Source organism: Haliea sp. (genome assembly GCF_040221975.1).
GTDB lineage: Bacteria > Pseudomonadota > Gammaproteobacteria > Pseudomonadales > Halieaceae > Haliea.
Window position 1 is genome coordinate 115,344 of sequence record NZ_JAVJWR010000036.1, and the last position, 115,343, is coordinate 230,686.

At 55.3% G+C, this 115,343-nt stretch carries 95 protein-coding genes, 1 other RNA gene and 2 riboswitches (2 of these 98 cut by a window edge); of the genes, 30 read left to right on the top strand and 66 right to left on the bottom strand.

What is annotated here, in order from left to right; genetic code table 11:
* The 5 genes from RLO07_RS18735 to RLO07_RS18755 all read left to right on the top strand — a co-directional run.
* Positions 1-648 carry the end of a putative bifunctional diguanylate cyclase/phosphodiesterase gene (locus tag RLO07_RS18735; protein ID WP_462293673.1) on the top strand. 1,062 nt of this gene lie to the left of the window's left edge, so 648 of the gene's 1,710 nt are visible here — the last part of the coding sequence; its start codon lies beyond the left edge, outside the window; its stop codon occupies positions 646-648.
* Positions 649-787: 139 nt separating this feature from the next.
* On the top strand, positions 788-2,566 hold the full coding sequence (locus RLO07_RS18740) for a two-component system response regulator (protein WP_462293674.1): 1,779 nt from the start codon (positions 788-790) through the stop codon (positions 2,564-2,566).
* Position 2,567: 1 nt separating this feature from the next.
* Positions 2,568-4,592 (top strand): S8 family peptidase, encoded by a 2,025-nt coding sequence (locus RLO07_RS18745; protein ID WP_462293675.1) that lies wholly within the window; start codon positions 2,568-2,570, stop codon positions 4,590-4,592.
* A 914-nt stretch (positions 4,593-5,506) separates the two neighbouring features.
* Positions 5,507-10,018 (top strand): hybrid sensor histidine kinase/response regulator, encoded by a 4,512-nt coding sequence (locus RLO07_RS18750; protein WP_462293676.1) that lies wholly within the window; start codon positions 5,507-5,509, stop codon positions 10,016-10,018.
* Between the two features lie 25 nt (positions 10,019-10,043).
* Positions 10,044-13,223, top strand: coding sequence for a ligand-binding sensor domain-containing protein (locus RLO07_RS18755; RefSeq protein ID WP_462293677.1), 3,180 nt, complete (start codon positions 10,044-10,046; stop codon positions 13,221-13,223).
* 10 nt (positions 13,224-13,233) lie between these two features.
* On the opposite strand, the gene RLO07_RS18760 is transcribed toward RLO07_RS18755, so the two are convergent.
* Positions 13,234-13,992 carry an enoyl-CoA hydratase/isomerase family protein gene (locus RLO07_RS18760; RefSeq protein ID WP_462293678.1) on the bottom strand — a complete coding sequence of 253 codons (759 nt, stop codon included), beginning with the start codon at positions 13,990-13,992 and terminating at the stop codon, positions 13,234-13,236.
* Positions 13,993-14,119: 127 nt separating this feature from the next.
* On the opposite strand from RLO07_RS18760, the gene RLO07_RS18765 reads away from it, so the two are divergent.
* The 4 genes from RLO07_RS18765 to RLO07_RS18780 all read left to right on the top strand — a co-directional run bounded on the left by RLO07_RS18765 (position 14,120) and on the right by RLO07_RS18780 (position 18,377).
* Positions 14,120-14,710 carry a DNA-3-methyladenine glycosylase I gene (locus RLO07_RS18765; RefSeq protein WP_462293679.1) on the top strand — a complete coding sequence of 197 codons (591 nt, stop codon included), beginning with the start codon at positions 14,120-14,122 and terminating at the stop codon, positions 14,708-14,710.
* 8 nt (positions 14,711-14,718) lie between these two features.
* Positions 14,719-16,095: an MATE family efflux transporter gene (locus RLO07_RS18770; protein WP_462293680.1), complete on the top strand. Its 1,377-nt coding sequence runs from the start codon at positions 14,719-14,721 to the stop codon at positions 16,093-16,095.
* Positions 16,096-16,179: 84 nt separating this feature from the next.
* A complete protein-coding gene (locus tag RLO07_RS18775; protein WP_462293681.1) occupies positions 16,180-17,466 on the top strand; it encodes a TetR/AcrR family transcriptional regulator in 1,287 nt (428 codons plus the stop codon).
* Positions 17,467-17,501: 35 nt separating this feature from the next.
* The gene (locus tag RLO07_RS18780) at positions 17,502-18,377 is read left to right on the top strand and encodes an acyl-CoA thioesterase (RefSeq protein WP_462293682.1); all 876 of its coding nucleotides are present in this window, start codon (positions 17,502-17,504) and stop codon (positions 18,375-18,377) included.
* Here the strand turns inward: RLO07_RS18780 and RLO07_RS18785 are convergent.
* The 7 genes from RLO07_RS18785 to RLO07_RS18815 are packed head-to-tail and all read right to left on the bottom strand — an operon-like array spanning position 18,364 to position 26,866.
* A complete protein-coding gene (locus RLO07_RS18785) occupies positions 18,364-19,071 on the bottom strand; it encodes a histidine phosphatase family protein (protein ID WP_462293683.1) in 708 nt (235 codons plus the stop codon). The two genes, RLO07_RS18780 and RLO07_RS18785, sit on opposite strands and share 14 nt — an antisense overlap.
* The gene (gene aceK, locus RLO07_RS18790) at positions 19,071-20,825 is read right to left on the bottom strand and encodes a bifunctional isocitrate dehydrogenase kinase/phosphatase (RefSeq protein ID WP_462293684.1); all 1,755 of its coding nucleotides are present in this window, start codon (positions 20,823-20,825) and stop codon (positions 19,071-19,073) included. Before aceK ends, RLO07_RS18785 begins: the two co-directional genes overlap by 1 nt.
* Positions 20,826-20,844: 19 nt before the next feature.
* Positions 20,845-21,636, bottom strand: coding sequence for an SDR family oxidoreductase (locus RLO07_RS18795; RefSeq protein WP_462293685.1), 792 nt, complete (start codon positions 21,634-21,636; stop codon positions 20,845-20,847).
* Positions 21,636-22,676: an LLM class F420-dependent oxidoreductase gene (locus RLO07_RS18800; protein WP_462293686.1), complete on the bottom strand. Its 1,041-nt coding sequence runs from the start codon at positions 22,674-22,676 to the stop codon at positions 21,636-21,638. The genes RLO07_RS18795 and RLO07_RS18800 overlap by 1 nt, the downstream gene beginning before the upstream one ends.
* Positions 22,677-22,698: 22 nt before the next feature.
* Complete coding sequence (locus tag RLO07_RS18805) at positions 22,699-23,838, bottom strand: acyl-CoA dehydrogenase family protein (protein ID WP_462293687.1); 1,140 nt, start codon at positions 23,836-23,838, stop codon at positions 22,699-22,701.
* A 24-nt stretch (positions 23,839-23,862) separates the two neighbouring features.
* The gene (locus RLO07_RS18810) at positions 23,863-25,041 is read right to left on the bottom strand and encodes an acyl-CoA dehydrogenase family protein (RefSeq protein ID WP_462293688.1); all 1,179 of its coding nucleotides are present in this window, start codon (positions 25,039-25,041) and stop codon (positions 23,863-23,865) included.
* A gap of 46 nt (positions 25,042-25,087) precedes the next feature.
* Positions 25,088-26,866, bottom strand: a complete 1,779-nt coding sequence (locus RLO07_RS18815; protein WP_462293689.1) for an alkyl sulfatase dimerization domain-containing protein — start codon at positions 26,864-26,866, stop codon at positions 25,088-25,090.
* A gap of 186 nt (positions 26,867-27,052) precedes the next feature.
* Here RLO07_RS18815 and RLO07_RS18820 point away from each other — a divergent pair, with 186 nt between their 5' ends.
* Genes RLO07_RS18820 through RLO07_RS18840 form a run of 5 tightly spaced genes read left to right on the top strand, consistent with a single transcriptional unit; the run spans position 27,053 to position 37,140 of the window.
* Positions 27,053-27,964, top strand: coding sequence for an OmpA family protein (locus tag RLO07_RS18820; protein ID WP_462293690.1), 912 nt, complete (start codon positions 27,053-27,055; stop codon positions 27,962-27,964).
* A gap of 30 nt (positions 27,965-27,994) precedes the next feature.
* Positions 27,995-29,773 (top strand): serine/threonine-protein kinase, encoded by a 1,779-nt coding sequence (locus RLO07_RS18825; RefSeq protein ID WP_462293691.1) that lies wholly within the window; start codon positions 27,995-27,997, stop codon positions 29,771-29,773.
* Positions 29,763-32,054 (top strand): CHAT domain-containing protein, encoded by a 2,292-nt coding sequence (locus RLO07_RS18830; protein WP_462293692.1) that lies wholly within the window; start codon positions 29,763-29,765, stop codon positions 32,052-32,054. The genes RLO07_RS18825 and RLO07_RS18830 overlap by 11 nt, the downstream gene beginning before the upstream one ends.
* A gap of 23 nt (positions 32,055-32,077) precedes the next feature.
* Entirely contained in the window at positions 32,078-35,326 is a 3,249-nt protein-coding gene (locus tag RLO07_RS18835; RefSeq protein ID WP_462293693.1) for a two-partner secretion domain-containing protein, read from the top strand.
* Complete coding sequence (locus RLO07_RS18840) at positions 35,326-37,140, top strand: ShlB/FhaC/HecB family hemolysin secretion/activation protein (RefSeq protein WP_462293694.1); 1,815 nt, start codon at positions 35,326-35,328, stop codon at positions 37,138-37,140. The genes RLO07_RS18835 and RLO07_RS18840 overlap by 1 nt, the downstream gene beginning before the upstream one ends.
* Before the next feature lie 12 nt (positions 37,141-37,152).
* Here the strand turns inward: RLO07_RS18840 and trxA are convergent, their stop codons facing one another.
* The 6 genes from trxA to hrcA all read right to left on the bottom strand — a co-directional run bounded on the left by trxA (position 37,153) and on the right by hrcA (position 44,085).
* Complete coding sequence (gene trxA / locus RLO07_RS18845; protein WP_462293695.1) at positions 37,153-38,007, bottom strand: thioredoxin; 855 nt, start codon at positions 38,005-38,007, stop codon at positions 37,153-37,155.
* Positions 38,008-38,160: 153 nt separating this feature from the next.
* Positions 38,161-38,964, bottom strand: coding sequence for a 4-hydroxy-tetrahydrodipicolinate reductase (gene dapB / locus RLO07_RS18850; protein ID WP_462293696.1), 804 nt, complete (start codon positions 38,962-38,964; stop codon positions 38,161-38,163).
* Positions 38,961-40,085, bottom strand: a complete 1,125-nt coding sequence (gene dnaJ, locus RLO07_RS18855) for a molecular chaperone DnaJ (RefSeq protein ID WP_462293697.1) — start codon at positions 40,083-40,085, stop codon at positions 38,961-38,963. Before dnaJ ends, dapB begins: the two co-directional genes overlap by 4 nt.
* Before the next feature lie 117 nt (positions 40,086-40,202).
* Positions 40,203-42,128, bottom strand: a complete 1,926-nt coding sequence (gene dnaK, locus RLO07_RS18860) for a molecular chaperone DnaK (protein WP_462293698.1) — start codon at positions 42,126-42,128, stop codon at positions 40,203-40,205.
* 101 nt (positions 42,129-42,229) lie between these two features.
* Positions 42,230-42,817 carry a nucleotide exchange factor GrpE gene (grpE, locus tag RLO07_RS18865; protein ID WP_462293699.1) on the bottom strand — a complete coding sequence of 196 codons (588 nt, stop codon included), beginning with the start codon at positions 42,815-42,817 and terminating at the stop codon, positions 42,230-42,232.
* Between the two features lie 233 nt (positions 42,818-43,050).
* Complete coding sequence (gene hrcA / locus RLO07_RS18870) at positions 43,051-44,085, bottom strand: heat-inducible transcriptional repressor HrcA (protein WP_462293700.1); 1,035 nt, start codon at positions 44,083-44,085, stop codon at positions 43,051-43,053.
* 130 nt (positions 44,086-44,215) lie between these two features.
* Between hrcA and recN the strand changes: the two genes are divergently transcribed.
* Positions 44,216-45,877, top strand: a complete 1,662-nt coding sequence (gene recN / locus RLO07_RS18875; protein WP_462293701.1) for a DNA repair protein RecN — start codon at positions 44,216-44,218, stop codon at positions 45,875-45,877.
* 75 nt (positions 45,878-45,952) lie between these two features.
* Complete coding sequence (locus RLO07_RS18880) at positions 45,953-46,594, top strand: TetR/AcrR family transcriptional regulator (RefSeq protein ID WP_462293702.1); 642 nt, start codon at positions 45,953-45,955, stop codon at positions 46,592-46,594.
* Positions 46,595-46,622: 28 nt separating this feature from the next.
* Here the strand turns inward: RLO07_RS18880 and RLO07_RS18885 are convergent, their stop codons facing one another.
* The 4 genes from RLO07_RS18885 to fur all read right to left on the bottom strand — a co-directional run bounded on the left by RLO07_RS18885 (position 46,623) and on the right by fur (position 50,146).
* Positions 46,623-47,387, bottom strand: a complete 765-nt coding sequence (locus RLO07_RS18885) for an acetoacetate decarboxylase family protein (RefSeq protein ID WP_462293703.1) — start codon at positions 47,385-47,387, stop codon at positions 46,623-46,625.
* Between the two features lie 26 nt (positions 47,388-47,413).
* Positions 47,414-48,385 (bottom strand): Rieske 2Fe-2S domain-containing protein, encoded by a 972-nt coding sequence (locus RLO07_RS18890; RefSeq protein WP_462293704.1) that lies wholly within the window; start codon positions 48,383-48,385, stop codon positions 47,414-47,416.
* Positions 48,386-48,395: 10 nt separating this feature from the next.
* Entirely contained in the window at positions 48,396-49,646 is a 1,251-nt protein-coding gene (locus RLO07_RS18895) for a cytochrome P450 (RefSeq protein WP_462293705.1), read from the bottom strand.
* A gap of 77 nt (positions 49,647-49,723) precedes the next feature.
* Positions 49,724-50,146: a ferric iron uptake transcriptional regulator gene (gene fur / locus RLO07_RS18900; RefSeq protein ID WP_462293706.1), complete on the bottom strand. Its 423-nt coding sequence runs from the start codon at positions 50,144-50,146 to the stop codon at positions 49,724-49,726.
* A gap of 38 nt (positions 50,147-50,184) precedes the next feature.
* Here fur and RLO07_RS18905 point away from each other — a divergent pair, with 38 nt between their 5' ends.
* Positions 50,185-50,559 carry an outer membrane protein assembly factor BamE gene (locus tag RLO07_RS18905; RefSeq protein WP_462293707.1) on the top strand — a complete coding sequence of 125 codons (375 nt, stop codon included), beginning with the start codon at positions 50,185-50,187 and terminating at the stop codon, positions 50,557-50,559.
* Here RLO07_RS18905 and RLO07_RS18910 read toward each other — a convergent pair.
* The 3 genes from RLO07_RS18910 to RLO07_RS18920 are packed head-to-tail and all read right to left on the bottom strand — an operon-like array spanning position 50,556 to position 52,699.
* Positions 50,556-50,873 (bottom strand): RnfH family protein, encoded by a 318-nt coding sequence (locus tag RLO07_RS18910; protein WP_462293708.1) that lies wholly within the window; start codon positions 50,871-50,873, stop codon positions 50,556-50,558. The genes RLO07_RS18905 and RLO07_RS18910 overlap by 4 nt on opposite strands.
* 4 nt (positions 50,874-50,877) lie before the next feature.
* Positions 50,878-51,309, bottom strand: a complete 432-nt coding sequence (locus tag RLO07_RS18915; protein WP_462293709.1) for a type II toxin-antitoxin system RatA family toxin — start codon at positions 51,307-51,309, stop codon at positions 50,878-50,880.
* Between the two features lie 34 nt (positions 51,310-51,343).
* Positions 51,344-52,699 carry a sodium-dependent transporter gene (locus RLO07_RS18920; RefSeq protein WP_462293710.1) on the bottom strand — a complete coding sequence of 452 codons (1,356 nt, stop codon included), beginning with the start codon at positions 52,697-52,699 and terminating at the stop codon, positions 51,344-51,346.
* 107 nt (positions 52,700-52,806) lie between these two features.
* On the opposite strand from RLO07_RS18920, the gene smpB reads away from it, so the two are divergent.
* Positions 52,807-53,286: an SsrA-binding protein SmpB gene (gene smpB / locus RLO07_RS18925; RefSeq protein ID WP_462293711.1), complete on the top strand. Its 480-nt coding sequence runs from the start codon at positions 52,807-52,809 to the stop codon at positions 53,284-53,286.
* On the opposite strand, the gene RLO07_RS18930 is transcribed toward smpB, so the two are convergent.
* Entirely contained in the window at positions 53,276-54,364 is a 1,089-nt protein-coding gene (locus RLO07_RS18930; protein WP_462293712.1) for an Ldh family oxidoreductase, read from the bottom strand. The two genes, smpB and RLO07_RS18930, sit on opposite strands and share 11 nt — an antisense overlap.
* Positions 54,365-54,465: 101 nt before the next feature.
* On the opposite strand from RLO07_RS18930, the gene ssrA reads away from it, so the two are divergent.
* From ssrA to RLO07_RS18960, 6 genes are all read left to right on the top strand, one after another.
* Positions 54,466-54,857: a transfer-messenger RNA gene (gene ssrA / locus RLO07_RS18935) on the top strand.
* A 182-nt stretch (positions 54,858-55,039) separates the two neighbouring features.
* Positions 55,040-56,266, top strand: coding sequence for a tyrosine-type recombinase/integrase (locus RLO07_RS18940; protein WP_462293713.1), 1,227 nt, complete (start codon positions 55,040-55,042; stop codon positions 56,264-56,266).
* Complete coding sequence (locus RLO07_RS18945) at positions 56,266-56,691, top strand: hypothetical protein (protein WP_462293714.1); 426 nt, start codon at positions 56,266-56,268, stop codon at positions 56,689-56,691. Before RLO07_RS18940 ends, RLO07_RS18945 begins: the two co-directional genes overlap by 1 nt.
* A gap of 103 nt (positions 56,692-56,794) precedes the next feature.
* Complete coding sequence (locus RLO07_RS18950; protein WP_462293715.1) at positions 56,795-57,040, top strand: helix-turn-helix transcriptional regulator; 246 nt, start codon at positions 56,795-56,797, stop codon at positions 57,038-57,040.
* A 2-nt stretch (positions 57,041-57,042) separates the two neighbouring features.
* Entirely contained in the window at positions 57,043-57,324 is a 282-nt protein-coding gene (locus RLO07_RS18955; RefSeq protein WP_462293716.1) for a hypothetical protein, read from the top strand.
* A gap of 100 nt (positions 57,325-57,424) precedes the next feature.
* On the top strand, positions 57,425-58,900 hold the full coding sequence (locus RLO07_RS18960; protein ID WP_462293717.1) for a helix-turn-helix domain-containing protein: 1,476 nt from the start codon (positions 57,425-57,427) through the stop codon (positions 58,898-58,900).
* Positions 58,901-59,441: 541 nt separating this feature from the next.
* On the opposite strand, the gene RLO07_RS18965 is transcribed toward RLO07_RS18960, so the two are convergent.
* The 15 genes from RLO07_RS18965 to RLO07_RS19035 form a co-directional block, all read right to left on the bottom strand.
* On the bottom strand, positions 59,442-62,786 hold the full coding sequence (locus RLO07_RS18965; protein WP_462293718.1) for an AAA family ATPase: 3,345 nt from the start codon (positions 62,784-62,786) through the stop codon (positions 59,442-59,444).
* Between the two features lie 475 nt (positions 62,787-63,261).
* The gene (locus tag RLO07_RS18970; protein WP_462293719.1) at positions 63,262-64,941 is read right to left on the bottom strand and encodes an NERD domain-containing protein; all 1,680 of its coding nucleotides are present in this window, start codon (positions 64,939-64,941) and stop codon (positions 63,262-63,264) included.
* A 17-nt stretch (positions 64,942-64,958) separates the two neighbouring features.
* Positions 64,959-66,095, bottom strand: a complete 1,137-nt coding sequence (gene drmC / locus RLO07_RS18975; RefSeq protein WP_462293720.1) for a DISARM system phospholipase D-like protein DrmC — start codon at positions 66,093-66,095, stop codon at positions 64,959-64,961.
* A complete protein-coding gene (gene drmB, locus RLO07_RS18980) occupies positions 66,088-67,956 on the bottom strand; it encodes a DrmB family protein (RefSeq protein ID WP_462293721.1) in 1,869 nt (622 codons plus the stop codon). The genes drmC and drmB overlap by 8 nt, the downstream gene beginning before the upstream one ends.
* Positions 67,953-71,954: a DISARM system helicase DrmA gene (drmA, locus tag RLO07_RS18985; protein ID WP_462293722.1), complete on the bottom strand. Its 4,002-nt coding sequence runs from the start codon at positions 71,952-71,954 to the stop codon at positions 67,953-67,955. Before drmA ends, drmB begins: the two co-directional genes overlap by 4 nt.
* A complete protein-coding gene (locus tag RLO07_RS18990; RefSeq protein ID WP_462293723.1) occupies positions 71,947-73,185 on the bottom strand; it encodes a restriction endonuclease in 1,239 nt (412 codons plus the stop codon). The genes drmA and RLO07_RS18990 overlap by 8 nt, the downstream gene beginning before the upstream one ends.
* A 7-nt stretch (positions 73,186-73,192) precedes the next feature.
* Complete coding sequence (locus tag RLO07_RS18995; RefSeq protein WP_462293724.1) at positions 73,193-75,064, bottom strand: ATP-binding protein; 1,872 nt, start codon at positions 75,062-75,064, stop codon at positions 73,193-73,195.
* Positions 75,064-79,209 (bottom strand): Eco57I restriction-modification methylase domain-containing protein, encoded by a 4,146-nt coding sequence (locus tag RLO07_RS19000; RefSeq protein ID WP_462293725.1) that lies wholly within the window; start codon positions 79,207-79,209, stop codon positions 75,064-75,066. The genes RLO07_RS18995 and RLO07_RS19000 overlap by 1 nt, the downstream gene beginning before the upstream one ends.
* Positions 79,210-82,350, bottom strand: a complete 3,141-nt coding sequence (drmD, locus tag RLO07_RS19005) for a DISARM system SNF2-like helicase DrmD (RefSeq protein ID WP_462293726.1) — start codon at positions 82,348-82,350, stop codon at positions 79,210-79,212.
* A gap of 46 nt (positions 82,351-82,396) precedes the next feature.
* Entirely contained in the window at positions 82,397-83,452 is a 1,056-nt protein-coding gene (locus tag RLO07_RS19010) for a DNA cytosine methyltransferase (RefSeq protein ID WP_462293727.1), read from the bottom strand.
* A 202-nt stretch (positions 83,453-83,654) separates the two neighbouring features.
* Positions 83,655-84,983 (bottom strand): hypothetical protein, encoded by a 1,329-nt coding sequence (locus RLO07_RS19015; RefSeq protein ID WP_462293728.1) that lies wholly within the window; start codon positions 84,981-84,983, stop codon positions 83,655-83,657.
* 91 nt (positions 84,984-85,074) lie between these two features.
* Positions 85,075-88,161 (bottom strand): SNF2-related protein, encoded by a 3,087-nt coding sequence (locus RLO07_RS19020; RefSeq protein ID WP_462293729.1) that lies wholly within the window; start codon positions 88,159-88,161, stop codon positions 85,075-85,077.
* A 297-nt stretch (positions 88,162-88,458) separates the two neighbouring features.
* Positions 88,459-88,797, bottom strand: a complete 339-nt coding sequence (locus RLO07_RS19025) for a hypothetical protein (protein WP_462293730.1) — start codon at positions 88,795-88,797, stop codon at positions 88,459-88,461.
* A 39-nt stretch (positions 88,798-88,836) separates the two neighbouring features.
* Positions 88,837-89,877: an ARPP-1 family domain-containing protein gene (locus RLO07_RS19030; protein WP_462293731.1), complete on the bottom strand. Its 1,041-nt coding sequence runs from the start codon at positions 89,875-89,877 to the stop codon at positions 88,837-88,839.
* 110 nt (positions 89,878-89,987) lie between these two features.
* A complete protein-coding gene (locus tag RLO07_RS19035) occupies positions 89,988-90,641 on the bottom strand; it encodes a hypothetical protein (RefSeq protein ID WP_462293732.1) in 654 nt (217 codons plus the stop codon).
* Positions 90,642-90,687: 46 nt separating this feature from the next.
* Positions 90,688-90,795, bottom strand: a riboswitch (SAM-I-IV-variant riboswitch).
* A gap of 58 nt (positions 90,796-90,853) precedes the next feature.
* On the opposite strand from RLO07_RS19035, the gene RLO07_RS19040 reads away from it, so the two are divergent.
* The gene (locus RLO07_RS19040) at positions 90,854-91,633 is read left to right on the top strand and encodes a PIN domain-containing protein (protein ID WP_462293733.1); all 780 of its coding nucleotides are present in this window, start codon (positions 90,854-90,856) and stop codon (positions 91,631-91,633) included.
* A gap of 9 nt (positions 91,634-91,642) precedes the next feature.
* Here RLO07_RS19040 and RLO07_RS19045 read toward each other — a convergent pair whose 3' ends face one another.
* From RLO07_RS19045 to RLO07_RS19125, 17 genes are all read right to left on the bottom strand, one after another.
* Complete coding sequence (locus RLO07_RS19045; protein ID WP_462293734.1) at positions 91,643-91,771, bottom strand: hypothetical protein; 129 nt, start codon at positions 91,769-91,771, stop codon at positions 91,643-91,645.
* A 150-nt stretch (positions 91,772-91,921) separates the two neighbouring features.
* Positions 91,922-92,024: riboswitch (SAM-I-IV-variant riboswitch) on the top strand.
* A 505-nt stretch (positions 92,025-92,529) separates the two neighbouring features.
* The gene (locus RLO07_RS19050; RefSeq protein WP_462293735.1) at positions 92,530-93,630 is read right to left on the bottom strand and encodes a hypothetical protein; all 1,101 of its coding nucleotides are present in this window, start codon (positions 93,628-93,630) and stop codon (positions 92,530-92,532) included.
* Between the two features lie 525 nt (positions 93,631-94,155).
* Positions 94,156-95,241, bottom strand: a complete 1,086-nt coding sequence (locus RLO07_RS19055; protein WP_462293736.1) for a calcium/sodium antiporter — start codon at positions 95,239-95,241, stop codon at positions 94,156-94,158.
* Between the two features lie 56 nt (positions 95,242-95,297).
* Complete coding sequence (locus RLO07_RS19060; protein ID WP_462293737.1) at positions 95,298-96,857, bottom strand: L,D-transpeptidase family protein; 1,560 nt, start codon at positions 96,855-96,857, stop codon at positions 95,298-95,300.
* 194 nt (positions 96,858-97,051) lie between these two features.
* On the bottom strand, positions 97,052-97,684 hold the full coding sequence (locus RLO07_RS19065; protein WP_462293738.1) for a hypothetical protein: 633 nt from the start codon (positions 97,682-97,684) through the stop codon (positions 97,052-97,054).
* Between the two features lie 159 nt (positions 97,685-97,843).
* Positions 97,844-98,110, bottom strand: coding sequence for a CPXCG motif-containing cysteine-rich protein (locus tag RLO07_RS19070; RefSeq protein ID WP_462293928.1), 267 nt, complete (start codon positions 98,108-98,110; stop codon positions 97,844-97,846).
* Positions 98,070-99,161 carry a mechanosensitive ion channel family protein gene (locus RLO07_RS19075; RefSeq protein WP_462293739.1) on the bottom strand — a complete coding sequence of 364 codons (1,092 nt, stop codon included), beginning with the start codon at positions 99,159-99,161 and terminating at the stop codon, positions 98,070-98,072. The genes RLO07_RS19070 and RLO07_RS19075 overlap by 41 nt, the downstream gene beginning before the upstream one ends.
* A gap of 178 nt (positions 99,162-99,339) precedes the next feature.
* The gene (locus RLO07_RS19080; protein ID WP_462293740.1) at positions 99,340-99,792 is read right to left on the bottom strand and encodes a hypothetical protein; all 453 of its coding nucleotides are present in this window, start codon (positions 99,790-99,792) and stop codon (positions 99,340-99,342) included.
* Positions 99,793-100,148: 356 nt separating this feature from the next.
* Positions 100,149-100,556, bottom strand: a complete 408-nt coding sequence (locus RLO07_RS19085) for a GFA family protein (protein ID WP_462293741.1) — start codon at positions 100,554-100,556, stop codon at positions 100,149-100,151.
* A 78-nt stretch (positions 100,557-100,634) separates the two neighbouring features.
* Entirely contained in the window at positions 100,635-101,360 is a 726-nt protein-coding gene (locus tag RLO07_RS19090) for an NAD(P)H-binding protein (RefSeq protein ID WP_462293742.1), read from the bottom strand.
* Between the two features lie 93 nt (positions 101,361-101,453).
* Positions 101,454-101,810: a VOC family protein gene (locus RLO07_RS19095; protein WP_462293743.1), complete on the bottom strand. Its 357-nt coding sequence runs from the start codon at positions 101,808-101,810 to the stop codon at positions 101,454-101,456.
* 110 nt (positions 101,811-101,920) lie between these two features.
* Complete coding sequence (locus tag RLO07_RS19100; RefSeq protein WP_462293744.1) at positions 101,921-102,112, bottom strand: hypothetical protein; 192 nt, start codon at positions 102,110-102,112, stop codon at positions 101,921-101,923.
* A 167-nt stretch (positions 102,113-102,279) separates the two neighbouring features.
* Positions 102,280-103,170, bottom strand: a complete 891-nt coding sequence (locus tag RLO07_RS19105; RefSeq protein ID WP_462293745.1) for a type 1 glutamine amidotransferase domain-containing protein — start codon at positions 103,168-103,170, stop codon at positions 102,280-102,282.
* On the bottom strand, positions 103,095-103,580 hold the full coding sequence (locus tag RLO07_RS19110) for an anthrone oxygenase family protein (protein ID WP_462293746.1): 486 nt from the start codon (positions 103,578-103,580) through the stop codon (positions 103,095-103,097). The genes RLO07_RS19105 and RLO07_RS19110 overlap by 76 nt, the downstream gene beginning before the upstream one ends.
* Positions 103,581-103,699: 119 nt before the next feature.
* Positions 103,700-104,071: a hypothetical protein gene (locus RLO07_RS19115; RefSeq protein ID WP_462293747.1), complete on the bottom strand. Its 372-nt coding sequence runs from the start codon at positions 104,069-104,071 to the stop codon at positions 103,700-103,702.
* 48 nt (positions 104,072-104,119) lie between these two features.
* Entirely contained in the window at positions 104,120-104,353 is a 234-nt protein-coding gene (brnA, locus tag RLO07_RS19120; RefSeq protein WP_462293748.1) for a type II toxin-antitoxin system BrnA family antitoxin, read from the bottom strand.
* Positions 104,343-104,603, bottom strand: coding sequence for a BrnT family toxin (locus RLO07_RS19125; protein ID WP_462293749.1), 261 nt, complete (start codon positions 104,601-104,603; stop codon positions 104,343-104,345). Before RLO07_RS19125 ends, brnA begins: the two co-directional genes overlap by 11 nt.
* Positions 104,604-104,800: 197 nt before the next feature.
* Here RLO07_RS19125 and RLO07_RS19130 point away from each other — a divergent pair, with 197 nt between their 5' ends.
* Positions 104,801-105,073, top strand: a complete 273-nt coding sequence (locus RLO07_RS19130; RefSeq protein ID WP_462293750.1) for a type II toxin-antitoxin system Phd/YefM family antitoxin — start codon at positions 104,801-104,803, stop codon at positions 105,071-105,073.
* Positions 105,074-105,101: 28 nt separating this feature from the next.
* Positions 105,102-105,326, top strand: coding sequence for a Txe/YoeB family addiction module toxin (locus RLO07_RS19135; RefSeq protein WP_462293929.1), 225 nt, complete (start codon positions 105,102-105,104; stop codon positions 105,324-105,326).
* An 87-nt stretch (positions 105,327-105,413) separates the two neighbouring features.
* On the opposite strand, the gene RLO07_RS19140 is transcribed toward RLO07_RS19135, so the two are convergent.
* The 8 genes from RLO07_RS19140 to RLO07_RS19175 all read right to left on the bottom strand — a co-directional run bounded on the left by RLO07_RS19140 (position 105,414) and on the right by RLO07_RS19175 (position 109,789).
* Positions 105,414-106,277, bottom strand: a complete 864-nt coding sequence (locus tag RLO07_RS19140) for a CPBP family intramembrane glutamic endopeptidase (RefSeq protein WP_462293751.1) — start codon at positions 106,275-106,277, stop codon at positions 105,414-105,416.
* Positions 106,278-106,367: 90 nt separating this feature from the next.
* A complete protein-coding gene (locus RLO07_RS19145; RefSeq protein ID WP_462293752.1) occupies positions 106,368-106,628 on the bottom strand; it encodes a helix-turn-helix domain-containing protein in 261 nt (86 codons plus the stop codon).
* Between the two features lie 3 nt (positions 106,629-106,631).
* The gene (locus RLO07_RS19150) at positions 106,632-106,910 is read right to left on the bottom strand and encodes a type II toxin-antitoxin system RelE/ParE family toxin (protein ID WP_462293753.1); all 279 of its coding nucleotides are present in this window, start codon (positions 106,908-106,910) and stop codon (positions 106,632-106,634) included.
* 117 nt (positions 106,911-107,027) lie between these two features.
* The gene (locus RLO07_RS19155) at positions 107,028-107,570 is read right to left on the bottom strand and encodes a DinB family protein (protein WP_462293754.1); all 543 of its coding nucleotides are present in this window, start codon (positions 107,568-107,570) and stop codon (positions 107,028-107,030) included.
* A gap of 71 nt (positions 107,571-107,641) precedes the next feature.
* Complete coding sequence (locus RLO07_RS19160; RefSeq protein ID WP_462293755.1) at positions 107,642-108,019, bottom strand: hypothetical protein; 378 nt, start codon at positions 108,017-108,019, stop codon at positions 107,642-107,644.
* Entirely contained in the window at positions 108,016-108,318 is a 303-nt protein-coding gene (locus RLO07_RS19165) for a hypothetical protein (protein WP_462293756.1), read from the bottom strand. The genes RLO07_RS19160 and RLO07_RS19165 overlap by 4 nt, the downstream gene beginning before the upstream one ends.
* A 424-nt stretch (positions 108,319-108,742) precedes the next feature.
* Positions 108,743-109,177: an HIT family protein gene (locus tag RLO07_RS19170; RefSeq protein WP_207768282.1), complete on the bottom strand. Its 435-nt coding sequence runs from the start codon at positions 109,175-109,177 to the stop codon at positions 108,743-108,745.
* 399 nt (positions 109,178-109,576) lie between these two features.
* Positions 109,577-109,789 carry an addiction module protein gene (locus RLO07_RS19175; protein WP_462293757.1) on the bottom strand — a complete coding sequence of 71 codons (213 nt, stop codon included), beginning with the start codon at positions 109,787-109,789 and terminating at the stop codon, positions 109,577-109,579.
* A 165-nt stretch (positions 109,790-109,954) separates the two neighbouring features.
* Between RLO07_RS19175 and RLO07_RS19180 the strand changes: the two genes are divergently transcribed.
* Both RLO07_RS19180 and RLO07_RS19185 read left to right on the top strand, forming a co-directional pair.
* A complete protein-coding gene (locus RLO07_RS19180; RefSeq protein ID WP_462293758.1) occupies positions 109,955-110,194 on the top strand; it encodes a type II toxin-antitoxin system ParD family antitoxin in 240 nt (79 codons plus the stop codon).
* Positions 110,194-110,487 carry a type II toxin-antitoxin system RelE/ParE family toxin gene (locus tag RLO07_RS19185; protein WP_462293759.1) on the top strand — a complete coding sequence of 98 codons (294 nt, stop codon included), beginning with the start codon at positions 110,194-110,196 and terminating at the stop codon, positions 110,485-110,487. The genes RLO07_RS19180 and RLO07_RS19185 overlap by 1 nt, the downstream gene beginning before the upstream one ends.
* A 293-nt stretch (positions 110,488-110,780) precedes the next feature.
* Here RLO07_RS19185 and istB read toward each other — a convergent pair whose 3' ends face one another.
* The 3 genes from istB to RLO07_RS19200 all read right to left on the bottom strand — a co-directional run bounded on the left by istB (position 110,781) and on the right by RLO07_RS19200 (position 113,588).
* Complete coding sequence (istB, locus tag RLO07_RS19190) at positions 110,781-111,536, bottom strand: IS21-like element helper ATPase IstB (protein WP_462293760.1); 756 nt, start codon at positions 111,534-111,536, stop codon at positions 110,781-110,783.
* A 12-nt stretch (positions 111,537-111,548) separates the two neighbouring features.
* Positions 111,549-113,090: an IS21 family transposase gene (gene istA / locus RLO07_RS19195; protein ID WP_462293761.1), complete on the bottom strand. Its 1,542-nt coding sequence runs from the start codon at positions 113,088-113,090 to the stop codon at positions 111,549-111,551.
* Positions 113,091-113,246: 156 nt separating this feature from the next.
* Entirely contained in the window at positions 113,247-113,588 is a 342-nt protein-coding gene (locus tag RLO07_RS19200) for a hypothetical protein (RefSeq protein WP_462293762.1), read from the bottom strand.
* 155 nt (positions 113,589-113,743) lie between these two features.
* Between RLO07_RS19200 and RLO07_RS19205 the strand changes: the two genes are divergently transcribed.
* Positions 113,744-114,904, top strand: coding sequence for an IS4 family transposase (locus RLO07_RS19205; protein WP_462293763.1), 1,161 nt, complete (start codon positions 113,744-113,746; stop codon positions 114,902-114,904).
* A 121-nt stretch (positions 114,905-115,025) separates the two neighbouring features.
* Here RLO07_RS19205 and RLO07_RS19210 read toward each other — a convergent pair whose 3' ends face one another.
* On the bottom strand, positions 115,026-115,343 hold the 3' portion of the coding sequence (locus tag RLO07_RS19210) for a hypothetical protein (protein ID WP_462293764.1). 252 nt of this gene lie beyond the right edge of the window; only the last 318 of its 570 coding nucleotides appear in the window; the start codon falls outside the window, past its right edge — the gene reads right to left on this strand; it ends in the stop codon at positions 115,026-115,028.

Consider the following 115,343-nt stretch of genomic DNA (forward strand, 5'->3'; position numbering starts at 1 on the left):
TGTCCTGGCGAATTCATTGCCGAATGCGAGGACATGGGGCTGATGAAGAGTATCGGCCACCAGGTTATCCAGCACGCCTGCTGTGCCCTCAATTGGCTGGCCGAGCAGCGTCTTGGCGATGTAGTCGTAGCGGTCAACATTTCCTTTTCCCAGATTCAGGACGACCGCTTTGTGACCGCGGTGAAGGACACCCTGGAGCGCACTGGCGCCAACCCGGGTCGGCTGGAGTTTGAATTGACAGAAACCACGATCCTCAAACAGCCGGGCGCGATCAAGACGCGGATGGACGAGCTGCGCCTGCTGGGCATCCGCTTTTCCCTGGATGACTTCGGGACCGGTTTTTCCCAGCTCACACACCTCACCGAACTACCGATTGCAGTGCTGAAAGTAGATGCCGCCTTTGTCCGCGATCTGCCACACAATCCCCAGCAAGCGGCCGTATGCAGCCTGATCATCGAGATGGCCAGGCGCCTGGACATCGGGGTCGTGGCCGAAGGCGCCGAAAATCACGAGCAGATAGAGTTCCTGCGCAACCAGGGCTGCCAGCAGGTACAGGGCTTCTACTACAGTCCGGCAATCCCGTTGCAGCAACTGCCCCGTTTCGTCCAGGAGCAGCGCTTCAAGAACCACGAGCGCGTCCTATCCTGAGCCATCGCGACATCGCTCCGGCGCAGGGTGCCAATGACAAGCATGGCACTAGGCGACCGATGCCGGTGATGGTAGCCTGTAAAGATACCGATCCGTTCCTGCGCATGGCTCCCTGATGCCCAACACAAGTCCATCTACGATGCGAGCCAAGATCCTGGTCAGTGACGACGACCAAATCGTGCGCATGTTGACCCGGCAGTGCCTGGAAGCCGAAGGCATGGTCGTGATCGAGGCCAGCAATGGCCACGAGGCGCTGGACATGTTCGTCCGCGAACGCCCGGACCTGGTCTTCCTGGATGTTGAAATGCCCGGCATGTCGGGGCTGGAAGTCTGCCGGCGCATCCGCGAAATGCCCCAGGGGGAAACGATCCCCATCATGATCGTGACCGGCTCGGATGACCGCGAATCCATCGACCAGGGCTTCGAGGCCGGCGCCACCCAGTACAAGACCAAGCCGGTGAACTGGTCGCTGCTGGGGCGGGACGTACATTACATGCTGCGGGCCAGCCAGGCGTTCAATTCCCTGAAACGTCAGGAAGACCGGCTGCGCTACCTGGCCTACTACGATCCACTGACCAACCTGCCCAACCGGCGCAGCTTCAACGAGCAACTGGTGCGCATTCTCAAGCGAAGCCAGCGTCGCAACTCCTTTGCGGCACTGATGTTCATCGACCTGGACCACTTCAAGCGCATCAACGACTCCATCGGCCATGGCCGCGGCGACCGCCTGCTGGTGGAGATTGCCAAGCGCCTGACCCTGGAACTGCGCGAAGACGATGCCATCAACTTTTTTCCTGATGATGATGATGAAGCGGACGACCAGGATGGCAGCACCGAGATTGCTCGTCTTGGCGGCGACGAGTTCACGGTGGTTCTCTCCGATGTACCGGACACCGCGCATGTCGAGACTATTGCCCGTCGCATCCTCGATAGCCTCTCCCAGCCCATCGCCCTGCAGTCGCACAATCCGGTGGTTACCCCCAGCATCGGCATTGCCATCTATCCCACGGATGGCGAAGACCCCGACAGCCTGATCCGCAATGCGGATACCGCAATGTATGTCGCCAAAGCGGAAGGGCGGGCCTGCTTCCGTTTCTACAACGAAGAAATGAATGCGAAGGCAGTCGAGCAACTCAAGATGGAGGAGGAACTGCGCCACGGAATGCAGAACGGGGAACTGGAGCTGCGCTATCAGCCCCAGATCGAGGTGTCCACCGGCAACGTGGTCAGTCTGGAGGCCCTGGTACGCTGGAAGCACCCGGTGCGCGGCATGGTATCCCCCGCCGAGTTCATTCCGGTGGCCGAGCGCACGGGCCAGATTATCGAGCTCGGCGAATGGGTCATGTCACAGGTCGCCCGGGATTGCCGGTACTGGGATACCCTCGGACTACCCCAATTCCGGGTATGCGTGAATATCTCACCGCTGCAGTTCAACCAGACCGGGCTTTCACAATTCGTGCGCGGATTCATCGAAAAATCCCGGATGTTGCCGCATCGCCTTGAACTGGAGCTGACCGAAGGCGCCATCATGACCGACGCCGAGGCGAACATCGTCAAGCTGCAAGAGCTGAAAGCCCTGGGCCTGGACCTCGCGGTAGACGACTTCGGCACCGGCTACTCCTCGCTCAGCTACCTCAAGCGCTTCCCGATCGATACCCTCAAGATCGACCAGAGTTTTGTCGCCGATCTGGGCAGCGCGGACGGAGCAGCCATCATTGATGCCATCCTGGCACTGTCCAGGACGCTCAAGCTGCGGGTGATCGCCGAGGGCATTGAGACCATAGAGCAGATGCGCTATCTGGTGGACATGAAGTGTGACCTGCTCCAGGGTTTCTATCTCTCCATGCCTGTTTATCCGGAAGAAGTACCCAATCTGCTGCGGCAGAACTTTGCCGAGCAGCTTGCCTCGGGAAGCTGAATTGCAAATCTGTCCGCCCTCCCGTTTGCTGCATTTGCCGCTCGCCCTGTGCACCATGCTGGGCAGCACAATGCTGTCTGCCGATACCGGGCAACCCGAATTCCTACGCGTCATGCTGCAGGGCCATTCAGCCACCGCGCTGAGGCAGCTGGTGGAAGACGCCGGCGGCAGCGTAACCCACGAACTTGCCATTATCGAGGCGGTAGGCGCACTGGTTACACCCGCGCAACTGGAGAGCATGCGTAGCTCGCCGCTTGTCCTGCGCTTGATTGACGACCTCTCCATGGACATGTCGGAACCTCTACCTCCCCCCGACAAGGCGGCCTGCACCATTGGCGGCGCCCTGGAAGCAACCCTGCTAGCAGACGGTATCCATTGGCCACTACACCATCAGGGCCAGACACCGGCGGAGCTGACGCGACTGGAGATCAGTTGGCCAGCAGCCCTCGGCGACCTCACCAGACTGCGCCTTGACACCAGGGATCTGCCGCGCGAGCAAGCGCCAACCAATGCAGACAATCGACAGAGCCTGGTGCTGGACTATGCGCCAGGCCAGACGCCAGCTCTCACCGGCATTACCCAGCTTCACATCGGATTTTCCCGTAGCCTCGCCAACCCGGAGGGCGCGCTTGCCTGGGCACAGAAGGACTTTAGCGTAAAGCTGGAGTTCGGCGCTGATTGCAGCAGCGAGCTCATCCCCGGCTACCCAGATTACGCCAGCGACACCTATTATCCCACGGTGGCTGGAGCCTCAGAGCTGCACCGACATGGTATTACCGGACGCGGCGTGACAATTGCGGTACTCGATTCCGGCCTCTGGGAGCACCCGGCGCTGGCGCTGGACACTCGCGGTAAGCCGAGAATTGTCGGGCGCTACGATGCCATTGAGGACATTGCTGGCAAACCAGTAGCCGATGCCAGCGGTCATGGAACACACATGGCCAGCGTTGCCGCTCACAGTGAGGAAGTACTTACTGATGGAAAATCCAACGGCACCTGGAAAGGCATTGCGCCCGATGTTGGTCTGGTGGCGGTAAAAGCATTCGATGAAGATGGCCAGGGCGATTTTCTCGACATCGTTCGCGGTATCCAGTGGATAGTAGAGCAACGCGACGCACTGGACATAAAGGTTCTGAATCTGTCATTCGCCGCCCGGCCCCGCTGGCCCTACTATCTGGACCCCATCAACCAGGCCCTGATGAAGGCCTGGGCAACAGGCATCACTGTCGTTGCCGCAGCCGGCAACGAAGGGCCGGATCCCATGACCATTGGCTCACCGGGTAATCTGCCCTACCTGATTACCGTCGGCGCCTACACGGACTCCTGGACTATCGAGAACCGGGACGATGACTATATTCCGGACTTCTCTTCCCGCGGCCCAACCCCAAGTGGTCACATCAAACCCGATATTGTCGCTCCGGGAGGACATATTGCAGGTCTGGTCCAACCCGGCAGCACCCTGACCCGCAAGCACCCCGATTACATGATCAGTACCGGCGAACTGGTGATGACCGGCACCTCACAGGCCAGCGCCCTGGTAACGGGCATAGTCGCTCTCCTGCTGCAACTGGAGCCAGATCTGACCCCGGACGACGTCAAGTGCAAACTCATGAGCAGCGCAGAGCCGGCAATCAATCGCGACGGCAGGCTCGCCTATAGCCCCTTCCAGCAGGGCAGCGGAGCCGTCAACGCAGTCAGGGCGGTGACCTTGGGACAACGCGGCTGCGGCAACAAGGACCTTGATCTGGGTAGAGACATCGCCGGTGAGCAGTACTTTGAAGGACCTGCGATCATAGATGAAGAGGGCAACGCCAGCTTGCCCGGACTGTCCCGCATGCTAGCCAAAGAACCCTCCGCCGATGGCCTGAGCAGCGACCGCAAATGGGGGGTAAAAGATCATATCGAGCGGAAGGATACCGCCGCACCCGATCCTGACCTCCCTTTCAAGTGGCTGGAAATCTACCTTTCCGAGCGAGACCTGATAGAAGCATTGTCCACGCAACCAAGCTCCGGCACCTTCGAATAATCCAAACCGCCAAAGCTTTGCCCCATATGGGTCAAGATCAGGCGACTCTCCGAAGTGAAATCCATTTTTTCATATTTTTCAAGCACTTAATTAACCCCACCTAAACCTCTTCGGCACGATCCGCGGTGCAGGACTCGCTGTGGAAAAAACGCCTACCCCAAAAAGGTTATGGCGATCCCTTCAATGATCCGTCCCCGGTACTTATAACGTTGTCAAGCGTCAGGGAAAGAAGATGTGATCAACTTCTCATGGACGAGACGACTTTAGGAATGAAATGCCACTTGGTGGCCGAAAATTGAATGAAGAGGCTCGACTATGAAACACATCTCAGGTTTGTTAAAAAAGGGGGCTGGAGCAGCTGCGCTTCTTCTTGCACTGCCTGCAATAGCCGATTCAAGCACGAGTCTACCAGCTGGCAGTACACAGGATGTGTCAAACACCGTTCACAAGGTAAGCCACTCCCTGGCAAGCAGCGTCAAGTACTCCATGGCTCCTAGTTACAAGTGGGCAGCAGAGCATCAATCAAGCCCTTCAGAAACAACTGACTGGGCAAAGAACGAAACCCGTCAAACTGGGTACAAGTGGTCCGCGGCCGACACCGAGTTGAATGAAAGCAAAAGATCTAGTACTTATGCAGGCAACGCATCATACGAGTGGGGAGTTCAGAATTTCTCGGAACAAGCTGGATACAAGTGGGGCTTCCGTAGCTACGCCGACCAGGCCGGGTACAAGTGGGGCTTCCGATAGCGAATCCTCAGAAATGTTAGTGTGAGGGGAGAATTCACGCTCCCCCTTTTTTTTCATAAACACAGCTCGATTCACACCAAAAGCAAGCATATAGCAGGGCGAAAAGACAAAACTCAGGTTTTTGATTACACTGCAGACCTCACACTTGGCCACGTGAAAACCCCAAGATGATCTGTAGATTACCGCATGTAATAGCAGTACTACTTATTGCATTCAGCCAAGCAACACGAGCCGCAAACTATTTCGGCTCGGAAACCAGTATCGATTTTCAGCCTTCTGCTGTTACTCAGAATTTAACACAGCAGATCGTTACTCAAACTTTTCAAGACTCCGTTGGTAACTTATGGTTTGTAACTCAGGAAGGGCTAAATCGCTATAACGGGCATGAACTCGAAAACTATCGATATTCACTCACAAACCCTCACTCACTATCACACGATGCCGCGACGAGCATAGCCGAGGACGACTCTGGCACAATCTGGATATCCACAAGAGGGGGCGGACTAAATAGGTACAACCGCATAAAAAATGGCTTCTCGTCCCTCCTCGCTTCTGAAAACGACAAAACCTCACCGCTCTCAAACGATATTCTTACCATATTCGCCGACAGCGATGGAGACCTTTGGCTTGGATACGATAATGCTTTCAGTAGATTCGATCCAAACACAGGTTATTTCGTTCACTTTTTCCCGCAGCAAGAAGGGCTCCCCTACCTCGGAGAAATCAACAGCTTTACCCAGAGCAAAGATGGGACTATTTGGGGCGCAACATTTGCTGGCGGATTGCTAAAAATCGACAAGGCTACCATGGCAATGTCGGTGTCAGCCACATCCAATAACGATATCGTAAGTGCACCTTCAGAACCTATATTCCACGTATACTCAGATTCAAATGGTCAAGTATGGTCTCTCTCTCTTAACTCAGGAGCGTCCAAGTACAACCCCGAGACAAATACTTCGAAGCACTACCTACACACAGAAGATGATCTTGGCTCACTGTCGTCGAACAATGCATTAGATATCTTTGAGGACAAAGATAGCCGTTTATGGATATGCACCCTTGATGGACTTAATTTATATAGCCCTGAGACTAATTCGTTCGAACGATTCGACAGTCAGAACACCAACTTACCCTCAAGTAGAATCCACAGCATCTACCAATCTAAAGAGGGAGTCTACTGGGTAGGCACTGTCGTTGGGTTGGCAACTGGTTCTAGAAATCTATTCCCAAAATATAACTCGAGCATCGGCCAACTATCAAATGACTCGGTTAACGCGTTTGGTGAAACAGAGGATGGAAGCATCTGGGTAGGTACAGATAATGGCCTCAACCGCCTAAAAAGAGGTGAAAGAAGCTTCACTTGGATTAACGAATATTCAGACCCAGCTATTTCGAACAGTGTCGTAATGAGCCTTCTTGGAGAAAAAAACGTATTGTGGATAGGCACTTTCTCCGGCGGACTCAACAGGTTAGATATAATCAATAACGAAGTTAAAGTTTTCAAGAATTCACGACTTGACAAAAAGAGTCTTGCCGCCAATGGCGTTACCTCTATTATGCGTACCTCTTCGGGCTTGCTCCTGATTGGAACATACGGCGGCGGCCTCAGCTCGCTTGACGAAGCTACCGGAAAGTTCAGAAACTATTTTCACGATCCCAGAAATTCGAAAAGCCTCAGCAACAATAACGTAATTGCACTTTTCGAAGACTCATTTGGTTTTATCTGGGTCGGCACCGAAAATGGTCTAAACCGCTTTGATGCAAAGAAATCGGAATTCAAAAGAATATATACCGAGAGGGGAAATACTGACAGCGTATCGAGTGACATGGTGTGGTCTTTCTACGAAGATAACAATCAAGATCTGTGGCTAGGGACCAAAGGTGGCGGCTTAAATCGATGGGAGAAAAGTGATCGGAAAAATGGTCTCGAGAAGTTCACACACTATTCAGAGGATATAGCACTACCAAGTTCCAACATTTACGGCATACACAGCGACCCAGACGGCAACATTTGGCTCTCGCATAATAGGGGGGTGACGAAATTGAACCCAAAAACTGGGGAGTCGCGACAGTATGGCGTTAAAGAAGGACTTCAAGATACGGAGTTCAACATGGGGGCTTCGTTCAAGGATAGCGATGGCCTAATATATTTTGGAGGAAACCTCGGCTTCAATATTGTTGACCCTAATGGTTTCGTCGACAAGGAAGAGCCTCCCGGCATCAGCATCTCTGAAATCAAAATAATGAATGAAAGGCAAGAGTTTGATAAAGCATATAACGAATTGTCAGCTATAACCCTAACGCATCGTGATAGTATGTTTTCAGTTGAGTTTTTTGCAGCAGACTACTCCAATCCTCCGCTTGTTCAGTACGCGTACAAGATGGAAGGGATAAATGACAAGTGGGTAATATCAGAAGATGCCCGGCAAGCATCTTTTACCACGCTACCACCAGGAAAATACAACCTCAAACTAGCAGCAGCTAGCCCTGGCGGGGCATGGAACTGGGACAGTAAGTCGCTCCAAATAACCGTCCTACCCCCACCTTGGCGAAGCATGCCTGCCTATTTCGTGTACTCCTTACTTATAATAGTCGCAGTTATAGCGACCTACATCTACCAGCAGCAAGCCAGAACTCGGGCAGGCCTTGCAAGACAGCGGGACCTAGAATTGAAAGTCCAGGAAAGGACAATCGACCTAGAAGAGGCAAGGAGAGCCGCTGTACAAGCAAGCAAAGCGAAATCAGATTTCCTCGCCACTATGAGTCACGAAATACGAACTCCAATGCATGGCATGATTGGTATGACCGAGCTTCTTCTACACACGGACCTAACTACCCAACAGCGAAAGTTTGCCGCCGCTGCTCACAAAAGCGGCACAGCACTACTAGCCCTGATCAATGACATACTTGATTTCTCCAAGATAGAAGCATCAAGAGTGGAATTGGAAAATACGCCATTCGACTTGGCGTCTCTGATTGAGGATGCCTGCTATCTACAAGGCGAGCCAGCTGGAAGAAAGGGATTGGAATTGAACTATACCGTTTGTAGCTCAGTCCCTGCTAAGCTGCTAGGAGATCCGGGCAAGATAAGACAAATATTGATGAACCTACTCAATAACGCAATAAAATTCACCCATGAAGGTGAAATTAATGTTTTAGTAGATTATCAATACGAGGAAACCACCAAAGAAAGCAAGGTCAAAATAGATATAATTGATAGTGGTATCGGCATGGACCAGGCCACAGCTCACCGAGTATTCGAGCCCTTTACCCAAGCAGATGCAAGCACCACGAGACAATATGGCGGAACAGGACTTGGGTTGTCGATCACCCGGAACTATATTGAACTGATGGGTGGCGACATAGATGTTTCATCTCAACCCGGATACGGAACTGAGATTAGAATTTCCATTCCTGTCTCTATCTCGGAGGCGTTGGATGGCAATGAGCCTTCCAATCCGCTTCGTTTAGATGGATATAACGTTTCCATCATATCCTCAAGGAAGTCCACACGAATGATGGTGCGGTCCCAACTGGAACGGATGGGGTATCTCAATCCCAGCGAATATGCAGATGTTACGCTACTAAGCGAAACAGATCAGAACGACATCCTGATTATCGACATTGAAAACACTTCCCTGAGCGCTGAATGTGTAGATGAAGGATTCATACAATCACCCAGCATATTATTAATGCCGATCCATGAGGTCAAGCTGCCTCCACATCTATCGGGAAGGCCCACTATAACAAAGCCTTGTACTTCAGAAGCATTGAGGCTTGCGCTCAATGAGATCACAAAATTACAAAATATTGAAGATGAGGGCTCAGAAATTTCGGCGACCCCAGACAATATACGCAGCCTCAGAATACTGGTCGCGGAAGATATCCCGACAAATCAAAGAATTGCTCAAGAAGTCTTGGAGATGATCGGACACAAAGTTGACATTGCGGAGAATGGGAAAGAAGCCGTCGAACTCCAAAAACGAAATCGTTACGACATTATATTCATGGATTGCCAAATGCCATTAATGGACGGATATCAAGCGACTCGACACATCAGAGACGACGAACAGGATAGAAAGCTTAACCCGGTGAAAATTATTGCATTAACGGCGGGGATCACTGCCGATGATAAGCGCTATTTTATAGATGCCGGAATGGACGGATATCTCGGCAAGCCGTTCAGGATGTCTGAAATCAAAGACATAATTCAGGAATGTTTCGGCAATACGGAGAGTGTTAGAAGTTTACAGCCACTCAATATTGACAGAAAAGACCATCAGAGCGACCAAAAACATGGAAGCAGCGAGGATCTCATCGACTCTTCGGCTATAAACAACATCACGCAAATTGAAAGACAGACAGGTAAATCTATACTTTCGGAAGTCTACGCTGGCTTCGTGAATCAAATGTCTGTAAAAGTCAAAGAGCTAGAGAATGCATCTATCTGCGGAAACCATAAAGAAGCTCAAAGTATTGCACATGCAATAAAATCAATGAGCGCCAATTTGGGCGCCAAGCAAGTCAAGGCTATTGCCGATAATATTGAATCCGAATTGAAGAAGAAAAACAAAATTGACCTAGAGACCAGATGCACAGAGTTGGAAGATGCATTCAATAAATACAAAAAGGAGTTTTCTAAGGTATATGAAACACGTTGTAACAATGAAACTACCTAAGAGCTAAAATCGGCTTGTAGGCAACATGCTCAGAAAAGGAAAACTTTTTTTCTTACTGGTGCTCCCCTTCCTCACTATCTCGATAGTTTCAGCCTCTCGGTCAGAGGAAACGCCCCCTGGCGTAGGACGCACTAGCCCTCCAGCTATCGGAACTAATTATTTTTCCGTTGTAAACACTTACTTTAGCCGCTTTCTTCATCAAGGAACCACACTATCGATTCTTCATACGAGCAATCAAAGATTATGGGTATCAAACTATGATGGTGTACTCAAAGCAAAAGGGAAGTCTATTCAATATCAAAATGAGCTTTTTGCTTCGACACCTGGATTTTATAAGCCTCGAATTAGGAAACTTGTTGAGGTCTGGGATCACAAAGTACTTGCGGTCACTGACTCAAATGAACCCCTAGTCTATGACGAGAAGTTAGGAGTATTCACCGCCCCCGCATGGGTAGGTTCGCTAGGCGCCCTGAATCCTCAGATCTCAGACGTGTACTTTTCCAGCGAAGCGCTGTTACTAATCGGCCTTATGAATGGTGAAGTAATGCAAGTCCATGAAGATGGACGAGTCGAACGCGCCGATAGTATCGATTTCCATAGACCTGTGACCGATTTTTACGAAGATAGTAACAACGGAATTTTTCTGGCTGCAAGTAGTGACAAGATATTCAAGGGCGACGTTGGATCGGATCATATTCAAATATATGACATCGAAATTCTATGTGGAAGGACCGCACCGGCACAGGAAGTTGCTCAAATTCCCTCAGGTGATATTTGGATTGGCACTATCGGTGGGGGACTCCTGTCCATTGACGAAAAAACCAACGAATGTCGCCAGGTAGATTCTGGAATAGATACCCAGAAGGACTTTCACAGGTCCACCATCCATGACATTACATTTGATAAAGATACGGGGCACTCTATTATTTCATCTGATCAAGGAATATTTATTTTCAAGGATGATCTGGCCGTACAGAACTTCACCACCTCCAACTCAAAACTATCGAACAACGAGGTAATCTCACTCGCCACCGACTACTCAGGTGGCTATTGGGTTGGCACCTACAACGGCATCAACCGATTGGTCCTTTCTCCATTCGAACTTTTCGATCGGCAAACCCACGATGGCCTGCACTCAGTCATTGCATTCGAATCTATAAGTGACAACAAAATACTTGTCGCGTCCTACAGCGGTCTCATGATAACCGATGTCCAATCCAGCACTTTCTCCCCTTTCAAGGATCATTTTCCAGACATTTCGATCTACGGCGAAAGAATAATGTCGGTTTTCGCTGATCAGCATGAGATCTATCTCGGCTATAGGAACTCAGGATTTGAAATACTTAGTTTAGATGAGCCTAGTTCTACACGACTTAACACTGATATTTTGGATGGTCTGGACTCCGACTCCATAAGTGCGTTTCTCAAGTTAGACTCCGACAGGATGTTGATCGGCACCTATGGCGGAGGTCTGACTATTTTCAAAAAGCCGAATTTTTCGAAGAGTATTACATCTGGCGATACACACCGAGATCTTCGTGACAATCGAGTTCTCATGCTGTTTCGATCCTCGGATGATACCATTTGGGTTGGCACCGAATCAGGCCTTCAGATATTTAATCTGGAACTGCATCAATTTCAGAATATTACTTTCGAATCAGCCCGCTTGGACAGGTCCGATCAACCAACAATCTGGAGCATGGCTGAAACCCAGGATCATATCTGGTTTGGGTCACTGCATCATGGCTTATTCAAGTTAGATAAAGATGTCCGTATACGCGAGCTTTCCACTGTGGATCTGGAGCATGTGGAGATTAGTTCTCCATTCTCTGGCAAGACAGTCTACGCAATCGAAGCCGGCAGCCAAGGAGAAGTATGGTTCTCAACAAATAGGGGCATATCTCGACTGGCAAAGGATGGAGGTCTTTTGAACTTCGGTCATACTCATGGTTTACAGGAGACTGAATTTGAGTTGGGGAGCTCATATAAGGATCTCAATGGTTTTATCTACTTCGGTGGAAACCACGGATATAATCGATTCGATCCCAACGATGTTATAGCTACGGGAAAACCTTCTAGAATCGCTCTTAACAGTATAACTTTAGATGGCGAAGATGTTATTCCCCTCCCACCCATTTCAGCCTTTGATTCGATCCTACTGAACCACACAGACCGATTCATCACTTTTGAATTCAGCGCACTGGACTTCACGGACCCGGAGAGCACCCGGTATCGACACAAACTCGTGGGATTCGACAAGGACTGGGTTGACGTAGGCAATCGAGGCTCGGCTACTTACACCAATCTCCCAGCGGGAGACTATATTTTTCGGGTACAGGCAGTCAATTCCGCTGGGATTTGGAACTATGATGGCCTGACCATCGCCCTCAGGGTGGCCCCCGCCCCATGGCTTACCTGGTGGGCTTTCTCGGCCTATTTTGTCCTGTTCCTTGGCATTGCTTCGCTGTTTCTCAAGTTTTATCGGAACTACATGCTCAAGGAGCAGCAGTTGAAGCAAGCAAATGAGATGCAACGAGTCGCCGACCGATTTGCGGATGAGCTGCAGGACCAGATCGATTTTCAGAGCAAACTCACCGACTCAATTCATTCCTACAACAAGCAATTGCTGTACTGGGCCAGGTTCTGCACGGATACAACGCTTGAGTATGAACCTGGGGCAACGGAGCTCGCTCACAAGAGGGTTCGGTTTCGGTTGGAGGTGCTCGATGTTGTGCAGGACTCTCTCTACTACCAGGGCGAGAGACTATATGCCAACCTGCATGATTGCGCGGCCAGATTGGCAAGTGCACTTTGCTCAAGTCATCCTCAGGTATGCAACCGGCTTGCCGTGGTCAATAATGTCCAGCAGGAACTTGTTCCGGCAGCGCAGGCCATACCTGTCGCTATCATCCTTGCGGAGCTGTTTGACAATTCGTTGACCCATGGGTTCGACGCAGAGCGTAGCAGCTGTTTTGTACGTTTTTCGGTGACCTTCACCGCCAACCCTGGCGCGAATAGTGATACGGTAAGCTTCATCTACCAGGACAATGGCATTGGCATACCGCCCGGGTTGGCATTCGAGTCTCCTGAGTCAGCCGGGTTCGCCATAATCAAGCGTGCAGGCGAGGAACTGGGTTGTGAACTCGCAATAGGGAGGGAGGATCGCAGCATGGTTACCGCCAGCTTCCACCTGCCCTGGTCTTGAGCGAGATTGCTTACTTCCCCTGAAACCGGGGTACTCGCTTTTCCCGCTTGGCCGCAAAACCCTCCTGCAGGTCTGCCGACTCCAGACACAGCTGCGACAGGGCCTGCGCCTGATCGCGCTCAATATCCCCGGAGGCTGCCTGCTGGATAATCTGTTTCATGGCGCGAACAGCCAGAGGGGCCAGGCTGGATATCTGCAGCGCGAGGGTCTCTGCGGCCTTGTCCAGCGCCGCGGGTTGCACAAGGTGATCGAGGAAACCCAGCTCCAACAGGGTCTCCGCTTCCATTTCCTCAGCGGCCAGCAGCATGCGCTTCGCGGCGCTGACGCCAAGGCGTTCCACGAAACGGTTTATGCCGCTTATGGGGTAACACAGACCGATGGCAGCGGCGGGAACACGTAGCTTGCTGCCTGCGATGCCTATCCTGAAGTCGCAGCTGAGTGCCAGTTCGACGCCGCCGCCGTAGACGTTGCCATTGATTGCACAGATCGTGGGTATGGCCAGATGGGCCACCATGTCTGTGGTTTCCTGGAAAGTATCGCCGGAGAGATTACCGCTGCCGAGTTGCTGGAGTGACGCCCCGGCGCAAAAGGTCTTGTCGCCCCAGCCGGTAATGATCAGAACACGCACCTGGTCGTCAGATTGCACTGTCGCCAAGTGGCTCTGAATGGCCGCCAACTGCTCCTGGCCCAGCGCGTTGTGCTGGCTCGGATTATTCAGAACCAGGCGACCGATATGCCCGGTACGTTCATAAAGTATTGTCTCGTTCATCCGCCGGATTCTGGCACAGCCTGCCGGTTTACGCCACAGCGAAAGCCAGGCCGCTTCGGCGGTGGACAAGCTCTGGCCCCGGGCTGATACTGGGCTTTACGCTGCGGATGTAAAGGACGACACAGCAATGCCGGAACGTTGTGGCTGGTGTGGGTCGGACCCCCTCTATGTTGAATACCATGATTCTGAATGGGGCGTGCCGGTACATGATGATAAAACCCTGTTCGAGTTCCTGCTTCTGGAGGGAGCCCAGGCGGGGCTTGCCTGGATAACGGTACTACGCAAACGGGAGGGCTATCGAGAGGTTTTCGATGGCTTTGATGCCCAGAGGATTGCCCGCTACAGCGACCTCAAACTGGACCGTATTCTGACCGATCCCCGAATCATCAGAAACCGGCTAAAGGTCTATGGAGCAAGACAAAATGCCAGGGCCTTCCTCGACACGCAGGATAAATTTGGCTCGTTTGCCGACTATCTCTGGCGTTTCGTTGATGGCAAGCCGATACGCAATACCTGGTCGAGCATGAGCGAGGTACCTGCCAGCACACCGCTGTCGACCACCATTAGCAAGGATATGAAGCAGCGGGGGTTCACCTTTGTAGGCACAACCATTCTCTATGCGCACATGCAGGCGACCGGCATGGTCAACGACCATATAATCTCGTGTTTCCGGCATGGCGCATGCAATGAGCTCGCAGGCTTGCAAACAAGAATCTAGGGAACCCAATGGAAGGTGAGACGACACCCGCGGTCGGGAAGCGCGAGTCTGCCAGTCGCAGGGTATGGCAACTTGCCTGGCCCACGATCATTTCCAACCTGCTGTTCACGGTCGTCGGGTTCATGCACATCAAGATTGCGGCAGGGCTGGGAACGTCTGCGGTAGCAGCTGTTACCACCGGTCACCGGGTGTTCTTCCTGGTTCAGGCTATCCTGATGGGGCTCTCTGTTGCCGCCACGGCGATGGTAGCCAGGTACTGGGGGGCGGGAGAGATTGCGCGCGCGGAAATGGCCAGCTGGACGGCACTGCTGCTGGCTCTCTTGATTGCCGCGCTGCTCAGCGTTCCCGTGCTGCTGGTTCCCGACAGTATCGCCGGCCTGTTTGGGCTGGATCCGCGAACAACCATATTGGCAGCCGGGTTTATCTTCTGGCTGGGCGTTTTCAACCTGTTCTCGGCAGCCAACATGATGCTGGCGACGTCCCTGCGGGCAACCGGGGACGTTATTACACCGCTCTACTTCCTGCTGGTCAGCTCGACACTCAATGTCGGCTTTGGCTTCGCACTGGCCTTCGGCCTCGGGCCGCTGCCGGAAATGGGGGTTACCGGCGTTGCCCTGGGCGGAGGGGCTGCGGGAGCGGTGGTGACCTGCGGCTTCCTGGTCTTCTGGTGGCGCGGCAACTTTGGGCTGAAGCCAATCAGGCGCCTGAACATCGACTGGACCGGCGCCCGCCAGCTGGTCCGGATTGCCACTCCCGCAGTCACCGAGCAGGCGGTGGTCCAGCTGGCGTTTCTGGCGTTTTTTGCGATTATTGCCAACTATGGTACCACCGCTTACGCGGCCTACGGGATCGGTATCAGCCTGGTGGCGTTTCCCATTGTCATCGGCTTTGGTTTTGGTGTGGCCACCGCCACGCTGGTAGGGCAGCAACTCGGCGCCGGTCGCCCCGACCGCGCCATGGCTACCGGCTGGAGGTCTCTGCGCATGGCGCTGGTCGCCATGATAGGTCTGTCCATCATCATGGCCTGGTTTGCGGAAGAGCTGGCTACTTTCATGATCAGCGACCCCGGGGTTATTTCCCTGACCGTGGTGTTCATCTATGTGATCTGCCTGGCCATGCCGATGATGGCCTGCGACTTTGCCCTGGCCGGTGCCCTGCGCGGCGCTGGCGATACCCGCTTTCCCCTGATGGCAACATTCGTCGGCATCATCCTGGGGCGGCTTGTCCCGGCCTGGCTGTGCACCCGCCTGGGGCTTTCGGTGTACTGGATTTTCGGCGTGATGGTCCTGGATTACAGCCTGAAAGCGGTGCTGCTGGTGTATCGCTACCGCTCTCGCAAGTGGCTGGACCTTCGTTTCGAACCCGATCCCGAGCCGGCGCTGTAGACAGCGACAAAAAAAATACCTAAAGTTTGAATAATCGACTATTGAGTACGGGCAGCTGGCAATCGGGTCCGGCAGAGGCGTTACATGGGCAAGCGCAGGGATACAGAAACGGCGGGGCAGAGCTCCCCCTTCAACCGCTCTGCCCAGCATGATGCCAAACGCACGGCAATACTCTCGCAGGCAGCGCGCCTGTTCAACTCCAAGGGGTCGCGCGCCACCACCCTGCGCGATATCGCCGAAACCCTGGGCCTGACCAAGACCAGCCTTTACTACTATGTAAAAACCAAGGAAGAGCTCATCTACCAGTGCTATCTTGCTGCCCTGGGCCACCATTTGCGCTCAATGGACGAGATCGAGCAACACTATAACAGCCCTCTGGAGCGTGCACGGCAATTCTTCCTGTTGCAGTTCGAGAACTGGCTGGCTGCGCAGGAAAACCGCGGCCCGCATTTGGCAGCCCTGCTGGAGATTGCCTCGCTGCAGGGCACTCGCCGCCGAGAGGTGGAAGCGCAGTACATTGCCATGTTCAAGCGCCTGCGTGGCTACCTGCGAGCGGGGATCGAAACCGGAGAGATCCGGCCCTGCGAGACGATTGCCGCCACCCGAGCCATGCTCGGCTCCCTCGACTGGATTTTTTCCTGGCTGCACAGCCAACCGCGGGAACAGGTCACCGATACCGCCCAACAGGCCTGGGACCTGCTGGCACATGGGCTGTATTCCGGCGCTGACGAGTACCAACCAGCGACCGTGCGTCTTGACGCCGCAGCGGAAAACTATGTCCACGGTTTCGACCGCGACGAGCAAAACCGGCTCAAGCAACAGGCGTTCTACAAGACGGGATCCTGGTTTTTCAACAAGAAGGGGTTTAACGGCACCTCGCTGGACGAAATTGCAGAGCACCTGAACGTATCCAAGGGCGCGTTCTACTACCATATCCGCAACAAGGAAGACCTGTTGTTCAACTGTTATACCTATTCGCTGGATGTGACCGAGGAGATCTATCGCCAGGCCCAGCGACTGGATGGCAGCGGCTTGCACAAGATCGACCAGGTTTGCCGGCGGATATTTCATGCCCAGAATTCCGATCGGGGGCCACTGATACGCTACAGCACCATCACCGCGTTGCCGATGGCAAGGCGCAAGCAGATACTCAAGCGTACAGACTCCTCCAACCAGCACTTTGGTGAGTTCATTCGCGAGGGCATCGCCGATGGCAGTGTGCGCGATATCGAGCCCTTTATCGCCCAGCAACTCATTGCCGGTGCCATTAACGCCGCAATGGATATCAAGCTTTGGCGCCGCGTGGATGACCTCGACACCGTCGCGGTCGATTACTTCGACATCTTTTTCAACGGCCTGCAGCCGCGCTAAGAGCTTCTGCTGCCGGACCTACAGGAAACACTAGCATGGCTGACAAATTGCAAAAACTGCTGACACTGCTGGAAGTGGAGCGTATCGACAAATACCTGTTCATCGGCAATAGCCCGAGCTACCCGCCCCGGGTGTTTGGTGGCCAGGTGCTGGCGCAATCCCTCTATGCCGCCAGCAAGACCGTGGACGCCTCCCGCAACGCTCACTCGATGCACGCCTACTTCCTGCGCCCGGGTAATCCGAAGAAGCAGATAGTGTACGAGGTCGACCCGATTCGGGACGGCGGCAGCTTCACCACCCGGCGGGTGATCGCCAAGCAGGACGGTGTGCCGATATTCAGCACCTCGGTATCTTTCCAGCGTTTCGAGGACGGGCTGAGCCACCAGTTCGACATGCCTGTAGTTACGCCACCGGAAGAATTGGAAACCGACTTCGAGTACTGGGGCATGATGGCCGAGAAATACCCCGACCGGTTTACACCGCCCCTGATGCAGGCGCTGGAGCGGCGCCCGGTCAGGCGTCGGGACTATCTGAACCCGAAACCCCAGGAGCCGGAGCAGTTCATGTGGTTCCGGGTGCTGGACCCGGCACGCGAAATCGGCGATGACCCGGTCCGCCACCAGACACTTCTCGCCTTCATCTCCGACTTTGCCCTGCTCGGAGCTGCCCTGCTGCCCCACCCCTACACTGGCATGAGCCCTGAAATACAGGCAGCGAGCCTGGACCACGCGCTGTGGCTACACCGGCCCCTGCGGGTGGATGAGTACCTGCTGTATGCAATGGACAGCCCCAGCGCCCACGGCAGCCGCGGCCTCAGCCGGGGCAGCTTCTACAGCCGCAGTGGCGAGCTGGTGGCTTCAGTGGCTCAGGAGTCCCTGTTGCGCAAGAAGAAGCCTGTCAGCGATAGCTGACAAGCTGTTCACCCGCCTGGCCGCCTAGCACCTGCAGAAAGGAGCGGTCGTTGAAGTAGGACAGGGACACCTTGTCTCCGCTGTAGAAAAGCTGGGTAACCGAGCAGTTGAAGATCGGCTCGTAGAACTTGTAGGCATGCTCTCCGCTCAGGCCCAGCACCTGGCTGACGATGGTGGCGATGGTTCCCCCGGAGGTGAAGACACCGACCGTCTTGCCGGAACCCTGTGCCGCCATGATATCGCGCAGCGCCGCATGCACCGCCCCCGAGTATTCAGCCCAGCTCTGGATGCGCGGCTCGTCACAGGCCGGTGACACCCAGTGGGTGAACACCGCTTCGATCACTTTCTGATAGTCCTTGCTTGAACTCAGGCCCTTGTCCACCAGCGCCTTGATCTGTGGATTTGCCGTTGCCACCACCGGCACCAGGTGTTTGATCTGCTCATCATTGCGCACTTCGTCAAAACGCTGGTCAATATGATGCGGCACTTCCCGCGGCTGGCTGGCCAGCGCCAGCGCAGCAGTCTCCCGCTGCCGCAGCAAGCCGCCGCTATAGGCCGCATCGAGCTGGATACCCTGATCGCGCAGGTAATGGCCGAGCACTTCTGCCTGGCGACAACCGAGCTCCGATAGCTTGTCGTAGTCGTCGGCCCCGAAGGACGCCTGGCCGTGCCGGAAGAGATACAGTGTTGCCATTAGACTGCTGCTGCCTGTTGCCTGGGAGTACGGTTGAACCGGAACTTGCGTCGGTAGGGGAAAAAGTCTTCGATGTAGCCCTGGCGTATCCGGTCCTGGAGGCCCTGCCAGAACGACGCCTCGTAGATGTCGCTGTGCATGGCGTCAAACACCTTGCGCGCGCGCTGGTTGCCGGAGAAGAAGAGCCGGAACTCCTCGGGAAAAATGTCATTGGGGCCCACGTTGTACCAGGGCTGGCTGGCCAACTCTTCCGCCTCGGTCCGGGGCGCGGGTATCTCGCGGAAGTTGCAGTCCATCAACGGCACGATCTCGTCGTAGTCGTAGAACACGACGCGACCGTGGCGGGTAACCCCGAAGTTCTTCAGCAACATGTCGCCCGGGAAGATATTGGCGGCGGCCAACTGCTTGATGGCGTTGCCATACTCGTCCATGACCGCTGCCACCTGCTCCTCGGTAGCATCCTGCAGGTACAGGTTCAGCGGCGTCATCCGGCGCTCGACATACACGTGCTTGATCACCAGCGCCTTGCCATGCTCCTCGATCAGCGATGGCGCGACCTTGTGCAGTTCCTCCATCAACTCGTCCGAAAAGCGCTCGCGGGCGAAGGCCAGATTGGTAAATTCCTGGGTGTCAGCCATCCGTCCTGCGCGATCCCAGCGCTTCACCAGCCGGTACTTCTCCTTCACCTGCTCCCGGGTCATTTCCTTGGGCGGTGTGAACCGGTCCTTGATGATCTTGAACACAAAGTCATAGGACGGCAGCGTGAACACGCTCATGACCATGCCCTTGATTCCCGGGGCAATAATGAACTTGTCACTGGTACTCTTCATGTGCCGGAAGGCGCAGCGGTAGTAGTAGGTCTTGCCGTGCTTGTTATAGCCCATGGAGCTGTAGAGTTCGGAAATCGGCTTGGCGGGCATCAGTTGCTGCAGGAACAATACGTACTGGGATGGAACGGTGGCGTCCACCATGAAATAGGCGCGGGTAAAGCTGAAGATTACGCTCATCTTGTCGGCGCCGAACAAAATGGTGTCGACGTACACTTCGCCGTTGCCACTGTGCAGGACAGGAATCACGATCGGCATGGAATCCGGCCCGGAAACAATGCGGCCGACAATGTAGGCACCCTTGTTGCGGAAAAAGTGTGGCTCCAGGGTCTGGATCTCCACCCCGGGCCGGTTCAGGTCGATACGTGGCGCCAGATAGTGGTTGATGGCCTCGACAATACTGGCGATATCGCGTTCCAGGTCTTCCCAGGGCAGGGAGAACCCGTAGTCCTGCAGCACCTCCCGCAGGGGTGTATCGAAGCCGTCCGCACAGGCATAGGAACGATAGACCTTGCTCACATCCGGAGCCGGCATGTCGCCCTGGGGTGAAAACACGAAGGCGTATTCGTCGCGTATCTTGAGGTGCTTGAACACGCCGCAGTAAACGGAGTTGAAGAAGGTCTCGGCGATCTCGAAGTTGTTGTGGCCGCGGACCAACGCCGCGTAGCTTGCACGTGCCTGCCGCCAGAACTGCAAGCTGTGCAATTGCTCTCCGGCGATCAGTTCCACGTACTGCAGGACCCGGGTCGTGGATTCCTTGTAGAGATCGATCCGCTGGATGGACGCCGCATGCATGCCTTGCCAGTCCTGCGCCTCGAACCGCGCACGCGCGGCCAGGGTGATGTTCTGGAACTCGGCAAAGTAGGCCTCGAAACCGTTGAGGATGGTGCGCGCGAAACGCTCCTCCTGGCCGCGACTGTAGGTCATGCGACTGGTCCGTGCAGTATCACAGGTTGGGATTGCCGAAACGGCGCCGCAGTTTGCGCATGCCGCCCAGCCAACGATCATAGTCCGCTGCCTTGTGCGCCCGGTAGTCCGCCACCTGCGCGTGTGGCAGGATCAGGAATCGCTCTGCAGCCAGGCCATCAATGACCGCATCCGCCACCTGCTCCGGTGTCAGGATGCCATCGACACCGGCGGTGCCTCCCTCCTCCACGCTGCCAATCATCTGTGTCGCCACCGCTTGCGGGCACAGTACTGCAACCTTTATCCCGTCATCCCCATGGGTAATGGCCAGCGCCTCGGCAAAGCCAATCGCCGCATGTTTGGTGGTCGAATAGGCGGCGTCCCCAACCTGATTCAGCAGGCCCGCGGCCGAGACCGTGTTGAGGAAAAAGCCCTCACCACGCTCAAGCATGCCGGGCAGGCAGGCGCGAGCAGCGTAGACGTGCGCCATCACATGAATTTCCCACATGGCCTGCCAGGTGCTGTTGGGGGCGGAGGTTGCCCACCAGGGCTCTCCGTCGCCCGCAACGATGCCGGCATTGCTGCAAAACAGGTCGATGCGGCCATGGCGGGCGATCACTGCATCGACCATGGCCTTGATGGCCTCTTCATCGCGGACATTGACCTCGAAGGCATCACCGGCAACCGCTGCGGCCACTGCCTCCGCGTCGGCGCGATCAAGATCGACCACGACAACTTTCTCCGCGCCCTCCCGGTGGAAGCGTTCGCACAGAGCCTTGCCGATGCCGTTGCCGCCACCGGTGACAACCACGATCCGCCCCTGCACCTGCATCAGAGCATTTCCCTGGCAAACAGCTCCAGCACGGCGGGATCATGTACTCCCAGTAGCATGGTACCAACCTCGCCCCGCTTGCCGGCGGCTTTCCAGTCGGCCAGGCGCTCAATGACCCGTTCGCGGGGACCGACCAGCGCTACCTCGTCGAGCAGTTGATTCGGCACCAGCGCTTCTGCCTCGGCCTTCTTGCCTGACAGGTAGAGGTCCTGGATGCGCTCGGCGACGTCGCCGTAGCCAGCGCGAGTAGCGTAGTCGTTGTAGAAGTTCTTGTTCTTGGCGCCCATGCCGCCGATGTACAGGGCCAGCCAGGGCCGCAGGGAATCGTAGGCCGCGTCCAGATCATCATTGACTGCCACTGAGACAAAAGGCGCGATATCGAAGTCGGCCAGGCTCTTGCCGTTGCCTGCGATGTCCAGGCCTTTCTGGATATGCTCGCCGAGGATGCTGAACTTGTTCGGGTCCATCCATACCGGGAACACGCCATCCGCCACTTCCCCGGCACAGCGCAGGCCCGCCGGGGTGATGGACGCAGTGTAGATGGGTATGTCGGGGTTGCCCGCGAGAATCGATTTCAGCGGCTTGCCGAGGCCGGTGGTGCCGGCGCCGGTATTGGGCAGCTGGTACATTTCACCCTGGAATTCCACCGGGCCTTCCCGCGCCATGATCTTGCGCATGATCTGGATGTACTCGCGGGTGCGGGTGACCGGCTTGCCATAGGGCACCCCGTGCCAGCCCTCCACGACCTGCGGGCCGGACGCACCCAGGCCGACGATGAAACGGCCGCCGGACAACTGATCCAGGGACATCGCGGTCATCGCGCACATGGCCGGTGAGCGCGCGGGCATCTGCATGATGGCGGTGCCGACGCGGATCTTTTCGGTCTGGGCGAGTACCCAGGCGGCCGCGGTCACGGCGTCGTTGCCGTAGGCCTCGGCCGTCCACACCGAGTCATAGCCCATCGATTCCGCCTGGCGGATAAGGTCGATGGGAATGTCGATTTGCTTGCCGGAATAGCCCAGCAGAATGCCCAGTTTCATAGCGTTGGCTCCCGTTTATTGATCATGCACTGTAGCGCAGCTGGTTGAATTGTGCCTGATGATAATCGCCGTTGCCAAAAGTGGCATTGATCATCATCAAGCGCTTGGCGTAGTGACCGATATCCAGCTCATCGGTGAGGCCCATGCCGCCGTGCAGCTGGATTGCCTCGCCAAAGATCTTCCTTGCGTTGCGGTCCACCATCACCTGCAGCGCATGCACGCAGGCAGCGACGTCATCACCGCCACCGTCCAGTTCACACACGGCGCGATAGAGCATGGACTTGGTCTGCTCGTAGGCCATGAAGGTATCTACCATCCGGTGCTGCAGGGCCTGGAAGCTGCCGATGGCAACCCCGAATTGCTTGCGGGTCTTGGTGTACTCGAGGGTCTTGGCGTTGAGCTGCCCCATGATCCCGAGCGCCTCCGCGGCCAGGCCAATAGTGGCGGCGGTGACCACTTCGTTCATCAGGGCATAACCTTCGTGCTGCTCCCCGACCACGTCGGCGGCGGGCACCTGGACATCCTTGAACACGATATTGGCGACCAGCTGGCCATCCATCAGCCGGTAGCTGCTGCGCTCGATGCCGGCGGCGTCGGCCGGGACCAGCAGCAGGGTAATGCCATCGCTGTCACTCTGTTCGCCGCGGGTGCGGGCCGAGACAATCAGTTGGTCGGCGCTGGCGCCGTTGAACACCACGACCTTCTCGCCATTGAGCACCAGGGTATCGCCCTGGGCGCTGGCCGTGGTCTTGATATCCGCCAGCTCATAGCGGCTCTGGCGCTCCAGGTAGGCAAAGGCACCCAGGCAACCACCCTCGATAATGCGCGGGATCAACTCGGCTTGCTGTTCCACCGTTCCGCCTCGCTGCAGCAGGCCGCCAAACAGGAGTACCGTGGCCAGGTAGGGCTCCAGCACCAGGCCCTTGCCGAACTCCTCCATCATTACCATGCTATCGACCGGGTTGCCGCCGAAACCGCCGTGCTCCTCGGCAAAAGGCACCGACAGCCAGCCCAGTTCGGCGAAGGTCTGCCAGTTGGCGCGACTCATGGCCTCATCGGAGGCCGCGATCTTGCGGCGGGTATCGAAATCGTAGCTGTCCTGGACAAACCGCGCGACGCTGTCCCGCAGCATCCCCTGTTCTTCGGTAAACTCAAAATTCATCTCTGTTGCCTCTCGAATGCGGGATTACAGGCCGAGCACGGCCTTGGCGATAATGTTTTTCTGGACCTCGTTGGAGCCTCCATAAATGGTGGCAGCGCGGCCGTACATGTAGCTCTGCCGAGCCTGGGAACCGAAGTCATGGCCCAGCTGTTCAGGAGTGAGGTCGTTGGGCAATACGCCCTGGTAATAGGCCGCCACGTCCATGCGCAACTCCTGCACCGCCTGCTGCATCTCGGTACCCTTGATCTTGAGCAGCGAGGATTCCGCACCCGGGGCACCGCCCGAGGCAACGGTGGCCAACACCCGCAACTCGGTGAATTCCAGCGCCATCAGCTCGATTTCGATATCAGACAGGCGCTTCTGGAACAGCGGGTCACTCAGCAGCGACTTGCCACCGTTGACTTCGCGGGCAGCGAACTCCCTGGTCTGTGCCAGGTTACGCTTGCTGTCGGCAACGCCGGCGATAGCCGTGCGTTCGTGGGCCAGCAGGGCCTTGGCGTAGGTCCAGCCCTTGTCCTGTTCGCCGATCAGGTTGGCCACTGGCACACGCACCTCGTTGAACTCCACCTCGTTGAGACTGTGGTGGTTGTCGATGGAGACAATGGGGTTGACCTTGATTCCGGGCGACTTCATGTCGATCAGCAGGAAACTGATACCTTCCTGCTTCTTGCCCTCGCTGTTGGTGCGCACCAGACAGAAGATCCAGTCCGCATACTGGGCGTAGCTGGTCCAGATCTTGGCGCCGGTCACCACGTACTCGTCGCCTTCGCGCACCGCCCTGGTCTTCAGTGCCGCCAGGTCGGAACCGGCACCCGGCTCGGAGTAGCCCTGGCACCACCAGTCATCGCTCTGCAGGATACGGGGCAGAAAGCGCTGCTTCTGCTCCTCATTGCCAAAAGCGTAGATGACCGGGCCCACCATGTTGAGGCCGAAAGGGATGACGTCGCGGATGCCCGCGGCACTGCGTTCCGTCTCGTAGATGAACTTCTGGGTAGCATTCCAGCCGGTACCGCCGTATTCCTTCGGCCAGCCCGGAGCGATCCAGCCCTGCTTGTAGAGTCGCTTCTGCCAGTCGATGACGGCGTCCTTGAAAGTGTCAAGGTTGTTCAGGCGTGCCTGCAGCTCGGCATCATAGGCCTCGGCAAAAAACGCCCGCACTTCATCGCGAAACGCGAGATCTTCAGGAGCAAAACTTGTATCCACGTCAACACCTCTTCTGTTGTCGAAAAGCGGCCGGGGCCGCCGATAACTACTGCTGCCGAAACAGCGCCAGGAATCGCAGTAACGTACCCTTGTCCGCCAGACCGCCGGATACCTGGAGCGTGCCGTCCGCCAGCGCCAGGGGAAACCCGCGCTGGCCGCTGACCAGGTCCAGCCAGTCAGTGGCCGTCACTGTCACTACCAGGCTGTCGTCGTCGGGCACCGCAGGCAGCGCCTCAATGGCGGCGACCTGGTTGCGCACATGAATGGCATACTGTGCTCCCTGGTCGGGGAAAACAAACACCACCCGCTGATCCATACCGACACTGCGAGCAGGGTCCAGGCTCACCGCCATGGTTCGCAGCACTCCCGCAATGGGAAAACCACGGGCAAATTCCACCCGCTCCGCCGTGAGCGGCGAGGGTGCCACCGTCACCCTGCCTTCCAGCTCCAGCGCCTCGGTCAGGTACCAGTTGCGGGCATTCGGGTTTGGCGTGCCACTGGCAAGGATACGCAGCGCCTGCGCTTTCAGGTCAGCGGCAACCGCGACAGAATCGGGGTTCGCCGTCAACACCAGGTCCGCCAGCTCCGCCGCCCACTGGGGATCCTGCGGCAACCGGGCCTCGGCCTCCGCCAGCACCGCCGCCTCGCCGCCCGCCAGGTCCAGCAGCCTGCTGGCGCGGGTCGCGGCCGGCGTCGGGAACAGATTGCTGCTGTTGCCGTCGTACCAGCCCAGGTAACCGGAATAGATCGCCCGCACCGACCAGGGCACAGTGCCATAGAAGGGCTGCAGCCAGGGGTGTGTGGCCAGTTCGGACGGCAGTTCAATACTGGCCGCCAGGGTCAGCGCATCCAGACCCTGGTTGATACCGCGCACGGTCTGGTCGTGCACATACTGGATGGCATCGCTGTACACTCGCAGGATCTCGTCAATCTCCGCGGCACCCGCTACCGGGCGGGTGTGGCTGGGCAACAGATACTCGGCGCCCAGGTCACGCATGCTGCGCACGCTCCGGGCCCACTGCATGACGTCGCGATAGCGGGTACCGCGGATGGTATAGAGATTGGGGAAGGCCTTGTAGACGTTGTCGCCCGGTAACAGCACCTTCTCCTCCGGCAGCCACACCAGGATCTGGTCATCGGTCTCCCCCGGCGCATGCCGCAGCACCAGCGTGCGGCCGGCGATGGTCACTTCGAGCCGGTCCTGAAAGGTATGGGTGGGTTGCAGCAGGCCGAAAAGATCCGTATCCACCCCCGGCGTATGGGCCAGCGCCGGGCCGATACCGTCGTTGACAATGGTTTCTCCACCGGCGGCCAGGTAGTTGCCGAACATGCGGAAAGAACGGGTCTCAATGACCGGGCGCAGTACATTCATGATGCGCTCGATGTGGGACCAGGTGGTTGCGTGAGCATAGACCGGCACATCCCGCCCCTGGGCAAAGGCGGCGGCACCAAAAATGTGATCTGTGTGGTTGTGGGTATAGATGATGGCGGCGACAGGCTTGTCGGTTATGCGGTCAAACTCTGCCTTGATCGCCCGCGCCGCGGCCAGGGATTCCGTGGTATCCACGATGATGACGCCGTCATCACCCTCGATCAGGATGACATTGGCAAGCGCGTAGCCGATCGCCACGTGGATTCCCGGCACTACCTCGACAATATCCCTGCTGAACTCGGCGGAATGTGTAGCCAGTGCCTCGCTGGCTGCAACCGGGGGCGGCGCGGGTGGCGACTGGTCGCCCCCGCAGGCGGACAGGACCACGCCGCAGAGCAGCGCCAGCATGCGCGCGGCAGACCGCCTGGTGCCTGTAACAAGTGCCTTCGCCATGCCGGTTTTGACCTTCGGGTATGTTTTTCATCGCCGGGGCATGTACCTTAACGATTCCGGCAGCGCAAAACAAGAACCCCGCGGCACCAACCCCGCCTATACTGCAGATTGACAACACCTCCCCAAGCCGATGTAATGATCAAAAAGTGCGGCCTTGGACTGACAGGTGTCCCAAAGGGGGAGCTTATGAAGCAGCTACACCTCGTTGCCTCGATAGTGGTAATGGCTCTGCACGCAACAGGTGTGGCGGCAAGTGGCGTCAGCATTCCCTGTGACGACGGGACGCGTTACTACAATCTCGCCCGTGAGGCTGGCGCTTCGCGGGACTTCGTCAAGGCTGCCGAATGGCTGCAGAAGTCCGTCGCGGCGTGCGACTCTTACCCTGCCTGGCATTTGATGGGAACTGCCTACCAGAGGCAGCGAAACCTGCAGGAGTCCCTTGCCGCCTATGAGCAGGCGGTGGCGCACGCCGGTAGCCAGGACCAGGCAGCACTCTCGATGGCACGCTATGGTCAGGTACTGGCTCTGAACGGTCAGCGCTTCGAGGCACTGACCATGCTTGAACGCGCCATGGAGGCTCACTCCAACCCGCCCTCCTGGATGCGCGAGAACGCCCGCGAACTGGACCTCAGCCTGGCTGAAGCACCCGTTTCCAGCGACTCAATAAAGCGCAGCCTTGCCAGCCAGGAGTTTGGCCTGCTGGCCATGAACCAGATTGAGAACCAGGCCAATGTTAGGGGCGAGACCAAGGCAAGAATCCAGATTCCTATCAATTACCAGTTGAATAGCGTCGAGCTGGACGAACGGACCAGCGACAATATCCATGAACTGGGTAAGGTGCTGGCCAGCCAGGAGCACGAAGGCAAGACTTTTACCCTGGTTGGACATACCGATGTCCGCGGCACCTGGGCGCATAATCTTGCACTTTCAGAGCGGCGTGCAGAGGCGGCGAGAGCCATCCTGGAAACGACATTTCCGCCACTCAGCGGCCGACTTCGCGTGGTCGGTGCCGGTGAAGCGAAGCCCAAGTATCCGGGCGAAGACCTGCCCGAGTCGGAGCATCGCCTGAATCGGCGCCTGGAGGTCATCGTCAACTAGCACGGCATCGGGTATACAGTGCCAGTAGCAATGGAATACGACACGCCCGAAATACCGGGATATGTCATCGAGCGCATACTCGGGGCGGGAGGCATGGCGACGGTTTACCTCGCCATCCAGCAAAGTTTTGGACGGCCGGTGGCTCTCAAGGTCATTTCTCAAGAGCTGGCGAGCAACCCGGAGTTTGGGCGGCGTTTTCTTCGCGAAGCACGAATCGTCGGGAGCCTGTCTCACCCGCACATTGTGCAGGTCTACGATGTGGGCGAGCACCGGGGCGTATTCTATTTGGCAATGGAACTGTTCACAGCGGGTGATCTGCGCAGCCAGATGCGCGCTCCACTGAGCGAGCGGCGGGCGCTGGAAATCACCTGGCAGCTCGCGTCGGCATTGGGGTTTGCGCACCAGAAGGGCTTCGTCCACCGGGACATCAAACCTGACAACGTGCTGTTTCGAGAATCGGGCGAGGCGGTGCTCACGGATTTCGGCATCGCGCGCCCGGCACACGGACAGGGTGAACTGACAGAGATCACCCTGGTTGAGTCGGTGATCGGCTCTCCCAAGTACATGAGCCCCGAGCAGTCCCTGGGCCAATCCCTCGACGGTCGCTCGGATATCTACAGCCTGGGGGTCATGCTGTACCAGATGCTGATTGGCGAAGTACCGTTTGCAGGGAAGACCGTGAGCGAGCTTTCCCTTCAACGCATGGAAAAACAGGTGCCGCGCCTGCCCTGCCCGCTTGGGCATCTGCAGCCGCTGATGAACGGACTGCTGGCCTATGAGCGTGAGAAGCGTTTCACGGATTGCGGCGAGTTGCAGAGGAGCATCAAAAGTATCCTCGCACAGGATACAGCCAGACCGCGGTCGCCACCGAACGCCGCGCGTGACACGACCCCGACTGGCGACACCACAGTGACGCACATGCGGGAGCAATCACCCCAAGCAGGCACGAAAGGTGTACTGCCACTGCCGCTCGCAGCCGTAACCCTCGTTGCCGCGGGCCTGGCCCTGGGGCTGGCCGGGTTCGTGTGGTACTGGCTGCAGGAACCGGACCTTATTGACCTGGAAAACGCCACCCCAGCGCAGCTGACCGACGTCACCGGGGAGGCGCTCCCTGCCCCAATCGGCGCGGACAGCCCACCGCCGTCCTCATCTGCCCCGGGAACACCGTCGGGCGAAGAATTCTTTGCTTTCTATGACGCCGTCAACTCTGGCCTGGTCGAGCGCCAGGCGACTTTCATCGGGCGCTTTCCCGAAAGCGTGTTCGCCGACATGCTGCGGGTAAAGCTCGCCAGTGACCGGGAGTTGTTTACCGCGCTACAGGAACAGGCCGATCGCGGCGACACGCGAGCACAACTTGTGGTCAGTGAGCTGTACGACACCGGCTGGGCTGGGGAGCGAAGCCAAGCCAGGGCGCGGGACTATGCCCGGCGGGCAGCACGGGGAGGAAACCCATTCGCCGAATATCATTTTGCGATGCTGGTGCTGAGTGCTGCAGGGACCGATGCAGAGCGTCGCGAGGGCATCCAGGTACTGGAGCAGGCTGCGAACCAGGGATTCTATCTGGCGCAGACGGTACTCGCCAATTACCTGCTGGAGGGGCGCCTGCTGGGGCGCGATATCGACGCGGGCCTGAAGCTGCTCGAGGCCGCGGGCAATCAGGGAGACCGAAACGCCCTGTTCAACCTGGGCGTAATTCTCGATTCGGGCCTTTATGTCGAGCGTGCATATCCTGAACGAGCAAAAGGCTATTTCGAACGGGCCGCGCAACTTGGCCACCCACAGGCAAGGAACTACCTGAATGAACCCTGAATCACCTGCCTGGCACCAGAGAAGCAGGCCGCGGCATCCGGCCTGGTACATCCACCTGACGCTCGGCCTGTTGCTGGTAGCCGGGGCCTGCCTGGTGGGCGCCGTGGACGGTGCAGACGAACTGCGCAAGGCCCGGGAGCTGAGTACCCAGGGAGACCTGCGCGGCGCGCTAACACTGCTGGAGGACATGGATTCGCTCTCCGAACCGGCTTCCAATCTGCAGATTGATGCCAGGTTGCTGCGGATAGACCTGCTCCGCCGAGTGGGCAAGCCGACACAGGCGAACAAGGCCCTGTCGGAGCTCCACGAACGGCTCGCTGCAAGACCGGATGCGGAAACCGCCTTCCTCGCCCAGCTGCATCGGCAACACGCCCTGCTCCACTTCCAGAATGGTGAGTTCGAGGCGGCCAGGGGCGAGATGGGCGCCGCTCTGGCTCTGGCGGACCAGCTGCAGCCAGACCTGCAGGCCAGCCTGCTGAACGACGCCGCAATCCTTCGACAGCAGGGCGGCGATCCGGCTGCTGCCATCGCCCAGTTTACCGAAGCCGCAGAACTGGTCATGGACAGGGATGCCGAAACCAGCTATCGCATCAATGCCGCCAGGGCCATGCTGGAGGATGGGCGTCTGCACGCCTCCCTGAATGAAGCGCACCGTATTGCACAGCGGATGGACAGCGACCCGCAGGTATCGACAGTGCGCCACCGCCTGGCGCTGGCCGCACTCCTTCGACAAGCAGTCAACAGATATGGTGCCGATGCAGGCTATCGCCTGGCAGCATTGGAACTGTTGCAGGGAACCGGGGATGACACTGCAGCCAACGACCGCTATCAATCCCTCGTCGAAGGCTCCATGGCCGAACTGTATGCGGATGATCGTCAGTTTGATGCCGCGCTGCACTTTGCGCGAACTGCTCTGCGTTCGGCGGCCCGAATAAACGCGCAGGACCTGGAATATCGCTGGGAATGGATACTCGCAACAGCCTTTTCGGAAGAGGGTGAACCGGAACAGGCGATGGCGGCCTATGCACGTGCCATTGCGTCGCTGGGAAGTCTGCGCGCCGGCCTGGATACCTTCGATCGGAATACACTCGACGATATCATAAAACCGCTGTACTACGAATACGCCGACCTGCTGCTCAGGCATAGCGCCGGGCTGCAACAGGGCGCCAGCAAGCAGCGTTTGCTGAGCGATGCGCGAGCAACCCTCGAGGCATTGAAGGTCGCAGAGCTACAGGATTATTTCAGGGAGCAATGTGTCGGTGACGAGAAGGTACTGCTGGATCAGCTGGCGGCGAAAACCGCTGTCCTGTACCCGGTTTTGCTTGATGACCGACTGGAACTGCTGCTCACCACTGACGCCGGCATAGAGCAGATTGCGGTGCCCGTGGATCGTTCTCACCTGGTGCGCCTGGTCAGGGACTTCCGGCTCAATATAGAGGCGAATACTGGCACTAGGGACTACCTGCGTCAGGCGCGGCAATTGTACGACCTGCTGATTCGGCCATTGGAGCCACAACTGACCAGACACCGGGTCGAGACGCTGGTTTTCGTCCCGGATGGCCCCCTGCGCACAATACCGCTGGCTGTCCTGCATGATGGCGAGGCTTTCCTGATCGAGCGCTATGCGGTCGCGACAGCGCCCGGGATTACGCTGATAGAACCCAGGGCCTTTGCAGGCCGCTCCTACACGACCCTGGCCGGTGGCATATCAGAGTCGGTGCAGGGCTTTCCCGCACTACCCGGAGTCCAACGTGAGCTGTCGGCGCTGGCAGGGATGCTGGACGCAGAAGTATTGGAGAACAGGAATTTCACCCGTGCCAGGGTCCAGTCCGAGCTGCAGAGTGGAAACTACAGCATCGTGCATTTCGCGACCCATGGTCAATTCCGCGATACTTACGATGACTCCTTCCTACTGACCTACGACGACAAGTTGCTGATCAATGACCTGGGGCGCAGTATCCAGTCTCGCTCGAGCAATCGGGAACCACTGGAACTGCTGGTGCTCAGTGCCTGTGAAACCGCCGCTGGTGATGATCGGGCGGCTTTGGGCCTGGCGGGCATTGCGCTCAAGGCCGGGGCGCGTAGCGCCCTGGCGACCCTGTGGGAGGTAGATGACCGTTCGGCTGTGGATATCGTGCAGGCGTTCTACGATTCCCTGTCCACGGGAGACCACTCCCGGGCGCGCAGCCTGCAGCGCGCCCAGCTGCAGCTGATCCATAACGGGAGCAATCCACACCCCAGCCAGTGGGCGCCTTTCCTGCTGATAGGAAACTGGCTCTAGCGTTGACAGAGAGGTCGGTACAGATGACTGACAGGCACAAGCACCCAGGTCGGCGCGCCAGAACTGATCGCTCCGCACTCAAGGTCACCGCCCTGCTGGCAGCACTGACGGCCACGGGCTGGTCAGCTCCGGAAGTGAACGCCCAGGCAGTCTTCGACGGGACGATCGGACCGAACGCGGCGGGCACGTCCAGATCCGGCCTGTTCGAGATTTCCCAGCAGGACGGCGTGACCGCCGGCGGCAACCTGTTCCACAGCTTTTCCAGCTTTGGTGTCAATCAGGGCGAGCTGGCGACATTCACCCATCAGTCCGCGGCCATCGAACACATCGTGGCCCGGGTGACCGGCGTATCGCCCTCTCGAATCCATGGTGGGTTACAGGTACGGCGCTCGCTGGACGGCGTGTTCAGCCCCACGACTGCCGCGCTGTGGCTGATAAACCCCAACGGTATCGTCATCGGTGATGGGGCGAGCTTTGATCCCCGGAGTACCTTCGTACTCTCCACCGCAAACCGCCTGGGGTTTGCCAATGGGGAGAGCTTTCATTCCCACGGTCTTGCTGTCAGTTCGGTACTTTCAATTGCGCCGCCCACGTCATTCGGCTTCCTCGATCAACAGGCGCTGCCGGCCAACGTCACGCCTCGCGGCATAACAGTGGCGGTGACAGATGCGTCCAGCACCAACGTGCCCCTGTTCCTGTCCAACCTGACGCTGGTCGGGACCAGCATCGATCCACTGACCGCAGGCATAGAATTATCCGGCGACATCGCGCTGCCGGTCGACCCCGATGGCTTTTCACCGCTCGACAGCTCACAGTTCCAGGCACTCAATCTGCAGCTCGGCGCACTCGCTCCCGGGGGCAGCATGAACGTCGACAGCACCATGGCGGCCGGGCTGAGCGCCGGGCCGGGAACACCCCTGGGCAGCATCCTCATAGAACACACAAACCTGCTGATTTCCGATGAGGGTATCGCTCCGGCCTCGGGACTGACGGTACTTGCTGACCATTTGCTGGTGGACAATTCTCATATCGACACGTTTGCCCAGCAACTGCCTGTGCCGATCTCCATCCGCGCCACGGAAAGCGTATCGCTGCGGGGTTCGGTACTGCAAACCCGAACCTTTACCGCGACGGACGGTGGGGACATCCGTATCGATACGCCACAGTACACGCAGCTCGGCGGGCTGATAGCGAGCAGTAATCCCGACCTGGACATACCTACCGGGAATCCCGGCAACCTGCTGTTCGGCACCAGTGCGTCACTCCCCATGGAGAGCTTCCTGCTGCAGGAAGGGCAGATCCGCTCATTCAGTACCCAGCAAAGCCAGGCGGGAGATCTGTTCCTGAACGTCCAGGGCTCCCTGCTGCTGCGGGGCACGTCTGGGACCCGCGTGTCGCTCGCCAGCCTCGCCAGCGGCACCGGCGCAGCGGGCGACATGCTGCTGTTCGCGAACAGCATTCGCGCCGAGTACGGCGACATTCGCTCCGCGGGGTTCAACCCCGATTTCGACCGCTTTATCAGCCTGCAGGCGGGCAGTGGCGGCATCGAATTGTTCAACACATCCGTGGACACCATTTTCGGGGGCGGGCGCACTGGAGCCTCCCTGCTCCTGGCTGCGGATGGCAATATCTCGCTGCTGTCGCAGCAGGAAACGTCGAGGATCACTACTGGGACCAGTAGCGATGTCCGGGGTGGCAACATCTTCATCGACGCCGAGGGTGACTTGCTGGTGCAGGGCAGCTTTGATATCAGCAGCAGCAGCCTGGGGGACAGCTTGACCCGTGGCGATGGCGGAACCGTTTCCCTGGAAGGACGCAATGTGCAGTTACAGCAGACGAGCGAGGCCGACGCCATCACCTCCATCGACAGCTCGACCACATCCGCCGGTACCGGCGGCACGATTGTCATCCTGGCCGAGGAGACACTTGTCATCCAGGGACGACACGCCTTCGCCAGCAATACCCTTGGACCGGGCGCTTCCGGTGCCATCCTGCTGGAGGCTGGCTCAATTGCCATTGAGTCGATCGCGCCGACCACCCTGTCAACATCATCTTTCGGAGAAGGTGATGCCGGTATCATTTCGCTGGATGCCCGCGACGAACTGCGCCTGTCGGGCGTCAATATCGACAGTGCCGCATTGGAGAGCGGCGCCGCCGGATTCATCCTCATGTCGGGGGAAACCATCGACCTTGACGGCAGCAACGTATTGACGGTCACCCTGGCGAATGACGCGAGCGATGTGCCGGCCCAGATATTCATCGATGCGGAAGACACGCTGCTTTTGCGTGCAAGCAGCCTGCAAAGCAACTCCTTTGGCGCTTCACCCGCCGGCCAGGTATCTCTGGCCGCGGGAAATGCGCTGTGGTTGGACAATGTCGCGATCCAGACCGCCACGACCGGAGACGGCATCACCGGCGGCATTTTTCTCGACAGCGGTGGCGATATCTCGCTGCGCGGTCAGAACACGCAACTCCTGAGCAACGCCCTCGGTAGCAGTGATGCGGGTGACGTCAGTATTCTTGCTGCCGGTTCACTGCGGTTCGACGATGGCGGTTTTGTACAGACCTCCTCGGAGGGAACGGGCGATGCCGGAACCATTCTGCTTTCGGCCGATCGGGTGCGTCTTTCCCTCGCCCGGATCGAGGGCACATCGGAGAATGCGGGAGGTGGCGATGTGAATATTTTTGGTCGGGACATCCATCTGGACGGCGACCCGGAGGCCGGCGGCATTGTCTTCATCAGTGCGAGCTCCGTGGCATCCGATGCGGCTGGAAACGGCGGTTCAATAACGCTGGGCAATCCGCTCGCACCTGCCGAACTGGTGTTCGTGCGCAACAGCGGCCTGTCCGCAAGCGCAGACGCCGGTAACGGCGGGCTGATCAACATCAATGCGGAGCAGTTCCTGCGCGATGCGCGCTCCATATTCACGGTAACCTCGACGCTTGGCGACCCCGGCAGTTTCGAAATCAACGCTCCCGAGCAGGACATCAGCGCCGCGGTTTCCGAACTGGACGTGGCGATCCTGGACGCGAGCAGCCTGATCCGGGATCCCTGCGCCCTGAGTCCTGATGATGCCAGCAGCCTGGTGGTTGGCAGCCAGGGAACCATCGGGGAGCGCTACGATGGATACCTGATCAGCGACTTTCAACCCGTCACTGGTGCCGGGCAGCCCCAGCGGGACGCTTCCTTCCCCGGCGCCCTCAAGCCCGGCAGCACTCCACAGTTGATAGCACACATCCGGGAGGGCACATGTCGGCAGGCACATCGATAATGCCACCCCGACACATGGTGGCCAGGGTCTGCACTGTGACAGTGCTGTGTATCTGCAGCCTCAATACCGCCACCTTTGGGCAGCAACCCTCCCCGGCAGCGCCCACCCAGTCCTCCCTGGGCGACAATATCGGACGGGGCTTTGCAGATTCGACCGATGCTTTCGCGGAGCCAAGCTTCGACACGGCCCCGGATTCGACTGCGGCGCGTCCACACCAGCAGGTATTGCCCAGACCGCAACTGTCTGGCGTCGTGGGATCAGCGGTGGAGCCAGGCACCAGTTCCATGCAGGTGGCAGACATTGTGGTGGAGGGCAACACGGTACTCTCCGCCGCGGCCATCGAAGCCGTGACAGCCCCCTTCTCTGACCGGGAGCTGTCGCCCGAAAATCTGCGGGAACTGCAGCGACGCCTGTCACTACTCTACTTCAACGAAGGCTACGTCAACTCCGGCGTGCTGCTGCCCGAACAGATCCCCGAAACAGGCACCTTGACGCTGCAGGCGGTGGAAGGCGAGCTCAGCAGCATTGAGTGGATCACCCCTGGACGGCCGCCGGCGTATCTGGAAGCGCGCCTGCGACGCGACGTGGGCACGCCACTGAATGTCTACGACCTGCAGGACAGCTTGCGTGGCCTGGAGCTGAACCCGCTGATCAGAAAAGTCGATGCCGCGCTGGTACCCGGCCTGTACCTGGGCCAGGCAATCCTGCAACTGCAGATTGAGGAGGCGCCGCCCCTCAGGCTCGGCCTGTTCATGGACAACCGCCGCTCTCCCAGCGTCGGAGCCGAGCGCGGCGTGCTGTCGCTGGAGCACCTGAATTTGACCGGTCATGGCGACAGACTGGCGTTCAGGGCCAGCGTCAGCGAGGGGCTCAAGGACGCCTACCTGGATTACACTCGGCCTCTGAACAGCCACAATACCCGGCTCTGGTTCGGTTACCAGCGCGGCAAGTCGGAGGTGATTGAGTCCCCCTTTGACCAACTGGATATCGAGAGCGATACCGAATCCTGGGGAGTTTCGCTGGCGCACCCCCTGCTGGACCGCCTCGATAGGCGTGTCGAGCTGTCACTGGGATTGAACCATAGCCAGTCAGAAACCTCATTGCTGGGCAGGCCGTTTTCATTTTCACTCGGTGCCCGCAACGGCGAGATTGCAGCCACGCATGTCAGTCTCGGCGCAGAATGGATCGAGCGTGGCGAGGATAACGTGCTTGCCCTGCGCACAAGCTTGCGCTACGGCACAGACTGGTTTGGAGCCACCATGATCCCCGAGGGGGCTCCCAGGCGTCAGCTCGATACCGGCGCCCACATCCCCGAAAGTGAGTTCACCGTATTGCTGACCCAGTTCCAGTATGCGCGCCGACTGCCGTGGCTCAGTAGCCAACTGGTTTTCAGCGGCGTGTGGCAGCAGGCTTTCGATCCCCTGCTGTCGGTGGAAAAAATGGCGATCGGTGGGTTCTATTCCGTACGCGGCTTTCGTGAAAACCAGCTCGTGCGAGACAGCGGGGTCAACGCGTCCCTGGAATGGCGGGTTCCGCTGTTCGCAAACAGCGCCCGCTTCAACCGCTGGAACCTTGCCGTCGTGCCCTTTCTGGATTACGGGCGCAGCTGGGACCATGACAGCAACCTCTCCAGCCACAAGGCTGCCAAGTTGAGCAGTATTGGCCTTGGCTTGCAGTGGCGACCCTCTCGGCACCTGTACTTCACTGTGATCTATGGCGAGCGAATCGCCGATGACGATATTCCGTCACCGGCGGAGAAGGATCTCCAGGACGAGGGCTTTCATCTGGCACTGGCCCTCAGCTGGCCGCTCTGACGTGGCGGCTGGCTAGTAAAGCAGGCTGTAGAGCTTGCGCTGATACTCCACAGCCAGGGGGTCGCCCTTGCCCAGGCTGGCGATAGTATCGAGCAGGGTCTTCTTGCTGGCACCCTCGTCGTGGTTCAGATCCTGCCGGAGAATGGTAATGAGGTGCTCCAGGGCCTCCCGATAGTAGCCGGCATTGGTGTACTGCACCGCCAGCTGATGGCGTACATCGTGATTGTCGGGCTCCGCCTGCAGGCGCTGTTCCAGCGCCTCCATTTCCGGGGAGCGAGCCGCTTCACGCTTCAGCTTTACCTGGGCGACCAACTGCTCCCAGTCCGGGTCCTGGTTCACCATCTTTACCGTCGCCAGGACGCCGTCGGCGTCGTCCAGGCGGTTGCACTCGATCAGGGCGTGGGCATAGGCCAGGGTGATGTCGTGGCGCTGGTGTGACTCCTCAAACGCCTGCCGCAGGGGCGACAGGGCAGAACTGAAATCTCCCTGCGCCATGAGCGCCTGCGCCTGCTGCAACAGGGCGTCCCAGGGCTTGGGCAGGTACTTTTCCAGCAGCTCTCGCACCTGCTGTTCAGATTGGGCGCCGACAAAACCGTCTACCGGTTGCCCGCCCTGCATGACCATCACCGTGGGCAGGCTCCGCACCCCGAACTGCTGGGTGATCATGGGCTGCTCATCGGCATTGACCTTGGCCAGCAGGAAAGCGCCGGCGTGTTCGTTGGCCAGCTTTTCCAGCAGCGGCATCAGGGTCTTGCAGGGACCGCACCACTCGGCCCAGAAATCCACCACAACCGGACGCTTGTGGGACTCTTCGATCAGCAGAGCCGCAGCGTTGCTCTCATCGATGTTGACAATGTATTCAGTCACGCCAGGTTTTCCTCTTCTGTGGGAGCCCACTGTGATGTGGGAGCCCACTCTGTTGTGGGAGCCCACTCTGTTGTGAGAGCCCACTGTGATGTGGGAGCCCACTCTGTGGGCGATCGCCCGCGGAGCGGGCTCCTACAATTTACCAGCCGGGTGTTAGATGCCCAGCACATCCTGCATATCGTAAAGCGCCGGTTTGCGCCCGCAAAGCCAGCCGGCAGCTCGGACCGCGCCGCGGGCGAAGGACATGCGGCTGGACGCCTTGTGGGTGATCTCCACCCGCTCGCCATCGGCGGCGAAGATCACCGTGTGGTCGCCGACAATATCGCCGGCGCGCACAGTGGCAAAACCGATGGTCTCCCGCTCCCGGGCACCGGTGTGGCCCTCGCGGCCATAAACAGCTACCTCCGCCAGATCGCGACCCAGGGCATTGGCGACCACACCGCCCATGGACAGCGCCGTACCGGAGGGCGCATCGATCTTGTGGCGGTGGTGGGCCTCGACGATCTCGATGTCCACATCGTCACCCAGCACCCGCGCCGCCATGTCGAGCAGCTTGAAGCAGAGGTTGACGCCGGTACTGAAATTCGAGGCCTTGCACACCGCGATCTTCCCGGCGGCGCGCTTGATCTCTTGGTCCTGAGTGGCGTTGAATCCGGTGGTGCCGATTACCACCGCCTTGCCCGCGGCGGCGCAAAGCGCCAGGTTGGACAGGGTCGCCGCCGGTACGGTGAAGTCGATCAGCACATCAATGCCATTGATCACGGCTGCCAGGTCGCTGGTCACGGCCACTCCGATCTTGCCCAGGCCCGCCAGCTCGCCTGCATCGGCGCCGAGCAGGCTGCTGTGGGGCTGCTCCAGGGCCGCGGCCAGTTCCAGACCCGGAGTCTGGCCGATGGCCTCTACCAGTGTGCGCCCCATGCGGCCGGCGGCACCGGTAATTCCCACGCGCACGGTCATGGCTTCATGTCGTCAAAGAATGTCTTCACACCCTCGAACCAGCTGGTCTGGCGTGGAGACTGCGCGTCCCCGCCCTGGCCGAGGCTTTCCTGAAACTCCTTCAGGAGTTCCTTCTGCTTCTTGTTGAGATTGACCGGCGTTTCCACCACCGCCCGGCACAGCAGGTCACCCACGGCACCACCGCGCACCGGCTTCACACCCTTGCCACGCAGGCGGAACAACTTGCCGGTCTGGGTTTCCGCCGGGATCTTGAGCTTGACCCGACCGTCCAGGGTCGGCACTTCCAGCTCTCCCCCCAGCGCTGCCGCGACAAAGGTGATGGGAACCTCGCAGTACAGGTTCTTGCCATCGCGCTCGAAGATGGGGTGCTGGCGCACGGACATCTGTACGAACAGGTCTCCGGGCGGCCCGCCGTCGGGCCCCGCCTCGCCTTCACCGGACAGGCGAATCCGGTCGCCGGTGTCCACGCCCGGCGGCACCTTGACCGACAGGGTCTTGCTCTTTTCCACCCGGCCCTGGCCCCGGCATTTGGGGCAGGGGTCGGAGATCATCTTGCCGCGGCCGCGGCAGGTGGGACAGGTCTGCTGTACCTGGAAGAACCCCTGCTGCATCCGCACCTGGCCGATACCACCGCAGGTGGAGCAGCTGACCGGCGAACTGCCCTTGCGTGCACCGGAGCCGTCGCATTCATCGCAGCTGGACAGGGTCGGCACCTTGATCTCGACGGTGGTACCGCGGACCGCGTCCTCAAGCGAGATGTCCAGGGTATAGCGCAGGTCGGAACCCCGCTGGGGGCCACCACGTCCGCGACCACCGCCGCCGAAAATGTCGCCAAACACGTCTCCGAAAATATCGCTGAAGCTGCCGCCGCCAAAGCCGCCACCACCCATGTTGGGATCGACCCCTGAGTGACCGAAGCGATCGTAGGCTGCGCGCTTCTCGCTGTTCATCAGCACGTCGTAAGCTTCGGTGGCTTCCTTGAATTTCTCGTCCGCGTCCGGGTCGTCCGGATTGCGGTCCGGGTGGTACTTCATGGCCACCCGGCGATAAGCCTTCTTGATTTCCTTCTCATCGGCCGCTTTCTCGACCCCGAGCACTTCGTAGTAATCGCGTTTTGACATAGACAGCCTGGCGTTAAACCGCACCCTCGCAAATGACGACGCGGGCTCTTGAGTCCCGCGTGGTCGATATTGGCATCCGGGGCGGCTGCCCGCCCCGTGTGACAGAAGCGTTGTTGCTTACTTCTTGTCGTCGTTCACTTCCTCGAACTCGGCATCGACCGCGTCGTCGCCGCCATCCTGGGCCCGTTCACCGGTGTCACCAGCGGCGTCCTGGGCCGCACCGGCCTGGGCCTGGTACATCTTCTGTGCAACCGGACCGGTGGCTTCAGTCAGCTTGGTGGCTGCGGCGTCGATGGCATCCTTGTCGTTGGCCTTCAGCGCCTCCTCCGCCTGGGTGATGGCCGCCTCAATGGCTGCCTTCTCGTCGGCGGTGGCGTTGTCGCCAGCCTCTTCCAGGGTCTTGCGGGCCGCGTGCACCAGGCCGTCACAGGTGTTGCGGGCGCTGACCAGCTCCTCGAACTTCGCGTCGGCGTCGGCGTTGATCTCGGCATCCGAGACCATTTTCTGGATTTCCTCCTCGCTCAGGCCGCCGGAGGCGGTGATGCGGATGGACTGCTCCTTGCCGGTCGCCTTGTCCTTCGCCGAGACATTGAGAATACCATTGGCGTCCAGGTCGAAGGTGACCTCGATCTGCGGCATGCCACGCGGCGCCGGCGGTATGTCCGCCAGGTCGAAGCGGCCCAGGGACTTGTTCTGTGCCGCCTGCTTGCGCTCGCCCTGTACCACGTGGATGGTGACCGCGGTCTGGTTGTCGTCAGCGGTCGAGAACACCTGCGACTTCTTGGTCGGGATGGTGGTGTTCTTCTCGATCAGCGGCGTGGCAACACCGCCCATGGTCTCGATACCCAGGGTCAGTGGCGTCACGTCCAGCAGCAGCACGTCCTTGACGTCACCGGACAGTACCGCACCCTGGATAGCCGCGCCCATGGCGACAGCCTCGTCCGGGTTCACGTCCTTGCGCGGATCCTTGCCGAAGAAGTCCGCCACCGCCTTCTGCACCATGGGCATGCGGGTCTGGCCGCCCACCAGGATCACGTCGTTGATCTCGCTGGGGCTCAAGCCGGCGTCCTGCAGGGCCACTTTTACCGGCTCCATGGAACGCTTGACCAGCTCCTCGACCAGCGACTCCAGCTTGGAGCGGGACAGCTTGACCACCAGGTGCTTGGGGCCGGTGGCGTCGGCAGTGATGTACGGCAGATTGACCTCGGTCTGCTGGCTGGAGGACAACTCGATCTTGGCCTTTTCGGCCGCTTCCTTCAGGCGCTGCAGGGCCAGCGGGTCGCTGTGCAGGTCGATACCGCTTTCCTTCTTGAATTCCGCCGCCAGATACTCGATCAGGCGCATGTCGAAATCCTCACCACCGAGGAAGGTGTCACCATTGGTGGCCAGTACTTCGAACTGGTGCTCGCCATCCACTTCGGCGATCTCAATGATGGAAATATCGAAGGTGCCGCCGCCGAGGTCGTACACGGCGATGGTGCGGTCACCCTTGGCCTTGTCCATGCCATAGGCCAGCGCGGCCGCAGTCGGCTCGTTGATGATGCGCTTGACGTCCAGCCCGGCGATGCGGCCGGCATCCTTGGTGGCCTGGCGCTGGGAGTCGTTGAAGTACGCCGGCACGGTGATCACCGCCTCGGTCACGGTCTCGCCCAGGTATTCCTCGGCGGTGCGCTTCATCTTGCGCAACACTTCAGCAGACACCTGCGGCGGCGCCATTTTCTCGGTCTTCGCCTGCACCCATGCATCGCCGTTGTCGGCCTCGATGATCTTGTAGGGGACCATCTTGATGTCTTTCTGCACCACGTCGTCCTTGAACTTGCGCCCGATCAGGCGCTTGACGGCGTACAGGGTGTTGTTGGGGTTGGTGACCGACTGGCGCTTGGCGCTCTGGCCTACCAGGATTTCGCCGTCTTCCGTGTAGGCGACGATGGAGGGCGTCGTGCGGTCACCCTCGGAGTTTTCGATCACCCGCGCCTTGCCGCCTTCCAGCACGGCGACGCAGGAGTTGGTGGTACCCAGGTCGATACCGATTATCTTGCCCATGTGTTCGTCTCCTCATTTGGGCCGGCAGTACCGGCCACCTTGTCTCGGTTATTCTCTATATTGGCCCTGAGCGTAAAAATTCAAGGGCCACCCCGCGCTTGTTACGGCGCTGCCGGCGCCTTGCTGACCATGACCATGGCCGGGCGCACCAGCCGGGAGTTCAGGGTGTAGCCCTTCTGCATCACCGCGATCACGGTATTGGGTTCAACATCGGCGTTTTCCACCAGGCTCATGGCCTGGTGGAGCTGGGGATCAAAGGGCGCGCCCTCGGGATCGACGGACTCGATGTTGAATTTGCGCAGGGCATCGGTAAAACTCTTCAGGGTCAGCTCCACGCCTTCGATGATCGGCTTTACCGTTTCGTCGTGGCCCGCGGTGACCGCCAGCGTTCGTTCCAGGTTGTCGACCACCGGCAGCAGCTCCTTGCAGAAGGACTCCAGCGCGAACTTCCGCGACTTTTCCACATCCTGCTCGGCGCGGCGCTTGATATTCTGGGCGTCGGCCTGGGCCCGCAAGGCGGCATCCCGGGCGGCGTTGAGGTCTTCTTCCAGCTTCGCCATCAGCTCCTCTGGGGTGAGTTCATTGTCACCCTGAACGCTGCCGGCATTCTCGGGCTCAGTGCCCGCGGCAGCCTGTTCAGGCGTTGGGGTCTGTTCAGTTTCGGGCTTGTTTTGCTCGCTCTCAGCCACGTCGTTGCTCCATCAATGGCGGTTACGGATTGAGTGACGGACAGGCCCACGGGGCCGCCCGCCAGCTGCCTATCGGAGATATTGGGACTCAGGCTGGCTTTTCAAGGCCGGTCAAGGAACGTGGGAGCGCGGTCCCCGCGCGATCGCCCGCAGAGCGGGCTCCCACTCCCAGAGCGGGCTCCCACACCCAGAGCGGGGCTCCCACACCCAGAGCGTGCCCACAGCGGGTGCGCTCAGTGGGAAAGAGCTTGACTGAGCATTCTGGCGGTTATATCCACCACCGGGATGACCCGCTCATAGGCCATGCGGGTGGGGCCGATCACGCCGAGCACGCCCAGGGTCCGGGCGCCGTCGGTGTAGGGAGCGGTAATCACGCTGTAGTCACCAAAAACCTCAAAGCCGGCCTCCTCGCCAATGAAAATCTGCACCCCGTTGGCCTTGGAGCAGCGCTCCAGCAGGTGCAGCAGATCCTTTTTCCGCTCGAAGGCGTCAAACAGCTCCCGCAGGCGGCCGAGATCCTCCGGGCTGACATTGCCCAACAGCCGCGACTCCCCGGCCACCAGGTATTCGTCCTCGGGATCTTCCTGGTCCAGCGCCTTGCTGGCGAGATCCAGGGCCGCCTGCAGGTAGCTGTCAATACGACTGCGCGCATCCTGCATTTCCCGCAGGATCTGGTCCTGGACCTGGCTCAGCGGCTGGCCAGCGAAGCGCTGGTTGACCAGGGCTGCGGCCTCCCGCAGTTCAGCTTCGGTGAAGGGCCGCTGGGTATGGATGATGCGGTTCTGCACCTCCCGCTCATTCACCACCAGGATGACCAGTACCCGGTCCCCGGACAGCGGCAAAAACTCCACCTGCCGCAGCTGGTGTGCATCCGGCCGCGGCACGGTCACCAGCCCGGCCTGGGCGGTAATCGCCGACAGCAGCGAAGATGCCGTCTGCACCAGTTCGGTCGCGGATTTGTCGGGATTGAGCTGCTCCCGCAGGGCGATCACGGCGCGCTCATCAATGGGCTGCACCTGCAACAGGCGATCGACGAACAGGCGGTAACCCTGGGCGGTTGGCACCCGGCCGGCGGACGTGTGGGGCGAGTGCAACAACCCACGATCCTCCAGGTCCGACATCACATTGCGGATGGTGGCGGCGCTGACCGGCAAACCGGCCTCTTCCAGCAGGGTGCGTGACCCCACCGGCTGGCCATCGCGGATATGGCGCTCCACCAGGGCCTTGAGGATTATCCGCGCGCGTTCTGACAGGTCCGCCGAGCTCATACCATCCCCAATACTGTTGCGTGGCTTGGTTGTATCACAGGGGAGCGCCAATACAAAGCCGTGGCCGCAACGGATGTTTATGCAGTACCGGTTCTGCGGTATAACAGGACAAATTCTGCAGCGGCCAATCATGCTTACCCATATCAGTATCAGCCAATATACCATCGTCGACACCCTGGACATGGAGTTCCGGGGCGGGATGACGGTCATCACCGGGGAAACCGGCGCCGGCAAATCCATCATGCTCGACGCCCTGGGACTCTGCCTGGGGGACCGGGCGGACCCCAAGGCAGTGCGCAGCGGCAGCGATCGGGCCGAGATCACCGCCGGCTTTGACATCAGCCGCAACCCGCAGGCCGCCGCCTGGCTGCGCACCCGCGACCTCCACCGCGGCGATGAGTGCCTGTTACGGCGGGTGGTCACCAGCGAGGGCCGCTCCCGTGCCTACATCAATGGCAGCGCGTCGACGGTGCAGGATTGTGCGGCACTGGGTGAGCTGCTGATCGACATCCACAGCCAGCACGCCCACCAGTCCCTGCTGCGCAAGCCGGTACAACGGGACATGCTGGACAACTTCGCCGGACACACCGTGCTGGCCCGCAGCGTCGAACAGACTGCCTCGGAGTGGCTGCGGGGCCGGCGCGAACTCGCCCTGCTCACCAGCAGCCGGGACGAGCAGAGTGCCCGCGCCCAGCTGCTGGCCTACCAGGTGGAAGAGCTGGAGACGCTGGGTCTGCAGGAAGGCGAGTTGGAGGCACTGGAGCGGGACCAGACCCTGCTGGCCAACGCCGAGGAGATCCTGCAGGGCGCACACCAGGCGCTGGAGCTGTGCGAGGAGCAGGCCGGCGGCACCCGGCACGCCCTGCAGTTGATCCGCGGCGCCACCGGGGCCAGCAAAGCGGCCGACAATGCGCGCGACCTGCTGGAGTCGGCAACGATCCAGCTCGAGGAGGCCCGCAGCGAAATCCAGCGCTATATCGACTCCGTCGAAATTGATCCGGAGCGCCTGGCGGAAGTGGAGAAGCGCCTGGAGCAGATCCACGACATCGCCCGCAAGCACCGCATCAAGCCACAACTGCTGCCGGAGTTCCAGACCGGCCTGCAGGAAGAGTTGGCGGGCCTGACTCACGGCAGCCAGCACATCGAAGAACTGCAGGAGGGGCTGGCCGGGCTCGAGCAACGCTATCGCACGGACGCCGCCACCCTGGGCAAGCAGCGGGCCAGGGCCGCGAAGTCCCTGGTCAGCAAGGCCACTGCCGTACTCAAGACCCTGGCGATGGGTGACTGCCGGTTCGAAATTGCACTGGCGAAGCGGGATAGCAGCGACCCCCACCCCCAGGGCGCCGAGGACGTCGAGTTCCTGATCAGCACCAATCCCGGCGCGGCACCCCAGCCGCTGGGGAAGATCGCGTCCGGCGGCGAACTGTCGCGGATCAGCCTGGCCATCCAGGTGGTTACCGCGAGTAGCGGCACCCTGCCCAGCATGGTGTTCGACGAGGTGGACGTGGGCATTGGTGGTGCAGTGGCCGAGGTGGTCGGGCGCCTGCTGCGCTCCCTGGCCCAGGACACCCAGGTCCTGTGCGTGACCCACCTGGCCCAGGTCGCGTCCCAAGGGCATCAGCACCTGCAGGTGAGCAAAACATCGGACAAAACCGCGGCCTGGGCCCGCATGACGCCCCTGGCAGGGGACGAACGCACCCGCGAGATTGCGCGCATGCTGGGTGGAGTCAGGATTACCGAGCAGTCCCTGGCCCACGCCCGGGAAATGCTGGCGGACGCGGCACAAGCCTGAAATTGGCGCTTCCAGCCGTTGCTGGTGTAAGGTTGCGTCAGTCCAGAACCCTGCCGGCCATCAGTGAACCAGACCGTGACCACGACCCGCACCACACTCCGGGAACGCAAAAAGCAGGCCCTGCGCAACGGGATCATCGAAGAAGCGCTGGCGCTGATTGCACGCCACGGCATCGAAGAGATGACCATCGACGCCATTTGTGAGGGCGCGGGCATCTCCCGCAAGACCTTTTACAACTACTACGCCACCAAACACGAATTGCTGTTCGACATCTGCGTCAGCAGGCTCCTGGAACTGGTGGAGGGTTCTATCGACGAGGCCATCGCCGGATACCAGGCACTGCCGGATCGGCTGACCCATGTCATCGCCCTGCAGAAGCAGCACCTATGCGGCGGCAGCGGGCTGGAACATGAAATCGCGCGCTATTCGATTGCCAGTATCGGCAACAGCCTGGCCAGCGGCGCCACGCTGCTGTCGGTCATGAATGAAAACTTTCTGCGCTTGTACGTGGCCAGTGTCAGCGAGCTGAAACCCGGTCTGTCACCCGGGTTTTGCGCCGAGATGACCGTCGGCATGATCGATACCGTGATTCTCAACGCACTACACAACCCCGACTACGACGCGGCCCGGCGCTACGATGAGCTGCTGGGCTTTCTTTGCGCCAGCCTGATCCGGGAACCGGCTGCCGCGGACGCGGAAACCATGGCACTGCGCTGAGCCCCCGCCGGAGCGGGGGCGCGCCGGGTCAGTCCCTGAGCGGGCCGCCGTGGCTGCCGCGCCAGCGGGAATTGCCGATGGTGCTGGCCCAGGGCTCAAAGGCGTCGGCATCCAGCGGGTCGCCCAGATCCACACTGCGCCCCAGGAATTCGGGCGTCCACAGCCAGGTATCTGGCTTCGAGGCCAGCGGCAGGCGCTCGGTGAGAGGATCCCAGGGGCTGTCGCGCAGGATCAGCTCGCCCTCCACTTTCAGCTTCTGCGCGGTGCCGTAGTTGCTCACCACATTGACCACATGGGGCGGAAAGTCAAAACCGGTCTTCACATAGGAAGCCGCACGCGAGTACTTGACCCAGAACTCGTGCTCATCAAACCTGGGGCCGTTGTCCAGGGTGTCGGTCACACGCCCATAAAACTCGAGGAATGTGTAATTCTGGTGCGTCACGCGCGCACCAACCTCTTCACCAAGCCGGTAGTACTTGATGTCCGCCGGATACTTGGGCTGGCCGAATTTTTCCTGGCTGATGAAGATCTCCGCTTCCTTGTCGATGGCGTAGCCCAGCGCGAACTGGCCTTCCTGGCCCTTGTAGTTGCATAGCACTGTGGTCAGCAGGCCCTGCTCGGGTTCACCGTTGACCGGCACATTGTAGACCGTCAGGGTGACCTCCGGGCGGCTGCCGGGCTCGAAACCGGGCGGCAACACGGCCGCCAGCTTCGCCGGGTCCGTCAGGTAGCGAATTTTCAGCATCGGCCAGTTGTAGTGGTCGCCGGGAGTCGTTGCGAGCTTTTCGTTCATGCTTGTTATCCTCTGTTATGGGCTGTTCAGGCGTAGAATTGCTGGAACCACTTGCGGTACTTGGCTATGGGGCCATCACCGTCACACAGGGCGGGATCCTCCAGGTACACCTTGTGTTCCCAGATCGGAATGTCCTGCTCCACCTGGCGCACGATCTCCTGCACGGTACCGGATGCAAGCATGCCGTTGTTCTCCGACTGTTGTCGCGGTACCGAGAAATTGAAGCGCAGATGCACATTCTGGTCGTCAATCGGCGTCACGGTCCCCATCATCAGCACGTCGAACATGCGCGAGAAGCGCTGGAAGGTGAAGCCGGGGCCAACACTTTCGGAACGCAGGTGGACAGCATCGTGGCTCTCGCCGCTGAGATCGACCTTGCCCTGGGCGTCGATGCTGTGGGCCCGGGAGTCGAACTCGGTGATCCGGCGGGGGCCGTCCAGGTCAACGCCGCCCTGGGGCATCGCCGGGTTGCCGTGCACGGTAATGAAGTGCGCCATGTCGGCCGCGTTTTCACCCGTTTCCTGGATGATGGTGTTGATTCTCCATTCGTAGGTGTCCAGCGGCGTCCATTCCGGGGACTGCAACTCGGGCACATCATCGATCTCGAACAGGGGAGCTGCCCCCTCCGGGTGGTACCAGGCCCAGATCATCTGGTTGCGCTCGATGACCGGGTAGCTGACCACACACTGCTTGTCCGCAACCTTGGGCGGTATGCGGTTGGCGTAGGGCACAGAGGTGCAATAGCCTTCGCCATTGAACTCCCAGGCGTGAAACGGGCAACTGATGGCCTCGCCCTTGACGATGCCGCCATAGCCCAGGTGGGCGCCGAGGTGGGGGCAGTGGGCATTGAGCAGGGACGCTGTCCCGGACTCGGTGCGGAACAGCACCAGCTCGCGGCCAAAATAATTGACAGGCCGGACATCACCCGGCTTCAGGCTGTCACTGTAGTCAATCGCATACCAGCCGTAGGGGATGGGTTTTTCGTAGCGTCTGTTCATGACTGATGCCTCATGACTTGCCGATATTCGTGCGCACGCGCAGCTCACGGAATACCACGGCATTGTGATCTGAATTGTCCTTTTCCGGTTCGCCATCCAGTTCCAGGTTGGGAAAACGCCGGAACAGCTCGACCATGGTGAGGTAGAGCTGGCGCTTGGCCATGGCCGCGCCAATACAGTAGCGCGGGCCGTAGCCGAACAGGACATCGGGGTCGAAGGTGCGCTTGACGTCGAAGCGCTCCGGATGATCGTAGTACTCCGGAGCGTGATCCTTCAGGTGCGGCATCAGCAACACCATCTGGCCCTTGCGCACCGGCTGCCCCAGCACCTCCATGTCCTCGGGCGCGTAGCGCGCAAAACCCATCTTCGAAGACAGCGACCAGCGCATGATTTCACTGAAGGCATTGGAGAAGGCGTCCGGCGACTCCAGCGCCGCGGGAATCTGGTCCGGATGCTTGAGCAGGGAGTAGAGCGTCCACTGCTGGGCGACGAGGGTGGTATCCGCGCCCGCGCCAATCAGGGCCAGTACCAGGGTAATAATGTCCCATTCACCGAAATTGTCGTTTTCCGCCTCGATCTTCAGCAGCACACTGAGAAAATCATCTTCGCCCGGGTTGGCGCGGCGCTCGGCGATCACCCGCTGCAGGATCTCGATGGCGCGATTGCTGTCCTGCCGCGCCGCCTCCCGGCGCTCGTCGCTGATGGTGGGGTTCCAGGCCTCGGTAAAGGTCATCACCACCTGCTTGATCTCGGGCCAGTATTTCTCCGGCAACCCCACCATGCGACTGATGGAAATGAAGGGGATGTGGTTGGCCACCTTGTCGATGTAGTCGAAACTCTCGAGGTCGCCCAGCGCATCGATCAGCTTCACGACATCGGGCTTGATGCGGCGCTGGATTTCATCCACTACATTGCGGGAGAAGGCCGGCGACACCACGCGCCGTACCAGGCGGTGGTGGTCGTGATCCGCCAGCAGGCTGTGGCCGATCATCGCCCGTTCGAAATTGCTCCACTTGTCTTCCAGTGGCCGCGGCGGCGCGAACTCCCAGTCGTAGAAATCGGAGGACAGGTACTCGTTGCGCCAGCACTCCATGATGTCCGGCATGCGGGTCATGATCCATGCCTGCCAGGGCTCGTACCAGACCAGGCGCCCGCGTCGGGCCAGGGCGAGAAACTGGGGAACCGGATCTACGAGGTACTCGGGAGATGCGGGGTTGAACAACGCCTCTATGGGTTGCTGTGTTGCGGTGGCGGCCTGCATGATCCTGCTCCTCTGCCGGTGGCGGAGGACAAAATATACACTTGCGCAAATTTACACACAAGTGTATTTCCGCTGAATCAGTCCTCGTCGCTGCGCTTGCGCACGTACAGCACCAGCGAGTGGTCGACGATCTCGTAGCCGTGGTCGTGGGCAATTTCCTGTTGCCGACGTTCGATAACCGGGTCATGGAATTCGATCACCGCGCCGCTGGATACGCAGACCATATGATCGTGATGGTCGCCGGTTTCGAGCTCGAACACCGAGTGACCGGTCTCGAAATTGTGGCGGTTTACCAGACCGGCGCTCTCGAACTGGGTCAACACCCGGTAGACAGTGGCCAAACCCACGTCTTCCCCGGCATCGCGCAGCTTCTGGTAGACATCCTCGGCGCTCAGATGCTGAGTGGTCTCACCGGTGGCTTCCAGAATCTGCAGAATCTTGACCCTCGGCAGAGTTACCTTGAGGCCGGCGTTGCGCAACTCCTGGTTATCGACAGGCATGATGGGAGGGGTTCTCTGTGCTGATCAGGACAGGTATCATGCCATCCCAATCTCTCAAGTGGAAGTTCAAGCCCATGCGCAGCATTTTCCTGGCAGCGGCACTGGTCATGCTCACCGCCTGCGGCAACTTCGGGTTTCCCGGGGTCTACCGCATTGACGTCGAGCAGGGCAATATCGTCACCCAAGACATGGTGGACCAGCTGAAGCCCGGCATGAACCAGCGCCAGGTGCGATTCATCATGGGCACACCCCTGCTGGAAGATTCCTTCAACCGCGCGCGCTGGGACTATCCCTACGTCATCCGCAATGGCACCGAGGTTCTCCGCGAAGCCACGGTCACCGTGCATTTTGACGGCGACAGCCTGGTGAATGTCAGCGGCGATTATCTGCCGGCCTGGGCGGCAACAGACTAATCCCCCGCTTCCTCCTGGCGACGCTCCTTGACTCGCGCCGCACGCGCCTTGCGCACTTCCTTGGGATCCGCCTTCAGGGGCCGGTAGATCTCCACCCGGTCTCCCTCCTGCAGCACCTGATCCCCGGCGACAAGCTTGCCGAAAATTCCCAGGCGGGCGTTCTCCAGGTCCAGACCCTCGAACCGCTCGACTATCCCCGACCGCTGTGCTGCCTGCAGCGCGGTAGTGCCCGGGAGCACCTGCAGGGGTACAATCGCCTGCCGCTCCGGCAGGGCGTAGGCCACTTCGACATGGATGGTCTGTTCGTCTTTCATCTTCCTACCCGTAAAGCTGCCTGGCGCGACGACCCAGGGCGTCCACCAGATTGTTGGTCACGCGGTCAAACAACCGCCCCGCCGCCGCACCCATCAACCGGCTGCTGGTGGTGAACTCCAGATGCAGGGTGACCTTGCAGGCGTTCTCGGCGAGCCCGCGGAACTCCCAGCGTCCCTGGAAAAAATCGAAGGGACCGTCCAGCAGTTCCAGAGTAATGAACTCCGGAGCCTGCAGCCGGTTGCGGGTGCTGAAGCTCTGGCTGATGCCACCCCGGGACAGCTGCAACCGCGCTTCCACCACATCCTCCTCCCGACGCAATACCGTGGCACCGGTGCAACCCTCCATATACTGGGGGTAGGCCTCGATGTCGTTGACCAGGTCAAACAGCAGCCGGTCCCGGTAAGGCAGCAGGGCATGGCGGTGGATTATCGTCATCGTACTCTCAATCAACGCGGCGCAACGCCGGGGCTCAGTAGGTAAGTAGCGCCCCCAGCATCACCAGCAGAATCGCCGGCGGGGCAATATACCTTATCAGGAAGTACCAAAGCGAAAAAAACAGATTGGTCTCGCGGTACAGATGCGCCCGCAGCAGCGGCCGCCGCAGCCGCCAGCCAACCAAAATCACCGTCCCCAGCGCCACCAGAGGCAGCAGCAGGCCACCGGCCAGGCGATCCAGCAGCCGGAACAGGTCGGGGCCACCGTCGCCGGTACTGGTGTCCAGGGTGAACGCGGCAGCGTAGGCCAGCAGCCAGGCCAGGGCACCGACGATGGCCACCGCGGTCACCCGGCGCAGGCCAAACCGCTGCTTGACCGCCCCGACCACCGGCTCCAGGATCGCGACGCAGGAGCCCAGCGCCACCAGGGTCATCAACAGAAAGAACAGGGCGCCGAAAAGCTCGCCTTGCACGATATTGCCAAAGGCGTGAGGCATGCTGATGAACATCAGGCCCGGGCCCATCGCAGGCACCAGATTGTAGGCAAATACCAGCGGAAAAATAGCCAGTCCCATGGCCAGAGCTACCAGGGTGTCGAAAACTGCCACGGCGATGACCGAGCGCCCGATCGGCACCCTGACCGGCGCGTAGCTGCCATAGCTTATTCCCGTACCGACCCCGACACCCAGGGTAAAGAAGGCCTGCCCAAGGGCCATCAGCAAAGCCTCGCGGTTGAAGTCCAACCATTGCACGGAGAACAAAAACTTGCCGGCTGCAGCGAGGTCGCCGTGAGTGGTGCTGTACTGAACCAGCAGGATCAGGCTCGCCAGCAGGGTAGGCACCAGCAGCCAGGCCAGCAAGCCGATGCCCCGGCGGACACCGGCCGCGACCACCGCCAATACCAGCATCAAGAACAGGGACTGCCACAGCAGCATGCGGCCACTGTCCGCGACCAATTCGGCAAAGTACTGACCGGCGTTGAGTACACTGGCCGCGCTGAAACTGCCGCGGTACATGGCGCCTGCGTAGACCAGGGACCACCCGGCGACGACCACATAGAGGGCCAGCAGCAGCACTCCGGCCAGGCAGGCCAACCAGGACAACAGACCCCAGGCGCTTGAGCAGTAGGAGCGCTCCGCCGCATGGGCTACCGACGCCACCACACTGCCCCGACCCTGGCTGCCCAGCACCAGCTCGGCAATCAGTATCGGTACCGCCAACAGCAGCAGGAAGAGGACGTAGGCGAGGACAAAAGGTGCCCCGCCATACTCGCCACTGAGATAGGAAAAGCGCCAGATACTGCCCATGCCCACTGCGGCGGCGGCCAGGGACAGCACGAAGGTCATGCGTGACCGCCACTCCCCCAGTGGATTCAGGGTCGCCCCCGTCATTGCCAAAACTGACCTGTTATCATGTAGTTAGAGTGCCCCACGCCCCCGCCGATGAAAAGAGCCAAATTCACGTTTCAGGGCGCGGGCTTGTCCGTATAATGCGCGTCATGAGCAAAAAGAAGCCCAACAATGACAACGTGATCGCCCGCAACAAGCGCGCGACTTTCGACTACCAGCTGCTGGAAAGTTTCGAGGCGGGCGTCGCCCTGGAAGGCTGGGAGGTGAAGAGCCTGCGCATGGGCAAGGCGCAGCTCACGGATTCCTATGTACTCATGAAGGACGGCGATGCCTGGCTGCTGGGCGCCCAGATCACGCCACTGGATACCGTCTCTACCCACTTCATCAGCGACCCGATTCGCACTCGCCGCCTGTTGCTGCACCGCAAGGAACTGGCGAAGATCCAGGCCGCGGTGTCACAGAAGGGGCTGACTTGCGTCTGCACCCAGCTGTACTGGAAGGGCCACCTGGTCAAGGCCCGCATCGCCCTGGCCGAGGGCAAGAAGAGCCACGACAAGCGCGATACCGAGAAAGAGCGGGACTGGAACAGGCAGAAACAGCGGATTATCCGCGACAACGTCAAGCAGTAGCTCCGTCAGGGCCTTGTGACAGGGGTTGCGGCTGCGCCACCCCGAGCTGCGCCGCCAGCGGCGCCATGTCCTCCATGATGGTCGGATACAGGGCCACGCCGGCAGCCCGCTGGTCCCGGCGCTGCTCCCAGGCGCGCTGGCCCGGCAAACGCGCCGGTGGCGCACCCTCAGCCACTGCACTGGTCACCACCAGGTTCTGCAAAGCATGTATTTGCTGCCTGAACGCCGCCAGGGAGCCGAAGGCGGCCGGGTCGATGAGTTGCAGAAACACCGAATTCGCCTCGCCATCACCGGCAGCGTCCGGGTCCGCGCGCCCGTAGCCTCCCAAAGCCATGCTCAATACTTCAGTTGCCGCCGACAGCGCCGCACCCTTGTAGCCGTGACCCGCGCCACCGATGGGCATGATGCTGCCCGGCGGTGGACCCTCCAGGGCACGGGGATCGTCCGTCACCTGGCCGTGGCCGTCTTTCAGGCAGGGCTCCGGCATGCGTGTGCCCTCCCGTACCGCGCGAGCAACATAACCGCCCGCAGTGATCGACATGCTGATGTCGAAGAGCAGCGGGTACTCGTTGCCAGGCGCGGCCATGGCGATGGGATTGGCGGAAAATACCGGATCAATGCCGCCATGGGCGCTTACCGTATACTCCGCCGGTGTCGAGCAGGTCATGAGCGCCATGTAGCCGGCTTCCACCACCTTTGGCAGGTAGGCTGCGAGACAGGCAATGTGTTGGCTGCGGCGCAGGGTGGCGGTAACTATTCCGTACTCGGGCAGGCGGGCCAACGCGGTCTCTACCGCCTGGCTAACCACCCAGGGGCCGGGCAGAAACCCCGCGTCCCAGTTGAACAGGGCACCGCGATCCACCAGCACCTCCGGCTCCCCGACGCTGCGGCTCTCACCGCTCAGCAACCAGCGCACGTTGTGGGCGACCCGATTCATGCCATGCGTCGTGAACCCCAGCAGGTCCGCCTCCAGAAACACCCCCGCCATGACCCGGGCCCGATCCTCGGCCAGCCCCGCGGCCATGAACAACTGCGCCGAGAACTGCTGTAGCTCATTGTGGTCATAGCGAACAGACATGGATGCTCCTTGTGAACGGAATACGAGAGTTGCAGAATTGAACTTCCGCAAAAATCACAGTCTAACATTGTGCAATTGATGTACAATTGTGAAGTCACACTGGGGGCGATACGGATTCGACGCCGGTAGCGAACCCTGAGGTGCATGCCGTGATGGTAGCCAATCACGTTAATCCAAAGCTGCAAACTATTAGTTGCCAACGACGACAACTACGGTGCCCAACTGGCTGCGTAAGCAGCCCGTGAAAGCACCAACTAGTGGCTTCGGCCCTAGCGGTCTTTAGCAAGGTGCCAGTACCGCGCTACTGACTGTCATATAGAACTGGATCGCTGTGAAGCCCGCCTGAGGTGGAACTGCTAAAACTTATTCAGGCTCGCCAATTACGTCCTGCCCGTTGGGCTGTATGCGGCTAAATCAATTAACGGAAACTAAGCATGTAGAGCCGAAGGCAGAGTACTGGCGGACGCGGGTTCAACTCCCGCCGCCTCCACCAAACACCCATCCAAGCAAGCCCAAAGAAGTCCTTAAAGCCCTGATATTCAGGGCTTTTTTGTTTATACTGCGTCCTAGATCGTCCGATACGCCCCACAACATACACCCCGTAACAGGGGTATAAAATGGGGTAAGAGTGGGCACTCAAAGTCATATACCCCCAAGATCAATACAGAGGCAGAAATGGCACTGACCGCCACCGCTGTAAAGCAGGCCAAGTCCACAGAGAAGCAGTACAAGCTATTCGACGGGCGCGGCCTGTTCCTACTGGTACACCCCAACGGAGGCAAGTACTGGCGCTTCAAGTACCGATACGCTGGAAAAGAGAAAGGCCTGTCCCTGGGGGTTTACCCGGACGTGGGCCTAGCAACCGCCCGAGAACGTCACCAGCAAGCCCGGGAGACTCTCGCCAAGGGTATCGATCCTGGGGAGCTACTAAAAGTGGAGAAAGTGACCCGCCACCTAGCGGCTGCGGACACATTCGAGGCCATTGCACGAGAATGGTTCAACGTCAAGATGACCACCCGCTCCAAGGGCCACCAGAATCGCACGATGCGTGCACTGGACAAGGATCTATTCCCAGCTCTAGGAGTCCGCCCCGTAAACAGCATCACAGCCCCAGAACTCCTCGCCTCACTCCGAAGGATTGAGGCCCGTGGTGCAATAGAGACCGCGCACAGGGCGAAGCAGAAAGCCGGAGAGATATTCCGTTACGCGATAGCAACGGGTCGCGCGGAGCGCGACCCTAGTGCTGACCTAAAAGGAGCTCTGAAAGACCCAAAGAAGAAACACCTGGCAGCAATCACCGACCCGGCAGCAGTAGGTCAACTCATGCTCGCCATTGACGGGTTTCGAGGCACGCCCGTAGTGAGCGCAGCTCTTCGTTTGTCTCCTCTACTCTTTCAAAGACCAGGAGAAATTCGGCACATGGAGTGGACAGAAATTGAGTGGGACGCGAAACGCTGGGAGATTCCCGCCGAGAAGATGAAAATGAAACAACCCCATATCGTGCCCCTGAGCCAGCAGGCTCTAGAGATCCTAAGTGACCTGCATTCACTGACCGGACGAGGAAGATACGTCTTCCCCAGCGCCAGAGGCGCCAGCCGCTGTCTATCTGAAAATGGCGTAAGAACTGCTATTCGAACCCTGGGATACGATAATGACACCATGACTCCACACGGTTTCAGGGCGATGGCCCGAACCCTTCTAGATGAGGAGTTAAACTATAGGCCTGACTGGATTGAGCATCAGTTGGCACACGCCGTTAGAGATCCCAATGGCCGCGCTTACAACCGGACAGCACACCTTGATTCGCGCGCTAAGATGATGCAGGGCTGGGCAGACTATTTAGACAACCTAAGAGTCCAGGCGACTAGTAGATCACCAACCAATAATGGGAGAAATCTTTGATGGCTAAGTTCCCATATGGAGGAATCGAATTTGATCCAGAGGAAAAGGAGTACCCCGCATGGGCCAAGCTGGCCACGATACAGGAACATTTAGAGTCAGGGGAGGTGGTGCCCCCATATCTCGCGACATGGCTTGGTGAAGCGATACAAAATGCCGGGCAAGATCCCAACACTCTCGTACAGAATCTAGGGCTGAAAAAGAAACGAGGCGCGCCGGGCAAATACCCAGCCAAAATTCAGAGGCTGTGGGGAGAAAGAATATACGATCTACTGGAGCAAGATACGGCTCCAGAGGCGGCCATTTCGCGAGTTGTAGAAGAGTACCTGAAAGAACACGGCCCTGAAAATCTACCTGAACGGTCTACGTTTCAGAGGTGGGCTAGCGAGTATGCACAAGCTGCAAAGGACGCCAGAAGTCCCGACTGAGATTTGCTGCCGATAATTAGCAGTATTTGTCGGCATATCTCCGCCTGCCAAAAAACGAGAATAGCCATGCACTGCCAACAACCACTAAGGAGGGCCGGCAAGCATGGTACTAAACCCCAAGTCAAAACCAATATTACTTCGACTACCTGAAGTAATAAAACTCACCGGATTGAGCCGTAGCGCAGTCTACGCAATGGCATCAAGCGGTATTTTTCCTCGTCCAATAAAGATCGGACCACGCGCTTCTGCTTGGCTAGAGCGCGAGGTTATCGATTGGATCGAAGCACGTATAGCCAATTCTCGTTCCATAGATTCAACAATCATCTTCCAGACTGACCCGGAGGTCTAATCATGAGCACCCCACGAAAATCTGTCCCCCTTTCCTATGAAGCAGCAACCGACGCAGTATGGCTGCTTGAGCATATGGTCGACGAACTCGGCATAGTCTTGAGCCAAGCTTATGGATGCGACCAATTAGTCAATGAAATTGATTTGCTCAAGATCCGCAGTGTTCGCACAACCGCGAGATATCTAAGCGTTCTACTCGATTTCGATAACTGCCTTCGACACAGAATTGATCCCGGGTACGACATCGACTGGGCAGATAAATTCCACGAGCGCACCAGCTCGTAACAGGTAATAGCGTAGTGAGTACGTCGACAGGCTGCTCACTACCTTACAACTTAAATTCAGTATCGATCTGAAAACTCAAATTAGAAAAGGAGAGCACTTCGTGGATTTACGGGAAACGCGAGCGCGAAAACGCCTCGATTTGTTGGGTTACCGACATGAAGAATATGACTCAAACACACCACTTGAAGCGCTTGAATCCTTCTTATACAAATTAGACGAGAGCGTACGGGAAAATCCCTCGGATGTCGGAAAACCCTATGGGCCGGTCGCCCGACTTGAATGTTTACATCGGATGGCAGAGGCTGGCATCTCGACTACGGCAATTATTGTATGGAACACAATCGCCGGGTACACCAATTCAAAACAACAAGACGGGATCTGTTTTCCTGGGATTGACACTATTGCCCGGGGATCCGGCCAATCACCAGCGACCGTAAAAAGATGTATTAAGATGTTGGTCGATCTCAATGTGCTGGAGAAACTAAGCATCGGACGCGGTCGAGGCGTGAGCAACAAATATAGAGTCGTGCCTGACTGGCGACCTACCCTTGGGCTCAGCCTGAATCTTGAGAAAAAGTCCGGCGAAAACACGTCTTCTTACGATAAACAGCTCAACGATGAGCCGATATCACCAAAGGGTAAACAGCACCCAAATGACCCCCTAATCTCTAAAAAAGGATCATGTGAACCAGAAAAACAGCTCAAAGTGGAACAAAAAACAGCTCAGACACGAGCCACGAACTCTCTATCTAACCCGGGTCTTAACCCGGGTAAGATAGAGAGACAGGCGGATACATCCGGTCTGCCGGTCGCTAGGGCTCCCTCCGGCCGTTGCTCTCCGCCTGGGGAGCAACGGCTCGACGAACTCATCGCTCGATTGTCGGAGGGGATGAAGGACCAGCAGAAGAAGGCCATCGACAAATACCGGAAGCGAAATATACAGAACGGCCATTCTCACGCCGCGATGACCGACGGAATCGAGCGAAACCTTGCCTATGCCAAGGCGTGGGGCAAAGAGCCGTGGAATCTAGTCGCAATGATCCGGGATCAGAAGTACTTCGATCCGTGGGACACCCGACCGCCAAAGAAAAAACAGAAAAAGCAGAAAACGAAGGCAAAAAAATACGGCAACGAGCGAAATACCAGGGCCAGAACTACGGCCGCTGCAAAGCCCAACAACAAGGACAGAGATCTGCGGAAGCCAATAACTACTAACAGGCAGCCGCCAGAGCCCACCCCAATCGCAAAGGTCGATCCCACGCCAATACCACCAGCGCCAAAAATCAAATTTACTAGACATAATGTCGCGAGCTTTGATGCCGATCGCTGCCGCGACGAGTTTATCGAACACGTTCGTAGCTGTGTTTGCGAGACTTGCACGAAGGGTGTCGCCGATGTTCAGAAAGATATACATACAGATTGGCCCGATAGGGTTGCGGAATACCTACGACCTGCGGTCGAGCAGAGCAAACGCGACTGGAGGGCCGGTGACGTGAGACGCCTTCTTTGCAACCCCAGTTGGTGGCTGCTGGAGCGACTCGAAGAGATAAGCCGTCCCGAAATGATTACGAAGTAGATACCACCACAGAGGAGGACTGACAATGGAGCAAAAATACAGAACTGACAAACTACGGGCACTGGATGAAACGGCAGAGAGAATTGGTCATATCGAAGGTAAGAGGAAGAGAAGCCGGCCCTGACAGATCCATTCGGCGCTTCGCAGGGCGAGCCTGGACATAAAGTACGCTCAAGCAATGAATCATACCGGTTTCTCCGCGGCACGGCCCAGCCATCGAGCCCGGAAAATCCCGATAGTTCGACGGAAATGGGAACAGCACTTCTCGAGCCGCACCCAGCGCCCGACATAGCGGGAACCAATCTTTGCGGGCGCAAAAGCCAAAAAGATCAACCCACCGGCCCCATGGCTTCCGATGACCTGAAAAGGTACTCCCGGAGCGTTGGCGCATACGGGGGCGCTGAGGCGCGTAGTCCCGCTACTTACGAATTTTTTTTGCTGCTAGTTGTTGTTTCACTATCCTATTAACTTATCAGTATTTATATCTAGCTTTCTCGTTAGATACACCCATGCATACCACCAATAGAGCCGGCAGCGGCTCCTAGCCCGAAATCATCCTTACTAATTCATCAATCTTCCGTGAATCAAAGCCTTCGCCCAAGTATTCTTCGGTTGTAATCAATGCGCCCTTCTTACCGCCTCCCTCTTCCAAAGGTAGTATCCCTTCGGCCCGATACTCTGAAAGTTTCTTTCCCCAGCGTATACGATACTTGGGCTCGCTCATCATGCCCAAATGTTCCCAATAGTATGTTTTGCCTGAATCATCGTCCGTAATCACAAAGTCGGGATAGCGCTCACGCCCGTTGAGCATAACCTGCTGCTCATATTCATAGGGGATGCCCGCAGCATGCAGCTTATCCGCAATGATCAACTCGGATTTAGAGCGTACCAGGTGGCCGCGTTGTGTCCGATGTATCAGGTATGAATCGAGAAATACACGTCTGTTCTGGACATCGAAATCAACCGGCTCTGGATTGACGAACAAATTAGTCAATCTCCGAGCAATTTCTGAGTGATCTGCAGAGCTGTAGCGCTGAATATCTCTGAAATCGCCTTGATGGAAGATTATGACCTTGTCTTTATGCCTGGTAAGGGCCGTATATAGCATCTCCCTGCTTAGCAACCGACATGGATTCGGTATGACGAGGAAAGTTATGCCGAACTCGCTTCCCTGGGTCTTATGTACTGTCAGCGCGTACGCTAGTTCGAGTGGTGGGTTCGCCTCGTCCCCAGAAAACTCCCAGTCAGCGTACTTGTACTGAGGGCTGCCATTGTGGAACCCAGTACCAGTTTGGGCGGCCATCTCGACCTCAAGCTCTCGAGGAAAGCCTTTGCCCTTTTGATACTTTCCTACGACAACCCCTATATCTCCATTGGCGACATAGGGATTGTCGATATCAGGCCAGACCTTACGTCTACTGCTATTTCGAACATTGATGACCTTGTCACCCCAGATGATCCCTTGTGGTCCCATGGGCCTCGGTATCTTGGGCCATTTTTGAGTCGCCAGACTAAGGCCGCGTTTTCTGAACTTGGAATGCAAAAGCCTGTTCAGCGCCTCGACACCAAGCTGGGATCCTCGCAATGGCGACAGGATCTGCCAATTCTCTGCACTTTCGGCAGCACCTGGTCTGTCCCCATATCTGTTTTTAAAATAGGCATTTCCATCCTTTTCCCAGATGATTCCCCCAATACTCGCGCCGAATCCCGCCTCGTCTTCGTCATCTTCTAGTTTGAGTTCACCTACGAGGTTTTCGACTAGCTTTCTGGATAATTCATCCGGATTGTTCCATTCTACGAGACTAAGTCGGTCCAATTCGCCTGAGGCAACTTTTGACCATATTTCATCGGCACCGGCATCAAGTGGCCTTCCGCTAAAGTAGTCTGCCAGCAGGAGGTCTTCTCGCACCTCTTTACCTGACGCAACCTGTCGTCTGGGTACGGTCAAGCCGGCATAGCCGCGTGAAACCTGAGGAAATGCAGATTCGTAGTCATCTGGCCGAAGAATCCGCACGATATCGACAAAAGGCCTACCTGCGCCAATTGGCGGTAATTGCTGTGGGTCGCCTACGAGCACCAGCCGTTCGACGCCCCGAAGCCCGCTCAATAATGCTGCCAACTGCTCTTCAGTCAACATGGAACACTCGTCGATGATGACAGTTTTACGATTCGAACAACGTTCCGAGTCCGTATCGACTATATATCGACCGCTCTTTCCTTCGTAGCGACCCCATCTGAGCAAAAACTGAGCGATCGTCTGGCCTTCTTTCGACATTCCAGTGGCTTGTTCCAGTCTGACACGCGCCTTACCCGTGGGTGCCAAGAGGAGTAGACCGCCATCCCTTACTTGCTGAATATTACATAGTGCTTTGAGGAGGGTGCTCTTGCCCGTGCCCGCTGAACCAACCAATACGGATATGCGGGAATGAAATATTTCGGCCAAAGCAGAAGCCTTTTCCTGACGCGCAAGCCCTTCAACCCTTCGTTCGTCTTGATCCTCTGGCATCACCTGGTTTACGGCCCTTTCAACCAGTGAGTTCCAATCGTAATCTCCCGGATTCGGTTCTGCTGCAATACGCTTATTGACAGTATTTGCAATCAAATTCTTGGATTTCGAGTATTCCGCCAACTGAAGGGCGCCTGAGCCATCCGCCATCTCGGCCCTTACAAGAACGGGACTTAGATTCTCTTCCAATAGATTCAGGACGTCTTGGTCGAGCGGGCATTCTGGCTGCAATGGCTTATCCCGTATTCTCTCTATTAGCCAATTGTCAGGGAGTAACGTATGGCCCTGCTCTGCCGCCTCAATCAAAGTCACTGTACAAAGCGCCCTCACACGCCTCAAATCGATCGCCTCATTAACGAGCGATGGCTTCGAAAGTGGAAAGGCCTTTCTTACGTTTTCCTCTGGGAATACGCCACGATCGACTGCACCAAACTGTATGGGATCGGATTGATCTCTATCGCATTCGAAAAGTAGGTACGGATTTTCCAGAACCTCCTTATCAAGTACCTCGATTCCTGCCTTCTGCTTTTCCGTAACCTGGTAATATCGCGTTGCTTGATTTTCGCTAATCGCGCACCTGCTAAGCAAATCTAGAAGCGCTCTTTGATTAGACCCCAATTTCTCCCACTTCTTTGCGAAAGTGGGACCAAGCTCCCTTTGCAAATACTCGGGAAGGTCTTTGGAACTTTTGAGTAATTCGCCGAAACGGTCCCATGGATTGACAGTGAGAAGCGCCCCCTCCTCTAAAAGTTGCCCATAGATATACCATGCAAGCATGGTCCCATGCTCTACTCCGAATGCCTTCAACGCCGAACCAAATCCAGGAAAAGGTCCACGGATCTCCCACAAACGATTGAGCTCCTTGTTGATCCAGCGCAGCATAGGGGCCCATTTGCCGTCCATGGTCTTTTTGAAGTGCTGTATCGCTCTTTCACACTCCAAAAGTGACGCAATCGCGCCATCGTGCGGTAGAAGCTCAGAGCCGTAAGAATACTCCTCGAAAAAATCGTTAGGCGCGAATGCAACGTGGGCCTCTACGTCTATCGATTCGTCTTCCACGGCTAGATCCAAAAGCTCCTGGTATGGAAACAAAAAACCTTCCTCGAAATCAGGGCGGATCGTGTGGCCTATATTCCTCTCCCAAAGGAAGCCGCGCAGCTCTACCTCGGCGACATCGCGGTCATAATGATATTCCGTTATCGGGCCTACTGCTTTTACTTTACCGGCACCAATGATCACTCTTCGTCGGTCTTCGCTTAGCGGAGTACGCTTCGCATAGAAAAAGACTAGAGACTCCTCTGGCTGAACGGCGCTAAAGAAGGTCTCGAGCATTACCTGCTGATTAGTACCCTCCTGTACCCAGGAGGTCTTGAAAGACATCTCTGGCTCTCTAGCGGGCTCCCAATCCAGTCGAAACCTATCCGCTTTCCCCTCTATATTCTGTCTAGCGTCGCCCTCGACTTGCTGCCTCAGCATCCACCTAAATGGCACAGCGGCGGCCGAATACGCGTTGAAAGAAAAAGGGGTGGGTGCAAAATGACCATGGGTAGTCTTACTACCGTCCTGATAGGGATGATTTTTCGTCGATGGCACATCGAATTTGGCCATGAAGGTGACATGTTCTGTGACGCAGGGAGGGTAATCGGTTTGATCTAGCAACTCGATGGATTGACCCGCAAGCCTTTCCTCATCTTTATCTTTTCTACTCTCTCCGATCCTAGGCAATATCAGACAAGCTGTATTGTTACAAGGCTTATTGCATATAGTACCGGACCATCCATTATCGTGCCACGGTACCCTTATCGTAATATGGTGGAGGGGTAACTGTGTCGCTCCTGAAAAGACGGCCATACCTTTACTCCTCTTCCTTATGAATTACCACCAACAAATGTTTTGCTCGTGAGCAGGCGACGTAGTAGTCCGACGCTTTAAAATATGTTGAATTTCCCTCTACTGGCAGGTCGATCAAAATGACCGCATCCGCCTCCAGTCCCTTGAAGCTCTTTACAGTAGAAAATAGTATTCCCTTATCATCTCGCCACTTATCTATGTCTTCAGTAATCATCACTCCGCGTACAGAGCCAACCCCTTTAAACGCGCTTCTCTGTTTAACACTAGGGGAAAGAATTGCCACTTGGGAGGGTTTAAGCCTCCCATCTTTAACCCAATCACTTACATACCTCTCGACGCGTTTCTTGACATCGTAATCCAGTTCCAGAGTGAGAATCGTAGGTTCTAAACCCTGCGGCGCGTCGTCTCTCGTAAGTATATCTATTCCAAGAATTGTGCTACATTTTTCTGCTATTGAACGCGTGTTACGGCAGTTGGTCGGGAGATTGTACGGCTCACCTAATGCGGGTAGTGATCCCCTCTGCTCCAGGTATAGGTTTTGGCGTGGGTCATAGAAGACATACATAGCACCTTCATCACCGCGGGAGTTGATCATCTCCAGTGGCACCCACCAATTGGGATAGAAATCCTGCCCCTCGTCAACAATCACCGCATCAAATTTTTCAGACACCATATCAATGGCATCCATGAGCTGGTCTGCAGCCTCATCTCGCCAAAAATTATCCGCACCACTGCTTGGGGGTGAGAAGCTCATTCCAGCTTTTCGGACCCAATCCGCGCATAAGCCATGAAAATGTTTTACGGTAATCAAGTCACGGTATTGTTCCGGAACGGAGTCGCCAATCCACTTCGCCAGTGTCTTGTTGTAGCAAACTAGGAGTGTCGATTTTCCAGCATCTGCAAATTTCTCGGCTTGAGCCTGCGCCAGCATGGTCTTCCCCGAGCCCGCTACACCCTCAATACATGCTCTTTCCTTTTGACCAAGAAAATTCAGTAGATTATGCTGTTCTTTCGTTAGTCGAAATAGCTTCTCTTCCTGCTCTTCTACTGTTCTGAATAATACAGGCAGCAGGTCAAATCCTGGAGAAATGGCCTTGGTAACATTATTGATATCCTCTGAAGACAAAGGTTTCGCAGCATCTTTCAGAGACCATTGATTGAGAGTCGCAGTAATTCTTCGATCCAGAAATGGTAAGTCGCTGGCTGAGAAGATGATGGCAGGTTCAGAGCCTGGTGGTGTTGGACCTTTATACTCACAATCGGGGAATACAACCGCGTAACCATAGGTAAAAGGTAAGTTGTCGATCCCCTGGTAGCCCCTACGTTTGATAGCGTCTTTTAAGTAGTGCGTATTACGGCGGGCTTGTTCGAAGGGATCTTGTATCGACTTTAAGCGACCACCTCCCAAGACTCTACTCCATTGGCGGGTGGCGTCATCATAGCTAATTGCACCACCCTTAACCTCAAGGATGAGCATGCCATGGCTAGGAAGAAGAATTACGAAGTCAGTCTCACCCTCTCTGATTGAGGTATTTCCGCGGTCATTCCTGTCAGTTCTCAACCACGGATAACTATGGTAAATAATGCAGTCATTGGGCAGCAGATCAACCAAATATCTGGCCGTATCTCGCTCAGATTTGAAATTGATTTCATTGATTGCGACTTTTGGTATTAGACGTGCCATCCTTCCCTCTCGATTTTTTAACTAGCTTCTACCGCAAATGGTCGAAAGTTTGGCCAATTAGTCTCTTCAACTTCTATGGCGTTAGAACTGCTTTGACCTCGAAAGGTAACTGAGTAATAAGTTCGATCGCCGTCCATACTCTGTTGCTTCTGCCACAGATATCGACCAACCAAGGGTTCATCGCCCAGTATGATCACTAGCGCGCCTTTTGGCGGCAGTTCGTCACTTTCAGAAAGAACTCTAAAAGTACGAGTTTCATCAACATCAAGCTTCTCGTTTCGATATCCAATCAGAAGGGAGCCAGAATACTGGTGCCTACGATCTAACTCCTTGATATCGATCACTTTGGGCGCATCCTCTCTAGAAGGTTTTACATAAAGTGACTGTGAGTAGGCCTGAATATCCCCTTGCGTGATCATATTTAGCAACTGGCGTGAAATCGTACTTGGCACGTTGCCACCGGTGGCGAGTACACCCGTCTCAATGTTCTTGTCCATCGCGGCTGAAGTTAGATTAGCGCTGGTCAAAAATGCTCTTTTGCCATCTGCTACCACGCACTTGGCGTGCATACTCGGATACCCGCCTGCTCCGTAGTCACGTTTATCCAGAGGCCAAACATATACCGTGGCACCCACTAACTCTTTTGCCACCCGCCGGACTGTATCTTGAAAAAAAGTACCGCCGTCTTTATCAGTTGACTCGAGAAGCATCCTCACATCAACTCCCCTCGTTATAGCTGACTTGATAGCGGATTCGATATTGGGGATATTGACCCAGACATAAGACCCAATAAACAGCGTTTCTTCAGCCGACTCAATAATTTCGATATAGACTTGTTCTGATCGTCTGACGGGCACATGGTGGGTATTAGGGCCACTCCAGACCAACTCAACCGACTCCCGTGCCCTTTCGTTCATATATCCGTGAGAGGCGCCCAACAATAGGCCGGCAAATTCACTGCCACTGCAATCTACTCGGCTCCACTCCTTGATTACCTCGAATAACACATGATTTGCAGCCTGCGTATTGAAGAAACTGGCCAACTTTCCAGCGTCAGTCGATGAAAGAGACCGCGCCTTGTTGGCCAAAGAACGGATTTGACCTGGATGCTGATTCGATACTAGCCGACAAATCGCCTTAAGCAGCTTATCCATCTGCAAAGTCGCCGAAAAACGCAGCAGCAGTATTCTCAAACGTCGGCACTACCAGCGCCCGATCTAGATAGCGGTTCCCACACTCACACGAGGTCTCAGCCGCAAAAGTGCAGGCGTGACAGGCCGCCAAATGGAGAGTGCCGTCCTTGTCAGGGCTGTGTTCTGAGCACAACGGGTCAGAAGAGCAGATTTTGGCGCGATTGAAGGCTTGTTCGAGCAAGCGGCCCAAGTTTTCTGGCTTTCCCAGCTCGACGAGGCCTCCCAGGGTGCCGTCTGAGTCAGGAGCGGCGGTGTAGATCAGGACCCCGGCCTGTAGATTATCTCCGCTGGTATCAGCATATATCCGCTCTCGAATACTCGCAGCGTTGTATCCGCACTCCAGCGCCAGTTCACGAATCAACAAGTGGGCGACAGTATGTAGTAGCGCATACCGAATACCAGGATAGCCATTTTCAGGGTCTAGCTTGCGAGAGTTTCTCCACCAATTGTGTCCCTTGAATAGCTTTCCATCCAACGCGGCGACCTCGGTCTTAGTCTCCCACTTGGCAAGGACCTTCTCATCAAATCGAATGAATATCCCTTCGCCATGCACCTGGCTGGCTGGTATCCAGCTTGGCCTATCGTTACACAGCGCAGCCATCGGCGGCTGCTCGTTTGGGTCATTCGTAGCCTCCGGCGCCTCTACCCGGGTAAACCCAATGAGAGCATTGACCTCCCTTAACCTTTTCAACAACAAAACATCGGCTATTTGGGTCTTGAAAGCAGCCGGCACCTGAACGGCCTCACTGAGAAAGTGCGGCCAATCCGTGGGCGGGTTTGGCTCACTAAACACCTGCCATTCAGGTGCCTTCAAATCATCCTGTGTGACCCCCGCGGTCACTTCACCCTTCTGGATTCCTTCGACTACCGCCCAAACTTCTTCGGGTGAGTACTGATCGATACCAGGCAAGATGGCGTTCTTCACTAATATTTTGATAATCGCTTTAACTTCGAGCACAGATTCGACGTCGACGAAGTTGTCCCAACCATCCTGAACGAGCTGCACAATAGGGTCCTTGGTGAGCGGGATCGCCAAAGCAGACAACGTCACCGCGAACCAGCTGTTAGTGGCACCGAGCAAAACAGCTCGCGGCTCCTCAGCACAATTGGCATCGTATCTATCAAGGTGGGGATGGCGTCCACGGCACGCGGGCAAGCTCTCTTTGCCTGCCTTACCGAATGCTTGAGCAAGATTCCGCTTCGCGCCACAGCTATCACATTTAACCCAAAGGTTCTCGGTCTGCAGCGAGGCACCGGCTTCGTAAAACCGCAATCCACCTGCACAAGCGGCGTTCCCACCGTGTACATAGTAACGCCAAGGAAAATCGTCTAGATGACCGTTGCGGCAGGCCAAAAGAAAACGCGCGGGGACCGCATCTGCATCTCGAGCCGGCTTGTCGCCCTTGGAACCGCGACACGACTCGTGTACAAACCGTGTATTCTCCGGGCGATATCGGCTCTCTTTGACTTTAAATAGACCTGAATCGTACTCCGCCAACATGCCGCATTTCACACAACGCAACCAGCGCGGAAATGGCCTTACCGGAACTCCCACTTTCGCTTCAGGTGACCAAGGATCAATTTTGTCTGCCTTTACGTAGGGAGGCATTCGCATGCTTTCGACCTGTTGGCCAAGAATGCGCCTAACAGCAGCAAGTAGCCTTGCCTCCACGATCGGCGGACATCGATCTTTATCCCAGCGATCTATACCCAGTGTCAGAACGGACAGACCAGGCATATCTACCAATGCACCGGGACCGTAGGTCCATAGAAGCTGGCTAGGACGAACCTCCCCAACTGGGGTAGTGATTACTTCGCTCATCCCTCACCCCCGTTATCTTTTTTGACCTGCGCCTTCCATTCGGGCCCGGGATCAAGCTTCATCAGATTCATCTGTAACTTTACGCCGGGCTCTACTTCCCGCATCGACATAGGCACAGTGAATCGGTCCCATTCCTTGATGCCAGGCGAACGAATAAGAGCCACCTTCGAGTCAATCTTTGCCCCTTTCTTCTCGTAGGCAACAGTTCGCCCGGGTTTGCCATTCTCCTTCACCCAGTCATCAATACGCTGCTTTATGGCTCCTCGAGCGAGCGACTCGGCATCTGCGCTCTCCTCCACCATCAACACCCTGTCAGTCATGGCCTTGATTACTTTCGTCACGGCTGGAGCCGCAGTAGATTTCAAGGTGAAGGCCCCATCATTGGGGTTTAGCTCGTCATCACCCAAACGCATCAAACTCAGCATGGCTCCGGTCAAACCACGATCCATCGCACGAGGAGAGAATGGCGTAACCGACTGTGCTTCTACATGCATGTAGAACGTCGCGTGGTAGTGTTCAAAGCTTTCATAGTGAGATAGGTCTCGAGGGCGAGACCAGGTCAATACGGTACAGACTAAGCCAGGATAACTGCGCCCGACTCGGCTTGTCGCCTGAATATATTCAGCTGTTGTCTTAGGCTGCCCGTTAACGGCCATGATGCCGAGTCGATTAACGTCTACACCAACTGACAACATATTGGTCGCGAGAACCACATCTACCGCCCTATCTTCTTTCTCTTCCCACTTAGTCACGTACTTCGCGGCTGCAGCATCCCACTCAGCTTTAAATGGAACCTCTAGAAGATCCAGGTACTTCGGTATGTCCTGACTAGAAACTCGAGACGTTAGCTCTTTAATATTATTGACGCTACGCTGTGCCAAACCGGGGCGATCGACTTTACTCATCTTCACACGATAAGAGCGGGTTTGAACATCGTCTTCTGCCAAACGCTTCATACCGCCTAATTCGCGCAGTGAGTTGAAGTAACCCACGCTGGTCATATAGGGGTCGGCGACGCTACCAAATTGATCAAACAGCGCCTGAGACGCGGTGAGAAGCGAGGTGTATAGACGGATGAGTACGGCAGGTCTCGCGCTGCCCGGTGAACAGATCCCGAGATAACGCCGCCCATAGTGCTGCTCAATAGGCCGTTGCACCGAAAAGAAGTTGTCTTCTATATCCAAGCCGCTAGGTGGAAACACCGCCACCTTTCGCATGAACACGCCATTAACCTGCTCTTTCGCCTTTCGCACAGTAGCTGTAGACGCGATAATTTTTGGCCGAATCGCTTTTTCATCCAACTGCCAAGTCGCAAGCTCATCGACCGCTGTCTCATAGAGTCCAACCATCGTGCCAAGCGGGCCACTGATAAGGTGAAACTCATCCTGAATAATCAAATCAGGCGGTCGAATTGGCCTTATGGCCTGCGCTTGCGATTTTGGCATCGTACGTGTCTTGGGGTGGTTACCGCTGCACGGTGCATCCGTCCATAAAAGACCATGCCGCTGACATTCCAATTTGGCCTTACCAAACAAAGTACGGGTCTCGCCACGCCAGGCCATCATGGCGAACTTATCCACCGTTGCGATCATCATTGATGGAGGCCTGTGATAAATCTCTTCATCGACCACCAGTGCTGGCAAGCCCGGATGTGGATGCCCGGAAGATCTTCCCTTAGAAAACTCACAACGCGCTTTTTTGTCGCCACAGTAAATCGCTGTTTGCAGTATGTGAGTGTTTACCTCAATATCTCTGCCAGGATCAATGTCAGTCCCGCACCAGGGACAACTCGTCAATTGCGCCGGCGAGGTACCCCCGGCGCTGAAGGTGTTTGGGTCTCGAACATCACTGATAGCCTTATGGCTCGCCTTGGTTGTACCAGGCGTAACCTTGTTACCCACCCAGAGGCCAATCGTAAATGGATACTCTCCTAGGCTTTTATCGCCTTCAGCATTCCATTGCCGACGAAGAATCTCCATTGCACACATCAGTGCTGTCGCCCTTTGGAACTGTTGTAGCGTAAGCAGCCGCAACGTATAGCGCATGATTACAGCGAGGCCTCGGCTGGCATCGTAACCGCCCAAATTACCCTGAAAACGACGAATCGCCATCGTAAATGCCGCCACGCCCAAATAGGCTTCGGTCTTACCGCCACCAGTAGGGAACCAAAGCAAATCAGCGAAAGCCTCGGCGGGGTCTGTTCTGTCATTGTGCTTTGGGTCCGCCAGTGCAGGAATGGAAAGCAGCAGAAAGGCCAACTGAAATGAACGCCAGGAATAGTTCTTGCGGTCTTTGGTAATCTCGTCAACCGTAACGCCCTTGTCGCCACGGCGTCGCTTTAGGGCATAGATACTCTGTATACGTTGCTTTGCCATTGCTTCATTGGCAAAACGAAAGGCTTTCAAAGCGTTCTCGTTGGAGGTATCCGCCAGTACGGCAATACCCTCTTTGAGGCGCGCATTGATCTCCTTACAACGCTCCATGGCGTTTTCGGCTGCCACTTTATGCTCCGAGAACTCCGAATCGATACGCTCCGACTGCTTCTGAATCCAGGCCGTATAGTCTTCCGTCATCAGACTCAACGCAACAATTAGCTCTGGCCGCTCCATCGTGGCTAGGCGAAGCATGTCTAGATAGCCATCTCGGACTATGGTCTTCTGCAAAAGCCGGTCAGCATCCCACCCAAAACCACCAGGCACATCTGTTATCGGCACTTCGTATTCAGGCATAACTACCGTTCGAATCTCAGTAGCCAGCTCAAGGCTTTCGGCGGCCACCGTCGCATGAACCGCTACACCATGGCCTACTGCAAACTCCACTTGCTTCCGATAAATCATTTCAAGCGACTTTCTTTCCTGCTCACTATCATCGGTGCTCAGAACAGGTCGGCGCCGAAAGATTGGCGCATCATCACCAACCGCTCGTGTGACAATTTCAGGCTGGAAGATCCAAGCAGTATCTTTATTGGTCTCAGGCTCCGTTTGAGTATTGACCAAGAAGAGCGTTATCAGTCGGTCGCCCTTCTCGTTCGGCTCCCTCACAGCACCTTGAATAACAACTGACGGATTCTCTTTGTCAGGCGAAATTGGCGCAATAACACCCTCTTTGAGCGTTAGGGAGATGGTTCCTCCACAGGGGATACGCTGCCATATCTTTACTTTTGCTCCCTGCTTCTCCTCGCCCGTCTCAGGGTCCTTGATGACCTTGTATTCCTCGTGGTCGTAGAAGCGCTCATATCGCCCCCAAAGTGCCTCGATTTCGATCTCATCTACATCACCCGCAACACAGAAAGTCAGGCCAAAACTAGAGGGAATGAGCGACTGATTGTTGCCGGTATCGACCTCCTCGGAGGTTTCAGCATCCGGCACGGCGTTATTGGACGGAGAATCAGGTTTCACGGCCTGCGCCTTAACGACGAGATCGCCGGGATCCTCATCATCTTCGCCGGAACCGTCTACCCCCAGATCATCTCCCTTCGCCGAAGCATCAAGAGGCGCCAGGCGGCCAACCAAGTAGCGGTCGCGAACGCTCATATCGCGTATCTGCTCCATTGGTCCATTCGCTGGGCCCAAGAGGTCGTCCATTACAGAGATTTGCAGCAGGTCGCGGACATACTCCACATCTTCGATGAGTAGAACGTCGGCCAGGGTCTTGTTCGTCAGCTTCGGTATAGCCTCCGCGAACAAGGGCCATTCGAGTCGTGATATCTGCCTGCTAATGGGAACGCTCAATCCAGCAGCGTTTAAAGACCTTGGTTCTTCTGCGCTTAGCTGCTTATCAAACAGAATAGTCGTGCGGCCTAACTCACTCCTAATTCGATAAACTCTGCCTACAGAACAGCATTCCCCGCTTTCATTGACACAAATGACCCAGTCACCGCTGTTGATTGAGCTGAACAACTCCTTGTGGCCAGTTAAACCGATTCCGTATTCGACACCATCTGTACGCTTTATCGCGACGTACGCGCTAGGAGTAGCATTCGTAGAGGCTTCACTCATCGTCTATCTCTGTCGGAAATTCAGTTTCAAGAAAGGTCGTTACGGCTTGCGGGGTATTGAATCCAGCGCGGATAAGTATTTCCGCTATATCTCGACCACTGATAAATATTATGGGATGGCGATCTTCACGCACTTCTTGGTAGGCCTGCTTGTGGACGACCGATGTGGTGACAAGCACACCGAATTGCCGGTGGCGAATTCTGGAGATGAGCCGCGACACCTCCTTCACACCCACCCGATTCAATTTTTGCTTGCCATAGCCGGGGCTATAGCACTTCGCTTCTAAAGAAAACTCCGCATATATCGGATCTTGGGCAAGGCCAAGCAGGTAACGCCCAAAAGCATCCCGGCCACCGTCTACCACACCCCGGGTAATCTCATCCAAGACGACCCGCTGATCTTGCATCTGAAATATTCGTGCGGCGAATCGTTCGAATATAAACGCACGTCGCTTTTTTTCAGCTTCATTTAAGTGGTCAAAATGAGCCCACACAGACTTAAGAATCGAATTCGTAAGTGGTGTATCTGGAAGCTGTTCGGTCTCGGACCGAGTAATGGTTGTTGGTTCACTTTTCAGTGGTGTGTAATGACCATCAAAAATCCATCGATCCCACGCTGCCGGTGCATTGGCGGTGTTGCCATTACCAGCCAAGATGTCAGATATCCATGCTCGACTAAGCGTCGCAACATCAAGCACAGTGAAGACCGAACGATAGTTCTGAAACCGTTGTGCATTCGACGTTTTCCAAACAGCAACCAGGTCTTCTGTAGCAGACAATCCTTGATACCCAGGGACCGCTATGCCCTTGAACTGGACTGAACGCGAGCCGTGGTCCGTAGCGAACTTTTTGAAAATCAGGAATGGAGGCACCTTGGCCCGCTCTTCCGCGCAGCCATGTAGAAGCTCAAACACTCTACGAAGTATCTTATTTCCACCCTTCTGAGTCGTGTGGAGCTCGTGCCCGGGTGTCTTATTGTCTCCGAAGTAGACGAACTGCCCGGTATTTAGATCCAGGGTGTCCGGCCAATCTTTATCTTCGCCTGTACTGAAAAGAACAACGAGATTCTTATCTTCACCACGACCAGAAGAGCGGAATCCTCCCATATTTCCAAGGCCTGGTAAGAGCTTTGACAAAGGCTCGCCAGCAAGTAACCCATCGTGACTACTCTCATAGACTGCATCCACGATGAGAGGCGATGTAGGAAGCTCTTCAAATGGAATGATATTCATATTTCGATCAACTTTCTCGAACCTGAACTAGGCCATCCAAGTAAGCCCTATTGTCCGGTCTTGCCTTCTTTTCATAACCCAGTAGGTCGCACACCGATTCAATCTTTACACAAAGGATGTCAGCGTTGAGAGGTGTAACCCACAAACCACTTGAGTCTCTATTCGTGCTCTGCCAGGCAGAGTGATTGTCCAAGGGGTGACCAGGGCTGAAGGGATGTATATTGAATATTTTGTGGTCTATTTGCGTAATCCAGGCAGCCCCGACCTCGGTTATTGCGCCCCATGATATTTTTGTGTTCTCACTCGTTACAAATAGTGCCAAAATCTTTTGCGTAGAATAACTGTCAACAAAAAACGTCTTGAGATACTCATATACTGCATACCCTTCAGGAACCCTGCTAACCTCATCATCACAATTCGTGTAGATGATCTCTTCGGCTGGGACACCATTGAATATCAGCATTTGATAGATTATGTCGGCTAAGGGCTTATCAGTAAGGGTCTGGCTAATAAGAATCTTCTTTTTTTGAGAATCTATAATGCTCTTTAGACCAATATCAGGACTGTTATCATTTATGGCTTCAGATACTATTTCTTCAATTGCTTCTCGGGTCAGGTTATTACCAAGCTCTAAAACGCTTTGAGCGATTCCTTCACTAGACTTCTGCCGAAAAACATCAACGTTTCGTTTGAGCTCTTGTTCCTGAGCCTGCTGATCATCAACCTTTCTTTGCTTTACCTTGGCCTTTCTCAAATCTGTAAATTTATCCCGCATCTTCAAGATATCGTTCAAGAGACTTCGTGCTTGCTCAAGCATTGATGCATAGCGTGGATCATCAAATTTATAGCCCTGGCGATTACTCAGCGCCATATCAGGCAACTCAGATAGCTCAAACAGGTCTATATGGAATTGCCCTATAACATAGGCCTCTCCCATTTTATTCTGGCCAACGAGTGGGAGTATGTTGAATTCACCCATTTTTTGGTTCGCAAAAATCGAAATGAAATTGTCTGGGAAATCCGTGATTTCAGCTTTTCGACCGCGCGTCGATTGATATGTACCTATCCACCCCTTAATGACCATCTGGTACTCATGTTCTACATTTTTCTGATCAAATAGTGTCAATGGAATAGACACCTGATCCCTCGCAGTGACGAGATCTGACCTTGAGCCTGGGTACAGGTTGGGGACGAGGTCACAAAGGGGCGCATATGCTTCCCCTAACGTGATCAATGCTCCAAGTTCCTTGATTATGTTCCGATCAAAGTCTTCGACTATCTCAGTCTCGTTACCCCGAATAATGTGGATACGAAAGTCTGAATCAACGAGAGGGAATATCTTCAGAATATTCCGCTTAATAGCACTTAATGTTTTATGTAGTCGGTACTGCGGGTTACGCATGACAATTGCAGAGCCATGATCTTCAACATATTCAAACACTACCTCGCTATCATCAATGGCCCTGAGCATGCTATCCGGGTCAGGATATCGTGTGAGAACAAATCCCGATTTTTCACCATCAGCGACAGTCAAAATATCGACGTCCTCAGAGACGGATAACGCGGCCAACTTTCCAACGCCTTTTCGCCCCATTTTAAGTCGTCGACCCGACCGCGTGAATGAATCGCCTTCATTCGTCCGCGAAACACCTGCAACATTGAGATAGCTTTCTATATCGCCATTCTCGTAAGACATTCCATGCCCGTCATCCTCGACTCGAATGTCGTCTTTGTTTGAAACTATGTAGACGTTGTTAGCATCTGCATCATATGCATTGGCTATCAATTCAGCTAAAACGTAATAGATATTGGTGTATAGGTTCGGCCCCAAGAGTTCCAAAATCCTTGGATCAACTTTGAGCTCATATTCCTTTGTCATTATTTTTCATTTCCAAAAATGTCTATTTGAGGCTTTGGCTCAGCCACTTTATCCAACTCGATATCTATAGTTTTCTCATATTGATATTCTTCTGAAGTTGTAGAGGCGATAATGCTGCCGGCCGCGCCATGCTCATTTTCATTTGCATTTTCATTTTCATATATAATTTTGTTAAGCGACCTTAAACGTTCCATAATTTTATATTTTGTGTCCTGCGAATTCTCCCATCGCCAAGCATCATTAGAAGAGCCGCCCGAAAACTCAAAAAATTCGTAGCTCAAATCTAGATCACTCCATCCGTAAGCGGCCGCAACCTCCTTATCAAGGGAAACCATGGCGTCTCGCAGATCGACAATTACTTTATCCTTGTTATCTGGAGTGTTTACCGCATTTAAAGTAGCGGTTAATCCACAGTTATTATTCTTGCTCCACTCCAGCACTTTATCTTGAAAAAAAGTTGCTACGCTTTTACCAGCGCCTGATACATTTTTGCCAGGCAAGGGAAATTTAGATACAGATTCCCGAATTGAAAGAGTGAGTGTATTTGTGTCGGCGCCTAAGCTACTAACGGAAAATGCATAGAGCCAATTTCGGAAAAAAGTGCTTAAACAAATAGCGAATAGGTCGTCTCGTTTCGCTGCAATAAGTAGAACCTTGTTTGTATAATTCCAATCTGATGGCGCTAACATACAAAATGGGTATTTCGTGACCTTCGCAAAAGCAATAAATCGCTCCTCTTTCCGCAGCCGGCGCATTAGGTCAGCCCGATGGTTCCAAAACTGCCACCAACGCTCATAGAGTCCCTTGTAACTCTTGAGTGCTGCCGGGGTACGAGTTGGTTGAACCTCTTCAACTAGAAACCTAAAAGCTAAAGGCCAGTTTTTTTCCATCTCTTCTAGTGTCCGATCGGCAATATCCAATGCCCAGCGGTCAAATTTTTGTAACGAATAACTGGTGATATCATCGCCAGTGATATATGGCCTCAACAAACTGTTTTTCTCATCTCTTAGGCGTTCAAACCAGGGGCTGTCCGGTTTGATAACGAAAGCCAAGCCTTTACTGTTGTCCATACCCGCAAAGGCAAAAGGTGACTCAGCCAGCACCTGGGGCTTCCATGCGTCTAGCTCTTCAGGCTCAAGTCTCGGGCCTATCCGAGCACACTTACGGCCATCGGCGTCGCAATCAGCAAGCCACTCTCCTTTCATGAAGCCAACGATCGCAACTACCACAGCTGCTGTGCCAGGCCAGGGCATGCTCTTTTTAGCCAGATAGATGTTCCCTTGCTTAACAACCTCGCCGAGCCCCACCCCAACAGCACTGCCCTCTGCTATATTGCTCGTCGCTAAAAGGCCATAACAACCACCGTTACCCAGTAGCGTGACGGCACGCCGATGAAAGACGACGCACAAGTCGATTTTACCCGGAGAGGCTCCCAGCACCATTTGGCACAGCCATTGCGACTTTTGGCCCATTGAAGTCTTCCACAGCCGGTTTCCCAGAAATGGAGGGTTCCCGATCAACGCATCGAACCCATTTTCACTTCTGAGAAATACTTCTGGAAACTCTATGGGCCAATGAAACGGCTTCCTTCTTTCTTTTCCTGGCGGCAAATCTAGTGAAAGATTGGATTCCGCTCGTTTAGTGATTTTAATAATTGCATCCTGATCACCATCAACGGCCTGACCGGCTTCCACGGCTAAGGAGGAAATCGCGTTCTCCAAGACGGACTCATTTCCATTGCAAGAAAATACCTCGGCCACAAATGCATCCGCGATTTTCTCTGGAACCTCCAATTTTTGTCGTGCATCAGAATCCAACCGACCCATAGCTTCAACATCATGTATGTCACGAATTGGCATATCTCGCAGAAGTCTTCGCAACTCCATTGCACTTCGAGCTGCTTTCTCAATGTTCTGACCAAATAGTCGTTGCTGAGTTTTCTTACCTGGAGACATACTTAGATTGATCAGCTGGTCAAGCTTGTGTATACCCAGCAAGCTATTTCCACTGCGTAGGTTGTGATCGAGAAAACCAAAAGGACGCGACTTTGCGAGCGTTACTAGCCAGATAGACAATTTAGCGAGCTCTACCGCTAGAGGATTAAGATCAACACCATAGAGACAACGCTCCGCAATGAGACGCCGCGCTACCACGATTCGCTCTTCTGCATCTGGAGGTAGCAGCTCTCTTGCGTCCACGGCCTCCAAAACCTCCCCTTTAACGCTGACGACTTTACCGGCAGCTTCGGCTTGATACCAAGCTTCGCAGAGCCGTTCGCCCAGCCAACGGCACGCTTGCACTAGGAAAGCGCCAGAACCCATGGCCGGATCGCAGATCTTCAGATCAAGCAGCTCGGTGGCTGACTTAAGTTTCCATTCGTCGTGTGGTCTGCCCTCGGATGGGCCCACGAAAGCGATGGGAGTCAACGTCTCATTGACAATCATTTCTGTAAGTGACTTCGGTGTGTAATGGCTGCCCGTCTCGCGGCGATCAGAACCGGCGCCGACTATAAATGCGCCCTTCGTGTATACGAGTGGATTATCCCAAGCATCTTTCTTTAAAAAGTGCGCATAGGGCTTAATTCGATCCCGCAGAGAAACATCGTTTGAACATGACAGAAGTAAGGTTTCGAAGGCTTCATCACTGATTGACTTTGCGAGATCATTTTTGACCCGAGAGGCCGAACTGCCTGTCCGCTCGACCAACAGTTTTCTCACGGCGGCCTCGCCATCAATTTCTGCTGACGCAAGTTCAGTGAGCAATACCCAAGGCGTCTTGGACTTTTGAGTTGCTTCGAGCTCAAGTGTCACGTCCTTCGCCCTGATTACGGTCTTCTCCAGCAGGCCTTCGTATACGTAACCAATCTGTTCCACGTCCAATGCGCGATATGACAGTGTTCTGCCTTGGTACAACTGAATAGCGTCGAGAAAAAGCAGCACGGTACGGTTGTCGATCGGTAAAGGTCGCGCCTCTTCGGTCTTCCAGCTTGAATCCTTCGACCTTCCCTCTAAAAATGGGAAACGATCAGGATCGAAGAGCGAGCCCCCAAGGGCGGGCATACGCAGGGATTCATGGTCGATACCACCGTATATCGCTCTAAATAGTGCCAACAGCCGCGACCAGGCGTTCGTTCTGTAAGAGAGCACCTCCTCGCCGTGCAGACCCGCCTCCTCTCGCAGCTTCATTCTTAGGGTCGACAACGCGTAATTAGCCGTGTACGTCTCATCATCCAGGAGCAGTAACCCCCGCTCCTCCGCGCAGAGCAAGAACACCAAGCGCATCATGAATGTGAGTCCGGCCTCGTATAGCTCAGGTGGTTCGATGCCCTCCAACAACTCGCCGTTAGAATCATTGTTGATTCGATCCAACGACTGCACTAGCACCTCGACGGCTCGCTGAACTTGAGCACCCAGGGTCTCGGTGACTTCGTCCTGATGCTTGATCGACTCGTCAACTAGATCAATGAGCTTTATGGCGTTTAGCCCAAAGCCATTAAACACGGTTCGAATATTGAGCAGCTCATGAAAGGCGATTAGCGTAATCGGCTCTTGGCTCCAAAGCCGCGCATACCAACTGGCGGAGCTGGTTATCCCTCCCTCTGGAGCATCCACGAACATCCATTGTTCACCGTTGGTGACCAGACCAAGCCTTGTGCCGACTTTGCGACAAAGATGGCTCATCCGTTCAGCTGGGGACGTGGACCATCCGTCACCCGCGAGCACGTCGTTCAGATTGGTATCAGCGGAGTATTGGCACACTAAGAGATAGGGGGTGTCTTTGTTTGACCCGTAGAGTACATAAGTCGGTTTGATTGACAGCTGGTGCTCAGGTAGATCCAGCTGTATGTCGGCAGGAATTTGGTCGCCTGCCTTCAGCTCTTCTCCCTCGTTATCCTCATCCCACTCAAGCCCCCGCTTCAGCACCCAATCGATCCACTGCTGGTGCAGTTCATCTTGCAGCTCGTCATTCGAATCAACCGACTCACGCCATTCTTCATAGGTTTGACGAAACTGCTTCTTCTTTGTCGATTCCAGCTTCTGTAGACCCGCCGGAAAAGCCTCCTTCAAAACGGGCTCCGCCAGAAACGGACCAGAAACCTCAATGAGGGATAACCATTCGCCATGTTGCGACATCATGTCAGCCATCTAGCTGTCTCCCACCATCGACTGCGGCACGAGAAAAACGACCGCCACTGGAAATGTTCGGGCTACATAGTCACCGTAGCGGTGTTCGATGGCTTGAACCTCCTGCTCTCGCTCTTCCGGAATGCGCGCCAGCCGTGCCTTCAAGGCGTCGAGATCCCGACGAACCTGAGTCCGTTCATCCTCCGTGAAGAGAGTCAACTGCTCTGGATTCTCGGCATTTTTTAGCTCTCTTTCGATCGACGCCTCCAATTCATCTAACACGGTCGATATATCTTTGATCTCGGTGTCCTTTCTCCTCTGCAGCTTGCTCTCTAAGTCTTTCAGCCGCTCCTTAGACCGCGCATCAATCGTTTTTTGAACTGAGTCGAGATTGCGATCGAAACGAAGTTTCAATGCATCGCACAGAGAATTGCTCGCTACAGCCGGCTGAGCAGCGGCAAGCAGATCATCCAGCTTTTTAACGCCGGTCTCACGGCTATAAGTTTTGTCCTTTAGATAACCGCCGGAATAGGTGATTTCTTCATGCAAGCGATGATGGTTACCGCCTGTGATGACCAGACGGGATACGATGACTGCAGCGACACCATCAATTCCGTCATCTGGCAGCGATCTCAGGGTAACCCGGTGCATCCTCTTCACATCGGATAGCGCCCAGACTTCCGCGCGCAATAGGCGCAAACACATCTGCACTAGGCGATGATTGAGGTGTACCAAGACGACGTCGTCACGCCCCTTTGCAACTTCATGGTCGAAGGTAATAGGCCTGATGACGTGGGTGTATGGATGACGCAAGCCTTTGGTGCAAGCTGCCCAGGTCCCGGTTAGTTCTGGCATCTTGAAGGCGCTACCGTCTGGAGCGTCAGCTAGTGCTGCCGGCTTGAGCGGTGGCTTTTCGGCAATGGAGAGACCAGTTTCCACTGCAGCAAGAATATGTTTTGGGGTTAGATGAAAATCTTGTCGAGTTTGTACCAATTGCTCATGTAGTTTGGCGATCTTTTCGTTCAGTTGGCGCTCGGCCTTGACGAACTTTCTGGCCTTTTGGGATCTCGCTTCAGCTTCACGGGTATTGAGCTCTTTTTGTCTGCCCTCTATCAATCCGGACATTTGGGGCGCGATCACTGGATTCACACTGCCCATGTCCTCACGCATCGATTCTAGCTTCTTGAGGGCGCGGATTATGTCCTCTTTATGCCCACCCACCGCTTGACCATCAGAGTCACCCGCGTCCACTGGGTGCCAGATCAGTACCTCACTTTCCCTTTGCCCATGGCGGTCGATACGGCCATTACGCTGTTCCATGACATTGGGGTTGTAGGGGATCTCCAAATGAATAAGGCAATTACAGTAGTTCTGTAGATCGATACCTTCAGATGCCGCATCCGTAGCCAACAGAATTCTTACGTCTGCGTCCTTCGGGTTGGTTTGAAAGGCCGCCTTTACGTCTTCACGCTCTTCTTGGTCCATGCCGCCATGGATGATGGCAAGTCGCTCGCCACCATACCCCGCTTCAGTGAGAATCTTTTGCATCCATTGCTGCGTGGTGCGGTATTCCGTGAATAATATGACGCGACGATGATTCCAATCGCCACTGGTCTTGAGATTCGACTTGATCCATGCGCAAATAGCATCGGCTTTGGAGTCGCTTTGATGCTGTGCGGATTGAGCCCAATCTCTTAGTTGGCTAGTCAGTCGCTTTTGATCGCCCGTCAAGGGCGCGCTGCGCTTGGTTGCTTCCTCCACGGCCTCTTCCTGCGCCGCTTCGTAATCTTCGTCTCTTGCGTAGTCTTCTTCCGCCTTGAGCAACGCTTTCCTAAGAATTCGCTCCTCAATGACTGTCGCCTTGGCGGGCTTACCTCCTTTGTTGATCGTATTCACATGCTTTTCGAGCGTAGAAGCGAAAGCCGCTGGCGACGAAAACAACCGTTTCTTCAATAGACTGTTTACGAAATGGGTACCGATATATTTCTTATCTTGATCTGCCGTCTCTTCTCTACTTTGGCAGTAATCGTCAAGTAGCTGGTGGACTCGCCGCTCTTCGTCGGAATAGTCGACCTCGAGTGCCTGAAGTTTTCGATCTGGATAAAGTGGTTTGCCCTCAGCATCGACCAGATCAGTCTTCAAGCGCCTGACCATTGCTTGCTGCAGCTGTTTCTCGTCGGGAAGTATGTTGCGCGCAAAGCGTTGGTCGTCTAGCAACTCTAAAAGCGATGTAAATGATTCTGTATAACCGTTGTGAGGGGTTGCTGTTAGAAACAGCTTGTGCTGAAAGTGCGGCGCGATCTCTCGTATCATTCGCGTGCGCTGACTTTCTAAGACATAGTTCGCAGAGCCGGACGGTGCGATGTTGTGCGCCTCGTCCACCACCAAAATGTCGAATTTTCGAGGGTAACGTTTGGCCCCAGATAAGGTGTCTCGCATCAATCGCAGCGCTTCACCCGATTTGAGCCAGTCTTGAGAGGTGATCAAACGAGGGAATGACGTCCAGGGGTTTGCATGAATGCCAAGGTCGCGCCTCATCTGCCGGATATAGTCGGTATTGACGATTTTGAACTCCAGGCCAAACTTCTCCTGCATTTCGTCCCGCCACTTCTGTTGCAGAGACGCTGGACAAATGACTAAAACGGAGCGCGCTCGATGTCGAAGCAGTAACTCTTGAATGACAAGGCCCGCTTCGATGGTTTTACCTAGCCCCACGTCATCTGCAATCAGAAGATTGGCGCGAGCCATGTTGATAGCCCGAACTAAGGGGTCGAGCTGAAAGTCCTCTATAGATACGCCACTGCGGAATGGCGCCTGGAGGAATCCTCTATCTGCGTTCGTAGCTGCCCCCCAGCGCACCGCGTCCAAGAAAGCATCTAGCTTGTCAGCGTAGTCAAAACCTGTAATTTCAGGGAGACCGGCCTTTTCGATGATATGTGCGCCTGGCTCAATCTCCCAAACGACCTGCAGTTCCTCGCCTAGGCCGTCCTCATCTATCGAAGAGAGTGTCACCAGATGTTGCAGTGAATGACCACTGGTAGTGGCTTGCGATGCCACAATGTCAGCCACGACCCACTGTCGGCGACGGACCTCGACAAGCTGACCGGCTTCAGGGGTCGCAATGATTCGAGATGAATCAAATAAGTTTTGTTCGCGCACCACAGTTGCTCGATTCCTTCGCTAACTTAGATTTAAACGACTGATATCTCTAGTTTCGGTATAACCCGACTTCGGTCACATGCTGTTTGATGCTAATTGCTACCGCTCGAGCTAGCTCAACCGGGACAGCATTTCCGATCAATCGTCCAAGGGTCTTGAACTGTACGTCCTGTTTGGTTTCAACGAACTTATAATTCCTCGGAAAGCTCTGCAGAATAGCCGCCTCCCTGAGTGAGATCGCTCTATCTTGATCTGGATGCCCAAAGCGGCCATTACCGAAGCCATAACATTGCGTCGTCATGGTGGGCGAAGGCTTATCCCATTCCATACGACCATAGACGCCAGGGAAAGTCTTCCCGGTATTACGTTTGTGACAATCCGCCACCAGATTCTGAGGCCAATCGCGCCATGTCCCGCCGGCGCTCGATGCTTTCATCCGCTTCATATTTAGATCACTAAGTGTCGCCGCCACGTGGAGGGGATCCCGAGGCGCAGTTTCACCAGCCTCCAACGATCTGAGTTTGCCTATAGATTGCTTGACCGTCCTCGGCTTGGGCGAGGTCGGAGGCACTAACTCTATCTTTCCGTGGAGTGAGGCTAGCAACACCAGCCGCTTCCGAGTCTGCGGCACCCCATACTTACAGCTGTCGACGACATCGAACCAAGTGTGATACTTCAGCCGTTTGAGCGTAGCCACGAAATCCAGGAAAACTGTATGCTTGGCCAGCTTTGGTACGTTTTCCATGGTGATTACGTCGGGCTTAGTACTTTCTGCCAGCCGGGAAAATTCGTACAGCAGGCCCCATTTGTGGTCTCGCTGCTCGTCATATCGCTGGGCGTATGTCGAGAAGGGCTGACAGGGGGCGCATCCGGCCAGGATTTTGACCGGAGCGTCGCCAAAAAGGCGTTTGACCTCCTTGGCGGTTAGCCCCGAGACATCTTTTTCGATGAATCTTGCGGGCTTGTTGTTTTCCTCAAAAGGGTACTTGCAGGCCGAATCAAGGTCGATTCCAGCCACCACATTTAGTCCTTCCAGCACGAAGCCGTGAGTTAGACCGCCGGCGCCGCAGAAAAGATCAACACATTTGAGGTCTTGCCTACTCATATTCAAGCAAAAAATCTCTTATCTATTTGTTTTAATTAACTATTTTAATACTAACATACATCTCTTACATAGCAGACTGTAATATGGCCTGATGCCTTCAAACAGCTCAATTATCAACTTGCAACAGCAGCTAAAAAAGACCTTTCTCGTGTTGCTCATCAAATTCTTATTGCGTCGCAACCGCCCACTGGTCAAATAATGATCAAATCAACCCGCTACCACCACATTTGTAGCAACCATGGGCCATGGCCCCACCGGTACCGTTACACACTGGACAAAAGATCGGTCCACCCTTGGTGGCTGAGCCGCTAACAGTATCATCTTCGATTTCATCTGCCTTCTCGATTTCGCCAATATCGAAAGCGTCAAAAGACAAGCCATAGGCCACCGACAATCTGTCGAAATTCTCAGCTCTCAAACGGCTGGCCTGCAATCTTTCTGGTTTTGGTAATCCTTTGCGAATGATTTTGAAGGGATTACCTCGCTCCTCCAGGTTATCGATAAGGCCAGAATAAAGCTCGACATTCGCGCCGCCACCGCAAAGAAAGATCGGAACTCCCTCCTCCCATCGGCGCGACATTCGGTAGCGCTTCTCTTTGGTGTAGCGGAGTTCGTCGTTCAATTGCCTGGACACTTTTGCTCGAAAAGGTCTATCAATTTCGGCAAGCTGTTGCTGGCTAATCCGCACCTTCTTAGCAAATTCTCTATTGGATAGAGCCCTGTCCTGTGCGTGCGGTGTCCAACGCCCTTGATATTTGAGCTCTTCCAGCCTGAATCTAGTGTGAAAGAATACGCCTAGGTTCTTGACCGACTTTGAAAAAATCGGATAAAAATCCTCTCCATCACGGTGATATACGTTGAATACAGTGACATCGACAGTTCCCGCTCCGACATCCATCAAAGCGTGAAGGTCCTCTTGCCGCTGCGGTGAACGAACATAACCGGTGACCTGTGCTACAAATTCCGGGAAAAGACCTATTGCGTCAGGGTGAATGAACCTGTCTTGATTTGAGCCAGTATCTTCTTTCCCTTCGAGAACTCGTTTGGCAAATTCCAGATTTACATTTGAGTTCGTTACACTGACCACCCACGCGCAATGTACGATATCTCTGTAAGCCTGGACTAACTCCTCATCGTGGTAGTTATGGGTCGGTAGGCCCACATTCAAATTCCAGTCCAGGTAGTTCCGGCCATAGATGCGCTTTTGCTTACTAAACAGCCACTTCCGGGAATACTGGAGAACTAAGGCCAGATATGCGACAGACTCTGCCTTAGAGTCGAGACTGAAATCGCCTTCCAGCATCCGCATCTTGAGGTCTCTAACCCCGCGAGTTTTTGGCGAATCCAGATTAAGAGTGCAAATGCCGGAGGAATCGATGGCCATCGCTGCAGGTAGCAAATACTGATTGCCTTCGTCACCAAACTTGGAGAAGTGCACGCCGTAAGCCTGGCGAGTTTCTCCGATTACTACTTTGGTAAATGCCGTACCGAAGTCCAAACCAATAACCAGTTGCTGCTTCTTGTTCCGCATGGTTACATCAGGAAATTGCGTTTCCTCAGTAAAAAGGCTTTTCGGTGTTGTTACCGTTCTTATTAACTTCCTTAGCAAAGTATTCGTCCTGTTAGGTAATCGATATCACGCCAAAGCAGACTTCAAACTGGGAATGACTGAACTCAGACTTTGACTTTAGGGACTCCAACTGCACTTCAAACCGCTCATTAACTTTATTGATCAAACCTTTACGAGCGGGAATCAATTTTTTCTTGCCGGCCGTTCGCATATCCTCAAGAACTCGCTGATGCATATCCAATTGACGGTTGCGATGGCGCTGAGCGGACTGAACCTGAAAGGAGATCCGATCTGCGTTCTCATCACTCCTATTTCGACTGACCTGCTTATAATCACGCTCAATCTCTGCCACACAGTCGTCGGATAGTTTTTCGACGACCTGTCCGTCGAGTTCAGCTGCTGCTGACAACCAATCGGACCCCTCGATGCGTGCAAAATTGATCAGCTCCCAGGATTGATCAGCGCTCAGTACTTGCCCTGTCGAGAGAGACACCGCCCTTGCACGCAATTCTTCTTCCAAGCGAAGGCCGGTAAAAGACCAGAGATAAACGGCGAATACATAGACGTCTTTAGGCACTTGTGTCACAGCACTGCTCGGTAATTCAATCGCCACGAGTGGGTAGAAGGCCTCATTCCTGGATTTCAGGTCCTCGCAAATGAATCTAATCAGTGGATGGAACTGGCTAACACCTTCAACTCGGCTTCCAGTTGGCAAAAGTTTGTTCAAGAATTGGCAACGGACTGTCTCACCGGTAGACAGGCGTGTCTTGCCGAAAAGCTTCTTTCGTCGAATGAAATCATCAAGCGCGGCAGCAGACTTTGCAGGCAACCTAACATCGAAAACTAGCTCATCAGCTTTCAGTTGGTGGAATTGATGCCCCTGGCAGAACTTCTCCAAGTAGTCTTTGACATAGACAAAAAGATCCTCTTCGGTAATACGGCGCTTGAACTCGTGAGCCGCATGGACCTGTTCCAAAATATAGCCACCGTGGGCTATCAGGTGCGAAGCTTGCTTTTCCAGCTCACTCTGATCTTGGCGAATCCTCTCTATCGCCAAAGCGGTTTGATCTATACGTTTGTTCTGCTGCTCTTCTGTCAAATCACGACAGATGAGATCGTTGGTGAGCGCTTTGATATTTTCGCCAAGAATAGCCTCCATACCACCCAGCGCTCGCTCGAAGATACCGAGGCGCTCAAACAGCCGCTCATGAATTCGATGATCAATCGTATTTGCATAACACAAGTTCCAAATATTGATCTTGTTGGCCTTCTGCCCTATACGGTCGATACGCCCTATGCGCTGTTCGACCTTCATGGGGTTCCATGGCAGGTCATAGTTGACCAATACTCTACAAAATTGCAGATCCACCCCTTCGCTGGCCACCTCTGACGACAGGAGAACTCTGGCTGTAGGGTCGTGTCGAAATTCGTCGATGACTTGCTGCTTGGTCTTTTTCATTCCCCCAACTAGAACCGTACTCTTGATCCCTGCCTCATTAAGCCTGCTAGCAAGATACGACAAGGTCGCACGGAAGTAAGAAAATACGACCACCTTTTCTTCTGGAAAACTATCCAAGTAGTCGGCGATCAGTTTATAAAAACGATTGTACTTGCTGTCATTTCTTTTGAGCGCTCTGATGTCAACGCCATCCATCACGCTCTGGCTAATATGACTTATCAAAGGGGAGAGATGTCGATTTTTGCCGATATCCAGGCCGAGGTCTTCATACAGCTCCTCAGCCCCGTCGCCTGTCGCCCCACCCCAAGACATCGCAGCGGCATACATGCTGCTGGAAATCTGCCTTTGAGGACTAGCAAGCATGAAGCCCTCACTTATATCGTTGACCGCGGCGTAATCCCTAACCGCATCAGTGACACTCTGATAAAACTCCCACTCTTCCTCGTTCATATCAACGAACTCGCTGAATGGTTCGCGCACTACTTTCCATTCGGTGACTTCAACTTTTCTGGTGCGACTGACCACATGGCTGAGTAGATTTACCCGTTCGATTCGATTGGCCAAATTGATTCGATTTGAGATTTCATTTGGCCCATTAATTACGATGTCCGATTCAATCAGCCCTTTAAGCTGAGCACTGCCTTGCAGCAACTCATGGGATTGCGCTTCTTCGAGTAACTCCTTGACCTCCGAGAAAGTCGAGCGCTTATCCAGCGCAGCCGAACGAGCCCTCTGCAGTGGCTCATTAGCCATCAGGACCAACGGGAAAACCTCCTTCACATCGAACGAATCCGGGTCGACTAGATTGAGAAGATGAAAGAGATCATCTTCTTTCAAATTGATAGGAGTAGCGGACAGTAGAACCACGTTTTCTGATACATCACGCAGCAACTGACCGAGCTTCGCAGTCTGACTCTCAGGGTTTCGCAGATAATGCGCCTCGTCGACGATCAAAAGGTCGATCAATGACTCAAAGTCGGCGTGCTCCTCCATATAGCGTGCAAGCCGTCGTCGAGGACTGTCCTTGCTAGAGTCATCATCTCGCCAGCCTCTTGGCGGCCTGAGTCCTTGCACGCTGCAAATGTAGCCCCTTCCATCTTCATCTTCGTGTCGATCTCGGCGCAGAACTTCCAGCAATTCATCGGCGTCGACGATACTCGCATCTACGCCAAACCGCGTCTTCAACTCGTCCTTCCATTTCTCCCTGAGCATTGCGGGACAGACAACAAGCAACCGGCGTGCCTCGTATCGTGCTCGGAGCTCGGTCCAGATCAATCCGGCCTCGATCGTCTTACCCAGACCAACCTCATCAGCTATCAGAAGTCCATTGGATGGGGATTCGAGAAAAGAGAGTACTGGCTTGAACTGGTATGCATAGAAATCGGTATTGGTCGTTTCCATACTGTAGACGAGGTTTGCGAGTCTTCCACTGAGTTGGATATGCGAAAGATTTCTGCGCAAATCAGTAAGTCGACCAAACTTCTTCTCTGCAAGCAACTCGAATACGTCCGAATGGTCATCGGAAACTAACTCAATTTCGTAGTCAGGCTGATAGCTACTGGCATCCCCAAAATCCACCTGGTAAAACTTGGTTTCTCCACGTTGCCGATCTTTCCCTGTTAGAAAGCCGACTCTGCCCGGGTCGCTAACCAGGCGAATTTTGGTGCCTTTTGTAAACAAAGTCGCCCCCGCACATTGAGCTTATATAGCGCCCAGATGAATATTCCATGCCATGGCTTACAACACATTGATATAATTTACATTTTTCTACTACCGGATGCACTAATTGCGCGATCCAGCAAGTCATCTTCCGAGAAGGGCTTAAATCCTCTTAGTGGTCAAACAATCCCGGACTGTACTTTAACTTTTTTCAAAATAGATCTAGATTTTTTTGCCGCCCGATTGGCCGCTCGTATCCCGCAAGAAGTACCTCAGGGCACCTCGAAACCAGGGATTCAGAACTGATGCCAGGCCAAACTATCCACGCTCCCCATTGATCTCCCCAACCAGGTAGAACCGATAGAAGGAATCCTGCCCTATACACATTAACCGCACCCAGCTGCCCAGGTAGGGTGCGAGATGCCCTCTCTTGTCGTCAGGCACCTTATATACTATCGAATCACCGATGCGCTGGAGAAAATAGTGAGAGTAGTGCCCCCGGAATCCTTTGTAGCCTTGGTCAAGTAAGTAATTCTCTATTTCTTCGAGTGCATCCCGCTTCTCTTTCGTCCAGGTCTCATGCCGCCTGAACCCTTTCACTAATCGCTCAAGCTTCCCCGTCAGGTTATCTTCCATCACTTCGTTACCTGTACCCATATGCACACTCTCCTTTAGTCTCTCGAAAGAGCTATTACTTCAAGAAAGGTCAAATTCATCGCCATCATCAAAAGCGTCACGCTGCCGCAAGTGGTCGGCCCGAGCGTCCTGTCGACCGCTAACCCGACGCATCCTGCCACTACGTTCCGTCGCAGCTTCCTCCGATTCCTGACTGAAAGCACACAGGTGTATGACGCGATTCCTGGCAGCCAACGCACCGCCAGTGATCGAGCTCGAGTGGACGCGCAAGTCCTCGCCTTCCCCGAGCGCGGTAAAGCTGTCGACTTGCGCTGCGGCTACCGCCTCCAAAAAGGACTCCACGCTCAGCTCATCGGCAACAACATCAGACTGCTGCTCTTCAATGGCATCCAGCGCATAACTGCGAATCAACTTGGGCATCAGTTTGCCGCAGGTGGCACTGGCATCGAACAGTTCCACACCGCGGATTTCGCCGTTGATGGCAAAGCACGCCCCTATCTGGTTGTCTGCAACCTGGAAGCCGGCCACGTACTCATCAACAGACACGGAAAAGTGTTCATAGGCGTCGGAGATGGCACCGGTGGCGGAGCCCACTGCCATATTGCGCATCTTGTCGCCGATGTCTGACCAGACTTCAGACTGGTTCGAGTTGCGGCCACTGCCATCTCGGAGGTTCTCGCTCACCCGCGCCGCCTTACGCGCCCTCCCCTTGCTGAAGAATGTGCGCTCGGCAGAGGCGAATTCACGGGTAAGATGGCTCCAGCGACCCTGCTCTACACAGGACACCGGGATCTCAAGCTTGGTCTTGGCCGGCACCAGGATACTGAGGTTGAGGATGCGGTTCTGCTTCGCCCCAACTAGCTCCTCCCCATCGAGCAGGAATACCGCCTGCTCCGATGTATTGTCCAGCAACAGCGTGGGAACGCTGCCGGATTCAGACACCTCGGTGACCACGGCGAGGCCGAGGGCCTGGGCTTCGGCGAGGGTCAGGTAATCGGCCTGGCTGCCATTGGCTGCCATCAATGGCGTAATCGACAGGTTGGCGAAAGTTTGCGTTTCGCCCAACGCGACGTTGTGAAGGGCTACGTTGATCATGGTCATGGTCCTGTACTCCCGGTTCGTAGGGGGCTGGTGTAGCGCCATGAATGATAGTCGCAACAAATCACATGTATATAATGTATACATATACACGTCGCGTTTTCGCGCAGGTGTTAGTCGTCCTCCTCTTTATGCTCTATATTTTCCTCTACCCATTGCTCACCCAGAGCCTGATAACAGTCACTCAGCTGCGGGTAAAAGGGCGAGCTCAGGGACAGGAAGCCGAGGATCTCCAACGGCTCGTTGCCGCAGGCTCTCATATAGGTCCAGTTAGAGGTGAGGATACCGCCGGGGTAACAGGGTTCGGGATTACCGGCGCCATCAATCAGGTCGATAAGTTCTGTGAGAGTCAGCGGTTGCTCTGACTCGTGGAATGGTAGCTCGTAGCGCATGGACTCTTCCTCCTCGTACTCACCCACAATCCGGTAATGGATTGCACCGTCCGATTGCCGTGCGCGCACGCTGATCTGGTCGCTGGTGGTTGACGCCATGCTGATTCGGGCGATCTCCACTTCTTTGTCGTAAAGGGGTGGCAGGAATTCACCTCCCAGGCACCAGGGGCCTGACCCGCCCCAGGCGGATCGCTCCTCGTCAACAAGCCCCTCTTTGACGAGGAATTCGTTCAATCCCCTGAAACCTTCCGCTTCGTAGATCCGCCGGGCTATGTGCTGACGGGTCTTACCGCGGATGTGGGACAATAACTGCTCGGGCTTAAGGGATTCCGGCCAATAGCTGCCGGGCCGGAAAGACATGTTGATTGTGTTCATGGTTAGCGCTCCGCTAAAAGTTAATCGGGAGCATCAAGTGGGCATACGGAACCTGTTTGGTTGCCTAATGGCCACATCTCCTTACGGAAACCACCTTGCCCAGGTAGGCAGGTTGGCAGGTTGGCAGGACATAAAGCCCTTCTTGATGCTGTGGGCGCGGTATAGTCAGAAACCGGGTCGAATGCTGCTACGAGCCGACCTGTATATTTATCATGTACCGTTTTCAAGCGGATGCGGAAGGACTGCCCATTTCGGGCTGGCTTACAGCGCTATCCAATCGCGTGAAGTATGCGAAAGCTACCGCAAATTGGCCGTTTACGATTGCATCGTCAAGCGGCTGTGCTTTATCTTCAGCGATGATTCGGGCTAGATGGATAAAAACAAGAATGCCGACACCTACCAACTACATTCTTATCGACTTCGAGAACGTTCAGCCGCGGAATCTGGAGCTGCTGAAACAACACCCGTTCAAGGTGTTTGTGTTTGTCGGGGAGAACCAATCGAAGCTGCCTTTCGCCCTGGCCGAGGCGATGCAGGGCCTGGGAGATAATGGAAAGTACATAAAAGTTGCTGGGAATGGCACAAATGCGCTGGATTTCCACATTGCTTATTACATCGGTCAACTCGCAGCAGAACACCCGGAAGGCTATTTTCACATCATCTCAAAGGACCAGGGGTTCGACCCCCTGATTCGACACCTGCGAGAGCTCAAGATAAAGGTCGGACGGCAGAAAGACCTGGCAGAGATACCTCTACTGCGCATCTCCAACGCTGTGGGTAAGGACGAAAAACTGGAACTCATCGTGAACAACCTGCGTGGGCGCGGCCAATCCAGGCCTCGCAAGGAATCCACCCTGGCCAACACGATCGACAGTCTTTTCACCAAATCCCTGGGTGAAGCCGAGTCTCTTGCTCTGGTAAGAGAATTGCAGCAACGCAAGTTCATCACGATCAATAATGGAAACGTGTCCTACCAACTGCCTGAGGTCTGAGAGACGAACCTAGGTCTCTACTACCGGATAACAGGCGTCACCCCACAGGGTATTCGGGTTGTCCATCATCAGCTGGATTACATAAGGCACCAGCTTGCCCAGGAAGGCGGAACAGTCCCGTAACTGGTCCCTGTTCACACTGCTATTCCAGGTGGGCCGCCGTGAATCAGCTGGTTGCTCAGGGTGTACATACGGGCAAGGATGATGGACAGCACGTGGGTAGTCCGGTGGGCTGCCAGTGCTTCGCTGGCCGCGAACTTGGCGCTCGCCAAATTGGACCCCTAATGGCACCAGCATCAAGAGAGGGCTGGCGCCTCGCCAACCTGCCAACCTGGGCAAGGTCGTCGACTATAAAGAGTCATGTGGCCTCAAGGCAACCAATCAGGTTATCCTGCTTTTCGGCTCCCTTTCCGCATCAACGTTTTGAGGAGGGAGCTGATATACCTCCACACCATTTTGCCGACTGCAGCGCACATACCCCATTCCGGCACGGATGCTCCTGCTGCCCTGCCCCACCAGTTCATGCTCTGGGAGGGCAACTTGTGACAGGGCATTGCGATGGTTACTGAATGGTATACCGGCGACTTGTTCGGTATACCCGGTATCTCCATCACGAGGACGCCAATCAGCCGGGTGATGGTCGACCTGGAGCGCTTCACTCAATCTAACGTTCTATTCTAGTTTGATATCACGCCTGTTGATCATACTCACTGATCTAGTATTCAACGCCCTCCACCCTGAATATGTACCAGAAAAACATTGGGACTCTCATCGTCTGGGTTTTGTCGCACATGCTGCCTGCCGAAGGTTGGGGTAAGAAGTGATTTGGTGAGAGAGCGCCCCAAGGTATTATTATCTATCACCTATAGCTCAAATGCCTTCAAAGAATATTTTTGTTACGCCACCTCCCTTGGTGCCAGGATCAAAACCTCGTTTGCTGCCTCCGGTTTCGACAGAGCCTTCAATTCGTTTTCAAATGCGGACGGAGTGATCTTGTTTTCTAAAAAGAATTTGTACTGCGCCTCGTAGCCACTCAAGACATTATCTCTTTTGACCAAACTATCCATAATCTCGATTAGGTGCTCTCTTTCAAATTTTTCCTGCTTGGATGAAAAATGGCTTGGCAATGTCCAGCGAGATTTTGGCTTAATTCGAAGGTGATCTACCCAGTCCCAGCCGCGCGTTTCTTCTGCAGAGAAATCCATCCACTCAACCAACTTTGCCGCTGGTACGGAAGACAAATATTCATCGTTTAAAAATCGATGCTCATCGCCTTGCAGAATCTTTTCATTCGCGATGTATCGGCTCTTCTCCCTCCATTGAGCGATGCCCTCCGCTAGTTCAACTACGGCATTGTCATACATACCTAACTCTGCACTGCATCTGGCTTTCATGAGAAAAGCTGTGCAGTAGTAGTGTTGACTCGATACTGACTCTAATAGCCCTGCCGGCAATGAATCTTCCCACGCTTGCAAGTACTGCATTGCAACTTGACCCACTTTGCTACGATGTGTATGTAAAACCTGTGTTCGATGGTTTTGATCAGAAGGCAAATTCTCCAAGTCTTGGGCTGCATCCAACAACGCTGCATGGCGCTCAGTCTCCAGAAAATTCTTTATCCACTTTATATCTTCTCCTAGATCTTTAAGTCGCCGATCAACTTTTTTTAAACTCTGATGCATTACCGCAAATCCAACCGCGCTAACGGCAAGTCCAAGTCCCGACATAGCCATAGTAGCTGTACTCACCGCCATGATTTGTTCGCTCATTTTCTTAAGATTGTGCAATTGATATGTATTGAACATCTCAAACGGTGCACTAATAAGACCGAATGGATCAAGACTACGACTAGCTGCGGGAATTAGATGGCGCACTATCTGACCGGTAGTATTTCTGACCACACCACCGTGAAGTGAGTAATCTCCAGTCGCCAAGCCCACCAATACAGAGTTGGGTATTGCTCTCTCAACGTTAAACAAGCTTCCCAGGACATCCATATCGCACTCCTACCAGGTCAAAGTTGTTATTGGCTAAATTGGCTGCACACCCCTGAATTCGATCATACAATTTGTACCGAGTATAGAGACCATGTCCAGATCAATTGTTCTCTGCCTGGTCATTTTTATAATTGCCACAATTCCCGTCGACCTCGGAGTGGGTGATTCCCACCCAAAACTCACCCCTAATTCTGGAGACGGTACTGATCTAGTGAACCAGCCCAGCGAGCCTACGTCTCGGCAAATCTTCTGCAAGGTATTGGGGTGACCGGTGCCCTGCTACGTAGCGGATTCAGGAAATCTGAAATTGAGCCCAATTATTGAAAATACTCGGGGTGAATATGGGGGTATATATTACGCATATAATAACAGTTATCTATATATATCAATACCTTAAAAGTATTATTTAGTTGTCGCCGCCTCCACCAATCAAGCTAAAAAAGGTCGCCATGGGCGACCTTTTTTATGGCTCTACCCACATAACGGGGGTGGGCCGGTTTTCACTAAACCCGATTAATGCCCTCGTTATAGCGACAACCCTTTGTTTCGATTGCGCCTTTCCTGCAGTGCCAGAAATATCAGGGTCACGATGGTCAGCGGTATAACGCAGTACAGCATCATCGCGCTGAACCTGGGCAAGGCGTCATGATGCGACGCAGCCAGAACCAGGTAAAGGGTGTAGGCGACGTAGTAGCCGAGCAACAGCATGCCTTCCTGACGGCTGATGACGCCACCGGTAAAGAAAACAGGCAGGCACAACAGCGCGACCCCGATCATCACGGGTATATCGAACCCGGTTACGGCTGTCGAAACCTCGATGCCCGCGGGCGCAACGATACTGGCGATCCCAAGCACGCCCATGATATTGAAAATATTGCTGCCGACCACGTTACCCACGGCAATGTCGCGCTCCCCGCGGATGGCAGCGATGATTGAGGTCACCACCTCGGGAAGAGAGGTGCCTGCCGCGACTATGGTCAAGCCGACCACCAATTCACTGACGCCCAGATACTCGGCAAACACCACCGCGCTGTCGACCAGCCAACGCGAGCCGACCACCAACAAAACAAGACCACCAACCACCAGACCCGCGTTTTTGGCCCAGCCCGGCTGACCCTGCTGGTCAACGCCAAATTCCCGAACGTACTCCTCCTTAACCTTGGCGCTTTCCCGGCGGCTCTGGTAAATCAGAAACCAGATATAGGCCGACAAACCCGCGACCAGAACCAAGCCGTCCACCCGACCGAAGCTCTCATCCAGCGACATGACCAGCACGATGATCGAGAGAATAATCATCAAGGGCACATCAAACCGAACCAGCTGTTGCGAAACAACCAGTGGGACTATCAGGGCGGAGACACCGAGAATGAACAAGACGTTGAAGATATTGCTGCCAACCACATTACCGACGGCAATACTGGTCTCGCCGGACAACGCCGACTTGACGCTCACCGCGAGCTCCGGTGAACTGGTCCCAAAAGCCACAACCGTCAGCCCTACAACCAGTGGCGATATGCCGAGAACTGCGGCCAGCCGGGTTGCCCCTCGCACCAGGGCTTCCGCGCCAACAACGAGCAAAAGTAGTCCAGCGAGAAACAGGAAGATTGTCATTTTGGCCTCCGTATTTGTCATGGTCAAACCGGGACAGAAGCTCAGTCCGGGCTTAGCTATCGCATGGCATAGGAAGGGGCCGGACTGACAGGTTCCGGTCCGGCCTGTGCCCGCAGCAGGGCTATCAGTGCACTGTCCCGGCTGTAGATATCGCGGCGAAAAGCAATGTCGCCCGAATCAGTCGCAAAGGCGGTGAAATAGACCAGGTAGGTCGGCACCGGCTGCCTGAGGTTGATGGTCAGTGTTTCCTGACGTGCCATCAGTGCCTCGACATGTCCTGCGCGGGCGTGCCCCTCACGCTCAAGTAGCCACTCCGCCAACACCGTGGGATGCTCAAGCCGGATGCAGCCGGATGAAAAGCTGCGCTCCTGCCGCGCAAACAGTTCCCGACTGGGCGTGTCATGAAGGTATACCGCATAGGGATTTGGCATCATGAATTTTATGCTGCCCAGCGCGTTCTGCGGTCCGGGCTGTTGCCGCAGCAGGTAGTTGAAGCTGCGACGGGTCACCGACGCCCAGTCAATTGCGCTTACCGGCACAAATACATCTCTGCCCGGAGGACGGGTTTCGTATCCCTTCTGCGCCTCCGCCAGGGCATCTGCCTGCAGCAATGGCAGTTTGTCCTTGGTGGCAATACTGAAAGGCACGTTCCAGTACGGGTTGAGCACCATGTACTTGAGCGTTTCCGTAAACACGGGAGTTCGACGATACGGCTTGCCTACGATCACGTTCATGGATAGAGCCGGCTCGCCGTCTTCAAAGGCGCGCAGTGTGTAAGCGGCAATATTCACACGCACGTAGGTAGCTGGCATCTCTCGCGGCAACCAGCGCCAACGCTCCAGGTTGGCGTCGATTCGGTCTATCCAGGAAACCCGGTTCGCGTTCAGGACCTCCAGGGTGTTTGCACCCACGATGCCATCGGGCTCCAGACCAGCGGCCAGCTGGAACGCGGTGACCTCGCGCAACAAATCGGTATCGTAATACGGCGTGTAATCACCCGGGCCCTGCAGTCGCTGCTTCAGCATGACCACCCGCTCACTGCTGTCCCGGGGCCTCAGCAGGGTGCCGGGCGGGATCTGGACAGAGGCCTCCTCGTCCATTGCGAGAATATCGGCCCGGCGCTGGAGGAGAAGCGTGTAGTCAGTTGCCTGCGGCCATAACGCCTCGAGCGTTCTGGTGACAGAACCCGGCTGGCGGACGGCGGAAACAAGCAACTCAACTGGATCCATTTCAGCCCGCGGCACCTTCCAGTCTTCATCCAGGCTGGATGGTGATACAACACCGCGCGACCGGTGTAGCGCCTGGGACAGAAACGCGTCGGTCAGCAGGAGTTCGACTGCAAGACGCGCCTCGCCCTCCTCCATACCCAGCAACCGTTGTAGCGCACTGCGGTGATAGCGCTCGGCCGCGAAACCATGCGCCGCGGACTGGTCGATCGCCGCCAGCATCTCCGGCACCTCCGCCTGCAACGGGGCCCCGGCGAGCCAGACAGGCTCGTGATTACGATCACGATACAAACGGGAAAGAACTGCCGGGTGCTCCAACCGTTGCCCGGAAATCATCGGTACGGCGCCGGCGTCGAGCCCCTCCAGATAGCCCCGGATTACATCTGCCACCTCACCATCCGCCCTGGCAAGCGGTGCCAGGCACAGCAAGACAAGCAAAAAGGACCTTCTGATATTCGGACATCTCATGCTCATGCGCCCAGTATACGCTCCGGAGGGCAGCTTGGCAGCAACCGGTGCATCGAGCTCTTCACCGAACTTGAGGGTCCCCTCTGAAGCTCGGAAGCCGGGAACATACGGGAGCGCTACCTTCGAGTGTATCTACCGTCGAAAGCGACTACCCATGCACCGCTTGCGTCTGTTGATTCCCACAGCTGACGGACACTGCCATCGGCCGCCGGCGTCCATGAGATCCGATGCCTGGTGATAGCCTGGTTCGTTCCGGTGGTCTCGCCCTCCAGAACCATCCGTCCGTCACGAACTCCGCCTTCAAGCAACAACAGCAAACCACTCGAGTCGACCCAGGTCTGATGCCAGGTTTGCCGCGACGCGTCATAGATATTGAAGCTCTCCCCGCTGTAACCTCGGCCGGTGTCGTAGCGCTCGTGCAAAACACAGCCACCGATCTCCCTTGTTATGCTATTGGTGCCCGCCAACTGGCCATCAGCGCGGTGAACATTCCAGTCCCCAATCCAGAAGTCGAAGGCTCGATGCTCGGCGCCCATACACGCCATTGGCACCGTCTGCGCCAATGCGGGTGCGGAAAAACCGAGCATCAACACTCCGCTGAACAGCAGGCAGACCGCGAGGTGAACCCCCGCAAGCGGTCGCATAGTGCGCAACCCATGCACTGCAAAGAAAACTGGTCGTCCTGGCCCGAAAGCAGTTCGCTCCACGGCAGGGGCATCAGCAGAGGCTGCGATTCTCGATTCGATCATGGCTTTGTCTCCATGGATGCAAGCGGGGGCCGTTTCCGCGGAAAGGCAGCCACACTCCGAATGTGGACTGTAATTGGGTATGGAACCACAGGAAGTCTCGTTCACTTGTCGCATCGGTTGCGGCCTCCAGAGAGCATCGGCATCATTCCTTTCAGGCGACTAGTAGACTTCATTCTCATCGCGCGCCCTCACAGTCAGATTTCCCATCGAGTCAAGTTCCACGTTGAATATGATTGGCCTGCAGCATACCTGACAGTCCTCAATATACTCGTCCCCCACCTCCTGGTGGTCCACGAACACCTCGATGGTTTCTCCACAATATGGGCAGCTGACGATTTGCTCTTCCAGCGGTTCCATGGACATCTGTGTCAATCTCCCATCGGTTTCAATTGTGAGCAGGGTCCATCGGACGCAATGACACGGCATCGTCAACCGAAGCACGATGAGTACCCGCCAGTTCAGTTCGAAACCGTGGCAGATACTCCGGAAAATGGTGCTGGATAAAGGCAATCATGCGCTCACGCACATAACACCTGAGATTCCAGAGGGTAGTGGAATTCCTCGCACTCATCAGAAAGCGAATCTGGACCGACTTTTCACCTGCTTCCACCACCTGTACCGTCGCCATGGCGCCGTCCCAGCCGGTAGACGCTTCCAGCAGGCGGGCATACTCTTCACGCAGTGGCTCGACTGGAATGCCGTAATCGGCCCAGATCATGGCACTACCCATCAGCTCCGCGCTGTTTCTCGACCAGTTCTCGAATGGATTCTCGATGAACCACTGCAACGGCACTATCATGCGACGGAGATCCCATACCCGCAGGACCACATAGGTCGCGGTGACTTCCTCCACCCAGCACCATTCTCCCTGGACATGCACCACATCATCAATTCGCAAGGGCTGGGTGAGCGCGATCTGCATACCCGCCAGCAGATTGCTCAGCACCGGACGTGCCGCAAAGCCGATAATGATGCCGCCTATGCCCGCTGAAGCCAGCAGGCTGGTGCCAACCTTGCTCACCGAGTCGAATGTCATCAGCGCAACACCGGTACCCATAATCACAATCACGATATTGAGGCCGCGGACAAGAAAACGGGTTTGTGTCTCGATCCTGCGGGCTCGTTTCCATTCATCCTCAAGAGCGGGATTGAGTTTGACGATGACATCGCCAATGACGGATGTCAGGGCGACAGCCACCCAGGTCAGGGAAATGATCAGGAGCAGGGTTGCAACATGCTGAAGCGGCTCCAACAAGGCAAGGTTCCGGGGCACGTTGTGGAGAACACTGTTGAGCGCCAGCAGGCACAGGGACGTACCAAGGGGCAGTGCCGCCGCATCGAAGAATATGCGGGCGATCGACTCTGCCCGGGAGAAACGGCCAACCAGGAAGACCAGCAGTTTATAAACCGCAAAACCAGCCAGTACAGCAAGCAGTGCAATGCCGGCAGCGTCCGCCCACTCAACCACTTGTTGCATGCACCCTCCGCACAATGCTGCACCGGTCCACAAGTAAACTAGCAGGATGTGCGGACATTGCAATAAAAGCGGCGGGCTCGGAACCATTCACAGGCCAGGTAGCATTGTTTATCCTGCTTGTTTACTGCCCTACAGATCGCCGTGGTTCCCGGAGGCTGCCATTGTTCACCAGTGGCCATCATTGCTGTTCGTTCTCAAGTAACACTTTCCATCGACGCTGGCGATGGCGATAGAACACTTGAGCGAACAACCAGACAAACGGAGTCAACCATCCCGCCCGTATTTCGATTTCATCGGTATAGCTCACCGTGCCTGGCTTTGTCTCATGAAAGGATATGTCGTGATTCCAGACTGGCGCCAGCAATCCTTTCTCCCGGCTTGAGATGACGTTCTGATCCCTGTCAACTTTCACCAGTTGGATCGTGTGCAGCCCCAGCGGTATGAACTTGAGGAAATACAGCTTTAGCGAATACTCCCGACCAACCTCCCATTCGCCGTCAAGCGCACCGGGCTCCACCGGCGCGAAGGCCAGCATGGGTGATGCCACGAACTGGAGGGAAGCCGGCTTGTCGATATGTTGCCAAAGCGCGCTCTCTGTGCACTCCAACTGTGTGGAAATCCGTGCGAACACTTCCGTATTACCTCGTTGAGTACTGAAGCGAACGCTCAGCGGCGTCCTGATCGGTCGACCTTGATGCCATGGACGATCGACCTTGCCGCCGCGCAGGACGTCAACCGGTGCTCGTCCGGAGCAGAGCCCATTATATGCTTCTCGGCATGCCGGCGAAATGTCGCGATCACCGAAATCGAAAGCTCGTGCAGAGCGAGGCTTTAGGGCGCTATTGTAGGCGCAAAGCGGTGGCGGACTTGTCCGGCATCGGAATGATCGGAGTTACCGCATGAGCAGGCAAACCTGATTGACGCTGGATCACTCCGGGCCGTTTGGCAATGGAATACCAGAAAAGTGCGCCGGCAATTATCGTGCACTCAGGGCCACTCTGGCAGGCCCTCGAACTCCGGGGCTTCACTAATCGCCGCCTCCCATACTGCTCTGTTGCATGTAAACAAGTGGGCAGTTGGCAACACAGAGACTTCAGTGTCCAAACACCCTGCGGGAACAACAAGCAAACCTGCAGGTTGAGTGCCTGGTAATGCTGAACCACACGACTTGCAAAAGCATTTGTTGTGGCGCGTACCTGGAAGAGTAAAGGAAGTCACAGCATCCTCACCTGCCAGCCAGGTTAGCTTAGCAGACTGTGAAAACAAATTTGCCGCATGAGCAGATCCCGTATCTTTTTGACAATACTGGCAATGACACAGGTAAAAGCTGTCAAAGTCACCCTCCACCTCAAATCTCACGGTGCCACACAGACAAGAACCAATATGGTCAGTCATCGGATTTCCCAAATTGAATTGCAGGTGGCGCAGAAATTCATGAGTACTAGCGAATAACTTCTCCTTGGCAGCGCCTTGTTACGCATCGTTGTATATAACCGGCATTCTTCCTTTCCAGACTGCCCATAATTCCGCGTCTGTAGCCAGATTTGCCATAAAATTCGCAACGTTCTCGCGGCTAGTAGGTGCCGAATTAAAAATTGCATTTCTCGTTGGAGAAGCATGTGTTTGATATGAAGAAACTTTAAATTCATTAGTAAGGCTATCTGGCCTCACCGCCACCCACTCAATCAGTGGGTGCTCCTGACCAATACACACCCGAAGAAAGTCAGCCGCTTGCTCGTTATCCACGTGCGGGGGAAGCAAGAAACGCAATATTGATATTACGATTCTCTGTGACAGTGGGGGATTTTCCGGAATATCACGATTACTGTTACCTGTGGTATTCATCAGGATGATCCCTACCTTCTCATTTTGCGCGAGTAGGCCTATAGCTCTTGTTACTTTTTTAATCGTATCGGTAACCAAGTATCTGGGATCTCCATACATTCCTTTGAACGTAAGGTTATGCCCCAAACAGGAAATAACAACACGGCAGCCATCAAGATGCAATGCCAGTTCTTGATCGGTAAGTTTTGCAATATCAGCCACGACTTCGCAATAATTCGGCTGATTACCAACTGCATCCTTCAAGGAGCTGGCGGCTCGGACGATAGACACGACCTCAACACTTCTTTGAAGCAACTCAAACACAACCAGCTTGCCTGTAGCACCACTTGCCCCGACAACCAATGCTTTGCTCATCTTATGGGTGCCCCTGGAGTATTACGCTCAAAGCAACAGTGCGCGTTAGCGCTACTAGCCCTCAGGGCGACACAGCCTTTGCGTGTTAAATCTTTATACGGAAAGTACAATTTTATTTCTATCCAGATCTCTGATATAGGCAGAATACTTAGGCCCTCGCTGCCCCGGCTTGCCCTCACAAGTTGCACCCAATTCCATAGCTCTATTGTAAAGCCTTACTACCTCTCCGATAGACCCGACATTCAACCCAATCATTGTTCCGTTTCCATTCGTGGCAGGCTCGCCATCAAATGGTTTGGCAATTGCGAACGCAAAGTCTTTACACTGCCAGAAAGTCATTCTGTCAGTTGACAACACCTGGCTAAGTTCTGTTTGGTCGAAAAGGGCATCATAGAATGTAATGGCTGCGCCCATGTTGTTTGTTCCAAGAACGCAATAGTCTAATTTCATTGCTTGCTCTCTCAGCTGTCAGTCGAACTTCGTGGGGAAAAATACCAGACGGAGTGACAGATTCCTTTGTCAGCCTCAACGTCATGGTATGCGCATACCGCCAAGAGGTATCAGTCGGCATTCCGATGGTCATCCTCTCGTCGAGTTCTTGCTTTCATCTCTTTGCCAAGGCCGACACCCAGTGCGACTCCGATACCGATCCCAGCAGCCAGGCTGTCGATGCCGATTCCGATAGCGACACCGATAGCTGCCCCTACTCCGACTCCAATACCCATCGGATTGGAATATTTAGACTTACTCATTCAGCCCCCTTGCCTGAATACAGAAGCTCATGAAGTGCCACTCGAGGGGCACATAACGCCTGAGCTCTGGAGTGTTTGAGGCGACCGATTTTGCGGCACCGAAAATGGACGGCGCGTCAGTCGCCCTCGAAACGAGTTGATGGGAACCAGCACACTCAGGTTCGAAATCATGGATCTCGCCGCTCGAGTAACCGTACCATTTCCTCGGCCACCAACGCAGCCGAAGGCAGGAACATGGTTGAAACAATGCGCTGATCGACAATGACTGCATGTTTATCGGTCAATGTTTCCTTGTTATCAGCCAGTGCCCCATTATTACGAAGTTGATCCTCGACAAGAAAGGGCAACAATCCGCCCTGCTTGGCCCAGGATTTAGAGTGTTCGGTCGAGTTTGGGAACCCGGCCACACGCTTGCCTTTCACCATATAGCCACCATTCTTCAGCTTCGCGTTGGCGAAGCCGCCGGGACCATGCCCGCAGCCGCCCACGATACCACCTAGTTCGTAGACACCCCCGATGAGGCTCATCAACTTTTCGTTTGAAGCAACGTCAAACAGTGTGCCGTAGCCACCACCGATATACACGGCCCGATACTCACCAACGTTGATTTGACTTGGTTTCAGCGTGTTTCCAGCCTTGCCCAAAAAGTTCTCGTACTTGATGGCATAACTACTAATGCCCAGAGGCTCCATCATGAACTCGACTCGGCCACCTTGAGGCGACACAAAATCAACCTCATACCCATGCATTACGAAGATATGGAAAGGCGGCGCATATTCCCAAAGGTTGTTTCGTGCGTCGTGCTGCTCGGGATCGCCCATGTCGAGCACATTCGATGCGACAAATAGAACCTTGCCTTTCGCCGCAGCGAATACCGCAGCCGGGGCGAGAGCTGATGTAACCAGGCAGAAAGCAAGCGCCAAAGCATACGATTTGTTCGTCAGCAGAGGTATGCCCGAGTGGAACGGCATTTTCAGGCGTCTCAATTTGCGTAGCAGACCGCAACAACCAGCAAACTTGTCGATGACAATGTCGCCAGTGACCTGGCGTGATTCCACCGAACCCACTGTGCAAGGTAGATCTCCCACATCCTTTCACCTTCTTCACTATCTGAATTAACCACGGCAAGCCTATTGTTAAGCGGCACATTACAGACGACAGTTACACCTAAACACCCCAGGACGTAAACCGCACCACCAATGATACCCAAGGTACGTGCGCCAACACCAAGATCTTGCCAGCCTACAAGCACTGCTGCCACACATAGAACACCGGTACCAAAAAATACCAGAAGGAAAACTGGCCTGACGATAACGAGGTTGATCGACTGCATTGCAGCAATACCCTTCGATGGCGGTATTTCAGATAAAGCTTTCATTATGAAGTTCGAGAAAGAGCAAAATAATCCTGCCATCAGTCCGCTACCAATCGTTGCAAGCATGAGAAATAGAGTGGACAGGTTGCTCATAGTTTCTCCTCGTTGGTCGTTGGTTCGTCTAACGACAAGTCAAGCTGCGAAGTGATTCTGTCGCGGCAATTCCGCAAGCAATTGACGCGACAGGTTTCTTCATATGCTTCAACTTCATGTTAGGTGGACTCTCGATCAGGCTTCATATGGATAAAGTATACAGTCGTCAAAACGCCTGCCAAGAACAACACGAAGAATACCAAAGCCGCAAATACCGGAGCTACAACCGTTACTCCGCGAGATTCAAGCAATAGCGTTAGTAGTGCGTTGCTTTCCGCGAAATAGATACTCATCGCCGTTACTGAAAGTGAAGCGAGCAAATACAGAAGGGTAACTAACCATCGCATCAATCTGGTGAGAAGATTTCTGCCCGCGAACACAGCAACAATGGTAGCGAATGTAATTGTGAGCCAAGTCTCAAACTGGGTCACCATCGCTTCTTCGTTAACGCGAATAAGCTCTAGGATCTCGGCAATTGTTAATGCATCCATTGGTCCACCTAACGCCTGAAAATGCAGCGATGAAACCCTCCGCAGCCCTTACTTGTTAGAGGCGTGTTCAAGGCGTTCTGCCAGCCAGACTTTGATAATGGATTGTCGAGTAACTCCCAGCCTTGCCGCCTCTTTGTCTAGAGAGGTAATCATCCATTCGGGGAAATCCACGTTAACTCGTCGCGGTGTTTGATTCGGCCGCTTGAGACTGGAAAGATCCAGATCATCAATTATGTCTTCCTTTCCCTGGTCAAATTTTTTGTCGAAATCTTTAGCTTTCATAAAGCTCTACCTCAGCTTTCCGAGATCGCCTGACCGAAATCAATCGAATCTCGTCACCTCGATATGTAAATACGGCTGACCAGTACTGGCGATTGAAGCGAGCAATCACGATTGACCTTGCCTCATCGTCAGTCCTCGTTGCCAGTTCCACCAAGTTCGGGGCATCCCAAAGAGACTGAGCCTGCTCAAAATCAATCCAATGCTTTTTGAGATTGGAGGCATTTTTCCTTTGGTCGAATTGGAACTTCATAATGGTATAAGAAATATATTACTAGGGCATCTTGGACAATGCGTGGATTTTGGGACGGTAGGAGCCCCTAACGCCGCAACCACGCGCAGTTTTGCAGTGGAGCCGAAGGCGCAACAAAAAAAGCTGTCGCAGCGCTTGGCCTTATGAGGGCTTTTGGTATATGGTCGTACGGTATTTCCGTACACAAAGGTGGCCGTATGGACACAATCAGCGTAAACAAATTTAGAGATAACCTTAAAAGCGTTGTAGAACAGGTAGTTAGCAGGCATGAACCGCTCAAAGTGACTCGGCGAGCCGGTGCGGCTTTTGTTGTAATGAGCGCCGACGACTGGGAACGAGAGCAGGAAACCGTGCACATACTCCAAAGCAAGAACCTCATGCAACAAATTGCCGATTCCCTTGAAACCCATACCCGCGGGCAAGGCTACAAACCGACTGAGAAGCAGATGAATGAGATCACTGGTATTTGAGGGTAATACCTGGGAAGCGTATGGACGCATGCGCGAAAGGGACAAGCGACTGCACAAGGCGCTCTGCAAATTACCCAAGGAAATGCTCAGATCTGATGATCCTACATCCGGCCTCGGCAAGCCTGAACCACTCAAACACAATCTCTCGGGCCTTTGGTCAAAACGAATCTCGCAAAAAGACCGCTTGATATATCGTTTCGATGATAAGTCCATTTATATCTTCGCTATTGGTGGGCACTACGATCAGCCCTAACGCCTGAGTTCAGCGGCATTTGAGGCGACACCTGTTTTTGCGGCAGCAAATGTGAGCGGCGGGTCAAATGTCTGCTGCAACGATTTGTTATGTTTTGATTGCACGAAACTCACGACTGCCCCTTCTCCCGTAGTAGACCGCAATAACCACCAGCACGCTTGGCACTACAAGACCAAATTCGTCCAGAAACCAAGCTGAGTTGGCATTGCCCTCAGTCATTGGACCAAAAAACTTCTGTAGAAAGACGTTGTGGCTCATGTGAAAAATGACTGCCGGCCAAACGCTATCGATTTTCAGTCTGAAGTACGTCATAACGACCGACATGGACATTATGCACAGCGTAAAAATGGCTAACTGGTAGAGAAATGGCGTGGCCTCTCCCATCCCGTAGAGCCCCATGAACATTAACGGCCAGTGCCATACAGCCCATAGCAAACCCGACACGAACGCAACACCAGTGAACGGCATTAGCTTGGACAATTCAGGCACAAGCAACCCTCGCCATCCCAGTTCCTCCCCCAACACTGACGGCAATAGCAAAACGAAACTAACCGTAGCCGTGAGCAGAAAATGCAACCCGATGACAGCGGCGTTTGACCACTCTACCAAGTTGTAACTTTCCTTTTGCTCTTGGACGAAATCAACGTTGTACCAGCCACCAAGGCCAAGTGCCCAGATGAGCCCGTATGCCAGTGCCGCATAAAACAGGGGCAGAAAGTAGTTGAGCCACTGAATCTTCCAGCTACCCCAACGCCATCCCAGGGTTCGCAGTTCTTTCCGTGTAACCAAGCAAGTAACGACAGCAGCCAAACCAACGGATAACATCAATGGCGTTGCACTACTCAGTCTGAAAATCAGCCAAGCCCCAGCAAAATGGAAAATCATTGTCAGGGCAAGAAAGGCGCTAATTACCAACATGGGGCCTTTCGCTGCTCTAGCGTCACCGGTCACGGATGATTGTTCCGAAAAATATAACGCCGCGCACAAGGGCGCGAGCTTGCGAGCGTCCCAGCCGCCGTAGGCGACGATTGATGCGCCTGGTTATGCGGCTGACTCACGCTCAACATCCCAACCCGGGAATACCAATACGGCTGGATGACACCGCAGCGCTTTGGCGAGTACTTTTGCGCGATCCACACCAAGGCGAACACGGTCGTTCTCAATGGCAGAAATTGTTGATTGAGGTATACCGGTCGCAGCTGCCAGATCGTTCTGGCTCATCTCCTGAAGTTCACGCAATATCCGAACTGAAGCACCTGGTGATACATTAACTCTTTTAGTAGATTTACGATAATTGCTCATTCTTTACCTCCGGTAATCATGGGAAGTAACTCGTTCAACCTCCACCAGCACCTGATTTTTTTGAACCTTGTAAATCACTCTATATTGGATATTCAAACGAGAGGACCGGAAACCTTTCCAGTTTCCAGATAACGCTTCGTCTTTGAAGCCCTTGATCAGTTTCAATCCGTTCGGTCCAGAGATTCTCACAATATCTTTCCATTTTTCATAGCGTTGCTGAACCTCAACTGGCGCCGCCACCAAGGCTTTATCGACACGTCTATGTTCGAGGATCTCCCACATACCAAATTTAGTATATACACCATCTATGGTATGTCAAGGGCTTGCACTGGGCCTTGAAAGAAGCCGTATAACGCTGAACGAAGCGGCGCGTCTCACGCACCCGCCTTCCGTGCCTTGTTATACATGAGACTCTTCCGGAATCTGAGCCAACAGGTCAGTGACACCAATATCCACACCTGCCTGTGACAACAAGGTAGAGACCTGGCCCCGATGGTGGGTCTGATGATTAAAGAAGTGAAGAACTAGGCTCGAATACCGTTTGTTGGCAGGCACCCCTTTGCTGTTGCTATAGCTGAGAATAAAATCCAGGTCACCGTCCGATAACTCGGCAATCCAGTCGATAATTTCCTGATCCAACCAGGCCCGGTGCTCAGACAGGCGACCAAAATCGTCAAAGACAATCTGGTTTAGACTGATCGGTTTTGGAAGATCACCAACCTCGCGCAACGAGGTGACGCAGGACGGATGTGTAGCAAACCGCTTAAGCCAGATTACGTCACCCACAAGGATATGGTTCATGGTTCCCAAGATAGAGCCGAAAAAAGCCCCGCGATCCGTGGTTAGCTCTGTTGCGGAGAGGTGACCTGCAGCCTCATAAAACTTTGAGTTTATCCACTGATTGTAGATGGCCAACAATTCAAAGTGATCGCTCAGGCTCATCTGAGTTCCTTCTCATATATAACGCCTCAAGCTGGGGCACAGCAACGATGCGAAGCATCGGTGCTGTGCCCCTAGCCTTGACTTGTTAGCGTGACTGAGAACAGCGCTAACAAAGCTACGAGACCGAAGAAAATGTACATAAAACTGAATATAGCGATGGGCCATCTCTTCCCGTCCTCAATTTTTTCTTCAGGAGCATCAATTAAGTGATCACCAAAAGGTAACCAGACTTTGTTGCCCGCCAAGTAGTTGAGCATCGCTTGTGCGCCAAAGCTGATGTACGCAATTGCGAAAATGGCGCCACCCTCAATGCGAGTATACTCCAAGCCGATAAGGCTGCCCGCCACATAGAACAGGACCACCCCAATCGCCAATGCTGTGAAAGCGTATCCTAGAAGTATTTTCCGATCTCGGCATGGCATGCTAACGCCAAAAGCAAGCGCGTTCACGCGTCGCCTTGCCTTTTCTTGTTAGCTGCGATATCTCGTAAGGAGCCAGATACATACTTGTGAATTATGCTTGATACCAGTGTCTGGTACGGAATACCTTCTTCAGACGCCCGGGACTGAACTGCAATGAGATCCCGATTCGATAAGCGAATGTTTATCCGTTTATCCTTTCTAAATGTATTGGTCGCAACAGCCTCTAGTTCATTCCTTCGGGCTTCGGTCAGTGTTGACTCGAACTTACCCGATTCAACGGCGTCCAGGAGCTCTTTTTCCTCTTTCGAGAGCTTTGCCTTGCTCATGAGTCACCTCTCAGATACAGCTTTGTGAACTTCCTACTGGGTATGACAGTCTTTAAGAAAAACTCATCGTTGGTTTCTACATATGGAACCAAGTACGCGTATTGATCTATCGCAACGATGAATATCTTCTGGTGGGGATATTCCACTGCTTTGGGATGGCAAATATCGTCCAGAAGACCTCCGTTCTCAATATGAAAGACTGCTTCTTCAAAGGATCTCCCTCGCTCTTCAATAAGCTGTCGATTCTTTTCAGGATTCCAGTTAAAAACCTTCATGACGCGCAGAGTAGCACAATTGTGTGCCTATTGTCATCACCCCATGATGATCACGCTCGAACGTTGCAGGCAGCTAACGCTTGCAGCACTCGCGCCCACGAAATGGAGCCGGAGGCGCAATGTAGTGGGCGTCGCCGTGCCTGCACTTGTTATGCATGTGGACTTTCTAATTGTGCAATGATTAACGCAGCTATCTCTTTAAGCTTCCCAACCTCTTCAAACTGCACGCCATGGTCTTTTATCACCAACAAAGGACCTGGAAAAACATGAAAATGAAAATGCCCCACAGTTTGACCGGCAGAAGAGCCATTGTGCTGGAATATGGTTGACCCAGTCACCCCCATAGCGCGCTCGAGAGCTTTACCTATTTTCTGAACGGTTAGCATGCATGCTTGAGCAGCTTCTGCAGACAGATCGTAAATTGTGACCGCTTGTTCCTTGGGTACTACTAATACGTGACCATCCTTCTGCGGCATTATATCCATGAATGCGAGCGTTAAATCATCCTCATAGACCTTTACACAGGGGGCCTCTCCAGCAATGATCTTCGCGAAAATATTATTAGTGTCGTAGATTGGGTTCACTGATTTCTCCAGCTTACGGAAATGCATAACGCCGCAAATAGCGGCGAGCGTAAGCGAGTCTGGCGGCGCCAACCGCGAACTGCTTTGACTTGTTATGTTTATGACTCACGAGAAACCCAATAGTCAGGACGGCGGTGAAGATGAGCAATTGCCACGATGACAATTTCATCTTGCTTCGGACTATAGTGATAGATGATACCGTACGGAAATTTGGCGATCAGACAGCGCCGTGTCCCTGGACTGAAGAGTTGGTAGGCGACCGGAAACTGTCGTATACGAGAAACAGAACGGAGAACCTCAATACGAAATCTGCCTCCGAGACCGATTTGTTCTGACTCGTAGTAGGTCACCGCTTCTTCAAACTCGACCTGGGCGAGCTTGAGAAGTTTTACCTCCACTTCAGGATGTCTTAAAGGCGTCAGCGAGGGGAATGGCGGGCTCTCGGCCGTTTTTATAGGCTGACAACCTAGATTCGGCTTCTGATGCCCAAATAGCATCAAGCTCAGCATCAGGCTTATCCAGGCTCAAAAGGATCTGCTCGGCAACCACTGCCCGCTCCAGAGCGGGAAGTTCAAGTGCCTGATCTATAAGAACATTCGCAGCATCTGACATATGCCCTGCCTCGACAACTAAGACTCACGAGCTATGGTAGCTCTGTGAGTTTCCCGAGTAAACATAACGCCGCAAGCAGACGCGCAGCTTTATCGCGTCGGCCTGCCTTGCCTTGTTATGGGTTTCTTGGCAGAATATACCAATATTTGGTATAGGAGGCCCGTCATGGCTAGAAATACCAGCATTACCCTCGGCCCCCATTTTGACGAGTTCATTGCTGCACAGCTTGAAAATGGCCGCTATGGCTCTGCCAGCGAAGTGGTACGAGCAGGGTTGCGCTTGCTTGAAGAGACCGAGAGCAAACTTGAAAGATTGCGGCGCCTTTTGGATGAGGGCGAGCATAGCGGGATAGCAGAGTACTCGCTTGAAAGTGTTATTGCAGAACTGGATAACGAAGCTCATTGATGACTCCATTCCTGCTCACCTCCGCTGCCCGAAAAGACATTGTTGATATTGGACGCTTTACCTCTGAGAAGTGGGGAAAGCGTCAACGCGATAAATACCTCAAGCAACTCGACGATGCCTTCAGGCTGCTTGCCCGGCAGCCTGAAATTGGGCGCGATGCGGAAGGTGTAAGGCCAGGGTATAAAAAATTTAGCCAAGGCAGTCATATCATCTTTTATCGAGCTGGCACGGAATCCAAGATTGTTGTGATCCGCATTCTCCACCACAGCATGGATGTGGAACAGCACCTCTAAAACCCATAACGCCTAAAGCAGCGGCGCGCGTTAGCGCGTCCAGCCCGCAGGACGATGCTGCCTTTACTTGTTATGTTTATAGACCAGATCATATGCTCTGGACTCCTTTAAATACGAATAACCCTCTTGGCACTTTTGGTATGTGGCGTAGACCACATTGAAGCCAATAGATTCTATTTCAGAGGACCATACGAGAATGCTTTTTGTCGCGGTGCGTAAACCGCTGAAGCCTGCCACCCAAACCGGAGCAAAGCTGCCACCCATCGGAGCGTAGCGACGCGGGTTTTGCATTGTTACTCGGAACCGGTGGTGCTCGTCAACTTGGCCTGGCGTTTTCTCATGGATTCTCCCCTGAGGTTGATCTTGTAGGCGTTGTGAACCAGGCGATCCAGGATGGCGTCAGCGAGCGTCGGATCGCCGATCACAGCGTGCCACTCCTCAGTGGGCAGTTGACTGGTGGCGATGGTCGAACGCTTGCCGTGGCGGTCCTCCAGCACTTCCAGCAGATCACGCCGGTTCTCGGCGTTCATCTTCATCAACCCCCAGTCATCCAGGAGCAGTACATCCACCTTGGCGAGGTTGGCCAGCAATTTGGGATAGCGGCCGTCGCCCTTGGCTATCATCAGGTCCCGCAGCAGCCGGGTTAAACGCAGGTACTGGACCGTATAGCCCTCCCGGCAGGCCTTGTGTGCCAAGGCGCAAGCCAACCAGGTTTTGCCCACGCCGGTGGGCCCGGTGATGAGGATGTTGAGGTGCTCCTTTGCCCACTGGCAGGTCGCCAGTGACTGGATCAGCCCCTTGTCCAGTCCGCGGGGATTGCGGTAGTCGATGTCTTCCAGTGCGGCAGCGTGCCTGAGTCGCGCACGACGCAAACGACTGGTCAGCCGCCGGTTCTCCCGCTCGGTAATTTCCCGGTCCACCAGCAGACCGAGGCGTTCCTCGAAGGCGAGGTCATCAATGTCCGGAGTGGCCATCTGGTCGGCCAGTGCCGCCACCATGCCGCTCAGTTTGAGGGTCTGGAGTCCGTCCAGGGTAGGATGCTTCAACATGGTGCTCTCCTGTCAGTGGTAGTACGCGGGGCCGCGGATGTTGTCGTGTGCTTCAGGCAGGGCCAGCTCCTGTTGTTCCTCCAGTGGTTGCTCGTCCAGTCGGTGCTTGAGAATGGACTCGATGCTCTTGTAGCGGCAGCTGCCCAACATCAATGCCCGCCGACAGGCCGCCTCCAGGCGCTCGTCCCCATAAGCGTTGCCCAGGCGCAATATGCCCAGGCAGGACCGATAGGCCTGCTGCGGGTGTTTGCGGGACGCCATCACAGTCCGGATGAGCTTCTCCGTTGCCGGCCCGGTTTTGGCGGCCCACTTCAGTAGCCGTTCCGGCGACCACTCCCCCGCCTGGCGGTGGGACTCCGGCATGTGCGCAGATACCGTGGTGTGGCGCCCCTTCAGATTGGAACGCTGATGACTGGCCACCCGCTCGCCGCGGTGGAAACACTCGATCGTGTTGTGGGTCATGCGCACATCGACTTCGCGCTTGATCAGGGCATGGGGTACCGAGTAGTAATGCCCGTCGATGGCTACGTGGTAATCGATGTGGACCCGGGCCTTCTTCCACTCGGCGTAGACGTAGGGCTCCGCCGGCAGGGGTTGGAGGGCCGGCCGGTCCAACTGCTCGAAGTGCTCCCGACGGCAACCGGGCAGCTTGCGGAAGGGACGGTTATTGAGCTTCACCAGCAGTTCGCTGATGGCCGCATTGAGTTCGCGCAGGGAGAAGAACTGACGGTGGCGCAGCGCCGCCAGGATCCACCGCTCCACCACCAGCACGCCGCCCTCCACCTTGGCTTTGTCGCGCGGGCGACGAACCCGCGCCGGCAACACCGCGATCCCGTAGTGGGAGGCCATGTCCTGGTAAGTGGGGTTGGTGTCGGGCTCGTAGCGGTGAGCCTTGCTGACCCCGGACCGCAGGTTGTCCGGCACCACCAGTTCCGGCACACCCCCCAGGAACCGGAGGGCGCGCTGATGGGAGCCAATCCAGTCCGGCAACCCCTGGGTCCAGGTGGCTTCGGCATAGGTGTAGTTGGAGGCCCCCAGTACCGCCACAAAGATCTGCGCTCCGCGGATCTCCCCGGTGGCGCGGTCGATCACCGGTACAGTCTGGCCAGCATAATCGACAAACAGCTTCTCTCCGGCCCTGTGGTCCTGGCGCATGACCATATCCAGCTTGCCTTGCCAGGCGCGGTAGTGCTCGCAGAACCAGCTGTACTGGTAGCCATCAGGATGAGCGGCACGGTATTCCTGCCAGAGCAGGAACAGGGTGACGTGCTTGTGTCTGAGCTCCTTGTGGATAGCCAGCCAGTCGGGGATGCCCCGGAGCTGGGCCGGCATATCCGGTGGCGGTGGAAACAACATACGTTCCAGTCGTGTGTCGTCCAAATCGGCGGGCAGGGGCCAGCTCACCCCGGCTTCCTGAGCCCGGCGCAGGTATTCACCGACGGTGGGACGGCCAATGCCGCAACTGGTCGCAATCTGGCGATTGCTCATGCCCTTGTCCCATTTGAGGCGCAGGACTTCCTTGATTTTACGCATGGATAACGTCTTGGCAGGCATCTGATCCCCTCCGGTTGGAAAGGGCCAGAATACCGGTTAGTTATCCCGCGTCGGTTGGCTCCTGATGGGATGCCAAGGCGGGCTGCCAGGGTGGCAGCTTTGCCGTGGAATCAGTGGCAGCATTCGCGTGGAATGGGTGGCAGGCTTCGTCTGGAATCAGTGGCAGGCTTGGTCTGGAATACGCATCGCGGCCGTATTACTGCTTATTTCATGGGACAGGCCGGCAACAATAACTGGCTTACCAGAAACCATGCGCTTTAAATTTATTTGGCTGATTGGCAGCCCTTCTTGAGTGGAAGGGACTACCACTTTTATATAGTGAACCTCGCCATCTGACTCGCTGGTGATATTGTAACTTTCGGTTGGCATAGATAACCCTGCCAATAGTTCGCCGCCGTCGTCAGCTATTTCTTGGCCATTACAGCGAGGAGGCATATCAGTAGCACCTACTGTGTTTGATAAAAGCGAGACCAAAATTGTGAGTAGTACTTTATTCATGGTGAAACATCACTAGTGTCCGGTTAATTTGATTACGATCATGCTGAAACCCAGTGTTGACGCGGCTTTGCAGCCGATTTCATGTGGTGTCGATTTGAAACAAGATACGTCAAATCAGTGTAGTTTTCCCCATCTGCTTGGGTTGGGGACTGCATATGAATGTCGGCAAGACACTGTTCGCACAAATCATGGATTTTATTCCATGGACCAGCTTTGCCCGCATAGTCGATCGCCACGCCGGCAATGCCGGGGTTCGCAGGATGACCTGCGCCGAGCAGTTTCGAGTGCTGGCCTTCGCGCAACTGACTTGGCGGGAAAGCCTGCGCGATATCGAGGCGACCCTGGGTGCCAATGCCGGCAAACTCTATGGCATGGGCTTGCGTCACCGCGTGCGGCGTTCCACCTTGGCAGACGCGAACGAGTCGCGAGACTGGCGCATCTGGTCGGATGTCGCAGCCTTGCTTATTCGCCGAGCCCGCAAATTGTACGACGGCGAGGACCTGGGGCTGGATTTGAACAACACCATCTATGCCCTGGACGCCACTACCATCGATCTGTGCTTGAGCCTGTTCGACTGGGCCCCATTCCGGGCGACCAAAGCCGCTATCAAACTGCATACCTTGCTGGACTTGCGCGGGTCCATTCCTGCCTTTATCCACGTCAGCGACGGCAAAATGCACGACGTCAAGGTATTGGACATCCTGCCGATCGAGGCGGGCGCATTCTATGTGATGGATCGGGGTTATCTGGACTTTGCCAGGCTTTACCAGATGCATCAGGCCGGAGCCTTCTTCGTGACCCGCGCCAAGCGCGGCATCCGTGTTTACTCGGTCAGGACCGACCGGACCACCGGGGTGATCTGCGATCAACGCATCATGCTGAACGGCTTCTACAGCAGCAAGCATTATCCAGAGCACCTGCGACGCATTCGATTCAAGGATCCCGAGACGGGCCAGACGCTGGTGTTTCTGACCAACAACACGACACTGCCCCCGCTCACCATCGCCGCGCTTTACAAGAGCCGGTGGCAAGTCGAACTGTTCTTCAAGTGGATCAAGCAACACTTGCGCATCAAGAAGTTTTTCGGCACGAGCGAGAACGCGGTAAAGACGCAAATCTGGTGCGCCGTGTCCGTCTATGTGCTGATCGCGATCATCAGAAAGGAGCTTCAACTCGAGGCCTCACTCTACACATTGCTACAGATTCTCTCCGTCAGCGTTTTCGAGAAAATACCTATAAACAAGGCTTTTCTCGACGCTGGCGACATAACCGAACTGGATGCCCACGGCAACCAACTGAATTTGTTCAACTTTTAACCGGACACTAGTGGTGAAACATAACGCTTCAAGCAGGGGCCGCTGTCAAGTGGTCCCGGTGCGAAGCGCCCTTGCTGCCTTGACTTGTTATGGGGATTTGGCGCCATAGCTACGAGCCATTCTAGTACTCAGAATAGTCTGGCACGACAATTTTTTCTTTCGTAGGTTTGTGGAAGATAGCGAACTCCAGCTCTACAAACCTGCCACCCTCAGAGTAACCGCAATACAGATCGACAATGAAACTATCAGACTCGAATTGAGGAGATTCACCTTTCAGACCAGGAATTCGAGATCGAACAGTATCGACGGCCAAGTTCATGTCAGTGTTACAGGAATCCAAGTCTGCATACGCACGAGACGTTCGTATCGAGTAAACCAAGCCCGTTTGTGCCAACAAGACTATCTCGTAGTCAAAGAACATCGGAAGCGCGGCTTCCTT

Excerpts from the sequence above, each read along its gene's own strand:
- RLO07_RS18740 (WP_462293674.1), top strand. The coding sequence starts at position 788 with ATGCGAGCCAAGATCCTGGTCAGTGACGACGACCAAATCGTGCGCATG.
- RLO07_RS18750 (WP_462293676.1), top strand. The coding sequence starts at position 5,507 with ATGATCTGTAGATTACCGCATGTAATAGCAGTACTACTTATTGCATTC.
- RLO07_RS18755 (WP_462293677.1), top strand. The coding sequence starts at position 10,044 with ATGCTCAGAAAAGGAAAACTTTTTTTCTTACTGGTGCTCCCCTTCCTC.
- RLO07_RS18760 (WP_462293678.1), bottom strand. The coding sequence starts at position 13,992 with ATGAACGAGACAATACTTTATGAACGTACCGGGCATATCGGTCGCCTG.
- RLO07_RS18765 (WP_462293679.1), top strand. The coding sequence starts at position 14,120 with ATGCCGGAACGTTGTGGCTGGTGTGGGTCGGACCCCCTCTATGTTGAA.
- RLO07_RS18770 (WP_462293680.1), top strand. The coding sequence starts at position 14,719 with ATGGAAGGTGAGACGACACCCGCGGTCGGGAAGCGCGAGTCTGCCAGT.
- RLO07_RS18775 (WP_462293681.1), top strand. The coding sequence starts at position 16,180 with ATGGGCAAGCGCAGGGATACAGAAACGGCGGGGCAGAGCTCCCCCTTC.
- RLO07_RS18780 (WP_462293682.1), top strand. The coding sequence starts at position 17,502 with ATGGCTGACAAATTGCAAAAACTGCTGACACTGCTGGAAGTGGAGCGT.
- RLO07_RS18785 (WP_462293683.1), bottom strand. The coding sequence starts at position 19,071 with ATGGCAACACTGTATCTCTTCCGGCACGGCCAGGCGTCCTTCGGGGCC.
- aceK (WP_462293684.1), bottom strand. The coding sequence starts at position 20,825 with ATGACCTACAGTCGCGGCCAGGAGGAGCGTTTCGCGCGCACCATCCTC.
- RLO07_RS18795 (WP_462293685.1), bottom strand. The coding sequence starts at position 21,636 with ATGCAGGTGCAGGGGCGGATCGTGGTTGTCACCGGTGGCGGCAACGGC.
- RLO07_RS18800 (WP_462293686.1), bottom strand. The coding sequence starts at position 22,676 with ATGAAACTGGGCATTCTGCTGGGCTATTCCGGCAAGCAAATCGACATT.
- RLO07_RS18805 (WP_462293687.1), bottom strand. The coding sequence starts at position 23,838 with ATGAATTTTGAGTTTACCGAAGAACAGGGGATGCTGCGGGACAGCGTC.
- RLO07_RS18815 (WP_462293689.1), bottom strand. The coding sequence starts at position 26,866 with ATGGCGAAGGCACTTGTTACAGGCACCAGGCGGTCTGCCGCGCGCATG.
- RLO07_RS18820 (WP_462293690.1), top strand. The coding sequence starts at position 27,053 with ATGAAGCAGCTACACCTCGTTGCCTCGATAGTGGTAATGGCTCTGCAC.
- RLO07_RS18825 (WP_462293691.1), top strand. The coding sequence starts at position 27,995 with ATGGAATACGACACGCCCGAAATACCGGGATATGTCATCGAGCGCATA.
- RLO07_RS18830 (WP_462293692.1), top strand. The coding sequence starts at position 29,763 with ATGAACCCTGAATCACCTGCCTGGCACCAGAGAAGCAGGCCGCGGCAT.
- RLO07_RS18835 (WP_462293693.1), top strand. The coding sequence starts at position 32,078 with ATGACTGACAGGCACAAGCACCCAGGTCGGCGCGCCAGAACTGATCGC.
- RLO07_RS18840 (WP_462293694.1), top strand. The coding sequence starts at position 35,326 with ATGCCACCCCGACACATGGTGGCCAGGGTCTGCACTGTGACAGTGCTG.
- dapB (WP_462293696.1), bottom strand. The coding sequence starts at position 38,964 with ATGACCGTGCGCGTGGGAATTACCGGTGCCGCCGGCCGCATGGGGCGC.
- dnaJ (WP_462293697.1), bottom strand. The coding sequence starts at position 40,085 with ATGTCAAAACGCGATTACTACGAAGTGCTCGGGGTCGAGAAAGCGGCC.
- dnaK (WP_462293698.1), bottom strand. The coding sequence starts at position 42,128 with ATGGGCAAGATAATCGGTATCGACCTGGGTACCACCAACTCCTGCGTC.
- hrcA (WP_462293700.1), bottom strand. The coding sequence starts at position 44,085 with ATGAGCTCGGCGGACCTGTCAGAACGCGCGCGGATAATCCTCAAGGCC.
- recN (WP_462293701.1), top strand. The coding sequence starts at position 44,216 with ATGCTTACCCATATCAGTATCAGCCAATATACCATCGTCGACACCCTG.
- RLO07_RS18885 (WP_462293703.1), bottom strand. The coding sequence starts at position 47,387 with ATGAACGAAAAGCTCGCAACGACTCCCGGCGACCACTACAACTGGCCG.
- RLO07_RS18890 (WP_462293704.1), bottom strand. The coding sequence starts at position 48,385 with ATGAACAGACGCTACGAAAAACCCATCCCCTACGGCTGGTATGCGATT.
- RLO07_RS18895 (WP_462293705.1), bottom strand. The coding sequence starts at position 49,646 with ATGCAGGCCGCCACCGCAACACAGCAACCCATAGAGGCGTTGTTCAAC.
- fur (WP_462293706.1), bottom strand. The coding sequence starts at position 50,146 with ATGCCTGTCGATAACCAGGAGTTGCGCAACGCCGGCCTCAAGGTAACT.
- RLO07_RS18905 (WP_462293707.1), top strand. The coding sequence starts at position 50,185 with ATGCCATCCCAATCTCTCAAGTGGAAGTTCAAGCCCATGCGCAGCATT.
- RLO07_RS18910 (WP_462293708.1), bottom strand. The coding sequence starts at position 50,873 with ATGAAAGACGAACAGACCATCCATGTCGAAGTGGCCTACGCCCTGCCG.
- RLO07_RS18915 (WP_462293709.1), bottom strand. The coding sequence starts at position 51,309 with ATGACGATAATCCACCGCCATGCCCTGCTGCCTTACCGGGACCGGCTG.
- RLO07_RS18920 (WP_462293710.1), bottom strand. The coding sequence starts at position 52,699 with ATGACGGGGGCGACCCTGAATCCACTGGGGGAGTGGCGGTCACGCATG.
- smpB (WP_462293711.1), top strand. The coding sequence starts at position 52,807 with ATGAGCAAAAAGAAGCCCAACAATGACAACGTGATCGCCCGCAACAAG.
- RLO07_RS18930 (WP_462293712.1), bottom strand. The coding sequence starts at position 54,364 with ATGTCTGTTCGCTATGACCACAATGAGCTACAGCAGTTCTCGGCGCAG.
- RLO07_RS18940 (WP_462293713.1), top strand. The coding sequence starts at position 55,040 with ATGGCACTGACCGCCACCGCTGTAAAGCAGGCCAAGTCCACAGAGAAG.
- RLO07_RS18945 (WP_462293714.1), top strand. The coding sequence starts at position 56,266 with ATGGCTAAGTTCCCATATGGAGGAATCGAATTTGATCCAGAGGAAAAG.
- RLO07_RS18950 (WP_462293715.1), top strand. The coding sequence starts at position 56,795 with ATGGTACTAAACCCCAAGTCAAAACCAATATTACTTCGACTACCTGAA.
- RLO07_RS18955 (WP_462293716.1), top strand. The coding sequence starts at position 57,043 with ATGAGCACCCCACGAAAATCTGTCCCCCTTTCCTATGAAGCAGCAACC.
- RLO07_RS18965 (WP_462293718.1), bottom strand. The coding sequence starts at position 62,786 with ATGTCTTTCAAGACCTCCTGGGTACAGGAGGGTACTAATCAGCAGGTA.
- RLO07_RS18970 (WP_462293719.1), bottom strand. The coding sequence starts at position 64,941 with ATGGCACGTCTAATACCAAAAGTCGCAATCAATGAAATCAATTTCAAA.
- drmC (WP_462293720.1), bottom strand. The coding sequence starts at position 66,095 with ATGGATAAGCTGCTTAAGGCGATTTGTCGGCTAGTATCGAATCAGCAT.
- drmB (WP_462293721.1), bottom strand. The coding sequence starts at position 67,956 with ATGAGCGAAGTAATCACTACCCCAGTTGGGGAGGTTCGTCCTAGCCAG.
- drmA (WP_462293722.1), bottom strand. The coding sequence starts at position 71,954 with ATGAGTGAAGCCTCTACGAATGCTACTCCTAGCGCGTACGTCGCGATA.
- RLO07_RS18990 (WP_462293723.1), bottom strand. The coding sequence starts at position 73,185 with ATGAATATCATTCCATTTGAAGAGCTTCCTACATCGCCTCTCATCGTG.
- RLO07_RS18995 (WP_462293724.1), bottom strand. The coding sequence starts at position 75,064 with ATGACAAAGGAATATGAGCTCAAAGTTGATCCAAGGATTTTGGAACTC.
- RLO07_RS19000 (WP_462293725.1), bottom strand. The coding sequence starts at position 79,209 with ATGGCTGACATGATGTCGCAACATGGCGAATGGTTATCCCTCATTGAG.
- RLO07_RS19010 (WP_462293727.1), bottom strand. The coding sequence starts at position 83,452 with ATGAGTAGGCAAGACCTCAAATGTGTTGATCTTTTCTGCGGCGCCGGC.
- RLO07_RS19015 (WP_462293728.1), bottom strand. The coding sequence starts at position 84,983 with ATGCGGAACAAGAAGCAGCAACTGGTTATTGGTTTGGACTTCGGTACG.
- RLO07_RS19025 (WP_462293730.1), bottom strand. The coding sequence starts at position 88,797 with ATGGGTACAGGTAACGAAGTGATGGAAGATAACCTGACGGGGAAGCTT.
- RLO07_RS19030 (WP_462293731.1), bottom strand. The coding sequence starts at position 89,877 with ATGACCATGATCAACGTAGCCCTTCACAACGTCGCGTTGGGCGAAACG.
- RLO07_RS19035 (WP_462293732.1), bottom strand. The coding sequence starts at position 90,641 with ATGAACACAATCAACATGTCTTTCCGGCCCGGCAGCTATTGGCCGGAA.
- RLO07_RS19040 (WP_462293733.1), top strand. The coding sequence starts at position 90,854 with ATGTACCGTTTTCAAGCGGATGCGGAAGGACTGCCCATTTCGGGCTGG.
- RLO07_RS19050 (WP_462293735.1), bottom strand. The coding sequence starts at position 93,630 with ATGGATGTCCTGGGAAGCTTGTTTAACGTTGAGAGAGCAATACCCAAC.
- RLO07_RS19055 (WP_462293736.1), bottom strand. The coding sequence starts at position 95,241 with ATGACAATCTTCCTGTTTCTCGCTGGACTACTTTTGCTCGTTGTTGGC.
- RLO07_RS19065 (WP_462293738.1), bottom strand. The coding sequence starts at position 97,684 with ATGATCGAATCGAGAATCGCAGCCTCTGCTGATGCCCCTGCCGTGGAG.
- RLO07_RS19070 (WP_462293928.1), bottom strand. The coding sequence starts at position 98,110 with ATGCCGTGTCATTGCGTCCGATGGACCCTGCTCACAATTGAAACCGAT.
- RLO07_RS19075 (WP_462293739.1), bottom strand. The coding sequence starts at position 99,161 with ATGCAACAAGTGGTTGAGTGGGCGGACGCTGCCGGCATTGCACTGCTT.
- RLO07_RS19085 (WP_462293741.1), bottom strand. The coding sequence starts at position 100,556 with ATGACTGACCATATTGGTTCTTGTCTGTGTGGCACCGTGAGATTTGAG.
- RLO07_RS19090 (WP_462293742.1), bottom strand. The coding sequence starts at position 101,360 with ATGAGCAAAGCATTGGTTGTCGGGGCAAGTGGTGCTACAGGCAAGCTG.
- RLO07_RS19095 (WP_462293743.1), bottom strand. The coding sequence starts at position 101,810 with ATGAAATTAGACTATTGCGTTCTTGGAACAAACAACATGGGCGCAGCC.
- RLO07_RS19100 (WP_462293744.1), bottom strand. The coding sequence starts at position 102,112 with ATGAGTAAGTCTAAATATTCCAATCCGATGGGTATTGGAGTCGGAGTA.
- RLO07_RS19110 (WP_462293746.1), bottom strand. The coding sequence starts at position 103,580 with ATGAGCAACCTGTCCACTCTATTTCTCATGCTTGCAACGATTGGTAGC.
- RLO07_RS19115 (WP_462293747.1), bottom strand. The coding sequence starts at position 104,071 with ATGGATGCATTAACAATTGCCGAGATCCTAGAGCTTATTCGCGTTAAC.
- brnA (WP_462293748.1), bottom strand. The coding sequence starts at position 104,353 with ATGAAAGCTAAAGATTTCGACAAAAAATTTGACCAGGGAAAGGAAGAC.
- RLO07_RS19125 (WP_462293749.1), bottom strand. The coding sequence starts at position 104,603 with ATGAAGTTCCAATTCGACCAAAGGAAAAATGCCTCCAATCTCAAAAAG.
- RLO07_RS19130 (WP_462293750.1), top strand. The coding sequence starts at position 104,801 with ATGGACACAATCAGCGTAAACAAATTTAGAGATAACCTTAAAAGCGTT.
- RLO07_RS19135 (WP_462293929.1), top strand. The coding sequence starts at position 105,102 with ATGCGCGAAAGGGACAAGCGACTGCACAAGGCGCTCTGCAAATTACCC.
- RLO07_RS19145 (WP_462293752.1), bottom strand. The coding sequence starts at position 106,628 with ATGAGCAATTATCGTAAATCTACTAAAAGAGTTAATGTATCACCAGGT.
- RLO07_RS19150 (WP_462293753.1), bottom strand. The coding sequence starts at position 106,910 with ATGTGGGAGATCCTCGAACATAGACGTGTCGATAAAGCCTTGGTGGCG.
- RLO07_RS19155 (WP_462293754.1), bottom strand. The coding sequence starts at position 107,570 with ATGAGCCTGAGCGATCACTTTGAATTGTTGGCCATCTACAATCAGTGG.
- RLO07_RS19165 (WP_462293756.1), bottom strand. The coding sequence starts at position 108,318 with ATGAGCAAGGCAAAGCTCTCGAAAGAGGAAAAAGAGCTCCTGGACGCC.
- RLO07_RS19175 (WP_462293757.1), bottom strand. The coding sequence starts at position 109,789 with ATGTCAGATGCTGCGAATGTTCTTATAGATCAGGCACTTGAACTTCCC.
- RLO07_RS19180 (WP_462293758.1), top strand. The coding sequence starts at position 109,955 with ATGGCTAGAAATACCAGCATTACCCTCGGCCCCCATTTTGACGAGTTC.
- RLO07_RS19185 (WP_462293759.1), top strand. The coding sequence starts at position 110,194 with ATGACTCCATTCCTGCTCACCTCCGCTGCCCGAAAAGACATTGTTGAT.
- istB (WP_462293760.1), bottom strand. The coding sequence starts at position 111,536 with ATGTTGAAGCATCCTACCCTGGACGGACTCCAGACCCTCAAACTGAGC.
- istA (WP_462293761.1), bottom strand. The coding sequence starts at position 113,090 with ATGCCTGCCAAGACGTTATCCATGCGTAAAATCAAGGAAGTCCTGCGC.
- RLO07_RS19200 (WP_462293762.1), bottom strand. The coding sequence starts at position 113,588 with ATGAATAAAGTACTACTCACAATTTTGGTCTCGCTTTTATCAAACACA.
- RLO07_RS19205 (WP_462293763.1), top strand. The coding sequence starts at position 113,744 with ATGAATGTCGGCAAGACACTGTTCGCACAAATCATGGATTTTATTCCA.